At 73.0% G+C, this 96,749-nt stretch carries 89 protein-coding genes and 1 riboswitch; of the genes, 32 read left to right on the top strand and 57 right to left on the bottom strand.

The genetic code is table 11. From position 1 onward, the window contains the following. Window positions 1-130: 130 nt before the first annotated feature. The 7 genes from AB0M29_RS29725 to AB0M29_RS29695 form a co-directional block, all read right to left on the bottom strand. Window positions 131-1,894 (bottom strand): putative Ig domain-containing protein, encoded by a 1,764-nt coding sequence (locus AB0M29_RS29725; protein WP_365388132.1) that lies wholly within the window; start codon window positions 1,892-1,894, stop codon window positions 131-133. 213 nt (window positions 1,895-2,107) lie between these two features. Next, window positions 2,108-2,911 (bottom strand): class I SAM-dependent methyltransferase, encoded by an 804-nt coding sequence (locus tag AB0M29_RS29720; RefSeq protein ID WP_365388129.1) that lies wholly within the window; start codon window positions 2,909-2,911, stop codon window positions 2,108-2,110. Window positions 2,912-2,998: 87 nt separating this feature from the next. Beyond that, window positions 2,999-4,747 carry a beta-galactosidase gene (locus AB0M29_RS29715; RefSeq protein WP_365388127.1) on the bottom strand — a complete coding sequence of 583 codons (1,749 nt, stop codon included), beginning with the start codon at window positions 4,745-4,747 and terminating at the stop codon, window positions 2,999-3,001. 133 nt (window positions 4,748-4,880) lie between these two features. Then, window positions 4,881-5,870, bottom strand: coding sequence for a LacI family DNA-binding transcriptional regulator (locus AB0M29_RS29710; RefSeq protein WP_365388148.1), 990 nt, complete (start codon window positions 5,868-5,870; stop codon window positions 4,881-4,883). Window positions 5,871-6,080: 210 nt separating this feature from the next. Beyond that, window positions 6,081-7,427 carry a sugar ABC transporter substrate-binding protein gene (locus AB0M29_RS29705; RefSeq protein WP_365388125.1) on the bottom strand — a complete coding sequence of 449 codons (1,347 nt, stop codon included), beginning with the start codon at window positions 7,425-7,427 and terminating at the stop codon, window positions 6,081-6,083. Between the two features lie 158 nt (window positions 7,428-7,585). Next, window positions 7,586-8,479, bottom strand: a complete 894-nt coding sequence (locus AB0M29_RS29700) for a carbohydrate ABC transporter permease (protein ID WP_365388145.1) — start codon at window positions 8,477-8,479, stop codon at window positions 7,586-7,588. Window positions 8,480-8,530: 51 nt separating this feature from the next. Further along, window positions 8,531-9,466 (bottom strand): sugar ABC transporter permease, encoded by a 936-nt coding sequence (locus AB0M29_RS29695; protein ID WP_365388123.1) that lies wholly within the window; start codon window positions 9,464-9,466, stop codon window positions 8,531-8,533. Between the two features lie 268 nt (window positions 9,467-9,734). On the opposite strand from AB0M29_RS29695, the gene AB0M29_RS29690 reads away from it, so the two are divergent. Together AB0M29_RS29690 and AB0M29_RS29685 are read left to right on the top strand one after the other, a co-directional pair. Continuing rightward, window positions 9,735-10,823: a cellulase family glycosylhydrolase gene (locus AB0M29_RS29690; RefSeq protein ID WP_365388122.1), complete on the top strand. Its 1,089-nt coding sequence runs from the start codon at window positions 9,735-9,737 to the stop codon at window positions 10,821-10,823. Between the two features lie 206 nt (window positions 10,824-11,029). Beyond that, a complete protein-coding gene (locus AB0M29_RS29685) occupies window positions 11,030-11,368 on the top strand; it encodes a nuclear transport factor 2 family protein (protein WP_365388120.1) in 339 nt (112 codons plus the stop codon). 6 nt (window positions 11,369-11,374) lie between these two features. Here the strand turns inward: AB0M29_RS29685 and AB0M29_RS29680 are convergent, their stop codons facing one another. Both AB0M29_RS29680 and AB0M29_RS29675 read right to left on the bottom strand, forming a co-directional pair. After that, the gene (locus AB0M29_RS29680; RefSeq protein ID WP_365388118.1) at window positions 11,375-11,905 is read right to left on the bottom strand and encodes a GNAT family N-acetyltransferase; all 531 of its coding nucleotides are present in this window, start codon (window positions 11,903-11,905) and stop codon (window positions 11,375-11,377) included. 78 nt (window positions 11,906-11,983) lie between these two features. Continuing rightward, entirely contained in the window at window positions 11,984-13,477 is a 1,494-nt protein-coding gene (locus AB0M29_RS29675) for an MFS transporter (protein WP_365388116.1), read from the bottom strand. Between the two features lie 161 nt (window positions 13,478-13,638). Here AB0M29_RS29675 and AB0M29_RS29670 point away from each other — a divergent pair, with 161 nt between their 5' ends. Continuing rightward, entirely contained in the window at window positions 13,639-14,637 is a 999-nt protein-coding gene (locus AB0M29_RS29670; RefSeq protein ID WP_365388114.1) for an Lrp/AsnC family transcriptional regulator, read from the top strand. A 16-nt stretch (window positions 14,638-14,653) separates the two neighbouring features. Here AB0M29_RS29670 and AB0M29_RS29665 read toward each other — a convergent pair whose 3' ends face one another. Then, the gene (locus tag AB0M29_RS29665) at window positions 14,654-15,457 is read right to left on the bottom strand and encodes a methyltransferase domain-containing protein (protein WP_365388112.1); all 804 of its coding nucleotides are present in this window, start codon (window positions 15,455-15,457) and stop codon (window positions 14,654-14,656) included. Window positions 15,458-15,661: 204 nt separating this feature from the next. On the opposite strand from AB0M29_RS29665, the gene AB0M29_RS29660 reads away from it, so the two are divergent. Beyond that, on the top strand, window positions 15,662-17,884 hold the full coding sequence (locus tag AB0M29_RS29660; protein WP_365388143.1) for a helicase: 2,223 nt from the start codon (window positions 15,662-15,664) through the stop codon (window positions 17,882-17,884). Between the two features lie 22 nt (window positions 17,885-17,906). On the opposite strand, the gene AB0M29_RS29655 is transcribed toward AB0M29_RS29660, so the two are convergent. The 4 genes from AB0M29_RS29655 to AB0M29_RS29640 form a co-directional block, all read right to left on the bottom strand. Then, window positions 17,907-19,292 (bottom strand): Fic family protein, encoded by a 1,386-nt coding sequence (locus tag AB0M29_RS29655; protein ID WP_365388111.1) that lies wholly within the window; start codon window positions 19,290-19,292, stop codon window positions 17,907-17,909. Between the two features lie 99 nt (window positions 19,293-19,391). After that, entirely contained in the window at window positions 19,392-19,949 is a 558-nt protein-coding gene (locus AB0M29_RS29650; protein ID WP_365388109.1) for an XRE family transcriptional regulator, read from the bottom strand. Between the two features lie 6 nt (window positions 19,950-19,955). Continuing rightward, window positions 19,956-22,112 (bottom strand): helix-turn-helix transcriptional regulator, encoded by a 2,157-nt coding sequence (locus AB0M29_RS29645; protein WP_365388106.1) that lies wholly within the window; start codon window positions 22,110-22,112, stop codon window positions 19,956-19,958. 105 nt (window positions 22,113-22,217) lie between these two features. Further along, window positions 22,218-23,510 carry a helix-turn-helix domain-containing protein gene (locus tag AB0M29_RS29640; RefSeq protein ID WP_365388104.1) on the bottom strand — a complete coding sequence of 431 codons (1,293 nt, stop codon included), beginning with the start codon at window positions 23,508-23,510 and terminating at the stop codon, window positions 22,218-22,220. Between the two features lie 267 nt (window positions 23,511-23,777). Between AB0M29_RS29640 and AB0M29_RS29635 the strand changes: the two genes are divergently transcribed. The 4 genes from AB0M29_RS29635 (at window position 23,778) to AB0M29_RS29620 (ending at window position 27,724) form a co-directional block, all read left to right on the top strand. Beyond that, the gene (locus tag AB0M29_RS29635; RefSeq protein ID WP_365388141.1) at window positions 23,778-25,016 is read left to right on the top strand and encodes a YncE family protein; all 1,239 of its coding nucleotides are present in this window, start codon (window positions 23,778-23,780) and stop codon (window positions 25,014-25,016) included. A gap of 109 nt (window positions 25,017-25,125) precedes the next feature. Further along, window positions 25,126-25,995: a DUF4184 family protein gene (locus tag AB0M29_RS29630; protein ID WP_365388102.1), complete on the top strand. Its 870-nt coding sequence runs from the start codon at window positions 25,126-25,128 to the stop codon at window positions 25,993-25,995. Between the two features lie 183 nt (window positions 25,996-26,178). Next, window positions 26,179-26,739 carry a hypothetical protein gene (locus AB0M29_RS29625; protein ID WP_365388100.1) on the top strand — a complete coding sequence of 187 codons (561 nt, stop codon included), beginning with the start codon at window positions 26,179-26,181 and terminating at the stop codon, window positions 26,737-26,739. A gap of 163 nt (window positions 26,740-26,902) precedes the next feature. Then, a complete protein-coding gene (locus AB0M29_RS29620; RefSeq protein ID WP_365388099.1) occupies window positions 26,903-27,724 on the top strand; it encodes a thioesterase family protein in 822 nt (273 codons plus the stop codon). A gap of 37 nt (window positions 27,725-27,761) precedes the next feature. On the opposite strand, the gene AB0M29_RS29615 is transcribed toward AB0M29_RS29620, so the two are convergent. Together AB0M29_RS29615 and AB0M29_RS29610 are read right to left on the bottom strand one after the other, a co-directional pair. Then, complete coding sequence (locus tag AB0M29_RS29615; RefSeq protein ID WP_365388097.1) at window positions 27,762-28,931, bottom strand: extracellular solute-binding protein; 1,170 nt, start codon at window positions 28,929-28,931, stop codon at window positions 27,762-27,764. Between the two features lie 453 nt (window positions 28,932-29,384). Next, window positions 29,385-30,152 carry a G1 family glutamic endopeptidase gene (locus AB0M29_RS29610; RefSeq protein ID WP_365388095.1) on the bottom strand — a complete coding sequence of 256 codons (768 nt, stop codon included), beginning with the start codon at window positions 30,150-30,152 and terminating at the stop codon, window positions 29,385-29,387. Between the two features lie 377 nt (window positions 30,153-30,529). On the opposite strand from AB0M29_RS29610, the gene AB0M29_RS29605 reads away from it, so the two are divergent. Continuing rightward, window positions 30,530-31,462, top strand: a complete 933-nt coding sequence (locus AB0M29_RS29605) for a glycosyl hydrolase family 18 protein (RefSeq protein ID WP_365388093.1) — start codon at window positions 30,530-30,532, stop codon at window positions 31,460-31,462. Between the two features lie 49 nt (window positions 31,463-31,511). On the opposite strand, the gene AB0M29_RS29600 is transcribed toward AB0M29_RS29605, so the two are convergent. The 4 genes from AB0M29_RS29600 to AB0M29_RS29585 all read right to left on the bottom strand — a co-directional run bounded on the left by AB0M29_RS29600 (window position 31,512) and on the right by AB0M29_RS29585 (window position 35,124). Then, a complete protein-coding gene (locus AB0M29_RS29600; RefSeq protein ID WP_365388092.1) occupies window positions 31,512-33,200 on the bottom strand; it encodes an MFS transporter in 1,689 nt (562 codons plus the stop codon). Between the two features lie 82 nt (window positions 33,201-33,282). After that, window positions 33,283-33,564: a hypothetical protein gene (locus AB0M29_RS29595; protein WP_365388091.1), complete on the bottom strand. Its 282-nt coding sequence runs from the start codon at window positions 33,562-33,564 to the stop codon at window positions 33,283-33,285. A 123-nt stretch (window positions 33,565-33,687) separates the two neighbouring features. Continuing rightward, on the bottom strand, window positions 33,688-34,395 hold the full coding sequence (locus AB0M29_RS29590; RefSeq protein ID WP_365388089.1) for a class F sortase: 708 nt from the start codon (window positions 34,393-34,395) through the stop codon (window positions 33,688-33,690). Window positions 34,396-34,539: 144 nt separating this feature from the next. Continuing rightward, window positions 34,540-35,124, bottom strand: coding sequence for a hypothetical protein (locus AB0M29_RS29585; protein WP_365388088.1), 585 nt, complete (start codon window positions 35,122-35,124; stop codon window positions 34,540-34,542). 707 nt (window positions 35,125-35,831) lie between these two features. Here AB0M29_RS29585 and AB0M29_RS29580 point away from each other — a divergent pair. Continuing rightward, window positions 35,832-36,989, top strand: coding sequence for a multicopper oxidase domain-containing protein (locus AB0M29_RS29580; protein ID WP_365388085.1), 1,158 nt, complete (start codon window positions 35,832-35,834; stop codon window positions 36,987-36,989). Between the two features lie 79 nt (window positions 36,990-37,068). Here the strand turns inward: AB0M29_RS29580 and AB0M29_RS29575 are convergent, their stop codons facing one another. Then, complete coding sequence (locus AB0M29_RS29575) at window positions 37,069-38,694, bottom strand: FAD-dependent monooxygenase (RefSeq protein ID WP_365388083.1); 1,626 nt, start codon at window positions 38,692-38,694, stop codon at window positions 37,069-37,071. 329 nt (window positions 38,695-39,023) lie between these two features. Between AB0M29_RS29575 and AB0M29_RS29570 the strand changes: the two genes are divergently transcribed. The 7 genes from AB0M29_RS29570 to AB0M29_RS29540 all read left to right on the top strand — a co-directional run bounded on the left by AB0M29_RS29570 (window position 39,024) and on the right by AB0M29_RS29540 (window position 44,630). Continuing rightward, window positions 39,024-40,298 carry a SchA/CurD-like domain-containing protein gene (locus AB0M29_RS29570; protein ID WP_365388082.1) on the top strand — a complete coding sequence of 425 codons (1,275 nt, stop codon included), beginning with the start codon at window positions 39,024-39,026 and terminating at the stop codon, window positions 40,296-40,298. A gap of 58 nt (window positions 40,299-40,356) precedes the next feature. After that, window positions 40,357-40,791 carry a cupin domain-containing protein gene (locus AB0M29_RS29565; RefSeq protein WP_365388080.1) on the top strand — a complete coding sequence of 145 codons (435 nt, stop codon included), beginning with the start codon at window positions 40,357-40,359 and terminating at the stop codon, window positions 40,789-40,791. After that, a complete protein-coding gene (locus AB0M29_RS29560) occupies window positions 40,788-42,056 on the top strand; it encodes a beta-ketoacyl-[acyl-carrier-protein] synthase family protein (protein WP_365388078.1) in 1,269 nt (422 codons plus the stop codon). Before AB0M29_RS29565 ends, AB0M29_RS29560 begins: the two co-directional genes overlap by 4 nt. Further along, a complete protein-coding gene (locus AB0M29_RS29555; RefSeq protein ID WP_365388076.1) occupies window positions 42,053-43,354 on the top strand; it encodes a beta-ketoacyl synthase N-terminal-like domain-containing protein in 1,302 nt (433 codons plus the stop codon). Before AB0M29_RS29560 ends, AB0M29_RS29555 begins: the two co-directional genes overlap by 4 nt. A gap of 99 nt (window positions 43,355-43,453) precedes the next feature. Continuing rightward, complete coding sequence (locus tag AB0M29_RS29550; RefSeq protein WP_365388074.1) at window positions 43,454-43,717, top strand: acyl carrier protein; 264 nt, start codon at window positions 43,454-43,456, stop codon at window positions 43,715-43,717. A 1-nt stretch (window position 43,718) separates the two neighbouring features. Next, window positions 43,719-44,201 (top strand): SRPBCC family protein, encoded by a 483-nt coding sequence (locus AB0M29_RS29545; protein WP_365388072.1) that lies wholly within the window; start codon window positions 43,719-43,721, stop codon window positions 44,199-44,201. 96 nt (window positions 44,202-44,297) lie between these two features. Further along, on the top strand, window positions 44,298-44,630 hold the full coding sequence (locus tag AB0M29_RS29540) for a TcmI family type II polyketide cyclase (protein WP_365388070.1): 333 nt from the start codon (window positions 44,298-44,300) through the stop codon (window positions 44,628-44,630). Window positions 44,631-44,719: 89 nt separating this feature from the next. On the opposite strand, the gene AB0M29_RS29535 is transcribed toward AB0M29_RS29540, so the two are convergent. Both AB0M29_RS29535 and AB0M29_RS29530 read right to left on the bottom strand, forming a co-directional pair. Further along, complete coding sequence (locus AB0M29_RS29535; protein ID WP_365388068.1) at window positions 44,720-45,793, bottom strand: methyltransferase; 1,074 nt, start codon at window positions 45,791-45,793, stop codon at window positions 44,720-44,722. A gap of 78 nt (window positions 45,794-45,871) precedes the next feature. Beyond that, the gene (locus AB0M29_RS29530; RefSeq protein ID WP_365388066.1) at window positions 45,872-46,954 is read right to left on the bottom strand and encodes a right-handed parallel beta-helix repeat-containing protein; all 1,083 of its coding nucleotides are present in this window, start codon (window positions 46,952-46,954) and stop codon (window positions 45,872-45,874) included. A gap of 273 nt (window positions 46,955-47,227) precedes the next feature. On the opposite strand from AB0M29_RS29530, the gene AB0M29_RS29525 reads away from it, so the two are divergent. Continuing rightward, entirely contained in the window at window positions 47,228-47,743 is a 516-nt protein-coding gene (locus AB0M29_RS29525) for a hypothetical protein (RefSeq protein ID WP_365388064.1), read from the top strand. 1,450 nt (window positions 47,744-49,193) lie between these two features. On the opposite strand, the gene AB0M29_RS29520 is transcribed toward AB0M29_RS29525, so the two are convergent. Continuing rightward, entirely contained in the window at window positions 49,194-50,027 is an 834-nt protein-coding gene (locus AB0M29_RS29520) for a GH25 family lysozyme (protein ID WP_365388062.1), read from the bottom strand. Window positions 50,028-50,037: 10 nt separating this feature from the next. Further along, entirely contained in the window at window positions 50,038-50,679 is a 642-nt protein-coding gene (locus AB0M29_RS29515; protein WP_365388059.1) for a GNAT family protein, read from the bottom strand. Between the two features lie 168 nt (window positions 50,680-50,847). On the opposite strand from AB0M29_RS29515, the gene AB0M29_RS29510 reads away from it, so the two are divergent. Further along, window positions 50,848-51,723, top strand: a complete 876-nt coding sequence (locus AB0M29_RS29510; RefSeq protein WP_365388057.1) for a cytochrome P450 — start codon at window positions 50,848-50,850, stop codon at window positions 51,721-51,723. Window positions 51,724-51,780: 57 nt separating this feature from the next. Here AB0M29_RS29510 and AB0M29_RS29505 read toward each other — a convergent pair whose 3' ends face one another. From AB0M29_RS29505 to AB0M29_RS29485, 5 genes are all read right to left on the bottom strand, one after another. Next, complete coding sequence (locus AB0M29_RS29505; RefSeq protein ID WP_365388054.1) at window positions 51,781-52,647, bottom strand: hypothetical protein; 867 nt, start codon at window positions 52,645-52,647, stop codon at window positions 51,781-51,783. Continuing rightward, the gene (locus AB0M29_RS29500) at window positions 52,644-53,171 is read right to left on the bottom strand and encodes a SigE family RNA polymerase sigma factor (protein ID WP_365388052.1); all 528 of its coding nucleotides are present in this window, start codon (window positions 53,169-53,171) and stop codon (window positions 52,644-52,646) included. Before AB0M29_RS29500 ends, AB0M29_RS29505 begins: the two co-directional genes overlap by 4 nt. A gap of 114 nt (window positions 53,172-53,285) precedes the next feature. Further along, window positions 53,286-54,182, bottom strand: coding sequence for a polyphosphate kinase 2 (gene ppk2 / locus AB0M29_RS29495; RefSeq protein WP_365388139.1), 897 nt, complete (start codon window positions 54,180-54,182; stop codon window positions 53,286-53,288). Window positions 54,183-54,283: 101 nt separating this feature from the next. After that, window positions 54,284-54,514, bottom strand: coding sequence for a hypothetical protein (locus AB0M29_RS29490; RefSeq protein WP_365388050.1), 231 nt, complete (start codon window positions 54,512-54,514; stop codon window positions 54,284-54,286). A 42-nt stretch (window positions 54,515-54,556) separates the two neighbouring features. Then, window positions 54,557-55,711, bottom strand: coding sequence for an inorganic phosphate transporter (locus tag AB0M29_RS29485; protein ID WP_365388048.1), 1,155 nt, complete (start codon window positions 55,709-55,711; stop codon window positions 54,557-54,559). Between the two features lie 216 nt (window positions 55,712-55,927). On the opposite strand from AB0M29_RS29485, the gene AB0M29_RS29480 reads away from it, so the two are divergent. Then, on the top strand, window positions 55,928-56,641 hold the full coding sequence (locus AB0M29_RS29480; RefSeq protein WP_365388046.1) for a beta-glucanase: 714 nt from the start codon (window positions 55,928-55,930) through the stop codon (window positions 56,639-56,641). 13 nt (window positions 56,642-56,654) lie between these two features. Here AB0M29_RS29480 and AB0M29_RS29475 read toward each other — a convergent pair whose 3' ends face one another. Together AB0M29_RS29475 and AB0M29_RS29470 are read right to left on the bottom strand one after the other, a co-directional pair. Beyond that, window positions 56,655-57,572 (bottom strand): LysR family transcriptional regulator, encoded by a 918-nt coding sequence (locus tag AB0M29_RS29475; protein WP_365388044.1) that lies wholly within the window; start codon window positions 57,570-57,572, stop codon window positions 56,655-56,657. Between the two features lie 77 nt (window positions 57,573-57,649). Next, window positions 57,650-58,648, bottom strand: coding sequence for an NADPH:quinone oxidoreductase family protein (locus AB0M29_RS29470; protein WP_365388042.1), 999 nt, complete (start codon window positions 58,646-58,648; stop codon window positions 57,650-57,652). Between the two features lie 90 nt (window positions 58,649-58,738). Between AB0M29_RS29470 and AB0M29_RS29465 the strand changes: the two genes are divergently transcribed. The 3 genes from AB0M29_RS29465 (at window position 58,739) to AB0M29_RS29455 (ending at window position 61,266) form a co-directional block, all read left to right on the top strand. After that, a complete protein-coding gene (locus AB0M29_RS29465) occupies window positions 58,739-59,416 on the top strand; it encodes an ABATE domain-containing protein (protein ID WP_365388039.1) in 678 nt (225 codons plus the stop codon). A 68-nt stretch (window positions 59,417-59,484) separates the two neighbouring features. Beyond that, window positions 59,485-60,516 carry a DMT family transporter gene (locus AB0M29_RS29460; RefSeq protein ID WP_365388037.1) on the top strand — a complete coding sequence of 344 codons (1,032 nt, stop codon included), beginning with the start codon at window positions 59,485-59,487 and terminating at the stop codon, window positions 60,514-60,516. Window positions 60,517-60,522: 6 nt separating this feature from the next. Further along, window positions 60,523-61,266: a 3-oxoacyl-ACP reductase family protein gene (locus AB0M29_RS29455; RefSeq protein WP_365388035.1), complete on the top strand. Its 744-nt coding sequence runs from the start codon at window positions 60,523-60,525 to the stop codon at window positions 61,264-61,266. A gap of 42 nt (window positions 61,267-61,308) precedes the next feature. Here AB0M29_RS29455 and AB0M29_RS29450 read toward each other — a convergent pair whose 3' ends face one another. The 5 genes from AB0M29_RS29450 to AB0M29_RS29430 all read right to left on the bottom strand — a co-directional run bounded on the left by AB0M29_RS29450 (window position 61,309) and on the right by AB0M29_RS29430 (window position 68,886). Next, on the bottom strand, window positions 61,309-63,225 hold the full coding sequence (locus AB0M29_RS29450; protein WP_365388034.1) for a maleylacetate reductase and hydroxyquinol 1,2-dioxygenase domain-containing protein: 1,917 nt from the start codon (window positions 63,223-63,225) through the stop codon (window positions 61,309-61,311). A gap of 191 nt (window positions 63,226-63,416) precedes the next feature. After that, the gene (locus AB0M29_RS29445; protein ID WP_365388031.1) at window positions 63,417-64,835 is read right to left on the bottom strand and encodes a discoidin domain-containing protein; all 1,419 of its coding nucleotides are present in this window, start codon (window positions 64,833-64,835) and stop codon (window positions 63,417-63,419) included. An 18-nt stretch (window positions 64,836-64,853) separates the two neighbouring features. Then, window positions 64,854-65,876 carry a right-handed parallel beta-helix repeat-containing protein gene (locus tag AB0M29_RS29440; RefSeq protein WP_365388028.1) on the bottom strand — a complete coding sequence of 341 codons (1,023 nt, stop codon included), beginning with the start codon at window positions 65,874-65,876 and terminating at the stop codon, window positions 64,854-64,856. Between the two features lie 127 nt (window positions 65,877-66,003). Continuing rightward, on the bottom strand, window positions 66,004-67,257 hold the full coding sequence (locus AB0M29_RS29435) for a glycosyl hydrolase family 8 (protein ID WP_365388025.1): 1,254 nt from the start codon (window positions 67,255-67,257) through the stop codon (window positions 66,004-66,006). A 231-nt stretch (window positions 67,258-67,488) separates the two neighbouring features. Beyond that, window positions 67,489-68,886, bottom strand: a complete 1,398-nt coding sequence (locus AB0M29_RS29430) for a PLP-dependent aminotransferase family protein (RefSeq protein WP_365388023.1) — start codon at window positions 68,884-68,886, stop codon at window positions 67,489-67,491. Between the two features lie 47 nt (window positions 68,887-68,933). On the opposite strand from AB0M29_RS29430, the gene AB0M29_RS29425 reads away from it, so the two are divergent. The 3 genes from AB0M29_RS29425 to paaK all read left to right on the top strand — a co-directional run bounded on the left by AB0M29_RS29425 (window position 68,934) and on the right by paaK (window position 72,000). Beyond that, window positions 68,934-70,181, top strand: a complete 1,248-nt coding sequence (locus AB0M29_RS29425; RefSeq protein ID WP_365388021.1) for an MFS transporter — start codon at window positions 68,934-68,936, stop codon at window positions 70,179-70,181. 107 nt (window positions 70,182-70,288) lie between these two features. Further along, complete coding sequence (gene paaI, locus AB0M29_RS29420; RefSeq protein ID WP_365388136.1) at window positions 70,289-70,702, top strand: hydroxyphenylacetyl-CoA thioesterase PaaI; 414 nt, start codon at window positions 70,289-70,291, stop codon at window positions 70,700-70,702. Beyond that, window positions 70,699-72,000: a phenylacetate--CoA ligase PaaK gene (gene paaK / locus AB0M29_RS29415; protein WP_365388019.1), complete on the top strand. Its 1,302-nt coding sequence runs from the start codon at window positions 70,699-70,701 to the stop codon at window positions 71,998-72,000. The genes paaI and paaK overlap by 4 nt, the downstream gene beginning before the upstream one ends. Before the next feature lie 43 nt (window positions 72,001-72,043). On the opposite strand, the gene AB0M29_RS29410 is transcribed toward paaK, so the two are convergent. After that, complete coding sequence (locus AB0M29_RS29410; RefSeq protein ID WP_365388016.1) at window positions 72,044-73,255, bottom strand: SPFH domain-containing protein; 1,212 nt, start codon at window positions 73,253-73,255, stop codon at window positions 72,044-72,046. Between the two features lie 26 nt (window positions 73,256-73,281). Next, the gene (locus AB0M29_RS29405; protein ID WP_365388014.1) at window positions 73,282-73,584 is read right to left on the bottom strand and encodes a hypothetical protein; all 303 of its coding nucleotides are present in this window, start codon (window positions 73,582-73,584) and stop codon (window positions 73,282-73,284) included. A 145-nt stretch (window positions 73,585-73,729) separates the two neighbouring features. On the opposite strand from AB0M29_RS29405, the gene nhaA reads away from it, so the two are divergent. Further along, window positions 73,730-75,631 carry a Na+/H+ antiporter NhaA gene (gene nhaA, locus AB0M29_RS29400; RefSeq protein WP_365388012.1) on the top strand — a complete coding sequence of 634 codons (1,902 nt, stop codon included), beginning with the start codon at window positions 73,730-73,732 and terminating at the stop codon, window positions 75,629-75,631. An 11-nt stretch (window positions 75,632-75,642) separates the two neighbouring features. Here nhaA and AB0M29_RS29395 read toward each other — a convergent pair whose 3' ends face one another. From AB0M29_RS29395 to AB0M29_RS29375, 5 genes are all read right to left on the bottom strand, one after another. Continuing rightward, window positions 75,643-75,873, bottom strand: coding sequence for a DUF6296 family protein (locus AB0M29_RS29395; protein ID WP_365388010.1), 231 nt, complete (start codon window positions 75,871-75,873; stop codon window positions 75,643-75,645). A gap of 142 nt (window positions 75,874-76,015) precedes the next feature. Further along, window positions 76,016-76,648, bottom strand: a complete 633-nt coding sequence (locus AB0M29_RS29390) for a response regulator transcription factor (protein WP_365388008.1) — start codon at window positions 76,646-76,648, stop codon at window positions 76,016-76,018. Continuing rightward, complete coding sequence (locus AB0M29_RS29385) at window positions 76,645-77,922, bottom strand: sensor histidine kinase (RefSeq protein ID WP_365388006.1); 1,278 nt, start codon at window positions 77,920-77,922, stop codon at window positions 76,645-76,647. Before AB0M29_RS29385 ends, AB0M29_RS29390 begins: the two co-directional genes overlap by 4 nt. Window positions 77,923-77,929: 7 nt before the next feature. Then, a complete protein-coding gene (locus AB0M29_RS29380; protein ID WP_365388003.1) occupies window positions 77,930-78,691 on the bottom strand; it encodes an ABC transporter permease in 762 nt (253 codons plus the stop codon). Between the two features lie 49 nt (window positions 78,692-78,740). Next, window positions 78,741-79,649: an ABC transporter ATP-binding protein gene (locus AB0M29_RS29375; RefSeq protein ID WP_365388001.1), complete on the bottom strand. Its 909-nt coding sequence runs from the start codon at window positions 79,647-79,649 to the stop codon at window positions 78,741-78,743. Between the two features lie 210 nt (window positions 79,650-79,859). Beyond that, window positions 79,860-79,987: riboswitch (cobalamin riboswitch) on the top strand. A 102-nt stretch (window positions 79,988-80,089) separates the two neighbouring features. Here AB0M29_RS29375 and AB0M29_RS29370 point away from each other — a divergent pair. The 3 genes from AB0M29_RS29370 to AB0M29_RS29360 are packed head-to-tail and all read left to right on the top strand — an operon-like array spanning window position 80,090 to window position 81,972. Continuing rightward, entirely contained in the window at window positions 80,090-80,239 is a 150-nt protein-coding gene (locus AB0M29_RS29370; protein WP_365388134.1) for a CbtB-domain containing protein, read from the top strand. A 30-nt stretch (window positions 80,240-80,269) separates the two neighbouring features. Continuing rightward, window positions 80,270-81,136, top strand: a complete 867-nt coding sequence (locus AB0M29_RS29365) for a CbtA family protein (protein ID WP_365387999.1) — start codon at window positions 80,270-80,272, stop codon at window positions 81,134-81,136. Beyond that, on the top strand, window positions 81,133-81,972 hold the full coding sequence (locus tag AB0M29_RS29360; protein WP_365387997.1) for a (2Fe-2S)-binding protein: 840 nt from the start codon (window positions 81,133-81,135) through the stop codon (window positions 81,970-81,972). Before AB0M29_RS29365 ends, AB0M29_RS29360 begins: the two co-directional genes overlap by 4 nt. A gap of 20 nt (window positions 81,973-81,992) precedes the next feature. On the opposite strand, the gene AB0M29_RS29355 is transcribed toward AB0M29_RS29360, so the two are convergent. The 7 genes from AB0M29_RS29355 to AB0M29_RS29325 form a co-directional block, all read right to left on the bottom strand. After that, window positions 81,993-82,856 carry a putative protein N(5)-glutamine methyltransferase gene (locus AB0M29_RS29355; protein ID WP_365387995.1) on the bottom strand — a complete coding sequence of 288 codons (864 nt, stop codon included), beginning with the start codon at window positions 82,854-82,856 and terminating at the stop codon, window positions 81,993-81,995. 192 nt (window positions 82,857-83,048) lie between these two features. After that, window positions 83,049-83,639, bottom strand: a complete 591-nt coding sequence (locus tag AB0M29_RS29350; protein WP_365387993.1) for a hypothetical protein — start codon at window positions 83,637-83,639, stop codon at window positions 83,049-83,051. Beyond that, window positions 83,636-84,976 (bottom strand): DUF58 domain-containing protein, encoded by a 1,341-nt coding sequence (locus tag AB0M29_RS29345; RefSeq protein ID WP_365387991.1) that lies wholly within the window; start codon window positions 84,974-84,976, stop codon window positions 83,636-83,638. Before AB0M29_RS29345 ends, AB0M29_RS29350 begins: the two co-directional genes overlap by 4 nt. Further along, complete coding sequence (locus AB0M29_RS29340) at window positions 84,973-85,989, bottom strand: MoxR family ATPase (protein WP_365387990.1); 1,017 nt, start codon at window positions 85,987-85,989, stop codon at window positions 84,973-84,975. Before AB0M29_RS29340 ends, AB0M29_RS29345 begins: the two co-directional genes overlap by 4 nt. After that, the gene (locus AB0M29_RS29335) at window positions 85,986-86,570 is read right to left on the bottom strand and encodes a hypothetical protein (protein ID WP_365387988.1); all 585 of its coding nucleotides are present in this window, start codon (window positions 86,568-86,570) and stop codon (window positions 85,986-85,988) included. The genes AB0M29_RS29340 and AB0M29_RS29335 overlap by 4 nt, the downstream gene beginning before the upstream one ends. After that, window positions 86,567-87,556 carry a DUF4129 domain-containing protein gene (locus AB0M29_RS29330; protein WP_365387986.1) on the bottom strand — a complete coding sequence of 330 codons (990 nt, stop codon included), beginning with the start codon at window positions 87,554-87,556 and terminating at the stop codon, window positions 86,567-86,569. Before AB0M29_RS29330 ends, AB0M29_RS29335 begins: the two co-directional genes overlap by 4 nt. A gap of 127 nt (window positions 87,557-87,683) precedes the next feature. After that, complete coding sequence (locus AB0M29_RS29325) at window positions 87,684-88,304, bottom strand: hypothetical protein (RefSeq protein WP_365387983.1); 621 nt, start codon at window positions 88,302-88,304, stop codon at window positions 87,684-87,686. Window positions 88,305-88,468: 164 nt separating this feature from the next. On the opposite strand from AB0M29_RS29325, the gene glsA reads away from it, so the two are divergent. Then, a complete protein-coding gene (gene glsA / locus AB0M29_RS29320; protein ID WP_365387981.1) occupies window positions 88,469-89,827 on the top strand; it encodes a glutaminase A in 1,359 nt (452 codons plus the stop codon). Window positions 89,828-90,027: 200 nt separating this feature from the next. After that, on the top strand, window positions 90,028-91,122 hold the full coding sequence (locus tag AB0M29_RS29315; RefSeq protein ID WP_365387979.1) for a chemotaxis protein: 1,095 nt from the start codon (window positions 90,028-90,030) through the stop codon (window positions 91,120-91,122). Between the two features lie 71 nt (window positions 91,123-91,193). On the opposite strand, the gene AB0M29_RS29310 is transcribed toward AB0M29_RS29315, so the two are convergent. From AB0M29_RS29310 to AB0M29_RS29285, 6 genes are all read right to left on the bottom strand, one after another. Next, complete coding sequence (locus AB0M29_RS29310) at window positions 91,194-92,081, bottom strand: aldo/keto reductase (protein ID WP_365387977.1); 888 nt, start codon at window positions 92,079-92,081, stop codon at window positions 91,194-91,196. Between the two features lie 138 nt (window positions 92,082-92,219). Continuing rightward, window positions 92,220-93,095 (bottom strand): hypothetical protein, encoded by an 876-nt coding sequence (locus AB0M29_RS29305; RefSeq protein WP_365387976.1) that lies wholly within the window; start codon window positions 93,093-93,095, stop codon window positions 92,220-92,222. A 195-nt stretch (window positions 93,096-93,290) separates the two neighbouring features. After that, window positions 93,291-93,680, bottom strand: coding sequence for an acyl-CoA carboxylase epsilon subunit (locus AB0M29_RS29300; RefSeq protein ID WP_365387974.1), 390 nt, complete (start codon window positions 93,678-93,680; stop codon window positions 93,291-93,293). Between the two features lie 68 nt (window positions 93,681-93,748). Then, the gene (locus AB0M29_RS29295) at window positions 93,749-95,320 is read right to left on the bottom strand and encodes an acyl-CoA carboxylase subunit beta (protein WP_365387972.1); all 1,572 of its coding nucleotides are present in this window, start codon (window positions 95,318-95,320) and stop codon (window positions 93,749-93,751) included. A 35-nt stretch (window positions 95,321-95,355) separates the two neighbouring features. Next, window positions 95,356-96,192 carry a 4'-phosphopantetheinyl transferase superfamily protein gene (locus tag AB0M29_RS29290; RefSeq protein ID WP_365387970.1) on the bottom strand — a complete coding sequence of 279 codons (837 nt, stop codon included), beginning with the start codon at window positions 96,190-96,192 and terminating at the stop codon, window positions 95,356-95,358. 8 nt (window positions 96,193-96,200) lie between these two features. Further along, window positions 96,201-96,599, bottom strand: a complete 399-nt coding sequence (locus AB0M29_RS29285) for an acyl carrier protein (RefSeq protein WP_365387968.1) — start codon at window positions 96,597-96,599, stop codon at window positions 96,201-96,203. Between the last annotated feature and the right edge of the window lie 150 nt (window positions 96,600-96,749).

Below are 96,749 nucleotides of genomic sequence, written 5' to 3'. Positions count from 1 at the left end.
GTGGGGGCCTGCGGCGCGCTGTTGGGCGGGGCGGTTAGACTTTCCTGCGGGGCGGGGGGGGGGGGGGGGCGGGGCGGGGGGGGGGGGGGGGCCCCCCGCCCGCGGGGAGCCGCTCCGGGGTGGGGAGGGATCAGAAGCCGCGGAAGACGGTCCAGGTGAAGGTGGTCGACCCGCTGGAGCCGTCCGTGTCGGTCGCCGTCACCTTGACGCCGTAGGTGCCGACGGTGGTGGGTGTGCCGGTGATGGTGCCGGTGGAGCTGATGTGCAGGCCCGCGGGCAGGCCGGTGGCGGTGAAGGTGAGCTGCTCGCCGTTGCTGTCGGTGGCTCTGACGGTCACCGGGGTGGACGGGAAGCCGGTGAAGCCGAACTGGTTGCCCGGGTTGCTGACCGTCACCGTGCCGGTGCCGCCGCCGCTGGTGATCGTCCAGGTGAAGGACGTGCCGCCGGTCGCCCCGGTGCTGTCCTTCGCCGTAAGCGTGACCTTCGACGTGCCCGCGGCGGTGGGGCTGCCGGAGACGGTGCCGGTGGCGGCGTCGAGGGTCAGCCCGGCGGGCAGTCCGGACGCCGACCACGTGTAGGGCGCGGAGCCGCCGCTCGCCGAGTTCTTCAGCGTCACGGCCTTGCCGACGAGGCCGCTCTGGTCACCGGGGTTGGCGACGGACACGCCGTTCGGCGGCGGGTTGCCGCCGGGGGTGAAGGCGCTGACGCCCTCCGGGGTGCCGAGGCCGGTCGGGCCGTCCCAGCCGGTGCCCGCCGAGCACCCCGGGGCGCCGCAGCCGCCGTTGTTCCCGGTGGTCACGTCGTTGAGAGCGCCGGTGTGCGCGTACGGGTAGGAGGCGGGGTCGTCGCTCTTGCCGGGGGTCCCGGCCAGCGCGTACATCGCGGTGATCAGCGGGGTGGCGAGACTGGTGCCGCCGTACTTCTGCCACCCGCTCGCCGAGTAGGTGTCGTAGATGGCCAGGCCGGTCTGCGGGTCGGCCACCGCGGACACGTCGGAGTTGGCCTTCCTGGCGCAGCCGGTGTGGACGTTCTTCTGCCAGGCCGGCTGGGTCCCGTAGGCGGAGCAGCCGGAACCGGCGCCGCTCCAGGCCGACTCGGTCCAGCCGCGCCCGCCGGAGGAGCGGCTCAGCGAGGTGCCGCCGACGGCCAGGGTGTACGAGGAGGAGGCCGGGTACTGGGTGCCGCCGTTGTAGCCGTTGTCGCCGGTGGCGAAGGCGAACAGGACGCCGGGGACGTTCCAGTGGCTGTCGGACTGGGTCTGACTGGAGTCCTCCGGTGAGCTCCAGGAGTTCGAGACGAAGGCCGCGCCGAGCTTCACGGCCTCGTCGTCGGCCGCGTACAGATTCGGGTCGTTGTTGTCGTCGGACTCCACCAGCAGGATGTGGCAGGCGGGGCAGGCCGCCGAGACCGCGTCGAGGTCGAGGGTGATCTCCTCGCCCCACCCGGAGTCGCCCTTGGGGTACGAGGTGCCGCCGCGCTGGTCGACCTTCCTGAAGCAGCCGTTGGCGGTGGTGCAGTCCGGCAGGCCGTACTGCTTGCGGTAGGTGGCGAGGTCGCTCTCCGCGTTGGGGTCGTCGTAGGCGTCGACGATGGCGACGGTCGCGCCGCTGCCGCCCTGGGGCAGGTTGTACGCCGCCTGGATGTCCGCGGGGCCGTAGCCGGACGGTGCCGCGGCCAGCAGGCCCTTGCCGCCCTGTGCGTCGTCGGCGCCCACGGCCAGGCAGTGGGCGGTGCCCGCGGCGGTGTCCGCGCAGGCCCGGTGGGGGGCGGCGGCCGGGGCGGAACGGCCGGAGGGCTGGGCGGCGTAGGCGGCCCCGGGCAGCAGGGCGAGCCCCACGGACAGGGTGGCGGCGAACGCCGCCGCACCTGCCAGGGCGGGTCGCCTCGGTATCAACTCGCGCTTCATCATGTCCCTTCGGGCAGTGGGGGGTCAGCGCACCGAACGGCTCCGGCGGTCCTGCCACCGGAGCCGCCGCACAACCGGCGGCGCTGGGCGCTCCGCACCGTAGGGGCTGCGGCACGGCCCGAGGCAGGGACCTAAGGGACAATGTCGTGAACAGGACGCAGGCGGCCGGGAGTTCGGGAGTCGGCCCGCGAGGGACGCGCCCTAGGAACCGTCCGGCCGATCCGGGCCGGACAGCTCCTCGCCGTCGTCGCAGCGGCGGGCGAGGTGGACGGTGATGTCGGCGGTCAGCTCCACCCGCTCAGGGAGCACCCGCAGGATCCGCCGGAACACCTGCTCCCGCTGCTTCGCGGGCAGCACCAGATACGCCGAGACGGTCGAGAGGTGGTCGACGTACTCGCGCCCGCTCATCGTCAGGGTGCGGTCGATCACGGACTGCCGGACGTCGGTGAACCACGCGGACCGCCGCAGTTCCCTGCCCGGCCACTGCAGGGGGTGGCCGGGCGGCGTCCCGTCGGGGGACGGCACGTCGTCGCTCGCCAGGAACGGGGCGCGCGCCGCGTGCACCGCCTCCGCCACGGCCGGGTCGGCCAGATGCACGGGCCCGCCGAAACACGCGAACACCCCGCCCGGCTCCAGCAGCGCGGCCACCCGCGGCCACCGGCCCTCCGGCTCCGTCCAGTGCAGCGCCGCCGCCGCGTAGACCAGGCCGTACGTCTCCCCCGGCCGCAGGTCCTCGAACGCGGCCCGTACCGCCGTGACGCTCGGCGGCACATGCTTGCGCAGCTCGGTCAGCATGGCCTGGTCAGGGTCGGTGGCGGTGACCGCGACCCCCCACTGCGCCAGCACGCGGGTGGCCTTGCCGGTACCGGCGCCGATCTCCAGCGCGGTGCGGATCTGCCGGTCGGCGTACGCCATCACCAGGTCGAACAGCTGCGCCGGATACCCGGGCCGGTACCGCTCGTAGGCTTCCGCGATGGTTCCGAAGCTCAGTGCGCGTCCAGGCATGCCGAGCATCCTGGCACGATCCGCGCCGCGGGCGCCCGGTCATTTCCCGCGGCCGGGCGCCCGTCACCTGGGCGGCCGCCGGTGGGTCTACTCCTCCAGGGGGCCGAGGTCGGGTTCGTCGCGCAGGGCGACCGTGGTGCGGGCGGTGGCGTGGAGTTCGAGCACGGTGATCTCGTTGGCTCCGGCGCGCAGGACGGGGGCCGGGACGTAGAGCGTGCGCTGCGGGCCGCGGGACCAGTAGCGGCCGAGGTGGAAGCCGTTGACCCAGGCGTTGCCCTTGGTCCAGCCGCCGAGGTCGAGGTAGGTGTCGGCGGGGGTCTCGACGTCGAACAGCCCCCGGTGGAAGGCCGGGCCCGTGGTGTGGGCGGTGGGGGGGGTGAAGTCCAGGGCGTCCAGCGAGGTGAGGCGCAGGGGGCGGCTGGTCCACTCGTGCGGTGCGCGGCCGTTCACCAGGACGTCGCCGAGGAGGCCCTTGCGGTCGTGGATGCCCTGGCCGTAGTTGACCCTGCCCTGGTTCTCCACGAGCACCTCCAGGCGTGCCCCGGCCCGGGGCGCGGTGAAGGTGAGCGCCTTGTGGTGGCTCTCGCGTTCCAGCACGCCGACCGCGGCGCCGTCGACGAACACCTGGGCGCGGTCGCGTACTTGGTCGACGTACAGATGGGTGGTGCCCGCGTCGGGCAGCCGGGTCCCGTACAGCACGAAGCCGAAGTCCTGGCCGAGTTCCTCCATGGTCAGGGGGCGCGGGCCGCTGACCGCCTCGCCGAGCAGTGCGGCGCCGGCCAGCAGCGGGGCGACGCGGTCCAGGGCGATGCCCAGGGCACTGAGCTTCTTCGAGGGCGCGGGCACGGGCTCGTCGGGGACGGGCGCGTGGCGGGCGATGACCTCGCGGAAGGCGTGGTATTTGGCGGTGGGGGCGCCCGCCTCGTCGAGCGGGGCGTCGTAGTCGTAGGAGGTGACGGTGGGGCGGTAGGTGTGCTTGTCGTTGGCGCCGTTGGTGAAGCCGAAGTTGGTGCCGCCGTGGAACATGTAGAGGCTGACGCTGGCGCCGGCCGCCAGGACGGCGTCGAGTTCCGCCGCCGCGTCCGCGGCGTCACGGATGACGTGCAGGCCGCCCCACCGGTCGAACCAGCCGTTCCAGAACTCGGTGACCATCAGCGGCCCTTCGGGCCTGCGGGCGCGCAGCGCGGCGAGACCGGCGGCGGCGCGGCTGCCGAAGTTGGTCGTCGCGAGTACGCCCGGCAGGCTGCCGCGGGCGAGGTCGTCGGGCTGGTCGCAGGTGAACAGCGGTACGTCGACGCCGAGTTCGCCCAGCCGGTCGGCCAGGTGGCGCAGATGGCCGGTGTCGTCGCCGTAGGCGCCGTACTCGTTCTCGACCTGGACGGCCAGCACCGGGCCGCCGTTGGTCGCCAGATACGGCAGGACCACGGGCAGCAGCGCCTCGAAGTAGCCGTCGACGGCGGCGAGATAGCGGGGGTCGTTGGCGCGCAGCCGGATGCCGGGCTCGGCCAGCAGCCAGGAGGGCAGCCCGCCGCCCTCCCACTCGGCGCAGATGTACGGTCCCGGGCGCAGCAGCACGTGCAGCCCTTCGGCGGCGGCGAGTTCGAGGAAGCGCGGCAGGTCCAGGCCGTCGCCGAGCAGGAAGCGGCCGGGCTCGGGCTGGTGCAGGTTCCACGGCACATAGGTGTCGATGGTGTTCAGGCCCATCAGCCGGGCCTTGCGCAGCCGGTCGGCCCACTGCCCGGGATGGACGCGGAAGTAGTGCAGGCCCCCGGCGATGATGCGGAACGGCTCTCCGTCCAGCCGGAAACCGTCGGGGTCGATCCGCAACTGGGGCATGGGGCCTGGCTCCTTCAGAGTCATGTTTGCGCAACCATTCGAGTGTGTGCCACGGCGTTTCCGCGTGTCAAGGCACGTCCGCGGGGTGGAACCCCCGGAACGCGGGGGCCGGTCGCCAGGGGCTTGTCGGGCCCTAGCCGCGTGCGCCCGGCGGCGCGGTGCTGCTCCGTACCATCAGCCGGGTCGGCACCAGGGTGACCCCGCGCTCCTCCTCGGTACGGATCTGCCGCAGGAGCTGCTCCACGCAGCGCCGCCCCACCTCGGAGAAGTCCTGGTGAACGGTGGTCAGCGGGGTCAGGTACCAGGCGGCTTCCGGGATGTCGTCGAAGCCGACGACACTGACGTCCTCGGGCACCCGGCGGCCCGCCTCGTGCAGGGCGCGCAGCACACCCAGCGCCATCTGGTCGTTGGCGACGAACACGGCCGTGCAGTCCGGCTCCTGGGCGAGCCGGAGCCCGGCCCGGTAGCCGGACTCGGCGGTCCAGTCGCCGCGCAGCGGTTCCGGGACCATGCGGTGGCGCGCCCGCAACTGGTGCTCCCACGCCTCCACCCGGCGTTCCGCGGAGTACGAGTCCGCGGGGCCCGCCAGGTGCCAGACGGTGTCGTGCCCGAGGTCCAGCAGGTGCTGCACCGCGGCGCGCGCCCCGCCGACCTGGTCGGTGTCCACCACGCAGTAGCGGTCCCCCGCGTTGGAGTCCACGACCACCACGTGCGAGTGCGGCGGCAGGGTGACCGTCGAGGCGTCCAGGAGGTGCGCCTCCATCAGGATCACGACCCCGTCGACGGCGAGTTCCCCCATCCGGGTGAAGGCGCCGCGCACGCTGTCCTGGGTGGGCAGGGCCACCGGGAGCAGCGTGATGGCGTATCCCTCGTGGGCGGCCGAGGTGGCGATGGCCTCCAGTGTGCGGGTGTTCCCGGTGGTCGAGAGGTTGAACAGGATGACGCCCAGCGTGCGGAACTCCCCGCGCTTGAGGGCCCGGGCGGCGCTGTTGGGCCGGTAGCCCAGCTCCTTCATCGCGGCCAGGACCTGCCCCCGGGTGGACTCCACCACGCCGGGCGAGCCGTTGGAGACCCGGGAGACCGTCTGGGCCGAGACCCCGGCCAGCCGTGCCACGTCCGCCATCGACGCGCTCCGCCGCCGCCTGCCCGCGGACGTCTCCGCCGGCGCCCCCGCGTCCTCGGCCCGCCCGGCCGTTTCGCTGTCCGCCACTGCCTGCTCGCATCTCGCCTTGTCGCACGGGCCGACGCGCGGCCCCTTTCCGAGTCCGGGGATCACCCCTCCGGGAGCCGCCCGGTCGGCCGACCCGCGGGCCGGCCGACCGGGACACCCCGGCTACTGCAGGGTGAAGCCCTGCTGCTTGCCGTAGCTGACGGACTTGTCCTGCCACGCGGTCAGGGCGGAGGTCAGCGGCGTGCCCGAGGAGTATGCCTTGCCGACGGCGTCGTTGAAGACCGAGTTGGCGTAGACCTGGTAGGGCAGGTACGACCAGCCGGGCAGGACGTTCTTGGCCGACTCGGCGAAGATCTTGTTCGCCTGCTGGCCGCCGAAGTACGGGAACGGCTCGTTCTGGAAGGCCGCCGAGTCCAGGTCCGCGGTGGTGGCGGGGAAGGCGCCGTTCTTGATCCGGGTCTGCACCCCGGCACCGTGCGTCGCGTACTGCACGAAGGCGTAGGCCAGGTCCTTCTTGCCGCCCGCCTTCATCACGGCCAGCGAGCTGCCGCCGTTCTCGGCGCTGGCGTTCTGCCCGGCCTGCCACTGCGGCAGCGGCGCCGCCCGCCAGTCACCGGAGGCGGAGGCGACACCGGAGGTGAAGTTGGCGGGCATCCAGGCGCCGGTGGCCAGGGTGGCGATGGTGCCGTCGGCCAGGCCCTTGTACCACTGGTCGCTCCAGCCGCTGACCGGCGACAGCAAGTGCTCGTTGATCAGCTGCTGCCAGACCTTGGTGTACGTGGCCGTGCCCGCGTCGGTCCCGAAGTTCACCGACACCTTGGTGCCGTCGACCTTGTACGGCTTGCCGCCGGCCTGCCAGATCAGGCTGGTGGTCATGCCCGCGTCGCCGGTGTCGCTGGTGATGTACGCCTTGGGGTCGGCCTTGTGGAGCTTGCGGGCGTCGTCCAGGTACTGGTCCCAGGTGGTGGGCACCGGCAGCTTGTACTTGTCGAAGACCTTCTTGTTGTAGAACAGGGCCATCGGGCCCGAGTCCATCGGCAGCGCGTACACACCGCCGTCGACGTTCACCGAGCTCCACGGGCCCGTCGAGTAGGACTTCGCCAGGCTCTTGGCGCCGTACGCGCCGAGGTCGGTGACGGACTTGCCGAGGGCGAACTGGCTGAGCGCGTAGTACTCGATCTGGGCCACGTCGGGCACGCCCTTGCCCGCCTGCACGGCGTTCTGCAGCGCGGTGTACTGGTCGTTGCCGGTACCGGCGTTGACCAGCTTCACGTGCACCTTGGGGTACTTGGCCTGGAAGTCGGCGACGACCTGCTTCAAGGTGGGCTCCCAGGCCCACACCGTGATGTCCCCGCCCTTGTCGAGGGCGGACTGCACGTCGGAGGCCGAGGTCTTGCCCCCGCCGTCGGAGCCGGAACCGCTGGAGGAACCGCACGCCACCAGGCCGAGCGAGGCGGCGCACAGCGTGGCCAGCACCCCCGCGGCGCGGGAGAGGGTCGTGTGTCTCATGTCGTGTCACTTTCGTCCGGGCGTGAGGAACGCGGAGGGCGCGGTTGAGGGTTGGGGGTCGCGGGTTGGGGTGCGTGCGCCGTCGGCACATGGGCGGCCGAGGACGCCGGGTCGTGATGAGGTGGTGCGGGGCGGGCGCCGCGACCCGGCGCCCGGGGTCACTCCTTGACGCTTCCGGCCGCCAGACCGGACTGCCAGTAGCGCTGGAGCAGCAGGAAGGCCGCGATCAAGGGGACGATCGTCAGCAGCGACCCAGTGATCACGAGGTGGAAGACCGGCTGTCCGCCGGCCGTCGCGGCCTGGGCGTTCCAGGAGTTGAGGCCGATGGTGAGCGGGTACCAGTCCGGGTTCTTGATCATGATCAGCGGCAGGAAGTAGTTGTTCCAGGTCGCGACCACGGTGAAGAGCAGCACGGTGACGATGCCCGGGGCCAGGAGCGGCAGCGCGATCCGGAAGAAGGTGCGCAGCTCCCCCGAGCCGTCCATCCGGGCCGCCTCCAGCAGTTCGTCGGGGACCGCCTCGGAGGCGTACACCCACATCAGGTAGAGGCCGAAGGGCGAGATCAGCGAGGGCACGATGACCGCCCAGGGGGTGTCGGTCAGGCCGAGCTTGCTGAACATCAGGAAGGTGGGCACCGCGAGGGCCGCGCCGGGGACCGCGACCGCGCCGATGACGACCGCGAACACCCCCCGCTTGCCGGGGAACGCGAACTTCGCCAGCCCGTATCCGCCCAGGACCGCGAGGAAGGTGGCGCCGCCCGCGCCCAGCACCACGTACAGCAGGGTGTTGAGCAGCCAGCGCAGGAAGATGTGGTCGTCGTAGCTGACGGTCTGCCGGATGTTGTCCCACAGCGCGAAGTGGCCGCTGAACCACAGGCCGAAGGAGTTCAGTAGCTTCGGCTGGGTCTTGGTGGCGTTGATGAACAGCCAGGCCAGCGGGATGAGCGTGTAGACCACGACCAGCGAGGTGAGCACGGTGAGCAGCACGCTGCGCCGGGGCCGGTCGGTGGAGTGCGCCCGGCGGGCGGTCCGCCGCTGTGGCGTGGCACGCAGCGGGATCCGGCGCTCGGGACGTCGTACGGTGCTGGTGTCGGCGGCCACGGCTCAGCTCTCCTTGCGCATGCCGCGCAGCTGCACGGCGTAAGCGACGATCATCGTGACGACTCCCATGAGGATCGCGACGGTCGCGGCGTAGTTGTGCTGCCGGCCGGCGAACGACAGGGAGTAGGTGTAGAGGTTGGGCGTGAAGTACGTGGTGATCGCGTTGGGCGCCAGGCTCTTGAGGATGCTCGGCTCGTTGAACAGCTGGAAGCTGCCGATCACCGAGAACACCGTGGCGATCACCAGGGCGCCGCGGATCGCCGGGATCTTGATCGAGGCGATCACCCGCCACTGCCCGGCGCCGTCGATCTCGGCGGCCTCGTACAGCGAGGTCGGGATCACCCGCAGCGCCGCGTAGAAGATCAGCATGTTGTAGCCGACGAACTCCCACGTCACGATGTTGCCGATGGCGGCCAGCACCCAGTGCGGGCCGAGCGGGTCGGGTATCGAGGTGTGCAGGTGCGCGTTGAGGCTCGCCACCAGGCCGAATCTCTTGCCGTACATGAAGCCCCACATGAGGGTGGCGACCACCGCGGGCACGGCGTAGGGCAGGAAGATCGAGATCCGGAAGAAGCCGCGGCCGTAGAGGCGCCCGCTGTCGAGGGCGAGGGCGACGAGCAGAGCGATGCCCAGCATGACCGGCACCTGGACAGCCAGGAAGAGCGCCACCCGCCCGAGCCCCGACCAGAACTCGTGGTCGCCGAACGCCTGCCGGTAGTTGGCCAGGCCCACGAAGTGGTTGCCGCCGATCAACTGGTCGCGGTACAGGCTGAGATAGACCGAGTACGCGATCGGCGCGAGGAAGACCAGCGCGAAGACGGCGATGAACGGCCCGACGAAGCCCCAGCCGGTCCACCGCCTTCCGCGGCCCGGCCCTCGCGGGCGGGACGCGGCGGACGCGCGTCCGCTCCTCGCCGTCGGGGGTGCAGTGCTTGCCATGTCGCGTTCCCTGGTGTCGTGGCCGATGCCCATACGAGCGGGCCGGTCCTCTCCCGGCAGATGGTTACGTAACCATCGGCGTCCTGGCAAGACTCTGGAGCAGATCAATGTTTACGTAATCTTCGCGGCGCGAAGCCCTTGACGCATCCGAACCGGACGGCTCAAACTCGCCTACCAGTCACTGATGGCAGCGCAAACATCGTCCATGCCGCCGTCGCCCGCCGCGGGGACCAGCGGACATTCCCCGCATGCACCGAGAGGCGCCTCCATGCCCATCCACTCGTCCCGGCGGGCCCTGCGCCGCCTGGTCGCCACCGCCGTGGCAACCGGCACGACCGCCCTGCTCTGCGCCGTACCGGCAGCGGCCGCACACCCGGCGGACCCGGCGCCCGCTGCCGCCCCCGCCCACGCCCAGGCACCGGACACCAGCCGGTTCAAGGGCGTCAACTGGGCCGATCCGCGCGACAACTACGCCGACGACCCGGTGGTCCTGTCCGGCCTGTCGCTGTCCGACGGCTACGCCACGACGTATACCAAGGCCCACCGGATCATCGCCGCGTTCCGCGCCAACCTGGGCGCCGACACCGTCCGGCTCCCGATCAACCCGTATACCGTCAACGGCCCCTACTGGCACGCCTACCGCGCCGTCATCGACGCCGCCACCGCCCAGGGATTCCAGGTGATCGTCTCCTACTGGGAGGGCACCGGCGCCCGCAAGGACGGCCTGATCGACGACACCGCCGCCTTCTGGCGGATGTGGACCACGGTGACCCGCACGTACACCGGCAACCACCGGGTGTACTTCGAGCCGATGAACGAGCCCCACGGCTACACCCCCGGCCAGTGGGCCGACATCGCCGCGCAGTGGCTGCACACCTTCCCGGCCGTCCCCCGCGACCGGATCTTCGTCAGCGGCAGCGGCTACAACGACAGCGTCGTGTCCGTCTGCGCCGACCCCCGCCTGAAGGGCACCTACCTCTCCCTCCACCACTACGGTTTCTGGGGCACGCACACCTACGACGAGTGGACCGCCGACCTGAAGCAGCGCCTGGGCGACTGCGCGGGACGCACCGTCGCCGACGAGTTCGGCTCCTCGATGACCACCGGACTGGACTACGACCAGCCCGCCGACGGCAACAACGAGGTCGCCTTCCTCCAGGCCGACACCGACGTCTTCCGGGCCCTGCACATGGGTGCCGTGTACTGGCCGGGCCTTCGCACCGGCGACACCTACAGCCTCGAATCCCTCACCGGCAGCCCCGACGCCCCCTGGCTGACCACCAACAACCCCAGCGGCGCCGACCGCCTGGCCTGGGCCTGGGGCCGCGGCAAGCCCGCTACCGAGAGCGCCCGCTGAGGCACACTCCCCCACTGACGCGACACCCCCGGGGTGCCGCACGGCCGGTCGCCGCCGCCTCCCGGCGACCGGCCGCACCGTGCTCGGCCCCGGCCCCGACGCCGCGGGGTGACCGCCTGGAGTCCGGCAAGGCGCCGCCGGACTCGCAGGGCCGGCTCTTACGCTGGGTGGACAGGGCAGTCCGGCCGACCCAGCACGGAGGTCGCATGAAGAACGACCCGGCGAGCGTCGTCGAGGAGGCGTTCCGTTGCTACCGGGAGCAGGACCGCGAGGCGGCCCTCCCGCTCTACGCCGACGACTTCACCTTCACCAGCCCGCAGGACGACCACATCGACAAGGCGGAGTTCTTCGCCCGGTGTTTCCCCACCGCCGACCGGTTCACCGAACAGCGCCTGCTGCACGTCACGCCCGCTGACGACCAACTGGTCCTCGTGTACTACGAGTACGTGCTCACCACGGGCGACCGGCACCGCAACGTCGAGGCCATCACCGTACGGGACGGGCTGATCCGGGAGGTGCAGGTCTTCTTCGGCGGCCGGGCGTGACGCGTGTCAGCGCGCGCGGGGCTCGTCCCCCAGGGCCCCGGCCGGAGCGGTGACGTCCGCGAGGCCGCGGAGGTACTCCAGGCCGGGGTGGCCGTCCAGCTCCCGCGCGCCGACGACGGTGAAGCCCGTGCGGACCAGTACGGCCCGCGACGCCAGGTTGTCCTCCCGGGACGCGGCCCGCAGCACGGTCAGCCCGTAGCCGCGGGCGGCGATGCCGCACATCTCCCGTACGGCCCAGGTGGCCAGCCCGCGGCCCGCGGCGCGTTCGGCGATCCGGTACCCGAGGTCGGCGCCGCCGTCGGCCACGTCGTAGAGATTGATCCGCCCGAGCACCTCGCCTTCGGCGCCCACCACCACGTGGAAGTAGCACTCCCCGCTGTCCTGCTCCGCGAACAGGGCGCTGAGCTGCTCGTCGAACCGCGCGAAGAACGCGTCACCCCGGTCGGGGACGGCCGCGGCGAAGTACGCCCGGTTCTCCCGCTCGAAGGTGAGCAACGCGTCTGCGTGGTCGGGACGGAGGAGCTGTATCTCGGGCATGCCCAGGAATATAGACACCGCGGCCCCCACCGGGCCCGTCCTTTTTTGGCGGCGCGATGGACGGGCCTGCCGTCGTCGCTACGACGCCCGGCGCTGCCGGCTCAGGTCGCCCTCCTGGTCCCGCGGGCGGGCCGTCATCAGCGCCGCGGCCAGCGCGGTCGCCGCCAGGATCGCCCCCGCCGTGCCGAGGGCGGCCTGGGCGGCGGTGCGGGGGCTGCCGTCGGTGGTGAGGTAGACACCGCCGACCACCGCGAGGCCGAGCGTGCCGCCCAACTGCTGGACGGCGTTGAGGAGTCCGGCCGCCGAGCCGGTCTCCTGCGGGCCGACGCCGCTCAGGGCGGTGGTGAAGAACGGCGGGGTGAACAGGCCGGTGCCCAGCCCCGCGACGGCCAGCGCGAACGGCAGTCCGGCCGGGTACGCGGCCGGGGCGGCGGCGCGGTAGGCGAGGATCGCGGCGACGAGTCCGACCGCGAGGGCGGCGACACCCGCGTGCATCACCCGGGTCCCGTACCGCGGCACCAGATACGCGCCCGCGGCCCACGACCCGGCACCCAGCCCCGCCGACCACGGCAGCAGTGTCAGGCCGGCGGCCAACGGGCCGCGGTGCAGGCCGAGTTCCAGGTGGAGCACCACGGTCATCATGACGCCGTTCATGACGGCGAAGAAGAGCGTGGAGGTGGCCAGGGCGGCGGGGAAGGCGCGGCCCCGCAGCAGCGCCGGTTCGACCAGCGGGGCCCTGCCCTGTCGCGCGGATCGGCGCTGGTGGGCCACGAACAGGACCAGCACGGCCGCGCCCGCACCCGCCGCCGCCCAGCCGCCGGGGCCCGGAGTGCCGGTCGCCAGCGGGCACACCACCAGCGCGGTGCCGGTCATCGCCAGCGCCGTACCCAGCGGGTCGAGCCGCGGCCGTACCGGCGCCCGGTCCTCGCGCAGCCTCCGCGCGATCACCAGCACCACCGCTGCGAGGGGCAGGTTGACCAGGAAGCAGGCGCGCCAGGAGGAGCCGAAGAGGTCGGCGTGGGTGAGGACACCGCCGAGGACCGGGCCGAGGACCGCGGACAGGCCCATCACCGGGCCGATCGTGCCCAGCGCCCTGGGCAGTTCGTCGCCGTCGAACATCGCCCGGATCAGACCGAACGTCTGCGGGATGACCAGCGCCGCCGCGCCGCCTTGCAGCGCGCGCAGCCCGATGAGCACCTCCGGGTCCGGTGCGAGCGCGCACGCCAGGGAGGCGGCCGCGAAGGCGGCCACTCCGACGCGGAAGACACGGCGGCGGCCCGCGATGTCGCCGAGCCGGGCACCGGTCAGCAGCCCGAGGGCGAACGCGAGGGTGTAGGCGGCGCTGAACCACGGGATGACGGCGTCCGCGCCGCCCAGATCGGTGTGGATCACCGGCCCCGCGACCTGCACGATCGTCGCGTCGAGCAGGTTCATCGCCTCCGCGACCAGCACCGCGGCGAGGGCGGCCCACCGCCAGCGGTACACGGTCGGTGCGGGCGGTGAGGGCGGCGCGACGGCCTGCGGCTCCTGGCCGGTGACGCCCGGCGTGCCGTGACGGGTGCTGTGGGACATACGTCCTCCCCTGGTGGTGCGAGGCGCGGCTCGCGTACGGGGGCCCGCGAGGCGCGGCGGACCCTGACCGGTCACCACCTTCCGGGGCCGCCATGTTCTGGTTCCATCTCCGTCGCGGAGATCGATGATTTCTGCCATCAACAGGAGTTAGATTGCTGGATATGCTCGCACTGGACGACCTCGACCGCGGACTGATCCACGCCCTGCACATCGACGCGCGGGCCCCGTTCACGCTCCTCGCCGATGTCCTCGGCTCCTCGACCCAGACGGTGGTGCGCCGCTACCGGCGCCTGTACGCGCAGGCGGGGCTCCGGGTGGTCGCGCTGCCCACCCCGCGCGGCTCCGGCACCCACCAGTGGTTCGTACGGCTCACGGCGGCCACGCGTACCGCCCATGACATCGCCGTCGCGCTCGCCCGCCGCCCCGACACCTCGTGGGTACGGCTGACCTCCGGCGGGACGGAGATCGTCGCGATCATCCACACCACACCCACCGGCCCCGACGCCCACGCCCTCCTGCTCCGCGACATCCCCCGTACCAGCGGCATCACCGCGGTCTCCGCCCACTACCTGCTGCACACCTACCTCGGCGGACCCACCGCGTGGCGCGGACGCGTCGACACCCTCGACGCCGGCCAGCAGACACGGCTGCGCGCCGGGAGCGGGGCCGGACCCGAACCGGGCGTGCCCCGGGCGGAGTCGGCCGGCTCCGCCTACCTGCTCACCGATGCCGACCGCGTGCTGCTGGAGGCGCTCCGCGAGGACGCCCGCCTCAGTTACGCGGAACTCGCCGCCGCGACCGGTGCGACACCCGCCACCGCGGCCCGCAGACTCGCCGAACTCCGGTCACGTGACGCGCTGTTCTTCGACGTCGACATCGACCCGTCGCTGCTGGGCGTGACCGTGTCGGCGCTGTTGTGGATGCAGGTCGCCCCCTCCCGCCTGGACGCCGTCGCCACCGAGCTGGCCGGGCACCACGAACTGGCCGTCGTCGCCGCGACCACCGGCCCCACCAACCTCGTCGCCCACGCCCTGTGCGGTGACGCGGAGGAACTCCACCACTACCTCACCCGCAAGATCGCCCTGGACCCCATCACCCGTATCGAAACCGCCCCGGTCCTGCGTACGTACAAAGCCGCCACCACGCTGCGCACCCCGTGACAACCCCGCCGCACCGCTACGGGCGGCGGCCCCAGGCGGAGATCATCGGGGCCGTGGCGAGGTCGAGGCGGCCGGTGGCGACGTTGGCGAGGTGGCGGTCGATCTCCTCGTCGGTGGCCAGGTGCTGCGCGGTGAGGTGGTGCCGGATCTGGCGCACCGTCGCGTCCTCGAGCACGGTGCAGGCGGGCGAGGTGAGGGGGAAGTAGGCGTCGGCGGCCACATCGGCAAGGCCTGCTTCGCGGAGCACGCGCGGGAGGGTGCGGCCGTAGCCGAGGTCGGCGCCGCGGGCCGCCATCAGGGTGCGGAAGCCGGTGCGCAGCCGGTTGGCGAGCCGCTGTTCCGGGCCCGACTCGTCCGGGCAGAGCAGCGGCTGCAGGGCGGGGTCGGCGTCCTCCAGCAGCAGCCACCCGCCGGGGCGCAGCGCCTGGACCATCCGGCGCAGGGCCTCGGCGCGGTCGGTGACGTGCACCAGGACCAGCCGGGCGTGGACGAGGTCGAAGGCGCCGGGCGGGGGCGGATCGGCGGCCACGTCGTGGCGGAGCACCTCGATGGCGCCGCCCGCGATGTCGCGGGTCCAGGAAGTGTCGATGTCGGTGGCGACCACGGTGCCCGTCGGGCCGACGCGCTCGGCCAGCCCCAGCGGTACGGAGGGGCCGCCCGCGCCGACCTCCCAGCAGCGCATCCCCGCGCCGATGCCGAGCGCGTCGATGTGGCGGAAGGTCACCGGGTCGAAGAGTTCGGCGAGCGCGCCGAAGCGGACACCCGCCTGCGCCTGCTTGTTGTCCAGCAGATAGCCGCTGTCGCCGCCGTGCTCAGCCATGGGGCCGATTCTGGCAGACGGGTCTCCCAGGGCGGCGGCCCCGTCCCGGCCACCGGAAATGCCCGTGCCGCAATTGCGGCACGGGCATTTCCTCGCGTATATTGAGTTTTTCTGTGTGCGCACAGAAAAAGGCCCCTCAGCGGGGGCCACGAGAAGCACGTTATCGGACAGGGGGCGACTTTGTCAACTCGCGAGACCGTCGAATTGCGGAATGAGCAGGAATACCTCGACCGGCTCTACGACCGTGTCGACACGCTGCGCGGTGTCGCCGCCGAGCGTGTCGCCGAGGCGTTGACGCCGGTGGGGAACGGGCTGCAGGCGCGGCTCGAACGGGATGTGCTCGTCGCCGAGCGGTCCGGCCTGCTGGCGGCTCTGAATGCGGTGGACGGCTCGCTGTGCTTCGGCCGTATTGATCTGCGGGACGGCTCGGCGCACCATATCGGCCGTATCGGAATTCGTGCGGACGACACGGAACGCACACCCCTGCTGATCGACTGGCGGGCGCCGGTCGCCCGGCCGTTCTATCTGGCCACCGGGCACACCCCGATGGGCCTGCGGCGCCGCCGCCACATCGGCACCGAGGGCCGCACGGTGACCGAGCTGCACGACGAGATCCTCGACCTCGGGGACAGCGAGCGCAGCGGTTTCGAGGACCCCAGCGGTGACGCCGTGCTGCTCGCCGCGCTCAGCTCCGCCCGCACCGGGCGGATGGGCGACATCGTGCGGACCATCCAGGCGGAGCAGGACCATGTCATCCGGGCCCCGCACCGCGGGGTGCTGGTCGTCGAGGGCGGGCCGGGCACCGGCAAGACGGCGGTCGCCCTGCACCGGGCGGCGTTCCTGCTGTACGAGCAGCGGGAGCTGCTGGCCAAGCGGGCGGTGCTGGTGGTCGGTCCCAACCCGGTGTTCCTGCGGTACATCGGCGAGGTGCTGCCCGCGCTCGGTGAGACCGGCGTCATGCTGGCGACCCAGGCCGAGCTCTTCCCCGGTGTCCACGCCCGCGGCACCGACACGCCCCGCGCCGCCGCGGTCAAGGGCGGTGCGGGGATGGCCGAGGCGCTCGCCCTCGCCGTACGCGACCGGCAGAACCTGCCGGAGCCGGGCGCGCCGGTGGTCGTCGCGCACGACGACGGTGACCTCGTGCTGGACTGGGAGATCGCCTACGAGGCCCGGCAGGCGGCCCGCGAGACCGCGCTGCCGCACAACCTGGCCCGCCCGTACTTCGCGTTCCACGTCATCGACGCGCTGACCGCGCAGCTCGCCGAGCGGATCGGCGCGGACCCGTACGGCGGCCCGAACTTCCTCGGCGCGGACGACATCGCGCAGCTCGGCAAGGGCGTCGCGGCCAGTGAGGAGGTGCGTGCCGCGATCGCGGAGCTGTGGCCGGCGCTGACGCCCGAGGACTTCCTCGCCGGCTATCTCGCCGACCCGGTGTATCTGCCCGCCGAGGACGCGGACGCCATCCGGCGCGCGGCCGCGGCCCCGGGCGCGCGGGACGACTGGACCCCGGCCGACGTGCCGCTGCTGGACGAGGCGGCCGAGCTGCTCGGCAGCGACGACAGCGCCGCGCGGGCCGCCGCCGAGGCCGTACGGCAGGAGCGGATCGCGTACGCGCAGGGCGTGCTGGACCTGTCGCAGGGGTCGGCGACCTACGAGTTCGAGGACGAGGAGTCCGAGATCCTGGCCGCCCACGACATCATCGACGCCGAGCGGATGGCCGAGCGGCAGGAGGAGGCCGACCACCGCAGCGCCGCCGAGCGGGCCGCCGCCGACCGGACCTGGGCGTTCGGCCACATCATCGTCGACGAGGCGCAGGAACTCTCGCCGATGGCCTGGCGGTTGCTGATGCGCCGCTCCCCCACCCGCTCGCTGACGCTGGTCGGCGACCCGGCGCAGACCTCGGAGGAGGGCGGCGTCGGTTCGTGGCGGGCGATCCTGGAGCCGTACGTCGGTGACCGCTTCGCGCATGTGCGGCTGGGGGTCAACTACCGTACGCCCACCGAGATCATGGACCTGGCCGCCCGGGTCGTCCGCGCCCAGGACCCGTCGTTCGCACCGCCCGCGTCGGTGCGCTCCACCGGCGAGAAGCCGTGGACGCGCGACTCGGGCGCGGATCTGGCGGGCGCGGTGGCGCGAGCAGTCGCCGAATTCACCCCGGAAGAGGGGCGGTTGGCGGTGATCGCGCCGCGCGAGCTGCACGAGGAGATCGCCGCCGGGCTCGACGGCGTCACCGCGGGCGCCGAACCCGACCTCACCCGGCCGGTGGTGCTGCTCGGCCCGCGCCAGGCCAAGGGCCTGGAGTTCGACCACGTGCTGGTGGTGGAGCCGGGCCGCTTCGGGACCAGCGACCTGTATGTGGCGCTCACCCGCGCCACGCAGCGCCTCGGCATCGTGCACCGGGAGGAGCTGCCCGAGTCCCTGCGCTGACGGGCCGCTCACGGGCTCCCGGCTACGGGCTCACGGCGGTGGGTGCGACGGCCCTGCGGCGGGTCTCCTTCATGTGCAGGTCCACATAGCGGGTCAGGGCCACGGCGTCGCGGGGAGCGTCGGCCCGGAAGGAGTGGCGGCGCAGCAGGCTGACCTTGTCCAGCACCACGCCCTCGCGGGGCAGGACGAAGACCAGGGTGAGGAAGGCCGCGCGGGCGTTGCCGTCGTCGAAGGGGTGGAAGAAGCAGACGTCGAGATAGGCACGAGCCGCGCGGGCGGGCAGCGACATGGGACGCGCGTCGTCCGCCGCGCTCTGCGCCAGGCACGCGTCCAGCCGCGCCCGGGTGTCGGGGCCGATGCCGTAGCGTTCCCGGCCGCGCTTGGCGAAGGCGGGCTCGGTACGGAACGGCGGCAACCGCTCGCCGCCCAGGACGTGTTGCTGCCAGCGGCGGATCGTCGCGAAGTCCAGCGGGGCGCCGCGGGCGGCGTCGGCCCGCAGCGCTTCCAGGGCGGCGAGCAGCCCGGCGGCCCTGGCCGCGTCCACGCTGCCGTCGAAGGCTCTGATGTCCTCCGCCGCGCCGTCACGGAACGGGATCACCGGCTCGTCGCCGTCCGCGCGGCTGTCCGGTACCTCGTGCCAGGGCGCCTCGTCCCGCACCGCGAGCCAGCGCTCCAGGTGGTCGGGGAGTGCGTCGGACGGCGCCGCGCCGTCGTCGGGCCGCAGCGACAGCGCGAGCTTCTCCGCGATGTCGTCGACCAGCACCGGGTCGGGGCCGCTCCAGGACTTGAACCGCCCGCCGACCGCCTCCTCGACCAGTTCCCGTGCCAGGTCGGGCGGGACTCCCCAGCGGCTGAGGAACCAGCTGAGGACCTGGTGGCAGTGCCCGTACCAGCCGCTGCCGCACCCGGTGCGGTCGGTCACCTGGAGGATGATGTTGCGGGCCGCGCGCTCCCACAGGATCCGCTGGTCCTCGACGGCGGTCAGCTCCAGCGGATACGCCTCGAACCACCGGGCGAGGGTCTCCAGCCAGTCCCGCCACTCGCACAGTCCCGCCACGACCCGGTCGAGCGTCTCCTCCGGGGTGGCCATCGAGTGCATCGGGCAGCACCAGCTGCCCACCGGCCCGCCGTCGAAGTCCCCCTCGTCGAGTGCCCAGCGCCAGCCGGCGGCCCACAGGCCGTACCGCTCCACCAGCGCGTGCGACATCGCGTCGCCCCAGAGCCGGCCTTCGTTCCAGCTCCACTCGCTCATCACCCGATCGGCGAACGACACCTCGGGCCGCCGCGGCACCTGGCGGGCGGGCCCGAGCGAGCGCACCACCTCCGCGGCCGACGCCGCGTCGAAGGGGTGACGGGCGGGGTCCACCTCGTCCCAGCGCAGGACGCCGGGGAGCAGATCGGGAGTCACCGCGCAAGACTGCCACGCCCGCCCACCCTCGGGCCAAGGGGTTTTCCGCGGGGAGCCGCGCCCTGGAGACGCCGGGCACCGGAACGTGAACCCGCAGGTCTAGAAGTCGAGTTCCACGTAGTCGATGTCGGTGAACTCGACCGCGAGGTCCTGGGCGCGGCGGCCGCGGTCCTTGAAGTAGATCTCCTGGAGCCCCTCGGCGGCGATGGCCCGCAGTTGCTGCTCGGTGGCGCCCGCGGCCCGCGCGTCGAAGAGGCGGGCGGCGTAGGCGGGCGGGAGGTGCTGGGTGATACGGCGTACCCGGGCGTCGTCGGTGGTACCGGGCGCGGCGGTGAAGCCGAAGCGGGCGCGGGTCTCGATGACGATGCCGCCGGTCTGCGCGGCGCGCTTCTTGGCGCGGTCCTGGACGCGGGGCTGCCAGTCGCGGCGGACCTCGCGGGCGAGAAGGGCGGCGAGGTCCTTGCGGGGCTGCTTGAGCTGGCCCTTCACATAGCGTTCCACGGTCCGTTGGGAGATGCCGAGGCGCTCGGCGACCGCGCGGGTGGAGCCCTTGGAGACCTTGACGAGGAAGCGCATCTGGGCGGGCGCGGTCTTCGGGATGGGGCGCGTGGCGGTGTTCGCGGTGGCCTTGTCGAGGCTGTCGGCGAGGATGCCCATCGGCTGCTACTCTCCGTCGTCTTCGGCGCCGGGGCCCTTGATGTGCCGGGCCGGATTGTGCCGCTGCTCCAGGAGTTCGACGGCCCAGTACAGCGGTTGGGTGCCCTCGTGCTTGACCATGCCGGGCGAGACGCCGAGCCGGAAGGTGCCGGGCGCCGGTTTCCCGGCCGCGTCGTACGGCAGCACGTCCAGCGGCGACGGCCCCGGCGACGGGTAGACGGCGCAGTCCGACAGCAGCGCGATGGGCAGCAGCGCGTCCTCGCCGAACACCACGGCGCCCGTCGGTACGGGGCCGGTGTGCGTGGCCAGCGCCGTCTTGAGCAGTTTGCGGTGCATGTTGACGCGGGCCGCGGCGATGACGGCGGCCCGGATGTCGGGGCGCCAGGTGGGGCGCTCCAGGGCGGGCCAGCGTTCGCCGGGGCGGTAGTGGGCGCCCTGGGGGCGCTCGCGGAGCTTGCCGATGCCGCCCTTGACGGTCGACTTGATCGCGGAGAGCACCGCGGCCATGCCCGGGTCGCCGTCCTTGTGGCCGTCCATGGCGTCCAGGAAGGCGGCCGGGGACAGGTCCGCGGTGACGCCCAGGTCGGCCATCGTCGTCTTGTAGGCGTCGGCCAGGTGCTTGTACCAGGGGTCCAGGTACGGGCCCGCGTCGGCGCGCACGTACGCCTCCAGCGGGGCGATCGTCACCGGCAGCCGGTAGGTGTCGACCAGTTCGGCGGCGTACGCCACGGTCGCGGTGGCGTACCAGGCCGGGCCCTCGGGGCGGCGGCCGTGCGGGGTGAACGGCGACGGCAGCCGCGGGTCCAGCGCGATACCGGACAGGTCCACCAGCCAACTGCCGGGCAGACCCTTGTCGAAGCGGGGCTCCTTGACGTGCTCGGGTCCCGACAGCCCGACCATCAGCCGGTTGGCGGCCGCGAGGAAGGCGGTGTTCACGTCCACGCCGACCGCGTACGGCAGCGCGCACTCGGCGTCGGTGAGCAGCTCGGGGTCACGGATCCAGTCGTACGCCTCCTCGTCGATCACCTCGGCGGGCGTACGTTCGTGGTGCCGCGCGAACAGCGCGGCCACGACCGGGTGTTCGTCCGGCGCCTCGGGCGGCGCCGGGTCCACCGGCGCGGTGAGCGAGCCGGGCACGGGCCCGGACACCCACGTGTCGGCCGTCTCGTCCTTCACCGCGCGGGTGGGCGGCCGCAGCGCCGTCATCAGTTCGAGACCGGCCACCGCCGTGGAGCCGCGCGGGGTGAGCACGCGGGTGGCGTACGCGCTGAGCACGCGGGCCAGTTCGGCGGGCGGCAACTGCGCGGCGTCGCCCCAGGAGCGGGTGTCCAGCGCGTCCCACGGGAGCACGGCGAGCTGTACGCAACTGCGCTGCCGCCCTTGCGCGGGCCGGTAGACCCGGGCCCACGGCCCGAAGCCGCGCCGCGTCAACTGCCACTTGGCCCTGGTGATCTGGCGTACGACCTGGTGGTCCTCCGGCAGCCGCATCGCCCGCCGGTCCTCCAGCCGCTCGGGCAGCCCGAGCCGTACGGCGGCCGAGGCGGTGAGCACGACCAACGGGTCGGAGTCCTTGCCGAACCGGTGCAGACGCGGCGCGCCGAGCCGCGCCTCGGCCAGCGTCCACGCGACGAGGTCGGGCACGGTGGCCGCCGGGCACTCCAGCACCAGGCCCCCGGCGCAGTAGAGCGAGCCGTCACCGTCGAGCACGGCGAGCGGGCCGTGCGCGAAGCGCGGGTCCGCGGGGGCGACATCGGGCTCCGGCGCCTTCTTCCGCTGCCCGGCCGGGCGTACGGGCGCGGAGGGGGGTTCAGGAGCCGCCCGGTCCGCGATCCCGGCTTGGACGGGAGAGGGGGGTGCGGCGGGCGTCTCCGGGGGCGCCTCGGGCGTCCGCGGGGGCGGCGGGGACGGGTAGCGCTCGGCGAGGCCCTGGAGGAGGCGTACATACGCGGCGCGCTTGGGCGGGCGCGGGTCGGTGCGGCCCGACTCCCAGCCGGTCACGGTCTCTCGCCGCACGACCAGGGCACGGGCGACCTGGTCCTGGCTCAGGCCCGCCGCCTCGCGCAGCCGTTTGCGCTCCGCGGGCTCGGGCAGGTCCTCCTGCGCGGCCGCGAGCTCCAGCAGCGCGTCGACCGACGCGAACAGCCGGTCGGGCTCGTGCGACACCGTGATCACCTCCAGCCGAACCCTACCCAAGGCGCACCGCCGGTCGCGCCGGAACACACACGCGTCGGCACGCCCGCCCCCGCTCGACGGACACCTCGGCGGCGCCTATCCGGCGTCCGGCCCCTCCGCCGCCCGCCCGACACCCGTCACGCCCGCCGCACCGGCCCCGTCCAGCCAGGTCCGCAGCGCCCACCACCAGCGCAGGACCGACAGGACACCCGCGCCCTCGGGGGCCGGGTCCTGGCCCAGGAGGCGGGACAGCCGGGCGAGGCGGTAGCGGACGGTGTTGGGGTGCACGTGCAGGGCGGCGGCGGTCAGGTCGAGACGGCGGCCGAGGTCGAGATGGACCAGGGCGGTACGGGCGAGCTGGTGGTGGAAGGCGTCGCGGGGGTCGAGCCCGCCCAGCAGGTCCCCGGCCAGCAGGTCGGCCAGCACCGGGCGCGCCGCCAGGGCCACTTCACCGGCAAGGTCCGTCAGCCCGTGCACCCCGCCTGCCCTGCCATGGGCAGCGGCGGCGTGCGCCGCGTCCACACAGAGCCCGTAGACCGCGGCGACACCGTCCAGCGGCACCGCGGGTGAGACCACCAGCAGCGGCCCGGCGCCGTCCGGGGGTCCGGCGGGCGGCCGCGGCACCACACCGGCCAGCCGGCCGTCCACCAGACCGAACAGGCCGCCCGGTACGGCGAGGCGCCGCTCCAGGACGCCCGCCCCGGCCGGGTCGGTGACCTGGGAGACGACACAGTGGTAGCGCACACCGGGGCTCAGCCCGGCGCCCGCCAGTTGCTCGGCCGACGGCGGCCCGGGGCGCCCGTGCAGCAGCCGCCGCAGCACCGCGGTGCGGGCGTCGCGTGCGGTGCGGGCCAGTTCCAGCTCGGCGGTGTGATAGCCGTTGATCACATCGCGTTCCATCGCTCCCGCGTGCCGGTCGAAGCGCAGCACCGCGTCCAGCAGCACGACATCGGGCACCCCGGCGGCCCGTCCCCGCGCCACACCGATCTGCAGCGCCCGCCGCCGCCCCGCCTGCACCCCGCGCAGCAGCGAGGTCAGCGGCACGCCCTGCCCGGCCCGGTCCGCGCCCAGCCGGGCCGCGACCGGGTCGTCGCGCGGCGGCTCGCCGCCGGGCCGCTCGAACGACACCAGCCCGCAGGCCAGCAGCACCTCGATATGGCGCCGGTTCTCCGCCACCGGCAGCCCCGCGACCTCGGGCGACGCCTGCCGGGCGGCATCGGTGACCTCCGCCACGACACCGCGGTCGGCGACCATCTCCCGTAACACCGCGGCCAGTACGGCGCGGCCCCGCTCGTACGGCCCGCCGGCCGCGGGGATCTCGGGAGACGGCGGCGGCGCGTCCGGGAGCGGCGACGCGGCGGCCCCCGGTATCGGCAACGGCTCCGGCACGTCCGCCTCCCCTCCGCCCTTCCTGGCAAGGGCGTTGTGCACGACCTACAACCAACTGCCGCCGCGCTGGCAGTCGCAGACCTGTCACGCACGCCCGCCGGACGGTTTCCTGACTGACGGCTACCGAAGGTAACAGAAGCTGACTCTACGGAGACCCCCGTGTCCGAATCCCCCCGCCCCGCCACTCCCCGCACCACGACGTCCCGCCCACGGCGCGCGTCGGCCCGCCGTACGGTGCCGTTGGGCCTGCTCGGCGCCGCGCTGGCCGTGCTCGCGGCCACCGCGGCCCCCGCGCCCGCCGCCACACCGCACCCGGCCGCCGCCCGCGCCGCGGCTCCCCACACCGCCACGTCCGGGCCGCTGCAGGACGTGCTGTTGGTCGGCAACAACTGGGACGGCACCGCCGACGTCCTGCACGACAGCGGCGACTACGCCAAGATCGGCCGGATCGACATCATCCCCGACAAGGCGCAGCGGCTCGCCGAGATCTACCTCAACCCCGTCAAGCTCGCCTACTTCCTGGGCATCCGGCAGGGTCCGGGCGAGGGCCACGACCAGTTCGTCGACGACATGTACACCACGCCCGACGGCACTGCCGTCGTCGCCTCCCGTCCCAGCTTCGCCGACGTCGTGTCCATCAGCCTGGCCGACGGGCACATCAACTGGCGCTTCCCCGTGAGCGGTTACCGCGCCGACCACATGGCCGTCTCCCCCGACGGCACCCGGATCGCGGTGTCGGCCTCCACCTCCAACACCGTGCACGTGCTCGACATCACCACCGGCGCGCAGCTCGGCTCCTTCGCCACCGGCGACAAGCCGCACGAGAACTACTTCACCCATGACGGCCGTTATCTGTGGAACATGTCCATCGGCAACGTGGACACCGCGCTCGACGACCCGTTCTGGGACTTCACCAAGGGCGACCGGCACATCACCATCGTCGACGCGCACACCTTCCAGACCGTGCGCACCATCGACATGCGCCAGCGCCTGAACGCCTTCGGCCGCCCCGACCTGTCCAACGCCGTGCGCCCGGTGGCCTTCTCGCCCGACGAGTCGACGCTGTACTTCCAGGTGTCGTTCTTCAACGGCTTCGTCGAGTACGACATCGCCACCGACCGCATCACCCGGATCAAGACCCTGCCCAAGAACCCCGCCACCAGCGAGGACCGCACCACCTGGGTCAACGACTCCCGCCACCACGGCCTGTCGATGAACCCGCAGGGCACCAAGCTGTGCGTGGCGGGGACCATGGACAACTACGCCACCGTGGTCGACCGGGCCACCCTCCAGGAAGGGCCGCTCGTCCCCGCCTCGACGCCCTACTGGGCGACGGTCAGCGGTGACGGCAAGGACTGCGTCATCTCCGAGGCGGGCGCCGACCGGATCACCGCGATCTCCTTCGCCACCGGGCTCAAGACCGTCAGCGTGCCCGTGGGAGACCACCCGCAGCGGGTGCGCGAGGGCCATATCCCGGCCGACTGGACCGCCCCCTCCGGCTCCTGAGCGTCCTGGGCCTCTGGGCCGTGCTGGCCGGGCGCCTCCCCCGTCCGCCGTCGCCGCGCGCACCGCAGATCGTTTGGCGGCGCGGCGGGCTTGTGGGGAGGATGGGCAGATGCCGTTCACCTTCAGCCATCCCGCCGCCGTACTGCCGCTGCTGCGCGACGGGCGGGGGCGGGGGCCGCTGATCGGGTCGGCGATGGTCGCCGGGTCGCTGGCGCCCGACGTGCCGTTCTTCACCGACTCGCTGGTGCGCGGCACCTTCCGGTACGGCGACGTCACCCACAGCCTCTGGGGAGTGCCGACCGCCGACGTGGCGATCGCCGCCGTCCTGGTGGCCGGCTGGCACTGGCTGCTGCGCGAGCCGCTGGTGGCGCTGGTCCCCGGGCGCTGGGCGGACGCCGCGGACACCCTCACCGCCCCGGCGGGCGGCGGCGCCGACGTACGGACGGCGGGGTGGTTCGCGGTGTCCGCGGCCGTCGGCGCCGCCACCCACGTCGGCTGGGACTCCTTCACCCACGGCGGCCGGGCGGGGGTGCGGCTGCTTCCGGTGCTCGACCGCGTCTACCACGGGCAACCGCTGTACTCGCTGCTGCAGTACGGCTGCTCGGTGCTCGGCCTAGGCGTGCTCGCCTGGTACGTGCCGCGGGCGCTGCGCCGGGCCGCGGCGACCACCCCGGAGGCCGCGCGGCCCGCCACGACCGAGGCCGTCACGACCGCCGCACCGCAGCGCGGCCTGCGGCTGTCACGTAGGGCCAGGACGGCCGTACTGGCCCTCGTCGGGTGCGCCGCGGCGGCCGGTGCGGCGCAGCGGCTGGCACGCTGGGACACCGCCTCGCTGCGCTCCGCACACCTGCTCGACCTGATCCCCACCGCCGCGTTCGGCAGCGGCAGCGGCGCCGCGGCCGGGCTCGCCTGCTACGCGGCCCTGACCCGGCTGCCCGCCGCCCGCCGCCTGGCCGGGCGAACCGCCGGTAACCCGTAGGGCGGGGCCGGCGCGGTAGTCCCGACGGCGAACCGCGCTCCCGCCCAAACGCGCCTACCATCGGGACTACGGGGCATGAGGACCATGGGCCGCTTCCCGCCGTGACGCGGGGGCGGAGCCGTCCACCCTCGGCCCGGCCGCCGACGCGCCGCCGAGGAGCACGGAAGAGGAGGAGCCGGTGCCATGAGCGATGTGAGGGAATCCCAGACCACGACGGCCGATCCCGGCAGTCATGAGCGCATCAGCGGTCCGCAGAACATCCGCAACGAGGCCGAGCGGTTCGACGCCCGCGGGCTGGCCGACGCCAAGGCGGCCGAGGCCGCGCGGGAACACCACGAGGGGCTGTCCGCGCGGTTGGCGGCGTCCGGCAAGGTCGTGCACGACCTGATCGAGAACATGCGCCACTGGGGCACCCCGCCTCGCGAGAACCTGCGGCCGCTGGCCGAGGCGCTGGCACGGCACTGCGCCGCCACCGAGTCCACCGTGCGCCGGGCGCTGGAGGACCACGGCGTGGCACGCGAGGCCGTACGGGAGGACCGCGAGGAGGGCGAGAACCTGCAGCGGCTGCTCACCGGCCTCATCGCCCACGAGCCGCCCGAGGGCACCTATCCGCTGACCGTCGGCGGGATCCTCGCCGACGTCGACCAGTACGTGCTGCACCAGCAGCGCGACCTGATCCCGGTCATCGACAGGGAGCTGAGCGCCACGGAGAGCCGGCGTCTCGCGGGCGCCTTCCACGCCTGACCCGCCCGGGAGTCCGGGAGTTGGGGCTTTCCGGAGTCCCGGATCCGCCGTCCGGCCCTACGAGGGCGGGGCGGCGGGGACGGGGCGCCGCTGGATACGATGCGGGCGGCGCCTCGCGGCTCTGCCTGGCGCCTGGCGGACGCCTCGGTTCTCGCGGAGTGACATGAAGCCCACAGCAGCAGGCACCGGCTCGGACGCGGGGCTGCCCGAAGCCTTCTACCGGGACCTTGGGGACGGGCGGTACGACAGCACGCCGGCCACCGCGGGTCCGTGGAGCCCGAAGGCGCAGCACGCGGGGCCGCCGTCGGCGCTGCTGGGACGGGCGATGGAACGGCACGAGGCGCGGCCCGGGATGCGGATCGCCCGCGTCACGCTGGAGCTGCCGCGGCCGGTGCCGGTGGGCGAACTCCAGGTGAGCGTACGGACGGTGCGCGGTGGCGGGCGGGCCGAACTGCTGGAGGGCGAGATCACCGCGGACGGCAAGCCGGTGCTGCTGGCGCGTGCCTGGCGGATCGTCAGCAGCCCTGCCCGCACACCGCAGTTGCGCCCGGTGCCGGGGCCGCCGCCGCTGCCGGAGGCGCAGCCGGTGCACACGATGACCGACGCGTACATGGACGGCTACATCGCCGCGATGGAGTGGCGTTTCGGGCCCGGCTCTGGCTTCGACTCGCCCGGGCCCGGTACCGCCTGGGCCCGGCAGCGCGTCCCGCTGGTGGCCGGGGAGCAGGACACCCCGCTGACCCGGGCGCTCACCCTGGCCGACAGCAGTTGGGCGGTGGGCTTCGAACTCGACCACCGGCAGGGCTTCGTCATCAACACCGACGTCACCCTGGCGCTGCACCGCGAGCCGGTTGGCGAATGGCTCTGCCTGCGGTCGGCGACCGCCGCCAGCCCGGAGGGCTCCGGACTGGCGGTCGGCCAACTCGACGACATGGCGGGCGACTGCGGCCGCGTCGTGCAGACGCTGCTGGTCACCGAGCGCTGAGGCCGGCACCGGTCACCCGACCGGTCGGCCCGACGCCCTAACCGCCGCTGCCGCTCCCGGAGTCGGCCGCGGTCGCGGACCGCTCCAGGTTGCCCAGGATCCTCGCCGGGTCACCGTGCACGGCCTGTCCTATGGCCTTCTTCCAGTCCTGGCTGACCTCGCCCCAGGACGTCTTGTTGACCGGCGGGAATGCCGCTTCGGCCAGCAGGCTCATGAATGGCACGAGATCGTGGTAGGCGGGGTTGGTGCGTATCACGTCGGCCACGTCGGCGGTCACCGGCAGCAGTTTGTATTGCTCCTGGAACTTGAGCATGTTGGACTCGCTGTAGACGTACTGCAGGAATTTCGCGTCGGCGTCAAGGTTGCCCTTCTGCTTGAACGCCATCATCCAGTCGGCATTTCCGAGTGTCTGCGCGCTGGGCTCGGTCCTGCCGGGAAGCGGGGCGACACCCACGTCGATTCCCGCGGCTTTGGCCCGGGGCAGCAGGGTGAGGTGACCGTTGAGCATCGCCGCGCGTCCGGACAGGAAGTCGCCGAAGGCATCGCTGACGCTTGTCGTGGCGGGGTCCTTGGGCCCGACCAGCCCGGCGTCGACGAGGTTGTTCTTCAGCCAGTTGAACGCGGAGATGTTGCGTGCCGAGTCGAGGGTGTAGGCCCCGACCATGTTGGTGTATCCGCCGCCGTTGCCGAGCATCCACATCATGGACTCGGCTTCCGCCTCCTGCGGCCCGAGCGGGAGGGCGATCGGCACCTTGACGCCGTCGGCCTTCAGCTTCACGGCGTCGCGCTTGACGTCGTCCCATGTCTGCGGCGCGTTGTGGATCCCGGCGTGGGCGAAGAGCTTCTTGTTGTAGAAGAACATCCGGGTCGAGGCGACCCACGGGATGCCGTAGTGCACCCGGTTGACCGAGCCCGCCTCCGCCAGCGAGGGGATGAACTCCGACTGCTGGCTGATCGGGAAGAGTTCGTCCGCGGTGTACAGCTGGTCCTTGTCGGCGAAGGCGCTGTACGAGTCGAGCTGCGCGATGTCGGGCGCGTCGCCGTCCTTGACCTGCTCGGCGACCTGGGCGTCCGCCTGGCCGATCGGGATCAGTTGCACCTCGACCTTGATGTGGGGGTTGCGCCGCTCGAAGGCGGTCGTGAGGTCGCCCCACATCTTCTGCATCGGGCTGCCGGTCTTGAGGCCACTGTAGTCAGTGGCGATCATGTGGAGGGTGACGTCCCCATCGCCGGACCCGGAGAGACTGCCGCAACCACCGAGGGTGGTCGACACCAGAGCGACCGGGATACCCGTCGCCCATAACCTGAAATGACGTCGCCGCCGCACCTTTTGTGCCCCCGTCTTCAACTATTTAACGTCCTACGCAAGAACGCCGAGTTTTCCGTACACCTTCCCCCACGGTCAACACCACAGGTGATATGGCGTCAGAAGCACATACGGAATCCCCCTATCGTCTCCCTTGAGTCCCATCACGGCATTTGGGGGCGGTGTCGGCACGCGCGCCGCGAGGGAGCGGAGTCCCTATGGTGGCCGTACGAACCGCGCGGGGGGCGAACAGCTGATTACCCGGCGGTTGACGAGGAGTGACAGGACAGACGAGTGGGGTGCCGGGCCGCCTGAGCGCGGCACGGCACCCCACGGGGAAGGGCGGCGGTCAGGTCAGCTGTGGATCCAGGTGACGCTGAAGCTGCTGCCGCCCGACAGGGCCGAGGTGGTCGCCTTGGTGGTGCTACCCGAGGCCATGTTGATCTTGTCGGGGCCGTAGTTGCCGATCGGCTGGCCGTTCGCGCTCGCGCTGGTGAAGGACGCGGTGCTGAAGTGGGCCAGCGGCAGGACGCCGGAGGAGCTGGACGGCGCCTCGGCGATGATCTCGGCCGACGCGAGCGAGGCGTTGCGCAGCGTCTTCTTCGTGGTCTTCGTCCAGCCCTTGGTCGTGTTGGTCAGCGTCAGGGTGAACGAGCCGCTGCCGTTGGTGGAGACCGTGGAGGTGAAGTGGTCGCCGGGGCTGACGGAGTTGGAGTAGTTCACCGGGTAGGCCGGGTACATCTCGTACCACGAGTAGTACTGCGCGTGGCCGCCGGAGCAGTCCGCCTCGGTGCCGGTCTGCTCCACGGAGTTGCTGCCGTCGCCGTCGAGCCCGATCCAGAAGGACGAGTACGAGGTGGCGCTGGTGCAGGTGACCGACGGCTGCGTCCAGCTCGCCGAGACACTGGTGAACTGCGTGCCCGTGGCCGCGTATCCCGCCCAGTTGGAGCTGGTGCTGTGGGATATCCGGCTGCCGTCCGGGCCGACCAGGCGGTGGCTGCCCATCGGGGTCAGGCGCAGGGCGGGGTGGGTCGCGGCGGCCGCCGAGGGCGCGGTCGCGAGCGCGGACAGGACTGCGGCCGCCACGGCGGATACGGCGGTGATGCGGACTGTTGCCGACATGCTGCTCCTTCTCGCGGGTCTCGCGGTGCGGGGGTAACCGGCGGGCACGGGTGGGGTGCGTGCGCCGACGGTGAACAGATGATTGTCAGTGTGCAGACAACACCTGGAAACGATTACCCCGGGTGCACAAATGGTCGGCAAAAGAAGCACCAAGTCCGGCACTGGGCTGTCCGATTGAGCAACGCACACGCCAATTGCCCGGAACGGCAACGGCCTTACGGATAGGGCGGAAGCGTCCCCCGAGGGGCGGCGCCGGACCGGGAAACGGTCGGGAGCGAAGTATTGACAGTGGGCGGACGAGAAGGCCACGATCCTCGGCAATGCAGTTAGGAAAGTTTCCTAACCACCTCCCCCACACTCGAATCTGAGGGGTCTTCATGGGCAAGTCCTTCACCCGTACCGCGCTCGCCACCGCCGCCGTCGTCTCCCCCGCACTGGCACTGGTCGCCGGAAGCCTGCCCGCGAGCGCCGCGACGTCCTTCCCCGCCCAGTACGCCGCGCCCTACCTCCAGATCGACAGCAGCACCGCCAAGGACATGGCCGCGGACCAGAAGGCGAGCGGGCTGAAGTACTACACCCTGGCGTTCCTCACCTCGAAGTCCGGCTGCACCCTGCAGTGGGAGGACGGCGGCGACTCGGTGGGCGCCTTCACCTCGCAGATCAACGCGCTGAAGTCGGCCGGCGGCAACGTGATCATCTCCTTCGGCGGCGCCGAGAGCACGGAGCTGGCGCAGTCGTGCACCTCGGTCTCCAGCCTGACCGCCGCGTACAAGAAGGTCGTCACCACCTATGGCGTCACCCGGCTCGACTTCGACATCGAAGGCGGCCCGCTGGACGACACCACCTCGAACAAGCGCCGCGACCAGGCCCTCGCGGCGCTGCAGGCCGCCAACCCGTCGGTCCAGATCGACTTCACCCTCCCGGTGGACCCGACGGGCCTGGAGTCCAACGCCACCAAGCTGCTCAAGGACGCCAAGTCCGCGGGGGTGAAGGTCAACCTGGTCAACATCATGACCATGGACTTCGGCGACGGCGAGAACGCCCTCGCGGACGCCGAGTCGGGCGCCAAGGCCACCGAGAAGCAGCTCGCCGGGATCTACGGCGGCACCGCCGCGCAGAACTGGGGCCGCCTCGGCCTGACCCCGATCGCCGGCCGCAACGACGACAACGAGAACTTCACCCAGTCCAACGCCACCACCCTGGAGAAGTTCGCCGCCACCAACGGCGTGCAGGAACTCGCCTTCTGGGAGGTCGACGGGTACGACAAGGGCACCGGCTACGCCTACTCCAAGATCTTCAACAAGATCTGACGGCCGCACGGCCGGACGACCACCGGGGACCGCGGCGAGGGGTCAGCGGTCACCCGGGGGTGGAGGGGCCGTCCTGGGCGGGCGGAACAGGCGGCGTAGGCGGTTCCGGCCCCCAGGGCGGCGCACCGGCACCCGCGGCACGACTGGTGGGACCGGTGGCGCCCGCCCGCTCGTCCGCCCCGGCGGACCCGCCCGCCCCGCCCCGTGCCGCCTCGCCGCTCTCCTCCGGTTCGGCCTGCAGCCCCGGCCGCAGGCCGATCTTCGCCACGATCGCCGCGACCGCCATGATCCCGGCCATCACGTAGAAGACCGTACGGGTGGCGTAGGCGAAGTCGAGGCGGATGTACGCGGGGATGGTGCCGCCGCTCGCGGACTGCGAGTGCGACTGGGAGATCTGCGCGGCCTGGGTCGACGCCTGGCCGGGCGGGACGCCGCGGGAGATCAGCGACGACCTGATCCGGGAGTTGAACTCGGAGACCGAGATGGTGCCGAGGATGGCCAGGCCCAGGCTGGCGGCGTAGTTCCGTACCGTCTGGGTGATACCGGTGGCCTCGCCGTAGGACAGCCGGGAGGCCCGGCTGACCGCGTCGGTGCTGGCCGGGGTGAGCATCATGCCCATTCCGGCGCCGGCCAGGATGATGTACCAGACCTGGGAGTTCAGATCGAGGTCGGTGACCTTGCCCGCCAGCAGGAAGAAGCCGACGGCGCACACGATGCAGCCAATGACCACCGGGCGCTTGGCCCCGCCCTTGTCGAGCATCCGGCCGCCCATCTGGGCGGCGATGATGAAGCCGATGAAGAAGTAGAGCAGGTACAGGCCCGCCGCCTGGGCCGACTTCCCCAGGGCGATCTGGGCGTACTCGCTGACGAAGAAGAAGACCGGGATGAACACCAGCATGCTGATCCCGAGCACCAGGTTCTCCACCAGGAACGCCCTGTTGCGGAAGATCCGGACCTGGATCAGCGGCGACTGGGTGCGCAGCTCGACGAACCAGAAGACGACCAGCAGCAGCACCCCGGCGGCGATGCACAGCCCGATGCCGGGGTTGTGCCAGCCCCAGATCTGCGACTGCTGGAAGCCGAAGACGCTGAGCGTGACGCCCGCGGCGATCAGGACGACGCCGCGGTAGTCCATTCGGGCGGGCCGGTGTTCCGTGACCGGCTTGGACAGGGCGGTCAGCACCAGCGCGATGACCGCGACCGGGATGTTCACCCAGAAGATGGCCCGCCAGGTCCATTCGGTGAGGTAGCCGCCGAGTACCGGGCCGACGGCGGTCAGGCCGCCCGCGATGCCGAAGAAGAGCGCCAGGGCCTTGCCGCGCTCGCGCAGCGCGAAGGTGTGCACCACGATGCCGAGGGCGGCGGGGAACAGCATCGCGCCGCCCACGCCCTGGACGGCCCGGAACAGCACGATCCAGGTCTGCGCCAGCCCGCCCTTCGGGGTGAGACCGCACATCGCCGACGCCCCGGCGAAGATCACCACCCCCATGACCACCACCTTGCGGTGTCCCACGGTGTCCGCCAGCCGGCCGCCGAAGGCGAAGAGCGCGGCGAGCGACAGCAGATAGGCGTTGACCGCCCACTGGACGCCGGTGTTGGTGAGCCCCAGCTCGCTCTGGATCTGCGGCACCGCGATGGAGACGATCGTCTGGTCGATGAAGGTCATCGCCACCGCGAAGATCATCGCGGCGAGTACGAGATTCCGTGAGCCCTTCGACGCCTTCACCGTGTCGTTCATGGCCGCTCCTTGCGTGGTGACCGACGGTCATACCTCGTCACCACGGTGGAACACGCGGAGCGTACGTGCCACCGGAGGGGCGCTAACGGGGCGGGGCGGGCTGCCAGTCGGGGGCGAGCTGGCACTTCATGTAGTGCGTCAGGGCCCAGCGCTCCCAGACGGAGGCGCGCACGCCGTCCGGGCCGGCCGCGAAGCGCGCGCACTCGTCGCAGCCGGGGCGCGGTTCGGGTTTGGCGTCGTGGTCGTCGAGGTGGTGCGTCGCCCAGCCGTAGAGGTAGGCACCGGGGTTGGGCGTGCCAGGATCGGTGAACCCCGCCTCCAGCCCGGCGCACCGGGCACAGTCGACCACCGTGAAACGGCTCATGGATCAGAGCATACGTTCCCCACTCCCGTCCGTGGGCGCACTCGCGCACCACACGACAGGGCGGGCACGGCGGGCCGGTTGCCGCCGGGGCGGCCGCCGCACCGGCGGCCGCCCCCCGCGGGACTACGCCTTGTGCGAGGAGTCGAGGTGCGCGAACACCACGGTGTTGGCGGTGTAGTCCTTCTTCTTGTGGTCGTACGAACCGCCGCAGGTGATGATGCGCAGCTCGGCGTCCCGGGTGGTGCCGTAGACGCGCTGGTCGGGGAAGGCGTCCTTGGCGAAGGTCTCGACGGAGTCGACCTTGAAGGCGGCGACCGTGCCGTCGTCACGGGTGATGTCCACGGTGCTGCCCGCCTTGAGCAGGCGCAGCAGGAAGAACACCGCGGGTCCGGTCTTGGTGTCGACGTGTCCGGCCACGATCGCGGTGCCGCGCTCCCCCGGGGTGGGGCCGGCCTGGTACCAGCCGGCGAGGTTGCTGTTGCTCTCCGGCGGCGGGTTCAGCTGGCCGGAGGCCGGGTCGAGGGCCAGCGGGGTGAAGGGGGCGTTCACGGCGATGGCGGGGATGGTGATCCGGGTGGGCTGGGCCGGGGGCAGCGCGAGGGAGGAGCGCGGCTCCGGGGTGACGCCGGGCTGCTCGGCGGGCGCGGCCGCCTGGATCCCGACGGCGGCACCGGGGAGCGCCGAGCCCGCGGAGGAGTCGACCGAGTTGTACATCACGAGGGCGCCGAGGAGTGCCGCGCCCGCCGCCCAGCGCAGCACGCGCGAGCGGGAGTCACCGCCGGGCGCGGCGTCTGCCGGGTGTTCGGTCCGCGACGGGTACTGCTGTGCCATGGGGCGTTGCCTTTCGGGGTGCTGAGGCAGGGCGGAGCCGGAGGCGTCCCGCGGGGCGGGGCGGTAAGCGCCGCGGCCACCGTCGGGGGTACCGACGGTGGCCGCGGCTGGACCACGAGGTCCGGTCCGACGTGGGACGTCGGGTCAGGCGGCCACGCCGGAGGCCGTGCTGCGGCGGCGCAGGACGTACGCGCCGGCGCCGAGGCCACCGAGGAGGAGCACCGAGCCGGCGGCCATGCCACCACCGGACAGCGCCATGCCGCCACCGCCGGTGTGCATGCCACCGTGCGGCTTCTTGCTCCAGCCACCCTCGCTCGCGGACGAGGAGGAGTCGTCCGAGCCCCAGCTGTTCTGCGAGGCGCTGTCACCGGCCTGGCCGGACTGGCCGGACTGCGAGGAGCCGTGGCTGCTCGGGTCGTAGGCGTTCAGCGCGCCCTGGCCGCCACCGACGAAGGCCGCCATGGCACCGCCACCGGTGTGCATGCCGCCGTGCGGGTGGTGGTGGTCGGCGGCCGACGGGTCGGCGGCGGTCGTCGAGGAGTCCCCGGTGGTCGAGGAGTCCGTGGTCGACGAGGAGCCGGTGGAGGACGACGAGGTGGAGTGCTGGCCCTGGCCGTGGCTGCTCGGGTCGTAGGCGTTGACGGCACCCGTGGCGTGGGCGACCGGGGCGGCGAAGGCGAGGACTGCGGTGAGACCTGCTCCGGCCAGAAGGGTGCGAGCGGTGCGCATGGAATGGTTCCTTCCGCCGCGATCTGCGTCGGCTGACAGGGCATCAGCCATACGAAACGCAGTAGCGACGTCATCACCGTCAGTCATTCCTGGCGGCGCTGCCACCGGAGAGCGCCGCCAGGGGGTGCCGGGGTGCGCCCTTCGGGTGGTGCGAAGCGTCGGCGATGTGACGAAGTCCCAGGTCGTGGCTGACGCCACGTCATTTCAGCGGATTTTCAGATTGCTGCTGCATCCGTGTCCACGGCGGCACGCCGCGCGCGGCGCTGGCGGAGGACGTCGCCCCGAAGGGGCGCGGGGAACTGCGCGACCAGCCGTCGACTGGCTGCACGTCACCACCGGCCCCAGAGGGGCAGATCGGTTGTTCTCGGACCACCGGCCGGTGGGGGCGGGCCGCGCAGTTCCCCGCGCCCCTTTCGGGGCACGTCCGGTGCCTGGCACCACGTCAGCGCAGCGCGCTTCCCCGCGCCCCTTCGGGGCACTCCGGTGCCTGGCACTACGTCAGCGCAGCGTCGGGCACACCGCCGACCGGGGGACTCTCCAGTGTGGTCATCATGGGATCGCCGCACGCTGCGCATAACCTCCCCAGGTGCGGGACGGCCCGTCACCGATCAGCCGTGCCGCGGGACGCCCCGACCGGGACGCCCCGACGGGGACGCGAGAGCGGGACGCGCAGCCGGCCCGCCGGCTCCCTCCTATGAGAGGACGCCATGCCATCGGACTCTGGACCTGACAATCGCCGCGCCGACGGCCGCCGGACACTGCTGCGGGCGCTGACCGGGGGCGGCGCGCTGGCGGCACTGACCGTCACCGGCGCCACGGACGCCGCCGCCGCTCCCCCGACGCACACCGCCGCCGTCGACCCCTTCAGCGCCGACCAGTTCCGGCCCAGCGGCCGGGTGCGCGAGTTCTGGATCCAGGCCGACTCGTTCACCCACAACGTGGCGCCGAACGCCTACGACGGCATGATGGGCAGCCATCTCACGGCCGCTACGACCACGTACGAGGCGATCGGCTACCGCGCCTACACCCCCAACTGGGGCCGGGTGCTCGACGCCGACCACGGTCCGCACGGCATCGGGGGCAACAGCGGCATCCCGGGCCCCGTGCTGCGCGCCGAGGTCGGGGACGTCGTCAAGGTGCACTTCCGCAACAACGACTCGCACTACAAGTGGCCGCACAGCATGCATCCGCACGGCGTCCGGTACGACCGGGCCAACGACGGCGCCTGGATGGCCGACGCGCCCGACACACCCGGATCCGCCATTCCGTACGGCGGCACGTACACCTACACCTGGCGGTGTACGCCCGGCTCGGTGGGCAGTTGGCCGTACCACGACCACTCGGCGCCGCAGCGCATCGCGAAGCCGGCGGCGGCGGCCAAGACGAGGGCGGGCGGGCCGCCGGCGGGCGCGGGCGGGGGCGGGGGCGGCGACGTGATGGAAATCGGCGCCCAGCTCGGCCTGTTCGGGATGCTCGCGATCACCGACGAGCAAACCCCGGTGGTGGACCGGGAGTTCGTGCTGTTCTTCCACGACGTGTCCGCGGCCGACGTGCCGTCGCTCAAGCACGATCTGGCACTGTGCAACGGCGGTTCGTTCGTCGACAACGCGCCGACCTTCACCGCGAGGACCGGCGACCGGGTGCGCTGGCGGGTCGCCACCCTGGGCGACGCGTTCCATGTCTTCCATGTGCACGGGCACCGCTGGTACAGCGGCGGGAGCTGGGTCGACTCGCAGGTCCTGGGGCCCGCCACGACGCTCACGGTCGAGTACACCGAGGACAACCCCGGCAGCTGGCTGTACCACTGCCATGTGACGGGCCACATGATGCACGGGATGGCGGGCCGGTACGTGGTCACCCGCTGACCACCCGCCCGGCAGACAGCGGGGCCGCGCGTCGTCGTGACGCGCGGCCCCGCGGGCGTTCAGCCGCCCTGGCGTACGGTCACGCCCGGCGCAGGACGTTCGCCAGCGTCTCCTCCAGGACGCGCTCGGGGGTGGGCTGCGCGGTCTGGGCCCGCCAGGCGATGAACCCGTCGGGGCGCACCAGCACCGCACCGTCGGTCGCCGCGCCGTGCAGCCCGGCCCAGTCGGCGCCTTCCTCGGGGGCCAGTTCGTGGGCGTCGTCGGGGCCGACCCGGTAGCAGGCCAGCGGGATGCCGGTGCGCTTGGCGACCCGCAGCCCCGCCTCGTGCCAGTCGTCGCCCTCGGGCCCGCTGAGCAGCACGGGCGTGCGCTCGTACAGGTCGAGCGTCGACATCCGCCGGCCGTCCCGGCGCAGCCACATGTGCGGTGCCCGGCCGCCGGTCTCCGCCGTGGGGCTGAAGTCCTGCGGGATGGCGGTGCGGTCGGTGGCGCCCACGACGGCGCCCTCGGGGTAGCGGTAGCCCAGCACGACGGCGAGCATCCCGGCCTGCCGCCCGGTGCCCGGGCTGACGTCGTATCCCGGGTGGCTGTGCTCGGCGGAACGGGCCGAGGCGCGCACGCCGGTGGCCGTCGCCACCGGGCGCCGCTCGGCGTCGTACGTCGCCAGCAGCCCCTGGCCCGCCCAGCCGCGCAGCACGGCGGCCAGCTTCCAGGCCAGGTTGTGCGCGTCCTGGATGCCGGTGTTGGAGCCGAAGGCGCCGGTCGGCGACATCTCGTGCGCCGAGTCGCCCGCCAGGAAGATCCGGCCCTCGCCGTAGCGCTCTGCCACCCGTTCCGCGGCGTGCCAGGGCGCCTTGCCCGTCACCTCCACCTCCAGGTCGGGCACGCCGGTCGCGGTGCGGATGAGCGACGCGCAGCGCTCGTCGGTGAAGTCCTCCAGCGTCTCGCCGCTGTCGGGGCGCCAGGGCGCGTGGAAGACCCATTCCTCGGCGTTGTCGACGGGCAGCAGGGCGCCCGGGCTCTGCGGGTTCGTCAGGTAGCAGACGATGAACCGCCGGTCGCCGACGGCGTCGGCCAGCCGCTTGGCGCGGAAGGTGATGCTCACGTTGTGGAAGAGGTCGCCGGCGCCGGTCATGCCGATGCCCAGGCGCTCGCGCACGGGGCTGCGCGGCCCGTCGGCGGCGACCAGGTAGTCGGCCCGCACGGTACGGGTCAGCCCGGTCTCCCGGTTCTTGATCACCGCGGTGACCCCGTCGGCGTCCTGCTCCGCGGAGAGCAGTTCGGTGCCGAAGCGGATGTCGCCGCCGAGGTCGCGGGCGGAACGCAGCAGCACCGGCTCCAGGTCGTTCTGGCTGCACAGGCACCAGCCGGCCGGGCTGAAGCGGGCCAGCGCGCCGCCCGGGTCGATCTTCCGGAACAGCCATTCCTGGTCGGCGCCGGTGAGGGTGTCGGCCTGCAGGATGCCGTGGTTCTCGGCCAGCACCGAGGCGGCCTCACGGATCAGCGGCTCCACGCCCGCGGTGCGGAAGAGCTCCATCGTGCGGACGTTGTTGCCGCGCCCACGCGGGTGGTGCGAGGTACGCGCGTGCCGTTCCACCAGCAGGTGCTCGATGCCGAGGCGGCCCAGGAAGAGCGAGGTGGACAGGCCCACCAGGGAGCCGCCGACGATCAGGACCGGTACGCGCTCGTCGATTTTCGACGTCATGTGGTTCTCCAGACGAGGTGTGTCCAGACGGGTGTACGGATGTGGGCACGTCACGGGCTCGCGACGGCGATTTCCGACTGCGTTCCTCCATTCCCTGCCAGGGGGTGTGTTGAGCGGTCCTTCACTCGCCCGCCTCACGCGCCGTGCGGCATTTGTCCCATCACGTGAACATCGGGTGTGGGCGGCATCGCCATCCGCATATGCGGCCGGTGCGGCCCGCGGCGGCCGACACGGGCAATGGCGCCCCAGGCCGAGCCGCCAACGGCCCGCGCGCCGCGGGGCGGACCCCCGGGTTGCACCCGCACCCGCATCTGAGAGGAACGAACTCCGTGACGACTCTGGATCACCGGCAGACTCCGGACCCCACCCTTGAGACCACCCGCCTGCGGGTCGTGCTGCTGCTGGACGTCCTCGACGGCAAGCAGGAGCGCTTCCTGGAGGCGTACGAGCAGATCCGCCACCAGGTGGCCGACGTGCCCGGACACATCAGCGACCAGCTCTGCCAGTCGCTGGGGAACTCGTCGCAGTGGCTCATCACCAGCGAGTGGGAGGACAGCGAGCCGTTCCTGGCCTGGGTGGAGAGCGCGGCGCACCGCAAGATGGTCGAACCGCTGCACGGCTGCGTACGCGACACGACCTCGCTGCGGTTCGTGATCGCCCGTGAGACGCCGGACCCCGCGAGGGGCGAGCCGAGCAAGGACTGGCGCCGCGGTGGTCCCGAGGCGATGGCGGCCCGGATCAGGGCGGCCGTGCCGATGACCGGGGGCACCGATCCGCTGCCCACGCCGCCGCTGTGCAGCGGCGGGGTGGTCCGCCACGCGATCACCTTCACCGTCAAGCCGGGCAGCGAGAAGAAGGTGGCGGACATCCTGTCCCGCTACAAGTCGCCGCAGGCGCGGGTCGACGACACCACGCAGCTGCGCCGCACCTCGCTGTTCATGCACGGCAACCGCGTGGTGCGGGCCGTCGAGGTGACGGGCGACCTGGGCAACGCGCTGCGGCACGTCGCCGCGCAGCCCGAGATCAGGGCTGTGGAGGAGGAGATCAACCCGTACCTGGAGGAGGACCGCGACCTCAGCGACGGATCGTCGGCGCGCGCCTTCTTCGCCCGCGCGGCGCTCCCGGCCGTCGAGCACACCACGGGCAAGCCCTCCCGGGAGGCGGCCGACGGCGTCACCCGCCGCGCCTTCCACTACGCGGTCAAGCCCGGCTGCGGCGCCGCGGCGGCGAAGATGCTGGCCGAGCTGGACAAGGCGGCGGTGGCCGACCCCGAGCAGCCCCTGGTGGGCAGCACCGTCTTCCACCGCGACGACGTCCTGGTGCGGGTCGCGGACCTGCGCGAGCAGGGCGCCGGCAAGGCGCGCAAGGCGTCCGGCGCGGCCGCGAAGGCCGCCCCCAAGGCGGGCGCGGCCAAGGCCGGCAAGGCGGGCAAGGCGGCCGGCGCGAAGGCGGCCACCCCGGCGAAGGCCGTCAAGGCCGCCGAGGAGCTGCGCAAGCTGCTCGACCCCGCGTCGATGGACGCCCCGGCCGACCTGCTGGCGGACCCGGCGTTCGGCGGCCGGCCGATGAACCTGCTCACCGACCGCAGTTCACAGGACGCCTGACCCCCCATCCCTCCCCCGTCCGGCCCCGTGACCGGACGTCACCGACGAAGGAGCGGCCATGACCACGCAGCAGGCACGCGTCGTGCACCTCGACGACACCAGTCCCAACCGGCGGCGCGGCGGTGACCTGCGCGCCGTGCTCACCCCGACGTCCGTGGGCGCCACCAGCGGTTTCATGGGGCTCGCCATCATCGAGCCGGGCGACCGCATCGCCGAGCACTACCACCCGTACTCCGAGGAGTTCGTCTACGTCGTCGCCGGTCAGCTCGAAGTCGACCTGGATGGCGTAAGCCACCCGCTGCGGGTCGACCAGGGGCTGATGATCCCCGTGGACGTACGCCACCGCTTCCGCAACGTGGGCAGCACGCAGGCCCGCATGGTCTTCCATCTGGGGCCGCTCGCGCCCCGGCCGGAGCTGGGCCACGTGGACACCGAGGAGACGGCGCACAACGCACCGGCGGCGCCCCCCGACCCCGCGGGGGCGAGGGCGTGACCCGGCGGGTGGTGGTCACCGGACTGGGCGTGGTCGCCCCCGGCGGCATAGGTGTGCCGGCCTTCTGGGACCTGCTCACCGCCGGAAGGACCGCGACCCGGGGCATCACGCTGTTCGACCCGGAGGGCTTCCGCTCCCGGATCGCGGCGGAGTGCGACTTCGATCCTGCGACCCACGGCATCGACGCCGCGCAGGCCCGACGCGCCGACCGGTATGTGCAGTTCGCGCTGACCGCCGCCCGCGAGGCGGTCAGGGACGCCGGACTGGACATGGGCGAGCTGGATCCCTGGCGGGTCGGCGCCTCCCTGGGGTCCGCCGTCGGCGGCACCACCAGGCTCGAACACGACTATGTGGCGGTCAGCGCCTCCGGCAGCCGCTGGGACGTGACGGCCGAGGGCGCGGGGCCGCATCTGCACCGCGCCTTCTCCCCCAGCGCGCTGGCGTCGGAGGTCGCCGAGGACATCGGCGCGCAGGGGCCGGTGCAGACGATCTCCACCGGCTGCACCTCCGGTCTCGACGCGGTCGGCCACGCCTTCCACGCCATCCAGGAAGGCGCGGCGGACGTCATCGTCGCCGGGGCGGCGGAGTCGCCGATCTCCCCGATCACGGTGGCCTGCTTCGACGCGATCAAGGCCACCTCGACCCGCAACGACGACCCGGCGCACGCCTCCCGCCCGTTCGACGCCGACCGGGACGGGTTCGTCCTGGGCGAGGGCGCCGCGGTGCTGCTCCTGGAGGAGCTGGAGCACGCACGACGCCGCGGCGCCACCATCCACTGCGAGATGCGCGGGTTCGCCACGCTCGGCAACGCGTACCACATGACCGGGCTGACCACGGAGGGCCTGGAGATGTCGGAGGCGATCGACCGGGCGCTGGCCCAGGCCCGGATCGACCGCACCGAGATCGACTACGTCAACGCCCACGGCTCCGGCACCAAGCAGAACGACCGGCACGAGACGGCGGCCGTCAAACGGTCGCTGGGCGCACACGCGCACAAGGTGCCGATGAGCTCGATCAAGTCGATGGTCGGCCACTCGCTGGGCGCCATCGGAGCGATCGAACTCGCCGCCTGCGCACTGGCGCTGACCCACGGCGTGGTGCCGCCGACGGCGAACTACGACACGCCCGACCCGAACTGCGACCTCGACTACGTGCCGCGTACGGCGCGCCCGGCCGAGCTGCGGTCCGTGCTGTCGGTCGGGAGCGGATTCGGCGGCTTCCAGTCCGCCGTGGTGCTCGCGCACGCCGAGAGGAGCGCGTCATGAACGGACAACGGCCGCATGACGAGCGGCAGCAGGAGCAGGAGCCCCGGCGCGGACAGCGGCCCGGTGATCGCCGTGTCGTGGTGACGGGGCTGGGCGTCATCGCTCCGAACGGAGTGGGGACGGAGCCCTTCTGGAAGGCCGTGCAGCAGGGCGTCTCGGTGCTCGGCCCGGTCACCAGGAAGGGCTGCACCGAACTGCCGCTGCGGGTGGCCGGAGAGGTGGGAGACGCGTTCGACCCGGCCGGTCTGGTCGAGAGCCGCTATCTCGTCCAGACCGACCGGTTCACGCACTTCGCCATGGCGGCGGCCGATCTCGCGCTCACCGACGCGCAGTTGGCGACCGACCCGCAGTCGCCGTACGCCATCGGCGTGGTGACGGCGGCCGGTTCGGGCGGCGGCGAGTTCGGGCAGGGCGAGCTCCAGCAACTCTGGGGCAAGGGACCGCACTTCGTCGGCCCGTACCAGTCCATCGCCTGGTTCTACGCCGCCAGCACCGGCCAGATCTCCATCCGCGGCGGCTTCCAGGGCCCCTGCGGTGTGGTCGCCAACGACGAGGCGGGCGGTCTCGACGCCTTCGGCCAGGCCTGCCGGACGGTACGGGGCGGCACCGACGCGGTCGTCGTCGGCGCCACCGAGGCACCCCTCGCCCCGTACTCGGTGGTCTGCCAGCTCGGCTACCCCGAGCTGAGCCTGGCGACCGACCCGCACCGGGCCTATCTGCCGTTCACCGACGACGCGTGCGGCTTCTCCCCCGCGGAGGGCGGCGCGATGTTCGTGGTGGAGGAGGAGAGCGCGGCGCGCCGGCGTGGCGCGACGGTGCGGGCGGTGGTCGCGGGACATGCCGCGACCTTCACCGGGACCTCGGGCTGGGCGCGTTCCCGGCAGGGTCTGGCGCGGGCCATCCAGGGCGCGCTGGCCCAGGCGGGCTGCTCCCCCGCGGAGGTGGACGTGGTGTTCGCCGACGCGCTCGGCATCCCCGAGGCGGACCAGGCCGAGGCGCTGGCGATCGCCGACGCGCTCGGCCCGCACGCCGCCAAGGTGCCGGTGACCGCGCCCAAGACCGGCTTCGGCCGGGCCTACTCCGGCGCCTCGGCGCTGGACGCGGCCGCGGCCGTACTCGCTCTCGAGCACGGTGTGGTGCCGCCCACGCCCAACATCACCGAGGTACGCCACGACCTCGACCTCGTCACCGGTGAGGCGCGCACCGTTCCGCTGCGCACCGCCCTGGTGCTCAGCCGCGGACTGATGGGCTGCAACTCGGCCCTGGTCCTGCGCCGCGGCGAGGGCGACCGGCGCTGACCGGCACCGACCGGCGGCCGCCCGGCCGCCGGTCCCGCCGCGCGCGGCCGCACCTCGGCGGCGCGGCGCAAGCGATCCCGCAGTGAAGGAGAGACACCCATGAACGGACCCGTCACCTTCGACGAACTCGCCGCCCTGATGAAGGGCCGCGCCGGACTGGCCGTCGAGCCGTCGGAGATGGAGAACCGGCCGGAGGTCACCTTCGAGGAGTTCAACCTCGACTCCCTCGGCCTGCTCGGCATCGTCTCCGAGCTGGAGAACCGCTACGGGCGGCAGATCGGCAACGAGGCGGAGTCGTGCAAGACCCCGCACGCCTTCCTCACCACCGTCAACGAGCAGCTGCAACTCATCCCTGGAGCCTGACATGACCGGACACACCGACAACCAGATCGTCATCGCCGCCCCGCTGGACCTCACCTGGGAGCTGACCAACGACCTCGAGCGCTGGCCGACGCTCTTCAGCGAGTACGCCTCCGTCGAGGTGATGGAGCGGCAGGGCGACAAGGTCACCTTCCGGCTGACCATGCACCCGGACGAGAACGGCACGGTCTGGAGCTGGGTCTCGGAGCGTACGACCGACCGCCCCTCGCGCACCGTCACCGCCCGCCGGGTGGAGACCGGTCCCTTCGCGCACATGGACATCCGCTGGGAGTACCGCGAGGTGCGCGGCGGCACGTCGATGCGCTGGGTGCAGGACTTCGCGATGAAGCCGAGCGCGCCGGTCGACGACGCCGGGATGACCGACCACATCAACCGCAACTCGCTGATCCAGATGGAGCGGATCCGCGAGCAGGTCGAGGCGCGCGCCCGCGAGACGGGTCAGACGGTCGAGGCCCCCGTCCACTGACCACCGCCTCGCCCCACGGGCGGCCGGGCGTCTCCACGCGCCGGCCGCCCGTCCCCGTCCTCCCCCCACGAGAGTTCAGAGATAAGGACGTCTCCCATGCACCGCACGCTCATCGTCGCCCGGATGAGGCCCGACTCCGCGCCCGACATCGCCGACACCTTCGCCGCCTCCGACCGCGGGGAGCTGCCGCGGCTCATCGGGGTCACCGGCCGCAGCCTGTTCCAGTTCGGCGACATCTACCTGCATCTGATCGAGGCCGAGCGGCCGCCCGGCCCCGAGGTCGCCCGGCACACCAGCCACCCGGACTTCGTCGACGTCAGCGAGCGGCTGTCGGCGCACATCCAGGCGTACGACCCGGACACCTGGCGTGAGCCGAAGGACGCGATGGCCCGCGAGTTCTACCGCTGGGAGCGCGACGCCGCCCGCTGACGCGCCAGCAGGCACCAGGTACCACGACGAAGCGCCGGGCCCCTCGCACAGGGCCCGGCGCTTCGTCGTGCGCGGTCGGCGTCCAGGGCCTATCCGGTGACGACGGCCTCGAAGGCGTGCAGGTACGGGTTGACGGGGCGGATCTCACCGACGGCGAGCCCGGCCTCGGTCATCAGGTGCACCATGCTGTCCTTGGAGTGCTTCTGGCCGCCGACGTTGAGCAGCAGGAGCAGGTCCATGGCCGTGGTGAACCGCATCGACGGGCTGTCGTCGATCAGGTTCTCGATCACCAGCACCCGGGCGCCGGGGCGGGCGGCCGCGACGACGTTGCGCAGCGTGGCGCGGGTGCTCTCGTCGTCCCACTCCAGGATGTTCTTGATGATGTAGAGGTCCGCCTCGACGGGGATCTCCCGGCGGCAGTCGCCGGGCAGGAGCCGGACGCGGGAGGCCAGCGGGCCGCCGTCGCGCAGCCGCGGGTCGGCGTTGGCGACCACCATGGGGAGGTCGAGCAGGGTGCCCCGCAGGTCCGGGTGCCGCTCCAGCAGGCTGGCGATCACCAGCCCCTGGCCGCCGCCGATGTCCGCGACGGTCTGCACCCCGTCCAGGTCGACGTACTCGGCGAAGTCCTCCGCGGACTGCCTGCTGGACGAGGTCATCGCCCGGTCGAACACCTCGGCGGACTCCCCCGCCTCAGTGTGCAGGTAGTCGAAGAACGTCTTGTCGTACAGGTCGGCGAAGACGTCCTTGCCGGACCTGACGGCGTCGTCGAGCCGCGGCCAGGCCTGCCAGGTCCACGGCTCGGTGCACCACAGGGCGATGTAGCGCAGGCTGTTCGGCGTGTCCTCGCGCAGCATCCGCGACATCTCGGTGTGGGCGAAGCAGCCGTCCTCCGTCTCGGTGAACAGGCCGTAGCAGGCCAGCGCCCGCAGCAGGCGGCGCAGCGGGTTCGGCTGGACGCCGATTTCCGCGGCGAGCTGCTCGGCCGTCAGGGGGGTGTCGCCGAGGGCGTCGGCCACTCTCAGCCGGGCGGCAGCCCGGACGGCCGCGGCGCACGCGGCCCCGAACACCAGCTCCCTGAGCCGCATCGCGGCGTGCGGGGAGGTGGTGACGGGGGCGGCGCCGGGCGGTGGCGTGGCGGGGGTGGTGGTCGGTGCGGTGGTCATGGGGCGGCCTCTCTCCTGGGGGCGTGGGGGCCGGAGGTGGTGTGGGGTGTCGGTGCCGCGGCGGGGACGGCCGCGGGGTCAGCAGCGACCGGTGGGCACCGAGACCTGGCAGTTGTTGCCGGTGAAGGTGTTGCCGGGGCCGAGGTCGCGGTCGGCCAGGTCGGCGGGGCCGTTGCGCATGGCCGTGTTGTTCTCGATGGTGTTGCCGGAGTTGAGGCCGCCGGTGAAGCTGCGGAACAGCACGATGCCGCCGGACAGCGGCGAGGTGCCGACGTTGTCGGTGATCTCGTTCCCGGTCACGACGGTCTTCTCCACGCCGGTCAGGACGATGCCGGTGCCCTGGATGACCGGCAGCCTGCTGGTGGCCGCGCAGAACTTGTTGTTGGCCGCGATCTCGTTGTCGCTGACCGTCAGGTCGCCGCCGCGCGGCACTCCCTCGTCGCCGACGACGAACACACCGCCGCAGTTGCCCGTCATGGTGTTGTCGCTGACGGTCAGGTCCCTGACCCGCCGCGTCACGACGCCGATCCGGTTGCCGGACACGGTGTTGCCGCTGATGACGGTGGATTCGGTGTCGAGGGCGCCGCCCTCGGTGTCGATCACGTTGGCCACGAAGATCCCGGCCTCGGCGTTGTCCGTGGCCTGGTTCCGCACCAGCCTGCCCTGGACGGACTTCTCCTGGCTGATCCCGTAGCGGCCGGAGTTCTGGACCACCACGTGCCGTACGGTCATGGCCTGTGTCTCGGAGCCGGCGATGCCGTCGGTGGTGGCGCCCTTGACGGTGAGCGACTCGATGTCGACCCCGGCGACGGGGTGGCCCGCCGTCCCGGTCACGCAGACGCCGTCACCGGCGCAGGCCGTGGCGGTGCCGGAGTCGGGTCCGGTCGCCGTGGTGGTCACCGCGGGGGGTGCGATGACCGTCCGGGGGCCGCTGCCGCGCAGCGTCAGGTTCGCGGTGCTGATCCGCACGCTCTCCTGGTACGTGCCCGGCAGGACGAGAACGGTGTCGCCCGGACGGGCGGCGTCGACCGCCTTCTGGATCGACTGCCCTTCCATGACGACGTGCACTCCGACCGCGTGCGCCGACGGCGCCGTGCACAAACCCGCGGCGGCGATGCCGACCGCGATCCCCGCGAGCTGCTGAATCCTTCGCGTGGCCATGGGCCATACCCACCTTCCTGGACGATCCACACGAAGCAACGCCGTGCTCGGCGGCGGATCTGATGGATGTTCGAGGGCGTTGGCGTGCCCCGCGCGCAGGCGCGGGGCACGTGCCCGCCAGCTCGAAGCTAAGAGCGCGGGGCACCCCCCGCCACTCATGGGCGACCGCCCGGATGACCCCGGGTCCGCGCCGGGTTCCCGGGGCCGCGGGGCTACTGAAGGATGAGTATCCGCACTCATGCCCGACGGCCGTCGCACGGCCAGCATGTGCGCATGAGAACTCGTGCGATCTTGTTAGTGTCCGCCGCCGTGCTGGTGGTGGCGGCGCCGATGGCGGTGTGGGGCTTGATGGGCCAGGACGACTACCAGGGTCTGCCGCCGTCCGAGCTGGACTACGCCGTCAGGCCGCCGGGCGTCCCCGCGCACCTCGCCCTGCCGATCGGCCTGGTCGGGCTGGCGCTGGCGGCGGCCGCCGGGACGGTGCTGGTGCGCGGCGCGCTGCGGGGGGCGTTCGACCCGCGCTGGTGGCAGGTGCTTGCTCCGCTGGTGGCGACGGGGGTGATCAGCGCCTGGTGCTGGCGGGTGATGACCGCGGGCGTGGTCGGCGCCAACATCGGCGCCGGGATCGCCGTCGCGCTGGGCACACCGGTCGTCTTCACCCTGCTGGTGTGCGCGGTGGTCCGAACGGTCGCGCTGCTGCGGCGCCGCGACGGGCGCGACGGCGGTCACGGTGGGCGCGGGATGCGCCCCGGGCCGGTGCCCGGCGGCGCGCTGGGGTCGGAGGGCTGAACGCGGGCACGCCGGTACCGCCCGGGCACGCCGACGGAGTCCGGCGTGCACCGGACTCGGACAGGTACCGGCCGCGCGCCCGGTCAGGCGACGGCGGAGGGGAACCAGATGAGCGGGAACCAGATGGACGTGGTGGCGATGTCCTGCGGCTGGGCGGCCCGTCCGTTGCCGGGGGGAGGAGAGGCCATGGTGAACTCCTGGCTGGGTGGTGGAGAGGTCGGGTGTGCCGTGGCGAAAAACGCTGCGTCGGGGCGGAGTCGGGGTGGCGGTGGATGGATATTTTGCTGTACGGAGCACCGCGGGTACGGCGCACCTAAGACGAGAATAGTACGAAGCCGGGTACCTTCACCCGGCCCTCCGCATGCCTGTTGACCAGCACTTCGGGACAGCACGCCCTTCTCGACCGGACGTTCGTTCCCCTCTGTCCCGTGCGTCCCGCAACTCCCCTTCCGTACCTTCGCGTTGGGCCTTGCGCGCGGCCGGAAGCGCCGTTCGACCGCACCCGCGTGGCCTGGGAATCCCTTGATCCGTTCCGGCTGCCCGGGAAAAGGGCTCCGGCACCCCGCCAGGGTGACAAAGTCCGCCAAGATACTGCATGATGGCTGAGTTCTCCTGCACACGTGTGCGGGGCCTCCTACCAACGGCCCCTCGTCGCGGGGTTGCAGGAGGCAGACCCCAACGGGGGTCGTCGCTCCTGGGGAGGAGTGATTTCCATCCGCCGCATCGGGCGTCAGTCCACGCGGCGGGATACGCCCGGCACGACACGCGGGCGGAGCAAGCGGGTTCTGAGCTACCCGCCTGGTGGTGGAAGACCGGACGGGGGCCGACGACCCGGGGCGGCGGCCGGGTGCAAACCCGAACCGACCGCCCACTCCCGTCTCCGGGTCACCGCATGAGAGCGCCGCGTTCATGACAACGATGTCTTCCTGAGGACATGCTGACGGGGGTGCTGCCAGGCCCAGCAGCACCCCCGCGCACCGCTGCGCCGTCCTCCCGCACGCGGGAGAACGCCACGGCGACCCGGCCCGCGGGTATTCGGGGGACCCCGGATCGGGAGTTCAGGTTCGGATCGGGTGGTGTTCCCGGGGTCTGCCCCTCAGCAGAAGACGGCGGTCACGCAAGGCATCCCCCCTCAGTTCGCCCCGCGGACCGCCGGCCCCCGTCGAGAGCCCGCAAGCCGCCCCTCCCGGCCGGGAGCTCAGTCCCGGCCACGGCACAGCAGACCCTCAGGTGACGGCCGCCGGCCCCGCACCGGCACGTCCGTACCGGTGGGCTCACCCGTAACCGGCGGCGTGCCACGTACCCCGTGATCGAGCCGGGGGCCGCGGTGTCACCCCGCCCCCGTGTGCGATCACACAACGATCTTCCCCGCTCCGCCGCGCTCTGCCTACGAACCCGTAGGTACGTACTTGGAATCGAACACGCGCGGCCGCCGGTGCCGGGCCCCGGGTCAGACGTTCGGAACCTTCAGGGCGTCCCAGGACTCCTTGCCGGGCGGCCACTTCAGGGCCGGGCCCGACCAGCCCTTGTGGTGCTCGGTGCTGTACTTGCGCTGCCATGCCTCGTACGAGGCGATGTCCCCGGAGCCGATCACGTCCTTGTTCGCACTGCTCGTGTAGTGGTCGCAGCCGACGGCGACGAGGCGGTCGTGCATCGCGGCGACGATCGGCGAGCGGCGGCCGACGGTGAACCAGGCCGCACCGGGGAAGGGCTCGTACGTGGCAGGGGGCACGCTGACGCCCGCCCACTTCTGCAGCGCCGCCTTGCTGGCGAAGTTGCCCACGTCCAGGTCGAGTCCGCCCGACTCCCCGTACTGGTGGAAGGTCCAGGCGTGTTCGACCCGGGGGTGTCCCGCGGCGGCCTCGGGGTCGGCGATCCACAGGCCGTCGCCGCAGTACGACGAGGTGTCGCGGTTGAGCCAGAAGTCGCGGTTGCAGTAGAGGATCACCCGGTGGCCGTGCGCGGCGCCGCGCACATGGGTGATCCAGGCGTCCTTCTCGGCGCTGGAGACGGCGGTGTCCTCCCAGTCGAGGACGAGGATGTCGCCGGTCCTGGCCGCCGCGTGGCTGAGGAAGTAGTCGGCCTGGGCGGTCATCGAGCCCGACCTGGCGAAGTGGTAGTGCCCGACGACCAGGCCGTGCGCCCGGCCGGTGGCCACTTGGGCGGTGTGCCGGGGATTGACGTAGCTGGTGCCTTCGGTGGCCTTGACCATCACGAAGCTCCGGCCCGCGGTGGCGTAGTCGGTGCTCTGGTAGCTGGCCACATCGATGCCGCTGACGGTCATGGTGGTCCTCTCACTCGGTGTCACTGACGGGATCGGGGGCGGGGTGGGGGGCGGGGTCCGCGGCGGACCCGCTGTCGGAGTCGGTGTCGGAGTCGGTCCTGTCTGCCGTGTCGGTCGTGTCGGTCTTGTCGGCCTTCAGGAAGTCGTCGCGGAGCACGCTGTAGTGGACGACGTCGCGCCACCGCCCGTCGCGGTACGCATAGCTGCGCAGTACCCCCTCGCGGGTCAGCCCGCACTTCTCCAGGGCGCGTTGTTCCGCGATGTTGCCGGTCTCGGTGCCCGCCTCTATCCGCACCACGGGCGTGTGTGCGAACAGATAGCGCAGCAGCAGCCGTTGGGCCTCGGTGCCGACCCCGCGGCCACGGCCCTCCGGCAGCAGCTGCACACCGATGTTCCAGCAGTACGACACCCGCGACGTCGGGACCTTGCGCCAGGCCACGAAACCCAGCCGGTCGAGCCCCGTGACCACCATCAACTGGCCGCCGTCGTCACCGAGCAGGCCGTTCTCCGCCCATCGCCGCCGCCAGCGCGCCGGATCCTGCCAGCCCTGCCACTGAAAGGGGCCGGTCGCCTGAGGGTCGGTCAGAAAGCGTTCGAGCACCGGCAGATCGTCCTCGAACACGGCGCGCAGCTTCACCTGTTGGTCGCTCATCCGGCCACCCTAGGCGCTGGCGGCCGCGAGACTCCGGCGGGATCCCTGACGGCCGGGGCGGGTTCCGGGGCGAGTTCCGGTGCGCGCCTGGCACGGCGCCGTCGAGTTCGGCGCGTCGGCACGACACTTCGGCCGGGACCGAAGCGTGGCAGCCGTAGCGTTCAGGGCATGACCGCTTCCGCGCACACGTTCCACCGCTACGCCGATGTCGAGGCCGCGCTGGCCGACCCGCACCTCGTCCCGGCACCCGCCGAGGACGGGCCGCCGGGGACCACGGCGTGGCTGCGGGCCCGCGTCGCCCGGTTCAGCTCGGGTGCGGCGCACGCCCGCCGACGCGCCCTGGTGGAGGCGGAGTTGGCCCGGCTGGATCCGGTGGCGCTGCGCCGCGCCGCCGCCGAATCGGACCCCGGTGCCGCCGGGGCGGACCCCAGGCTGCGTGCGGTCCGCGCCCTCGCGGAGGGCATCGGCCTCGCGGAACCCGACGCCGTGGCGGCGGCCGTCGCCACCGTGGCCAGGGCGTACTTCGGCACCGATGACCCGGCGACGCGCGCGAGCGCCGACGCGGCGGTGGCCTGGCTGCTGCCCCGGGTGCTGGACCCGGCGCAGGCACCGGAGGCCCAGGGTGAGGCCGCCGCCAACCGCATCGGGCTGCTCGTCCAGGCGTGCGACGCGACGGGCGCGCTCGTCGAGCACGCCGAGAAGGCCGCCGCGGAGCCGGTCCAGGCGGCGGCTCTGCTCGCCGAGACACTGCGGCACGACCCGCCCGTACGGACGATGCGCCGGGTCGCGGCCCGGGCGACGCGGGTCGCGGGCGTGGACATCGCCGAGGGCGATCTGGTGCTCCTCGACATCGCGGCGGCCAACCGGGACCCGGAGGTCTTCAGCGCGCCCGACGCCTTCGACCCGCAGCGGTCCGCTCCCCCGGCCCTCACCTTCGGCGCCGCACCCCGTGTCTGCCCCGGCCGCGCCCACGCGCTCGCCCTCGCCGCCGGGCTGCTGGAGTCGTCGAAAGGCTCCCGGGCCCGGCGGCAAGGGGCGAACTGACCGCCCGGAACGCCTGTCTCACCGCCCACTGACCGCCAAATACGCGGCCGTGAGGCCCTAGAAGTGCATCCCCGCACGGAAGGACCGGGCGTCCTTGACCATCACCTTGCCGCCGGCGCCGTAGACCGTCACCACTCCGGTGAGGCCGTGCTGGGCCCGGATGGCGAACCAGCGGTAGGTCGAGTCGCCGACCCGGACCAGGGGCACGTCGTGTGACGTGCCGTCGGACCAGCGCACGGTGACGCGCCCGACGTCGTCGGCGGCCGTGCCGACCAGCATCCGGATCTCCTGGCCGCGGCTCTCCGGGCCGATGAACACACCGGACTCCTGCGAGCCCATGGAATAGGGATTGGTGGTGGTGTGCTGCCCGGGCAGGCCCGCGGGTTCGTAGCTCGGGTTGGGGTAGCGCGTGCCGTCGACGCTGCCGGAGAGCTGGAGGTGGTTCTGGTTCCAGTCCGACGGCACGTCCCTGGCCTCGATCGGCAGCCATCCGGCGGGGAAGTGCTCGTCGGCGGCGATGGCGCGCAGTTGGCGCAGGCTCTCGTCGGCGGTCCTCGGCGCGGGCCACAGCCGCCCCCACACCTCCCAGGTGTGCCCCTGGTTGTCGGTGCCCTTGCCGATGACGACCTTCCGCTGCGGTGTCATCGGGTCCGTCGCGGGCGTCGTCGCGGTCCGCCGGGGCAAGGGCGCGACGGCCGCGGGGCGGCCTGTGTCCTTCCCGCCGCCGGGGAGCGCGACCACGGTGCCCGCCACGACGGCCGCGACCGACAGAGCGGCGGCGCCGGCGAGTACCGCGCGGCGTCTGACCAGGCGCCGCCGCCCGCCCCGTACCAGGGCCTGGTAGGACGGCGGCGGGGGCAGCGGCTCCCGCTCGGCGAGTTGGGCCAGCAGCGCGCCGACAGCCGCGGTGTCGTCGTGGGTCATTCGGTGCCTCCGGTGTGGGTGAGTCCGTGCAGTGAGGGCGTGAGCCGGAGCCGCGCGATGCCGCGGGACGCCTGGCTCTTCACGGTGCCGACCGAGCACCCCATGGCCTGCGCCGCCTGGGTCTCGCTCAGGTCCTCCCAGTAGCGCAGCACGACGGCCTGCCGCTGGCGCTGCGGCAGCCCGGCCAGGGCGGCCAGCAGCGTGGTGCGCGTCTCCGCCCAGTCACCGCCGGCCCCGGCGGGCTCCCTCGGCTCCGGCACCTCGGTGACCAGTGCCTCGCGGTGTCCGCGCCGAAAGCGCCGCGTGTGCTCGTTGATCATGATCCGGCGGATGTACGCGTCCGGCTCCTCGGCCTGCTGGACGCGGTGCCACGCCACGTAGACGCGTTCGAACGTCTGCTGGAGCAGGTCCTCCGCGGCGTGCCGGTCGCCGCACAGCAGGAACGCGGTGCGGTACAGCTGCGGGCGCCGGCCGGAGGCGAAGCGTACGAACGCCTCGTCCCGGTCGGCAGGTCGGTCTCTCATCGGCTGCCTCCTCACCCCCTTGAGTCCGCGACAGCACGAAACCGTTGCACGGCGGCCCGGGCGGGGCTGCCGTACAACGGTTTCGTACGTGGCGATCGCTCAGGGCGGCAGCGGCTACCGCGACTCCCCCGGGTCACCGCCGGGCGCCGGGCGTCCGCCCAGGTCCTCGCCGGTCTCCAGGAGGTTGGCGGCGGCGCCGACCACGTTCGGGTCGGGGACGCCGACGACCTCGTGGTCCTTGTCGGCGTAGTCGAACCTGGCGAGCACGCTGCGCATCGCCTCGACGCGCGCCCGCTTCTTGTCGTTGCTCTTGACGACGGTCCACGGCGCGTACTCGGTGTCGGTCTCCTCGAACATGGCGACCTTGGCGGCGGTGTAGTCGTCCCACAGGTCGAGCGAGGCCAGGTCCATGGCGCTGAGCTTCCACTGCCGTACCGGGTCGACCTGACGGATCGTGAAGCGGGTGCGCTGCTCGTTGCGCGAGACGGAGAACCAGAACTTCACCAGGTCGATCCCGTCGTCGACGAGCATCCGCTCGAACGCCGGTGCCTGGCGCATGAAGCGCGTGTACTCGTCGTCGGCGCAGAAGCCCATCACGCGCTCCACGCCCGCCCGGTTGTACCAGGAACGGTCGAACAGCACGATCTCGCCTGCGGTCGGCAGATGGGCGGCGTAGCGCTGGAAGTACCACTGGCCGCTCTCGCGCTCGGTCGGCTTCTCCAGCGCCACGACGCGGGCGCCGCGCGGGTTGAGGTGCTCGATGAAGCGCTTGATGGTGCCGCCCTTGCCTGCCGCGTCACGGCCCTCGAAGACGATGACCAGGCGCTGCCCCGTCTCCTTCACCCAGCTCTGCAGCTTCAGCAGCTCGATCTGCTGGAGCCGCTTGTGCAGTTCGTACTCGGGCCGCTCCATCCGGGCGTCGTACGGGTAGTTCTCCCGCCAGGTGTCGACGACACTGCCGTCCGCCCGGATCAGCACCGGGTCGTCCTGGTCGGTGTAGTCCACCTTCATCCCCGCCAGGAGCGCGGAACCGTTCGTACTCGCGTTCACCGGTTGCCTCCAGCCGTCGGCGTCTTCTGGGTCGTCAGTGGTGGGTCGTCAGTGGTGAGTCGTCAGTGGAACTGGGGGATGATCAGGTACAGCCCGTAGCCGACCGCGCAGGCGCAGCCGACGAAGCACGCACCGGCGCCCGCGAGTTGCCCGGAACCGGTGCCGCCGGTCTCCCGTACGGTGTCGCGCCTGGCCAGCGCGAGCAGGCCGAGCGCGAAGACGACAACCACTCCGACCGTCGTCCCCAGGCTCACCGCAGCCACCTCGCCCAGCGCGTTCCAGTCCACGTCCATGTGTACCCCCTGCCAGTGTCGTTACGGCGTCTGTTCAGGTGCTCACGCGCCCGCGCCCGCACCGGCGGGTGCGACGGGCCGTACGGAGGCGGTGCGGGCGCTGTTGACGTTGTGCGCGTCCACCGGGTCGCGCCGCGACAGCGCCACGATTCCCGCGGCCACCGCCACGGCCAGCACCGCGATGACCACGGTGCCCGCGGTGCCGCCGTGCACCACGACGCCGGCGGCGAGCGCGCCGACCACCGCGGCGGACGGCAGCGTCACCAGCCAGGCGACGGCCATCCGGCCCGCGGTCCCCCAGCGGACCTCGGCGAGCTTGCGGCCCATTCCCGCACCCAGGATGCCGCCGGAGCAGACCTGCGTGGTGGACAGGGCGAAGCCCAGGTTCGCCGAGGACAGGATGACGGCGGTCGCGGCGGACTCGGCGGCGAACCCTTGCGGGGACTCGATGTCGACCAGGCCCTTGCCCATGGTGCGGATGATCCGCCAGCCACCCAGGTAGGTGCCCAGCGCGATCGCGAGGCCCGCGGTGAGGATCACCCACACCGGCGGGCCGGCGCCTTCGCCGAGCGCGCCGCAGGAGATCAGCGCCAGCGTGATGACGCCCATGGTCTTCTGCGCGTCGTTGGTGCCGTGCGCCAGCGAGACCAGGGACGCGGAGGCGATCTGCCCGATCCGGAAGCCGCGTGAAATCGTTTCCGGCCGCGCGCGGTGCGTGAGCCGGTAGGCGAGGTAGGTGGCCGCGAGCGCGGCGAGGCCCGCGACGAGCGGCGAGGCCACCGCGGGGATCAGGATCTTCTGGACGACCTTCTGGAAGTGCACGCCGTGTTCACCGGCGCCGACCCACACCGCGCCGATCAGTCCCCCGAAGAGCGCGTGCGAGGAACTGGACGGCAGACCGAGCAGCCAGGTCATCAGGTTCCACAGGATGGCGCCGACCAGACCGGCGAAGATCATGCCGGGCGTGACCAGGGTGTCGTCGACGATGCCGCCGGAGATCGTCTTGGCGACCTCGGTGGACAGGAAGGCTCCCACGAGGTTGAGCGCCCCGCTGAGCAGTACGGCGACCTTGGGCCGCAGGGCGCCCGTGGCGATGGAGGTGGCCATCGCGTTCGCCGTGTCATGGAATCCGTTGGTGAAGTCGAAGGCGAGGGCCGTGACGATCACCAGTGCCACAAGGAATGTGATGTGGTCCATGGGATCAGCGAACCAGCCGCGGGGATACGGGCGGAGAAGCCCGCGTGAAGGCACGGCGTGCACGCCGTGCACGCCGGGCGTGACAGTACCGGCGACCCGGCGCGTACCCCCGTACGCCGTTGTCCGCGCAGGTCGCGCCCGTCTTCACTGGGAAGATCCGGTCGGTCCCGCGCAACCGGGGCGCGTGCCGGGGGCCGGATCGACGGGAGGCTGGTCGTGGACGTGCAGCAACCGCCGGGCGGGCGGGTCGTGTTCGACGCGCCGTTCTCGGACCCTACGGCCTGGGCGGTGGGCCGCACCTCGGCGTATCCCGAGGACGGGCGCAATCCCGGCGACAACAAACTCGACCAGATCGGGCCCGAGTTCGCCCCCACCTCCTCGGGGGTCTTCCGAGCGCGGCGGGCCGCGGGCGATGTGTGGCAGGCCGATCTGGTGTCGACCGAGTACGCCCCGGGCGGCTTCGAACTGCGCCCGGGCGACGCGGTGTCGGCCACCTGCACCGTGCACGCCACCCGCGGGGCGTGGCCCGCGCTGTGGACATGGGGGCGGGACGTCTCGGAGAACCGCCCGCAGCCCGGGCACGGCGAGGTCGACCTCTTCGAGTACCACCCGACGAACCCGCGGCTGCTGGAGCTGACCAACCATGTGCGCCCTGCCGGACTCACGCCCGACGACGTCGTCGCACCCGGCCGGCCCTTCCGGCTGCGGGTCGTCCTCGGCGCGAACGACGTGCGCTGGTACGTGGACGGCGCGCAGGTCTTCGCCGACGGCCGGGGTGTCGGCCCGCGCTGGCGCGCATGGCTGGTCGTGGGCATCAGCGTGTCCGCGGGCGGCTTCGGGCACCTTCCGCCGGAACCGCGGACTCACCTGCTGAGCTGGCAGTGCCAGGACCTGGCGGTGTGGCGGCCCACCGCCACCGGCCGCGCCTGACGCCCGGCCCGCGTCAGTGGCGGGCGGCCTCCTCGCGGAGGAGGTCGACGACGTGGCGGAGGTCGGGGCGGCGGGCGGTGCCGGTGCGGCTGACGGCGAAGACGGTACGGGTGACCGGGCGGGTCAGGGGGTGGAGGGAGAGGGGGGCGGAGGTCTCGGGGAGGGCCAGGCGCGGGACGAGGGCGACGCCGGCGTCCGAGGCGACGAGTGCGGTCAGGACCGAGAAGTCGCTGCTGCGGGCGCGGATCGCGGGGACGAAACCCGCCGCACCGCAGGCCCGTTGGATCATCTCGTAGCAGGAGGTGTCCGGGGCGGGGGTGAGCCAGGGCGACTCGGCGAAGCGGGCGAGGTCCGCGGCGTCGTCCGGGCCGAGGCCGAGGCGGGCGGCGTGGTCGGGGTGCAGGGCGAGCAGCACCGGGTCGTCCAGCAGCTTCGACTGCTCGCAGCCCGGCGGGAAGCTGCGCGGCAGCACCGTGTAGCCGTGGACGACGGCCAGGTCGGTCTCGCGCTTGCGCAGCGCTTCGAGCGCGTCGTCGGGTTCCTGCTCGACCAGGTGCAGCGCCAGGGCGCGGCCGACGGGGGCCGCGGCCAGGCGCTGCCAGACGCCCGGCAGCAGGGTGCGGGCGGCCGAGGCGAAGGCGGCGACACGCACGATCCCGCGCGTGCCGCCGCGCAGCGCGGCGAGGTCGGACTCCGCCGCGGCGAGGTCGCCGAGGACGACTTCCGCGTGGGCGACCAGGAGTTCGCCGGCCGCGGTGAGCCGCAGGGTGCGCCCCTGCTTCTCCAGGACCGGCACCCCGGCCTCGCGTTCCAGCACGGCGAGCTGCTGGGAGACGGCCGGGGCGGTCAGATGCAGGGCCTCGGCGGTCGCCGCGACCGTGCCGTAGGTGGCGAGGTGCTGGAGTATCCGCAGGCGCCGTACATCGAGCATGCAGAAATCCTTACAGATCCTCCGGCAATGGGCAAAGGTTTCCTTCTGCTTCGCCTGCCACGCGGTGAGCGGGCCGCTCAGTCCTGGCCCATGGTGAGGACGACCTTGCCGCGGTTGCTCCGCCGCTCCAGCCGCTCGTGCGCCGCCGCGGCCCGCTCCAGCGGGAAGGTCGCCTCCACCGGCACCCGGTAGGCACCGGTGGCCACCCGCTCGACGAGCGCCAGCAGATCGGGGCGCGGGTCGTAGCCGTGCTCGACCAGGCCGGTGATCTGGAAGCCGTGGATGGAGACGTTCTTCGGGTAGAAGTGCCGGGTGTCGATGGTGCTGGGCGCCAGCGCGACATTGGCGAGGGCGACGACCCGGCCCGCGAAGCCCGCCTGGCGCAGGCTGTACCCGAAGGTGTCGCCGCCGACGGTGTCGAGCACCACGTCGGCGCCCTCCCCGCCGGTCAGCCGCAGCACCTCGTCGACCACCGCGTCACCCTCGAAGACCGAGGTGTCGACGGTCTCGTGCGCGCCGAGGCTCGCGGCCCACTCCGTCTTGTCGGCCGTACGTGCCACCGCCACGACCCGCGCGCCCGCCTCCGCCGCGATCTGTACGGCGGCGCTGCCGACACCGCTGGCCGCGGCCTGGACGACGACGGTCTCGCCCTTCGCCAGCCGGGCCAGGTGGTTCAGGCTGTACCAGGCGCTCAGCCAGGCGACGGGCAGTCCGGCCGCCGCGACCGGATCGACCCCGTCGGGCAGCGCCACCACCTTGTGGGCGGGCACGGCCGCCAACTCGGCGTAGAAGCCCGGGTTGTTGGACTCGGCCATCGCCATCACACGCTGGCCGGGGCGGAATCCGGTGACCCCCTCCCCCACCGCGAGCACCGTCCCGGCCGCTTCGAGCCCGGGGGTCAGCGGCGGCCGTCCGGCGCGGTGGTACTTGCCCGCCCGGATGAGCGCGTCCGCCCGGTTCACCCCCGCCGCGGCGACCCTCAGCAGTACCTGCCCCGGTCCCGCCACCGGATCCGGCACCTCCACCGGGACCAGTACCTCGGGACCACCGAACTCCTCTACCCGCACCGCACGCATGCTGACACCTGCTCTCTCGTCGACACCGGTTCAACTGGTGTCGATCCTGCGACACCACATGAACCGGTGTCAACCTGCTAGAGTCACCCCATGGCCCGCACGACCGACCCGACCAGCGCGAACACCGCCGCACAGGCCGACATGTCCGCCGCCTCCGCCGCCGACCCCGTCATGGCGTTCCCCTTCATCGGCGGGCGGCCGTGCCTCGACTTCGTGGCCACGCTCGGCAAGCGGCACGGCACGCCCGTCGAGCGGCTGCCCGACACCGCGGCGCTGGCGCGCTGGATCACCGAGGCGGGTCTGACCGGCGGACCGGAGGCACCCACGGCCGCCGCGGCCGATCTGGCCCACGCCCGTGAGCTGCGCGAGGCGCTGTACCGGCTGGTGCGGGGCGGGATGGACGGACGGACGCCGGACCCGGCCGACGTCGTACGGGTCAACGAGGCCGCGGCCCGCCCCGACCTGATCCCGCAACTCGCCGTCCGTGAGGACGAAGGCGAGGGCGGGCCGCTTCCGGCACCGCTCTGGCAGGCCCGGCACCCCGCTCCCGCCACCCTGGCGACGGTCGCCCGCGACGCGGTGCTCCTGGTCTCGGGCCCCCTGCTCGCCCGCGTCAAGGAGTGCGAGAACCCGGCCTGTTCCCTGCTCTTCCTGGACGACTCGCAGGCCCGCCGCCGCCGCTGGTGCTCCATGGAGCGCTGCGGAAACCTGGCGAAGATCGCGGGCTACCGCTCCCGGGCCCGGCGGGGCGCGAAGAGCGAAGAATAGCTCAGCTTACGGTTTCGCAGAAAAAGACTAACTGGACCTTTGGTCGTACCGGACGCAGCCTGGAAAGCGTGACCGCCACCGCTTCGACCACCACCGCTTCGACCTCGACCGCACCGGCCGCCTCCGCGACCGCGGCCCTCGCCTCCCCCCGCTTTCTCGCCCTCGCGGGCACCGTCGTGCTGTGGGCCTCGGCCTTCCCCGCCATCCGGGTCGGGGTCGACGGCCTCGGTGTCGCCGCGCTGTCCTTCCTGCGGCTGGCCGTCGCCGCCGTCGCGCTGGCCGTGGTGGCGCCCTTCGCGGGCGTACGACCGCCGCGGCGCCGGGACCTGCCGCTGATCGCGCTGTGCGGCGCCACCGGCATGACCGCGTACCAACTGCTGCTCAACTGGGGCGAGGTCCATGTGGCGGCCGGGACCGCGAGTCTGCTGATCGCGGTGGCGCCGGTCTTCAGCGTCCTGCTGGGCGCGGGCTTCCTGGCGGAGCCGATCACCCGCGCGGTCGTCGTCGGCAGCGTCGTGGCGCTGACGGGGTCGGCCGTCGTGGCGCTGGCGGGCGGCGCGGGCGGGTTCTCCTCCGGGGCGCTGGTCGTGCTGGCCGCGGCCGTCGTCCAGGGCGTCTACCACGTCGCGTCCAAGCCGCTGCTGCGGCACCGCGGCGGCCTGGAGGTCGCCACCTACGCGATGGTGGCGGGCACGGTCCTCGCCCTGCCGCTGGCGCCCGCCGCCGTCCACGGCGTGGCCGGCGCGTCGGCGGGGGCGCTGGTGGCCGCGGTCTTCCTCGGTCTGCTGCCCTCCGCCCTCGGGTTCGTCCTGTGGGGGTACGCGGTGGCCCGGCTGCCGCTGTCGGCCTCCACCGCGGCCCTCTACCTGGTGCCGCCCGTGGCGCTCGCCGTCTCCTTCGTCTGGCTGTCCGAGGTCCCCCGCCCGGCTGCCCTGCTCGGCGGCGCGGTCTCCGTGCTCGGGGTGGTCCTCATCAACCGCCGCCGCGCCCGGCCTGCCACGCCTCTCAGCACGTCGCCGAGCGCGACGTCCGGATGCCGCCAGACTCCCCTGCCCCGAGCGCCGAGCATCGTCATGTCAGAGGAGACGAAGGAGAGTTGAACGATCATGGCAGCGACGCTCGACGGCAAGGTGGCACTGGTGACCGGCGGCAGCCGGGGTATCGGCGAGGCGGTGGCACTGCGGCTGGCGGCCGACGGGGCGGATGTCGCGCTCACGTACCGGGGCAACGAGGAGCGCGCGGCGCGGGTGGTGGACAAGATCACCGAAATGGGCCGCCGCGCCTGGGCCGTACGGTCCGACAGCGCTGACCCGCGGGCGGTTCGGGCCGCGGTGGAGGAGATCGCGGCGCGGTTCGGGCGCATCGACATCCTGGTGAACAACGCGGGCGTCGGCCTGCTGGGTCCGGTGGAGGACATCACGCTCGAGGACATCGACCATGTGCTGGAGGTGAATGTGCGGGCGCCGTTCGTCGCCGCGCAGGCGGCACTTCGGCACATGACCGAGGGCGGCAGGATCGTCAGCATCGGGAGCTGCATCGCCGAGCGGGTCGCCTTCGCGGGCGGGACGCTGTACGCGACGAGCAAGACCGCGCTGACCGGGATGACCAAGGCGCTGGCGCGCGAGCTGGGCCCGCGCGGCATCACCGCCAATCTGGTCCACCCCGGCCCGATCGACACCGACATGAACCCCGCCGACGGGCCGAGCGCCGACTTCCAGAGCGGTCTGACGGCGCTGGGCCACTACGGTCAGCCGTCGGACATCGCCGAGACGGTCGCCCACCTGGTCGGCGAGGGCGGCCGCTATGTCACCGGCGCCGCCATCGCCGTGGACGGCGGCTTCGCGGCCTGACGTCCCGGTGGAGCCGTGGGGTGACCGGCCCCGCCGGGCCCGTCACCCGGCGGCGAGCCGGAAGGTGTACTCCAGCGCGTGCCAGGGCCCCGGCGTGCCGTCGGGGGCGGGGCCCGGCCGTTCGGGGAAGTCCACCACGAGGGCGTCCTTGACGCCGAAGACGGTGTCGGAGTCCAGGTAGGCGCCGCCGTCCACGAAGAGCTGGGTGACCAGCCGCCGGTGGCCGGGGGCGCTGATCATGAAGTGCACGTGCGGGGCGCGGAACGGGTGCCGGTTCACCGCCTTGAGCATCTGGCCCACGGGGCCGTCGGCGGGGATCGGGTACTCCCGGGGCACGATCGACCGGAACCGCAGCCGGCCCGCCTCGTCGGTCCTGAACCGCCCGCGCAGCACCGGGCCTTCCAGCTCCGGCAGTTGCACGTCGTAGAAGCCCTTGCCGTCGGCCTGCCAGACGTCCACCACCGCGCCCGCCAGCGGGCGGCCGTCCGCCCCGGTCACCTCGATGGCGGCGTGCAGCGGGGCGCCCGGCAGGCCCTCGGCGATGTCGGCGCCGTCGGCCATCTCCGGCGGCCCCGGCACGTAGAACGGGCCCAGGACCGCGGAGGGGGTGCTGCCCGCGGTGCGGGAGTTGGTGAGCAGGTCGACCGCGCTGGAGACGCCCAGGGTGTCGGAGAGCAGTACGAACTCCTGCCGCGTGGGACCGCTGGTCTGCCCGGTGCGGGTGAGGAAGTCGACGGCGTGGCCCCACTCCTCGTCGGTGAGGCCGTTGTCGGCGACGAAGCCGTGCAGGCGGCGCACCAGGTCGGTGAGGAGTTCCCGGGTGCGGGCGTCGGGCGCCTTCGCGAAGCTGGCGGTGACCTGGTCGAGGAGGGTGCCGAGCCCGGCCGCCGCCGGGTCGGCGGGCTTCGGCCGGACGCCCTGCCAGGCGTCGCGCAGCACCGAGCTGACGCCGTCGCGGGTGACGGCGCGCGGGTTGGGGTACGGGGTGGCGATGGCGAGTTCGGTGGCCCGCGCCAGGTCGTCCTCGGCCAGGCCCAGTTCACGCAGCGAGGTGGGCCCGCCCAGACCGCGGACCAGGTCGTACACGGCGGTCGGGGCGTCGGCCGCGCCCAGTGCCCGGGCGATACGCCGCATGCTGCCGGGCGCGGCGGGCGCGTTGTACGCCATGGCGTGCGGCAGCAGCACCGAGTGGGTCTCGGCGTGCGGCAGCCCGAAGGCGCTGCCGAGGGTGTGGCAGAGCTTGTGGTGCAGGCCCATGCTGGCGGTGCCCAGGCAGGTGCCGGCCAGCCAGGCGGCCTCCAGCGCGGCGGCGCGCGCGTCGGTGCCCGCGGGGTCGGCGGCGATCGCCGGCAGCGCCCCGGCCAGCAGGGTGATCGCCCGCAGCGCCAGTTCGTCGGTGACCGGGTCGGCCTGCTCGGAGTAGAGCGCTTCCACGGCGTGCGCCAGCGCGTTGATGCCGCTGGTGACCGAGAGCGGCACCGGCAGCCCGAGGGTGAGCGCGACGTCGTAGACGACGGTGCCGGGCAGGATCTCGGGGCCGGAGCGGATGGTCTTGACGCCGTCCTCCGTCTCGCCGAGTACGGGGGTCGCCTCGGAGCCCGCGTAGGTGGTGGGCACGACGATCTGCGGGAGTCCGGTACGCAGCGACAGCGCCTTGGAGAGCCCGGTGACCGAGCCGCCGCCGACGGCCACCAGGCAGTCGGCGCCGAGTTCCCGTACGGCCGTGAGAGCCTGCCGGGTGACCTCGACGGGGGTCTGCGGGGCGGCGGCGGTGAACTCGCCGACCGCCAGCGGGGTGAGCAGGCCGCGTACCTTGCGGGCCAGGGCGGCCTGGCGGGGACCGGTGAGGACCAGCACCCGGGAGCGGCCGAGCCGTTCGGCCTCCTCCCGCAGGCCGTCGAGCGTGCCGGTGCCGAACACCACCCGGGTGGTCCAGCCGGTGTAGGTGAACTCCCGCATTGCGACGTTCCTTTCGTGGCGCTCGCCACCGGGCCCGTTCCGGCTCGGGAGGCAGGCGCCGCAGCATACTGCTGCTCTGTTCCGCGTGGGGATGCCGAGGCCGTGAGGCACGGCGAGGGCATCCTGCCACACCACCGGGAAGCTCCCCCGGTCGGCGCCGGGGGAGCTTCGGTGGCCGGTGTGCGGTCAGGTCAGGAGGTGCTGCCGTAGACCTGGAGTTCGTAGAGGGAGTAGCCGTAGGTGGTGCCGCGGACCGTCCCGTTGACCCGGACGTAGCGGCCCGTCCCGCTCAGCCCGGTCAGGTCGTCGGTGCCGCCGTTGCCGGTGGTGGTCGAGTAGATCGTGGTCCAGGTCGAGCCGTCGTCCGAGGTCTGCACCGTGTACGACTTCGCGTACGCCGCCTCCCAGCTGAGCTTCACGTGGCTGATCCGGTCGGAGGCGCCGAGGTCGACGCTGATCCACTGGGGGTCGACGCCTTCCTTGCTGGCCCAGCGGGTGGAGGTGAGGTTGCCGTCGACGGCCTTGCTCGCGGGGTAGGAGGAGGACTCCACCGACGAGGCGGTGGCCGTCTTCCCCTGGGAGAGCAGGGTGTCACCGCCGGGCGGCGGCGTGGTCGGCGGCGGCGTGGTCGGCGGCGGCGTGGTGGGCGGCGGGCTGGTGGGCGGGGTGCCGCCCGCGGGGGTGAAGTTCCACTGGCTCGCGGCGCCCGAGCAACTGCCCGCGCTCAGTGTGCTGCCGGTGGCCCGGAAGCACTTCTTTCCGGTCTGGATGTCGGAGATCGTCAGGTTCGGGTTGACCGACCACTGCTCGTTCGGTCCGCCGTCGCAGGCGGCGAGCTTGATGGCCGATCCCGACATGCTGGCGCAGTGGTTGTTGCTCACCAGGAACGCGCCGTGGAAGGTGAACGTCTGCTCCGCGCTGCCGTCGCACGCCTTGGTGGCCAGCGTGGTGCCGGTGGAGGTGCTGTTGCCCGGGTTGTCGATGCACTGCCCGGTGGAGACGTTCTTGTACTGGCCGACGGTCGTGTTGGGCTGGGCCCCGCCGTAGCAGGCGCCGGTCTTGGTGTTGAAGATCGGCGTGGAGTCGTACGGTTCGTTGGACGGCGGGTCAATGATCACCGGTTCGAGCGTCGGGGTGTTGTCGTCGTTGTAGTGGGTGAGGGCGTCCTCGCAGTCGATGGCGTTGAAGGCGTTGCCGCCCTGGCCGCCGAGCCACAGGTCGAAGTGGTAGAGGTTCGGGCCGCCGTTGGGCCCGTGGCCGCTCCAGTCGGCGCTGCACTCCTCGCAGGAGTCCTCCAGGATGAAGTACTTGCCGACTCTGGGCACCCAGATCCGCTTGCCCTTGGGGACCTCCGCCGTCGACGACGCGAAGGTGATCGCGTCGGCGTACGTTCCCGTGCCGCCCGCGGTGTCGTGCAGCACCGGGTAGGAGATGTCGCCGCCGGGCGGGGTGTTGTCGTACCAGCCGTAGAAGGTCAGGAACGCCTGCTGGTTGGACGCGGCGGAGGCCGAGCTGGAGGAGCCGAGCTGCGCGGTGAGCAGCGCGACGAGCACGGCCGTCACCACCGCGAAGAGGGCCGCCACGCCACGGACGGATGGGCGTCTTGTCATGTCTGTACTCCGGGTCGGTTACTTGGTGACGGGGATGTTGGTCAGGCCCTTGCCCCCGCTGGAGGTGTTGGACGAGGCCACGGTGTTCTTGGTCTTGCAGCCGCTGTTGTCGGTGACGTTGATGCCGTAGCCCTTGGCCGCGCTGATGGTGAACGTGTTGTTCGTGAAGGTGTTGCCGCAGCCGTAGGGGTCGTAGACGTTGTGGACCTGGAAGCCGTCGAGGAACGGGTGCGAGACCTTGTTGCCGTCGATGACGTAGCCGTCGCCCTTGACGTCGATGGTGGAGTCGCCGGAGTTCTTGTTCTTCTCGCCGGTGCCGTCGAGGGTGTTGCCGCGGACGACTCCGGAGTGGGTGCCCTCCTTGATGTCGATGCCCTCGGCGGCGACGCCGGGGCCGATGTGGTTGTTCAGCACCTGGACGTAGTCCGAGGCGTCGACGCCGGTCGGGCCCGCGTACTTGTCCCAGTTGCTGTTCGCCGAGCCGATGTAGACGCCCTCGCCGTACTCGGGGTGGGTGGTGCCGGTGTCGTGGACCGAGGAGTTCTCGATCAGGCCGTGGTCGCTGCCGGAGCGGAAGTGCACGCCCTCGTAGCCGATGTTGCTGACGGTCACCCCGTCGATCGTCACGTGCGGCGAGGCGTCCATCACGATGCCCTTGACGCTGTTGGCGACGGAGATGCCCTTCACGTGCCAGTACGGCGCGCCGTTGAGCCACAGGCCGTACCCGTTGACGCCGGGCGAGACGCCGGGTGAGACGAGGATCGCGCCCGCGCCGCCGGTCAGGGTGATCGGTGCGGACGCGGTGGCCGGCACGGCGGCCGTGAACACGCCCTGGTACGTGCCGTTGGCGAGCTTGATGGTGTCGCCGGGCTGCGCGCCGGCCAGCGCCGCGGTCAGCTGGTCGGCGGTGGACACGTTTACGGTGCGCGCCGCGGGCGCGGCCGACGCCGGGGATCCGGCTCCCGCGGCCGTCAGGGCCAGCGCCGCGGCGGCCGCGGCGCTCGCGGCGAGGACGGTTCGAGTGTGCGGGTGGACGTGCATGACTGCCTCCAGAGGTGGGGGGTGGAGGATGAGGGAGTGGGGCTTCCCGTAAGGGAGTTGGCGCTCCCCCGTACGCCCGCGGTCCCGTCGCAGGGCGTACGGAGGAGCAGTGCGGGGGCCGGCCGGGTCAGGCGGTGGCGGGGTTCCAGTAGTCGCCCGCCATGACGAGGTAGACCAGCATCTTGATCGTCTCGCCGTAGTAGGCGTCGCCGAACGGGTTGGTGGCGAGCTGCTTCCAGATGGCGTCGGTCCACGCCTGGTCGCCGGCGGCCATCGCGGAGGGACCGGCGGAGTCGCCCGCCTCCTCGGCCTGGGTGTCACCGGAGACGTTGCCGTTGGCGCAGTTCAGCTTGATGTGCGGCTGCACCTTCGCCGGGTTGCCGCCGGACAGCGACTTCAGGCAGGCGGACTCCTTCTTGGCGGTGGCGTAGGCGACGGCGGCCGTCGAGGAGCCGTTGACCAGCGCGTCGGTGCCCATGTGCCAGGGCACGCGCAGGGAGTTGTAGCCGACGATGTTGTCGGGCTGGTCCTCCTGGTAGTTGGCCGGGGCCGGCTTCGGGGTGGTGGTGTTGGCACCCACGACGAAGTCGGAGAGCAGTCCGGCGGACGAGGAGTACGTGCCGGTGAACTCGCTGATGACGGCCTCGGTGCGGGTGACGACCTTGTTCCAGTCGTGCGCGCTGTCGTAGGCGGCGAAGGCCCGCAGGTGGTCGAGCATCATGTCGGAGGGGCGGGTGTCCGTACCCGGTCCGTCGTCCTCGCACTTGAGGTGGCCGTCGGAGGCGACGTCATGGGCGTAGAAGGAGGCCAGCCACGCCTTGGCGTCGGCGGTGTAGCCGCCCCACTGCCTGTCGGCGAGGATCAGCCCGTAGCCGATGTCGAGGTCGCCGTCGGTGGCCGAGTCGGGTGTGCCGCTGTCGGCGTACTTGCAGCTCTTGCCGTCGAGCTGCCACTGCATCAGGCCGTCGCCGTCCTTGTGGTCCTTCACCAGCTGCCACAGGCCGTCGAACTCGGCCTTGGCGTTGGCGTCGTAACCGGCCATCAGCGGCACGATGTTCATGCCGTAACCCTGCGCCTCGGAGACGGTGCCGTTGTTGGGGGCGTCGTCGTCGCCCTTGGTCGAGACGTAGTACTCGTTGGAGGCACAGCCCTTGACCAGGTACGTGCTCTTCCAGGAGTCGTACGCCTTCTGGACCGCGGCGTCCCGGGTGGCCTGCGAGGCGCTGGGCATCACACCGACCTGGTAGGTCACGTGCGCGGGGAAGGGGTGGGCCGGGGCGGTCGCGGCGCTGGCTGTGGTGCCGCCGCCGGTGGCCAGCAGTCCGAACGACGCGCAGGCCGCGACGGCGCGGGACGCCAGCCGCTTCACGGGTCGAGCCATGGTCCGAGCTCCTTGACGGTTGTGGGGGCGAGCCGCCGATTAGTTAGGAAAGGTTCCTAACCTGCTTGACGCACAAGGGTGTTGCTCTTCGGGCCGCACGTCAAGAGGTCTGACAGAGCTCGCGTGATGCGCGCCAAGGGCGTTGACAGGGCAGGGATGTCGGCCTAGCGTCGTACACACTCGTGTCCCGCATTCACGTACATGAAGTTCGGGAAGACGTGAACAGGGCGGTCAGGCAAGCAGATCGGCGACCGCCGCGATGCCCTCGGCGATGGCCCGCTCGTTCACGTTCCCGAATCCCAGGACGAGTTGGGCGGGAGTGGTCGACCGCGTCGAGCGGTTGGCGCTCATCCCGTACAGGCCGACGGACCGCTTCCGCGCCTCGGTGACGACGGCCTGCTCGTCGGCATCGCCGAGGTGGCCGACGGCGTGGAACCCCGCGGCGAGACCGGTGAGTTCGACGCCCGGGGCGTACTGGGCAAGCGCGTCGACCAGCGCGGTGCGGCGGGCGGCGTAGGTGGCCCGCATCCGGCGCAGATGCCGGTCGTAGCGGCCGGACTCGATCAGCCGGGCCAGGGCGAGCTGGTCCAGCGTGGGTGAACCGCGGTCGTTCAGCCGCTTGTTCTCCACGAGTTGCCCGGCGAGCGCGGGCGGGCACAGCAGCCAGCCGATCCGCAGCGCGGGGACCAGTGACTTGCTGACGGTGCCGATACCGATCACCCGGTCGGCGGCCAGCCCCTGCAGCGCCCCGACCGGCTCGCGGTCGTAACGGAACTCCGCGTCGTAGTCGTCCTCGATGATCACCGCGTCCCTGCGCACCGCCCACTCGATGAGCGCGAGCCGCCGCTCGGCGGCGAGCACCACCCCGGTCGGCCACTGGTGCGCGGGGGTGACGACCACCGCGCGGGCGCCGGTCGCGTCGAGCGCGGCCACGTCGATGCCGCGTGCGTCGACGGGTACGGGGACGGCCGTCATGCCCGCCCACGCGGCGACCGCGGAGATCAGGGTGGGCGCGCCGGGGTCCTCGTAGGCGACCGTGGTGACGCCGCACTGGGCGAGGGCGCGCAGCGACAGGCTGAGGCCCTGGGCGTGGCCCGAGCAGATCACCAGCCGTTCGGGGTCGGCCGCGGCGGCGCGCACCCGGCGCAGATAGCCCGCCACGACGTCCCGCAGCCGCGCGCTGCCGCGCGGGTCGCCGTAGTCGAGGGCGGAGGTGGGCATCGTGCGGGCCGCCTCCCGCATCGCCCACATCCAGTCGGCGACGGGGAAGCCGCCGAGGTCGGGGACGCCCGCCTGGAAGTCGGCGACGAGGCGGGGCGCGGCGGCGGGCGGGGTCGCGTGCGCGGGCGGCCCGCAGGCACCGGCGGCGACCCGGGTGGCCGAGCCGACCCGCGTCACCAGATAGCCCTCGGCCTGGAGTTGGGCGTAGCAGTCCTGGACCAGGCCGCGCGAGAGCCCGAGCCCCGCCGCCAGCTCCCGCGAGGAGGGCAGCCGCTCCCCGACCTGCAGACGGCCGGACCTGATGGCGTCGCGCACCTGGCGTTCGAGCTGGGCGCGCAGCGGCTCCGCGCTCTCCCGGTCGATCACGAGCAACAGGTCCGGCGACAAACCGGCCCACTCCAGCGGCATGGAAATGGAGCTTACTGGCGATCCGGCGGGAACCTACGGTCGAGCACATGACCTCTTCGAGCAAGCTCCTCGGGCAGCCGGACGCCGCTGCCGCCGTCGGTGCCGCCGCCAGGCCGCCGCTGGTCACCCGTGCGCTGCTGCTGCGGTTCGTGACCGTGATCGGCGCCTCGGCGAGCTTCTTCCTGCTGCTGTCGGTCGTCCCGCTCTACGCGAAGGACTCCGGCGGGGGCGGCGGCGCGGCGGGCCTGGCCACCGGGGCGCTGATGCTCTCCACGGTCCTCGGTGAGCTGGCCACGCCGCGGCTGGTCGCGCGCTACGGCTACCGGTGGGCGCTGAGCGCGGGCCTGGTGCTGCTGGGCGCGCCCGCGCTGGTGCTGACCGCGGGGCACGGCATGGTGTGGATCGCGGCGGTCTGCCTGGTGCGCGGCCTGGGCTTCGCGCTCACCGTGGTGGCGGGCGGCGCGCTCACGGCGGCCCTGATCCCGGCCGAGCGGCGCGGCGAGGGCCTGGCACTGGCGGGCATCGTCTCCGGGGTGCCGTCGCTGCTGGCCCTGCCGCTCGGCGTGTGGCTGGCCGCGCATGTCGGCTACACGCCCGTCGCGCTGGCCGGCGGGGTGCTCGCGCTGGCCGTCGTCGTGGTGGTGCCGGGGCTGCCCGGCCGCGAGCCCGCCGCCGGACCCGATGCCGGACCCGCCGCCGAGCGGCCGGTGGGCGTCGTGGCCGGGCTCCGCACGGCGTCACTCGCCCGCCCCGCCCTGGTGTTCGCCACCACCGCGCTGGGCGCCGGGATCATCGTGACCTTCCTCCCGCTGGCGGTCCCGGCCCGGTACTCGGGCCTGGTGGCCGCCGCGCTCTTCGTGCAGCCCGCCGCGGCCACGCTGGCCCGCTGGTTCGCCGGGCGGATCGGCGACCGCCGGGGCCCGGCGGGGCTGGTGCTGCCCGGTCTGCTGCTGTCCGCCGCCGGGATGCTGCTCACCGCGCTCACCACCAGCCCGGTCGCGGTGCTCGGCGGGGTCGCCCTGTTCGGCGTCGGCTTCGGCGTGGCCCAGAACTCCACCCTGTCGCTGATGTACGCCCGGGTCCCCGCCTCCGGATACGGCACGGTGAGCGCGCTGTGGAACGTCGGCTACGACGCCGGGATGGGCGCGGGCGCGGTCGGCTTCGGCGCGGTGGCGGCCTGGACCGGCTACCCGGCGGCGTTCGCCGCCACCGCCGCGCTGATGCTCGCCGCCCTCGTACCGGCCCTGCGCGACAGGTCCGGGACGGGCGACCTTGACAGCCTGCCCCGATGCTGATTTTTTAGCGGGAGAGCGGCCGGACCGAATGGTCGGTCGGCACCTCCACAGGACGGTGGGCAACGGTGACTCAGGGCAGCGATGCGGGGCTCCTCGCGGCGCAGGCGATGTTCGCGTCCGACCGCGCGTCGGGCGGTCTCGGGATCGAGCTGCTGCACATCGGCGAGGGGGTCGCGGTGGCCCGGATGATCGTCACCGCGTCCATGGTCAACGGGCACGGCATCGCCCACGGCGGCTATGTCTTCCTGCTCGCCGACACCGCCTTCGCGTGCGCCTGCAACACCCGGGGCGCGCCGACGGTCGCCGCCGCGGCCGACATCGACTTCGTCGCCCCGGCGCACGAGGGCGACGCCCTGCTGGCCACCGCGCAGGAGCGGGCCCGCTACGGCCGCAGCGGCATCTACGACGTACGGGTCACCCGTGGCGACGAGCTGGTGGCCGAGTTCCGCGGCCGCAGCCGGGCGCTGCGCGGAGCGGACAGCGAGACCGGCGGCGGCGCCGGAGCGGAGGCGAGATCATGAGCGGCGAAGAGACCGGCTCCCCGGACCCGGCCGAGGCGCTGACGCGCGAGGAGCTGACGGCGCTTCAACTCACCCGTTTGCGGGCCACGTTGCGGCACGCCTACGACCATGTGGAGCTGTACCGGCGCAAGTTCGACGCGGCCGGTGTCGGCCCCGACGACTGCCGTACCCTCGCGGACCTCGCCAGGTTCCCGTTCACCACCAAGGCCGATCTGCGCGACACCTATCCGTTCGGGATGTTCGCGGTGCCGATGTCCGAGGTGCGGCGCGTGCACGCCTCCAGCGGCACCACCGGCCGCCCCACCGTGGTCGGCTACACCGAGAACGACCTGTCGATGTGGGCCGACGTCGTCGCCCGCTCGATCCGCGCCGCGGGCGGCCGCCCCGGTGACAAGGTCCATGTCGCCTACGGATACGGCCTGTTCACCGGCGGCCTCGGCGCGCACTACGGAGCCGAGCGCGCGGGCTGCACGGTCATCCCCGCCTCCGGGGGTATGACGGCCCGTCAGGTGCAGATCATCCAGGACTTCCGCCCCGAGATCATCATGGTCACTCCGTCGTACATGCTCACCCTGCTCGACGAGTTCGAGCGGCAGGGCGTCGACCCGCGCTCCACCTCGCTGCGGGTCGGCATCTTCGGCGCGGAGCCCTGGACGGAGCAGATGCGGCGCGAGATCGAGGAGCGCGTCGGCATCGACGCGGTCGACATCTACGGCCTGTCCGAGGTGATCGGCCCCGGCGTCGCGCAGGAGTGCGTGGAGACCAAGGACGGTCTGCACATCTGGGAGGACCATTTCTACCCGGAGGTCGTCGACCCGTTCACCGACGAGGTCATGGAGCAGGGCGAGAGCGGCGAGCTGGTCTTCACCTCCCTGACCAAGGAGGCGCTGCCGGTCATCCGCTACCGCACCCGCGATCTGACCCGGCTGCTGCCCGGCACCGCCAGGCCCGCGTTCCGGCGGATGGAGAAGGTCACCGGCCGCTGCGACGACATGATCATCCTGCGCGGCGTCAACGTCTTCCCCAGCCAGGTCGAGGAGATCGTGCTGCGCACCCCGGGCGTGGCACCGCACTTCAGGATCGAGCTGACCCGCAAGGGCCGGATGGACCACATGGCGGTCTACGCCGAGGCCCGCGCCGACACCCCCGCGGACGTCCGCCGGGCGGGCGCCGAGGCGATCGCCCGCGGGATCAAGGACGGCGTGGGGGTGACGGTCGAGGTGCGGATCGTGGACCCGGAGACGCTGGAGCGCTCGGTCGGCAAGATCCAGCGGGTCAAGGACCTCCGCGCGCGGTAGCGGAGGTCCTGGCCCTTTCGGTCGGTGCGAATCGGCGGGCCGGTCAGTCGACGTCGATCGGGCCGTCGTTGGGCGCGCCGCCCTTCCCCTTGCCCTTGCCGTTGCGGCCGTCCGACGGGCTCACCAGGCCGCGCAGCGCCGGCAGGTTGTCGGAGTCCTCCCCCGTGCCGCCGTCGCCGCCGTTGAGGTTCTTGCGGACCGAGTCCAGGATGGTCAGCCCCTGGCTGACCAGGCCCGCCGCGATCTCGCTGAGGCCGTCGGCGCCGTTGAGCACGTTGACGTTGGCGCCGGCCAGTCCGCCTGCCGCCTCCTTGACGATCTGCGGGAGCTGGTCGATCAGCATCCGGTCCAGCGCCACCCGGTCGTGCGAGGCCGCGGCGGCGGCCTGGATCCGCATCCGCTCGGCGTCGGCGACGGCCAGCACCCTGATCCGCTCGGCCTCCGCCTCGGCGGGCTTGACGATCTCCGCGACCAGCTGCTGCTGGCGCAACTCCGCCGCGCGCAGCGCCAGTTCGGTCTGCGCGGCCAGCACCTCCTGCTGGGCGTGCGCCTGGGCCAGCGGACCGGCCTGGGCGGCCTGGGCCTGCGCCCGGTCGATCTGCGCCGAGTACTCCGCCTGCACCACCGCGGTCTGCCGGGCGTACTCGGCCTGGTTGCGGGCCGCGACCTGCTGCGCCTCGACCGACGCCTGGGTGGCCTGCGCCTGGGCGATCTGCGCCTGCCGCTGGATGGCCGCCTTGTGGGGCGCCGACATGGCGTCGATGTAGCCGGTGTCGCCGTCGTCGATCGACTGGATCTGCAGCGAGTCCACGCTCAGGCCGATCTTGGCCATCTCCGTCTTGGAGGTCTCCAGCACCTCGGTGGCCAGCTTCTGCCGCTCGGTGACGATCTCCTCGACCGTCATCGAGCCGATGATGGACCGCAGGTGACCGGCGAAGATCCGCCCGGTCAGGATCGACATCTGGTCCTGGTCGGACAGGAACCGCTGGCCCGCGTTGACGATGCTCTCGTGGTCGTTGCCGACCTTGAAGGCGATGACGGCCTTCACCGTCAGCGCGATGCCCTGCTTCGTCACACAGGTCTCCGCGACCTCCGCCTCGCACATGGCCAGCGTCAGGAAGCGGGTCTTGCGGAAGACGGGGAGAACGAACTTCCCGTGGCCGGTGACCACACGGAACGGCGCACCCCCCAGTCCACGCCGACCGCCGGAGATCAGCATCGCCTCATCCGGCGCGGGAACGCGGTAACCGAACATCCTTCGTCTCCTTCACCTGCGCCGGCTCATTCGGCCAGCGCGTCCAGCGCGTCCAGCGGATCCGCCCACTCGATGACGTCCACCTGACGGCTGCCACGGGATTCCACCACGAGCACGGTCGTCCCCCGCGGCAGGGGCTCCTCCGACCAGGCGAGGAACGCCTCCGTACCGCCGCGGACCGATACCAGGACCTCTCCGGGCCCCGCGGTACCGCGGGTGCCGATCAGCAGCTCCCCGGTCCGGCCGATCACGGCATCGTCCGCCACTACCGACCGCCCCTCGTCGTCCTGCGTCTGGTCGCCGGCCGGGTGTTCCCAGCCGTTATCCATCCTCCCACCAAGGGCCGCACGCGGGCGGTATCGCGTACGCCCTTCACGAGCGGACGCGGCGGGTGTCCGTCCACCGGCCCGGCGCGCCGCCGGGGGCCCGCACGTGCCAGGGTGTGAGGAGACAAGAGCACTGGTGGGAGGCTGGATGTTCCGGGGGTCTGCGACGCCCTTGACGGGTCGGACCGAGAGCGACCGTACGACGGCGGCCGCGGCGTGGGCGTACATCCGCACCGAGACGGGCAGCGCCGCGGTGCTGCTGGCCGCCACCCTGGCCGCGCTGACCTGGGTGAACATCGCGCCGGGCAGCTACGACTCGGTGTGGACGACGCACCTGACCGTGACGCTGGGCGACCACGGCATCGACCTGGATCTGCGCGACTGGGTGAACAGCGGCCTGATGACGCTGTTCTTCCTGGTGGTGGGGCTGGAGGCGCGGCGCGAGTTCGACATGGGGGAACTGCGCGACCGGCGGCGGATCCCGCTGCCGCTGCTCGCCGGGCTCAGCGGCATGGTCGTGCCGATCGCGATCTACCTCGCGGTCAACGCCGGGCGCTCCTCGGTGCACGGCTGGGGCACCGCGATGTCCACCGACACCGCCTTCGCGCTGGGCATGCTGGCGCTGCTCGGCTCGCGTTTCCCGCGGCGGCTGCACACCTTCGTGCTGACCGTGGCGGTGGTGGACGACTTCCTGGCGCTGGCGGTGATCGCGGTGGCCTACAGCGACCACATCACCTGGACACCGCTGCTGATCGGCGTGGGCGCACTGGCGGCGATGCTGGGGGTGCGCAACTGCGGGGTGCGGCGCGGGATCGTCTACACGGTGCTGGGGGTCACCGCCTGGGTGGCGTTCCTGCACTCCGGGGTCGACCCGCTGGTCGTCGGCCTGGTGGCGGGCCTGATGTCGTACGCCTACCCGGCACCGCGGGACGCGCTGGAGCGGGCCACGGGGCTGTTCCGGTCCTTCCGCGAGCAGCCGACCGCGGAGCTGGAGCGGGAGGCGCGCCTCGGCATCGCCTCCGCGGTCTCCCCCAACGACCGGCTGCAGCAGATCTGGCACCCGTGGAGCAGCTATGTGATCGTGCCGCTGTTCGCCCTGGCCAACGCCGGGATCAAGATCAACGGCTCGCTGCTCGCCGACGCCTTCACCTCGCCGATCACCCTGGGCATCCTGCTGGGCTACGGGCTCGGCAAGCCGCTCGGCATCGTCGGGACGTCCGCGCTGGCCACCCGGCTCAGCAAGGGCCGGATGCGGCCGCCGGTGGGCTGGGCCGCGGTGCTCGGCGGCGGCTCGATCGCGGGCATCGGCTTCACGGTGTCGCTGCTGATCGCCACCCTCGCCTTCGACGGCCGGGAACTCGACGAGGCGAAGATCGGCGTGCTCAGCGCGGTGGTCTTCGCCATGCTCAGCACCACCGCGGTGGCGCTGGTGACCGCCCGGCTGCCGCGGGCCCGCCGGGCGCGGGCGCTGCTGGGCACCGCGCAGTCCGTGGTGGACCTGGCCGACCCCGTGGACCCCGAGCGCGACCATGTACGCGGCCCGCTGGACGCGCCGGTCACGGTCGTGGAGTACGGCGACTTCGAGTGCCCCTACTGCGGCCAGGCCGAGAGCGTGGTGCGCGAACTGCTCGCCGACTTCGGCGACGTGGCCTACGTCTGGCGGCATCTGCCGCTGACCGATGTGCACCCGCACGCCCAACTCGCGGCGGAGGCCGCCGAGGCGGCCGCGGAGCAGGGCGAGTTCTGGGCGATGCGGGATCTGCTGATCACCCGGCAGGACGCCCTCAAGGCGCGCGACCTGCTGGCCCACGCCAAGGAGATCGGGCTCGACGTGGACGCCTTCCACGAGGCGCTGCGCAAGCGGCGCGGCGCCCACCGGGTCGAGCTGGACGTGGAGTCGGCCGACCTCAGCGGCGTCTCGGGCACGCCCACGTTCTTCGTCAACGGCCGCCGCCACCACGGGGCCTACGACATCGCGAGCCTGTCGGCGGCGGTGGTGGCCGCACGGGACCGCGCGCTCCTGATGGGGGGCGAGGAGGCCGACTTCTGAGGAGCCGGTCGTCAGCGGTGGGCGGTGCGGACCGCCCGGGGCACGCCGGGGGCCTGGTGGCCGCCGCTGGCGACCATCCGGACCTCGCCGTCCGCGCTGATCTCGGCGCGGACGATCCCGGTCTCGTCCTCGTAGATCGGGTAGCCGCCCGCGCCGGCGCTCGACGTGCGGTGGACGCGCACCACGTCGTCCTCCACCGCGGGCGCCTGAAAGACCAGCTCGTACGCTTCCGGGTACTCCATGGGGCCTCCCGATCGGGGCCGTGGCGGCGTCCGGGGCCGCGCTCCGCCCACGCGCGTTCGCATATCCGTTCCCATCATCCCCCGCCCCGCCGCCGCGCGCCTCTCAGGCGGCCCGGCGACCGTGCGGCGGATCCCGGGCGCCCTAGCTGAGCAGCCCGCTCCTGTACGCCGCGGCCACCGCCGCCGCGCGGTCCCGGACGCCGAGCTTGGCGTACAGGTGCAGCAGATGCGTCTTGACGGTGGCCTCGCTGATGAACAGCGTCTTCGCGGCCTCCTTGTTGGTGGAACCGGCCGCGACCAGGCGCAGGACCTCCAGTTCCCGGTCGGTGAGGACGTCGGGGACGGCGGGCGCGGGCGCCCTGACGTGGCCCAGCAGCTTCTGCGCCACCGAGGGGGCGAGCACGGCCTGCCCGAGGTGGGCGGCGCGCACCGCGCGGACCAGCTCGTCGCGCGGCGCGTCCTTGAGGAGGTAGCCGGTGGCACCCGCCTCGATCGCGGGCAGCACATCGGCGTCGCTGTCGTACGTGGTCAGGACCAGCACCCGGACCCCGGGGGCGCGCTCGCGCAGCAGGCCGATCGCCTCGACGCCGCCCATCCGCGGCATCCGCAGGTCCATCAGCGCCACGTCCACCGCCAGCGCCGCGGCCCGGTCGACGGCCTCGGCGCCGTCCGCGGCCTCGCCGACGACCTCGAAGTCCGGGTCGCCGTCGAAGACACCGCGCAGCCCGTCCCGGACGATCGGGTGGTCATCGACGATCAGCAGGCGAATGGTCACACGTCATTGTCCACCGCCACCGGAACCCCCACGTGCCACCCCGCGGGCACCCGCGCGCTGATCGCCGTACCGTCGCCGGGGCTGCTCTCGATCTCCAGCGCGCCGCCGACCTGCCGCAGCCGCTGCCGCATCGCGGTCAGCCCGTAGCTGTCGCCGCCCGCCGCCCGGCCGTCGGCGGCCGGCCGCGCGTCGAAGCCGCTGCCGTCGTCGAGCACGTCCAGGACCACCACTTCATGGGTGTACGACAGGGTCAGCCCGGCCCGGGAGGCGGCGGCGTGCTTGGCGATGTTGGCCAGTCCCTCCTGGGCGGTGCGGAACAGCACCACCTCGACCGCGGGCGGCAGCGGCACGGGGGCGCCGGTGACCTCGACACGGACGGTCACCCCTGACGTCCGCGACCAGCGCCCGGCCAGCTCCTCGATCGCCTCGGGCAGATGCGCGGCCTCGTCCAACGGGCCGGGCCGCAGCGCCTGCACCGAGCGGCGCGCCTCGGCCAGGCTCTCCCTGGCCAGCGTGCGGGCCAGCTCCCGGTGCCTGGCGCGGCGCTCGGGGTCGGCGTCGAACCGCTCGGCCGCTTCGAGCTGGGTGACGATGCCGGTCAGGCCCTGCGCGAGGGTGTCGTGGATCTCGCCCGCCATCCGCTGCCGCTCGTCCAGGATCCCGGCCTCGCGGGCCTGGGTGACGAGCTGGGCGTGCAGTCCGGCGTTCTCGTCCATCGTCTCGCGCAACCGCCGGTTGGCCTCGGCGAGTGCGGACAGGTCCCTGGCGCGCTGCCTGCTGCGGATGTCCTCCTCGATGCCCTGGTAGGTGATGACCCCGGCGACGACCATGTTCACCAGCACCAGCCCGGCGTAGACCACGAGCGTGCCGCCGTGCAGATTGGCGAACCCGCCGACCTGGGTGGTGGCCATCGCGGCCGCGTTGAGCGCGATGGCCGGGACCCACAGGCCGCGCGGCAGGACCGCCACCTTGAGGTAGCCGGTGAAGCCGAAGAAGCCGAACAGCGGGCTGACGTAGACCGTGGCGGCGATCAGGACGAGCAGGCCCGCGAAGAAGACGATCGCCCGGGCGCGCTTCCCCTCGGGCGTCGGGTACGGCACCCCGGCGAAGCGCAGCCACAGCGCGGCCGCCGCGGACAGGCCGACGGCCGCCCCCAGGGTGCCCGCCGTGTGCGGCCCGAGGGCCACGACGAGCACGAGGGAGACGGCGAGGCCCATGTAGGGCAGGTTCTCCAGGAGCCGCTCACGGCGCTCCTGCGCGACATCCTCGTTCACCGGTCCATCATTCCCAACGGAACACGCGGGCGGCGACCAGGCTGCCGATCACGGTGTACGCCGCCAGCACGGCCAGGTGCTGCCATAGCGATCCGGTGCCCGCCCAGGCCGCCATCACCGCGCCGAAGGGGACGAACTCGCCGATGCGCTGCAGCACGTGCGGCATCTGGGCCACGGGGAAGTACAGGCCGCTGAAGAAGAAGTTGAGCACCATCAGCGGCACCCCCAGGCCGCTGGCCTCGCCCGCGGTCCTGGCGAGGGCGGCGACGATCAGGCCGAGGGCGAAGACGGCCGTGCTGCCGAGCAGGAAGGCGACGAAGACCGTGCCGAGGTTCGCCGGCGCCTGGACGTCGAAGGCCAGCGCGCCGATGGAGGTGATCAGCACGACCCCGACGGCGGCTACGGCGGCGACCACCGCGAGCAGCGCGGCGAGCATCCCGGCGGCGGGCACCGGGCTCACCGACAGCCTGCGCAGCACGCCCTTCTCGCGGAAGGAGGCCATCGTCGTCGGCAGTGCGGTGAAGGCCACGAACAGCGGGACCATCGCGGCGATGGTGGGGACGTAGACGTCGATGACGCTCTTGCCGTCCAGGGTCTTCTGCGCGGTCTGGAACGCCGGGATGTTGCCGAAGATCACCACCATCGCCACCGGCAGGACCAGCCAGATCAGTGCGGCGGGCTCGCGCAGCAGCAGCTTCGCCTGGGTGACGGTCAGGGTGCGGAAGCCCTTCCTGGTCATCCTGAGGGTGGGCAGGGCCTGCACGCTCATGTCTGGTTCTCCTTCTGGTGGTTCGGGTGAGGGGCGGAAGGGGGCGGGTTCAGACCAGCTCGTCGCGGCCGGTCAGCGCGATGAAGGCGTCGTCGAGGCTGGCCTGTTCGACCCGCAGGTCGGCGGCGATGATGTGGCGGCGGGCCAGCAGCGAGGTGACGGCCTGCACCAGGTTCCCGGTGCCGCCGATCTCGATCTGCGGGCCGTGCCAGGTCACGGTGGTCACCTCGGGCAGTGCCCGCAGCAGCTCCTCGTCGAGCGGCGCCGACGGCCGGAACCGCATCCGCTGGGTCTGCCCGCCGCGCGAGGCCAGCCCGGCGGGGGTGTCGACGGCCACCACGCGCCCGGAGTCGATCAGCGCGAGCCGGTCGCACAGCCGCTCGGCCTCCTCCATGAAGTGGGTGACCAGCAGGACGGTGACGCCCGCGTCGCGGACCTGCTCCACCAGTTCCCAGGTGCTCCGGCGGGCGTGCGGGTCGAGCCCGGTGGTCAGTTCGTCGAGGATCACCACCTTCGGGCCGCCGACCATCGCCAGCGCGATGGCCAGCCGCTGCTTCTGGCCCCCGGAGAGGTTCTTGAACCGGGTGTCCGCCTTGTCCGCCAGCCCCAACCGCTCCATCAGCGGCGCCACCTCGACCGGCCGCTCGTAGAAGGACGCGTACAGCTCCAGCGCCTCGCGGACCTTCAACTTGTCCGGCAGGCCGCTCTCCTGGAGTTGTACGCCCAGCACCTGGCGCAGCGCGTCGCGGTCGGCGCGCGGGTCGAGGCCGAGGACGGAGACCCGGCCGCCGTCGGCGGGGCGCAGGCCCGACAGGCACTCGACGGTGGTGGTCTTGCCCGCCCCGTTGGGGCCGAGGACGCCGAAGATCTCGCCCTCCTCGACGCTGAACGACACGTCGTGGACCGCCACGTCGTTCCCGTACCGCTTGTGCAGGTGCTCGACCTCGATGACCGACATTCCCCGTGCCTCCTCGGGCGACCGTCCGGCGTTCTGCCGTTGACTCGACAATCCCGTGCGGGGCCCTTCCGGCGGATCGACCAGCGGGCGGCTCCTGGCGCCGATCCGGTGGATCCCGGTGGTCCACCGATCGGTTGATGCGCCGCGGCGGTCAAGCGGCGTATGTCACAGCCGGGGTGGGCACGATTGACGTGCCCATTCAGCCGCCCATACGCTTTGTCCCGTGATGGCGTGAGGAAGCTGGTGAGAATCCGGCACGGTCGCGCCACTGTGAATCCGGTGTCCATCGAGGAGACAACCGGTGAGTCAGATACTTCGCCGTCACGACGCCCCATTCGACCGAGGGACGCTGAATCCCTGAAGGAGGCTCACCCGTGAGCAGTGTGTCCGCACCCACCACGTCCGCCACGCCGATTGTCATGCCCATCTCGAAGGCGGTGATGTGGCTGGTCGGCACCGCGCTTCTGGCGTTCGCCGTCTACTACTTCATCGGTGTCGACCAGGGCGCCGTCTCCGTGTTCGGCAAGGACATGCACATCCACGAGTTCGTGCACGACGCCCGCCACTTCCTCGGCTTCCCCTGCCACTGACCGGCTGAGCGGACCGACGGAAAACTCGACATGGAAAAGAAACTCATCCTGCGCGGCGTCCTCGTCGGCGCGGTGGCCGGCCTGCTCGCGTTCCTGTTCGCCAGGATCTTCGCCGAGCCGCAGATCAACAAGGCGATCGACTACGAGAGTGGCCGGGACGCCGCGCAGGCGGCGCTCGACAAGGCCGCGGGGCTGCCCGCGGAGGCGGCGGGCCCCGATCTGTTCAGCCGGAGCATCCAGGCCAACGTCGGTATCGGCGTCGGCATGATCTTCTTCGGCATGGCGATGGGCGCGCTCTTCGCCGTGGCGTACTGCGTGTGCCTGGGCCGTACCGGCGGGCTGCGGGCGCGTCCCCTGGCGCTGCTGGTCGCGGGCGGCGGGTTCCTCGGCATCTACCTGGTGCCGTTCCTGAAGTACCCGGCCAATCCGCCCGCCATCGGCCACGAGGACACCATCAAGGCCCGCAGCGGCCTGTATCTGCTGATGGTGCTGTTCTCGCTGCTGTTCCTGGTCGGGGCGGTGTGGCTCGGCCAGCGCCTCAAGGAGCGGTACGGCAACTGGAACGCCAGTCTGCTGGCCGCCGGGGCGTTCGTGGTGGCGATCGGCGTGGTGATGCTCGTCCTGCCGTCGCTCGGCCATCTCGCGTACAACAAGGAGCACTTCGGCAACCACGCGACCGAGACGCCGCTGCCGCTGACCGACGGGAAGGGCAGGATCGTCTATCCGGGGTTCCCGGCCGACGTGCTGTTCTCCTTCCGCTTCTACTCGGTGGCCGCGCAGCTCCTGCTGTGGACGGTGATCGGGCTGGCCTTCGGGCCGCTGGCCGAGCGGGTGCTGAGCCCGCGGGCGGCGACGGCCTCCGCCCGCGCCACCCGGGTGGACCCGGTCGGCGCGTGAGCGAACCGACTCAAGCGGGGCCGGCGGCCGCCCAGCCGCCGGCCCCTGCGTCGTTCACGGACCCGGCCTCCGCCTCCACCGCGGAGCCGCTGATCGCCGAACTGGCCGCGCTCGGGCCGTTCTTCGCCGCCCTGACACACCCCGACGACGCGCCGCCGCGCGAGCCGTGGCGCTCGATGGGCGAACTCGCCCACGATCCCGCCGTCCTGGGCGAGCGGATCGCGGCCGTCCGCGGCTTTCTCGCGGCGGGCGGCGGGCAGCGGCCGGACGCCGTCGAGGAGCGGGTCGCCGCGTCCGTGGCCCATCTCGGCCTGGTGGCACGGCTGGTCTCCCCCGCACTCGCCGTCGCCGTGCTGGGCGGCGCCGCCCCGACCGGGGTGAGCCTGGCGCGGCTGCGCTGGCAGCCCACCCTCGGCGGACCCTGGCCGCTGTCGCTCCCGCACTCCGCCGTCACCGTCGGCGCCGACGCCGACGCCGACGCCGATCCTGAACGGCTCGCCGACGCGCTCGCCCGGCACGTACTCGACGGCCCGGTACGCGAGTTGGCCGACGCCGTCGCGCCGTGGCGGGTGTCCCCGCACATCCTGTGGGGCAACACCGCCTCGGCCCTGAACGGCGCCGCCACCATGCTCGCCGCCGCCCGCCCGGCGTCCGCCGCCCGGGTACGCGCCGTGACCGCGCTGCTGCTCGACCGGCCGCCGCTGGCCGGTACGAGCACGACGGCGGCCCCGCCCGGCCGCGCCTTCCGCCGCCGCAGCTGCTGTCTCATCTACCGCGCGGCACCCGACCGGGCGGGCGCGCTGTGCGGGGACTGCGCGCTCGACCGGCCGGAGTAAGGCACTCGCCTGTCGGCGAGTCATGGGCGGTCCACGCGTGATCCGCGGAAACGCGGCCCAGGGCGTGTCCGCGACGTGGCGTCGCCCGCCGGGAGGGCGGGGCGGGTGCCGATCACTACGGTCGCGTAGAGCTCCTCCGAGGTCGCCACCCGGGTGGTCAGGCCGCCCGCGGTGAAGATCTCCACGGCGGGCGGCGCCTGGCGCTCGCTGGTCTCGACGAGCAGCGAGCCGCCCGGGGCCAGCCAGGACGGCGCCCCGGCCACCACCCGGCGCATCACGTCGAGGCCGTCGGGGCCGCCGTCGAGGGCGAGGAGCGCCTCGTGGTCGCGGGCCTCGGCCGGCAGGAAGCCGACCGATTCGCTGGGCACGTAGGGCACGTTGGCGGCCAGCACGCCGATCCGGCCGCGCAGTGCGGCGGGCAGCGCCGCGTAGAGGTCGCCCTCGTGGACCAGACCGCCCCCCGCGCCCAGATTGCGCCGGGCGCAGACCACCGCCGCCGGGTCGAGGTCGGCGGCGTGCAGGGTGATGTCGTCGTGGGCCGCGGCCAGCGCGGCGCCTATCGCGCCCGCGCCGCAGCACAGGTCGACCACGACGGCGCCGGGCGAGACGAGTGCGGCGGCCTGCCGGACCAGGAACTCGGTGCGGCGGCGGGGCACGAACACCCCGGGGTCGACGGCGATCCGCAGACCGCAGAACTCCGCCCAGCCGACGACGTGTTCGAGGGGCAGTCCGGCCACCCGCCGCTCCACCATGGCGGCGAGTTCTCCGGGAGTACGTGCGGAGGAGACGAGGATCCGCGCCTCGTCCTCGGCGAAGACGCAGCCCGCGGTTCTGAGGGTGGTGACGACGGTGGATTCGCGCAGGGGTGTGACGAAGTCCGACATGAAAGCCTTTCGGGAAGCCCATGGGGCGCTCCCCGGCCTCACCTACGTCGGAGAGACCGCACGGCCGTACGGCGGGAGCACCCGGCCTGTCGCAGCGGTGATGGTTCCCACCTCCCCGGCTTCTCGCGGTCGGTCACTGACGGCACCGACCCTACCGCACGCCGCGCCCGCGGTGTCCTGCGTTCGGGCTGTTCAGCGCGGTGGCCGGGGGCCTCGCAGGGCCAGGGCGACGCAGGCGGCGGTCGCGGCCAGGGCGAGGGCGGCCGGGAGCCGGGCCCAACTGGTGGCGGCCAGCGGGACGGTGGCGACCAGGAAGACGACCGCGGCGGCGCCCGCCGCCGTCAGCGCCGGGGTCCGGGTGACCGCGCCGGGAGGCGCGGTGGAGCCGCGGGTCCAGACGTCGGTGACCAGCAGGTAGGCGACGAACAGCCCGGTCACGCAGGCCGCGAGCCAGACCGGCGGGTCCGACACCGCCGCCAGCACCACCGAGCCCGCGGCGAGCAGGGTCGTCCGCCGTCGCTCCGCCACATGGAACCAGCGCAGCGAATTCTGCACCGGCCGCGCGTCCACGATCGGCGCCGCCCACCACGCGGCCGCCGCGACGAGGGCGATCCCCAGCAGCGCGGCCGGGGTGACCCGTACGGCCGCCGGCGGGTTACAGGCAGCCACGGCGAGGGCGGTGCCCAGGCAGCGGGCGGCGAGCCGGTCGCCTGAGAGCGGCGCGCGGCCGGCGCCGGTGGTGCCCGCGGTCGGGGCGGTCGGCGAGGCGGTCGGCGAGGTCATCGGCGGGCTCCCTGGATACGGGTGCGCAGGAGGGGCGCCAGCGCCAGGTCGAGGGTGCGGCCCGGCTCGTGGGTGACGACGGCGATGCCGCTGCGGGTGAGGGCGAACCGCATCGCGTCGCGGTCGGCGCGCCACAGCCGCAGGGCGAGTTCCGCGGCGCTGTCGCCGCGTTCGGTCTCCGGGTCGCCGGACGGGATCTCCACGACCACCATCGGGTTGGCCCGGGCGCGTACCTGGTGCAGGACGTCGAGGATGCGCTGGTCGGTCAGCGGGGTGAAGACATAGACCAGGGCGCCCTCCGGCAGGGCGGGCGGCGGCAGGCTTCTGACGCCGTCGGCGCGGTGGGCCAGGTCCTTGCGGACCTCCAGCACGCTCTCGATGATCCGGTAGAAGTACCCGCCGCCGCTGCCCGGTTGCAGCCAGCGGGTCACGCCGCCGACCGAGACCACGCCGACCCGGTCGTGGGTGCGCAGATACGCCCGCACCAGTCCGGCGGCGGCGCGGAAGGTCTCGTCCAGCGACGACGTCGCGGTGGCCGGGTCGCGGACGTCGGTGAGCACGTCCAGCAGCACGACGGTGTCGGCGGCGCGCTCGGCGGCGAACTGGTGCAGTTGCAGGGAGCCGCGGCGGGTGGTCGCCGGCCAGTGGATGCGCCGCTGCCGTTCGCCGATGACGTACGGGTGGACGCCGGTGACCTCGACGCCCTCGCCGCGCTGCACCGAGGTGTGCTCGCCGAGGCGCTGCGGCAGCCGGACGGGGATCGGGGTGATGCCGGTACGGGTCGGCAGCGGGAAGACCGCGATCTCGCCGAGGTCGGCGCGCACCGTGCGGCGGGCGACGCCGCCGCTGTCGTAGAGGTCGACGTCGACGGTGCCGAGCGACCAGCGGCCCCAGCGGGTCGCGGTCAGCCGCAGCTCGATCAGCGACCGCCCCACGGTGAGATGGTCCAGGCGTACGCCGGGCCCCAGGGTGACGCCCGGGTCGAGCCGTCCGGCGCCGCCGTCGTGGGTGACAGTGATCCGCGCGGTCACCTGCTCGTTCTCGAACAGCCGCCGCGCCGGTACGTCCACGGTCACGGCCATGTGCGTGGCGCGTGGCTCGCGGGGCAGCGCGAGGGCGAGCAGGGCCAGCGGTGCGGCGGCCAGCGCCAGCAGCCAGGGACGGCCGGTGACCAGCGCGGCGGCCACGGCCACCGCGGCGACGGTGGCGAGACCGAGGGCGCGCTCACCCGCCCGCCAGCCGGTCGGCGGGGGCGGCGGCGGTTCCGCGGGGCGGCCGGTCTCGGGCTGGGCTCCGCCGAGCGCCCGGTCCACGGCGGCCGCGGCGCGGTCGGTCATGAGGCGACCGGGGCCCGCTGCGCCAGCGGCACCGTCTTCGGCGCGGCGACGGACCTGACGATCTCGCGGATCACCTCGTCGGAGTCGATCTGCCGTACCCACAGCTCCGGTTTGAGCGTGACCCGGTGTGCCAGCGCGGGCACCGCGACCGCCTTGACGTCCTCCGGGGTCACGTAGTCGCGCAAGGAGAGCAGCGCGCGGGCGCGGGCGAGCTGGACCAGTGCCAGGCCGCCGCGGGGCGAGGCGCCGACCTGGATGTGCGGGTGCGCACGGGTCGCGCCGACCAGTGCCACCACGTACGCCAGCAGGTCGTCCTCGACCTCGACGCGCTCCACCGCCGCCCGCATCGCCAGCACCTCGCCGGGCCCGCTGAGGGTGCGCAGCACCGCCTCGGGCGCGGCACGGTCGAGGCGCGCCCGCAGCATCCCGGTCTCCTGCGGCGCCGACAGATAGCCCATCCGTACCCGCAGCAGGAACCGGTCGAGCTGCGCCTCGGGGAGGGTGTACGTGCCCTCGTACTCGATCGGGTTGGCCGTCGCGATCACCACGAAGGGGTCGGGCAGCGGGCGGGTGCTGCCGTCGACCGACACCTGCGACTCGGCCATCGCCTCCAGCAGCGCGGCCTGGGTCTTGGGCGGGGTGCGGTTGATCTCGTCGGCCAGCAGCAGATGGGTGAAGACCGGCCCGGGGCGGAACACCATCTCGGTGCTGCGCTGGTCGTAGAAGGGCGCGCCGGTCACGTCGGACGGGAGCAGGTCGGGGGTGAACTGGATGCGGCGGAAGTCGAGTCCGAGCGTGGTGGCGAACGACCGGGCGAGCAGCGTCTTGCCCAGGCCCGGCAGATCCTCGATGAGGACGTGCCCTCCGGCCAGGACGCCGAGCATCACCAGTTCCAGGGGTTCCGGCTTGCCGACCACGGCGCCGCGGATCTCCTCCAGCACCCGCGCCGCCCGCTCACCCGCCTGCCGTGGCGTCAGGGCGTCATGGGCGGTCGACTCCTGCGAGCTGGTCACGTCGGTTCCTCACTGGTGGATGCGGTGGCGGGCGGGGTGACGGCGACGGTCCGGGACGGGCCGTCCAGCGCTTCGAGCCGGTCGAGCAGCGCCCGCAGCACCGGTTCCGGCGCCGTGGGCCCCGGCGGCGGGGCGGCCGGGTCGAGCCACGGCCACAGGTCGACGCCGACCAGCAGCCGGGCGCGTTCCGGGGCGCGGTAGAGGTCGGTGCCGTGCCGCTCGGCCAGCCGGGCGGCGAACAGCCGTTGCAGCTGCGGCCGTACGGTGGTGGCGAAGTGGACCGGGTCGCGTTCCTGGAGCGTCTTGCGGACGATGCGGTGCCATTCGCCGAGCGCCGGGGCGCGGCTGCCGAGCAGCCGCACCTGCTTGCGGAAGCCGCTGTCCTGGGCGCCCGCGCCGCCGGCGTAGCGGACGATCGCCAGGCCCACGACGGTGATCAGCGCCAGTCCGGTGGCCGCTCCCACGAGGCCGTCGACGGCGGCGAGCAGCACCTCGGCGGTCGCGGCGATCGCGCACAGCAGGGTGAGCGAGTGGCGGACGGAGCCCGGGGCGCCGAGGCTCCGGGTGAGGCGGTCCTTCATCGCGCGGCTCCGATCGGGCCCGCGGCGGGATCCTGCCCGGCGGCCCCGGACTCCTGTGCGTGCCGGGCGAGTTGGGCGGCGATGTCGGTGAGCGCGTCGGCCGCGCGCTGCCGGTGGCCGTCGTCCATGGGGTGGGTGGAGTAGCGCGCCTCGCGGAACAGGGCGGTCAGCGTGCCCGCCCCCTGCCCGGTCAGCAGCCCGCTGCCCGCGGCCCGTTCCAGCAGGTCCTGCGGGCTGTCCGAGGCACGCCGCGCCACACCCGAGTCGGCGAGCGACTCCTCCATCGCGGCGTAGCAGGCGATGACGGCGGCGCGGGCGTCGGCGCCGTCGAGCAGGGCGCGCCGCCCGGAGTCGACGGCGTCGGCCAGCACCTCCTGCTCGCTGTCGAAGGTGCTGAACGCGCCGGTACGCGGCGGCCGTTGGGCCTGCCGCAGCCGCCGCCACAGCACCGCTCCGGCGAGGACCGCGGCCAGCACGAGCAGGCTCAGGCTCACGATCAGCAGGAACCGTACGCTCAAGGGGAAGTGGTGGTGCGAGTCCTTGTAGTGCTGGGTGTGATCGTAGGACGGCGGCAGCCGCTGAAGGTCCTTGCCCGACCGCTTCTTGGCCGGGCCGAGGGAGTCGTCCGGGGTGCCCGCGCGCGCGGAGAAGCGGTGCAGGCCCAGAAGGATCAGCGGGAACACCAGCGGCGCCAGCAGCAGGACGTAGCGGACGCTCTCGGCCAACCTCTGCGCCAGGGGCGGCAGTTCGAGGTCGTAGCCGACCTCGGCGCGGTAGCGGCCGGCCAGCGCGAGGCCCGCGGCGAGCCAGCCCAGGGCGAGCAGGAAGACCAGTGGGGTGCTGCCGCCGAGCGGTCCCGACCCCTTGCCGAACACGGTGCCGGACGGCCGCAGCGTCAGGGCGGCGACCACGGTGCCGGTCACCACCAGGACGGCCAGCGCCGCCCCGGCCGACCGCGCCCCTCCCCCGGCGCGTTCGTCGTCCAACGCCGCCTCCCCTCGTCGCCGTGGCAGCTTCGCACACGGATGGGGGGATGTCAGCAGCGGCCCCTGGGAAACGGGCAGTTGGGAGGCGGTGCTCCGGATACGGCCCGCCCGAGGGCGGCGGTGGCGGTCAGTAGCGCACGGCCCGGGCGACGCGCGGGAAGAGCGTCGTGTCGGTGCCCTTGGTGGTGAAGGCGACCGGCTGGGCCTTCTTGCCCGCGCCCACGTCCTTGGCGCCGACGATCGTGGTGTCGACGACCTTGCCGGAGGAGTCGGCGAATTCGACCTGGACCGCGTACGAAGCCTGCTTGCCGCTGCTGTTGGTGATGTTCACCACCACCGCGGTGAGCCCGCCGGTCTGCGCCTTGGGGATGCCGGTGAGGTGGACGTCGGAGACGGCGTTGCCCTTGCCGCTCACCGCGTCGAGTTCCGACTTGAAGGACGCCGCCGCGCTGCTGGCGCCCGCCTCCACCGAGGCTTCGAAGCTGGACGCGGCCGCCAGCGCGGAGGACGCGGCGGCGGACGCCGATCCCTGCACCGCGGAGGCGAGCGAGTTCAGCTGCGACGGGAGCGAGCCGCTGAAGCTCGCGCTGGCGGCCGGTCCGCTGGACGTGGGGCCGCTGGTGTTGCTCGTGGAGCTGTCGCAGGCGGTGAGCAGGGCCAGGCCGCTCGCCGCGGTGGTGACCAGCAGCGCCGCCGTCAGGGAGCGCATCCGGCCGGTGGCGGGGACACGTATGCGGGTTCGTCTCAAGGGAGCTGCCCTCCGTGCTCGGCCGGGTCCGGCCGTGCGGTGCGCACCTGCCGTCACCCCCACGCTGCGCGCCGCCCCCGCCGCGCGCAGCCCGCGGCCAGCCGTCCGGGTGACGCGGCGGCGCTGCGTTGCGGGGGCGGTGAGCTGCGTCAAGCATGGGAGCCATGACCGAAGCGGTGGCGTTCGACGTGGTCAGCGAGGGGCTCGCGGAGGTGCACCGGCTGCTGCTGCCGGTACGGGAGGGCGAGGTGGCCTCGTACATCCCGCCGCTGGCGCTGGCCGATCCCGATGACTTCGGGGTGGCGCTGGTGAGCATGGACGGCCACCGCTACCAGGCGGGCAGCTCCGGCACCCTGTTCACGATCCAGTCGGTGTCGAAGCCGTTCGTGCACGCGCTGGCGCTGGCCGAGCTGGGCATGGACGAGCTGAGCCGGTGGGTGGGCAACGAGCCCAGCGGTGACGCCTTCAACGCCATCAGCCTGGAGGACGGCACCGGGCGGCCCGCCAACGCGATGATCAACGCGGGTGCCATCGCCACCACCAACCTGGTGCCCGCGGCCTCCTCCGCCGAGCGGTTCGACCGGGTCCTCGACGCGCTCAGCGCCTTCGCGGGGCGGCAGCTCGATGTGGACGAGGAGGTCTACCGCGCGGAGTCCGCCACCGGTGACCGCAACCGGGCGCTGGCCTATCTGATGCACGCGGCGGGTTCGCTGCGCACCGATCCGGTGGAGGCCGCCGAGGTGTACTTCCGGCAGTGCGCGGTCCGCGTGGACACCGTCGACCTGGCGGTGATGGCGGCGACCCTCGCCAACGCCGGGGTGAACCCGGTGACCGGCGAGGCGGTGGTCCCCGAGGCGGTCGCCGTCGAGGTGCTGTCGGTGATGGCGACCTGCGGGATGTACGACGCGGCGGGCGACTGGCTGGTGCGGGTGGGGCTGCCCGCCAAGAGCGGTGTCTCGGGCGGGCTGGCCGCCGCGAGCCCGGCCCGCTTCGGCATCGCCTGCTGGAGCCCGCCGCTGGACCGCACCGGCAGTACGGTCCGCGGGGTGGTCGCGCTCCGCGAGCTGTCGAAGCGGTTCGGTCTGCACCTGCTGCACCGCCCGGCGCGGACGGCGGACACGGTGACCGAGCACGGTACGGCGGCCCGCGCGGCCTCGGGGCGTGAGCGGACGGCGGAGGAGCGGGCGCTGCTGAGCCGGGGCGGCGACCGGATCGCCCTGGTCGCCGCGCAGGGCGAGCTGGACTTCACCGCCACCGAGCGGGTGCTGCGCGCGCTCGCCGAGACGGTGCCGGACGAGCCGGGCTGGGTGGTGGTCGACCTGCACCGGGCGATCGCCTACCCCACCCCGGCCACGATGCTCGGTGTGGTGATGCGCAGGGTCGCGGCGGCCGGTCACCGGATCGCCCTGGTCGGCGACGTGGGCGAGGACTGGGACTGCGGCGCCACCCGGCACACGGACCGCGAGGAGGCCCTGGCGTGGGCCGAGGACGCCCTGCTGCGCGAGCTGGCGCGGGCACGGTAGCCGTCGCCGCCGGGCCGGGAGGCGGGCGACGGCTACTGGACCGCGGGCGGTGCCGGGTCGCAGGACCCGGCCGGACGTGGTAGCGGGACGGGGCGCGGGCGCGGCGGTGTTCCGAGCTGCGGGTGGGCGCTCGGTGAGCTATCCATGAAGGAGACACACGGATCCGCCCGGGGGGTCGCCGTCACCGGAAAGGGCCTCCCATGCACGCGCCTTTGAGCCCCGCCACCCTCACCGACCTGCGGCGTCCGCGCCACTACCCCGCGGTGTCGGTGCTGATGCCCACCCACCGGCGCGAGCCGGACAACGCGCAGGACGCCGTACGGCTGCGCAATCTGCTGGCGGAGGCCAAGGACGCCGTGCAGGCCGATCCCGAGGTGTCCAGGGCGGACCGGATCGACGTCGTCGGGCAGCTCGACCAGGCGATGACCGAGGTCGACCTGGTGCACGCCGAGGACGGGCTGGCGATCTTCGCCGCCCCGGGCGAGCACCAGGTGTGGACCGTGGACCGCGAGGTCGCGCCCCGGGTGGTGCTGGCGCAGACCTTCCTGACCCGTAACCTCATCGCGGCGCAGGCCGCCGACCAGCCGTTCTGGGTGCTGGCGGTCGCCGCCGACCGCGGCACCCTGTGGAGCGGCGGCCGGGAGCGCGTCACCGAGCACAGCTCGGGCGGCTTCCCGATGACCCGCTCGCTGACGCTCCCCGACGTGGAGCGCGAGGAGCGCGTCGGCGACGTGCCGAGCACCTTCAACGACGAGGACACCCGCCGCTTCCTGCGTGAGGTGGGCGAGGCGGCCGGCGCGGTGCTCGCCGCGCAGCCGCGGCCGCTGTACGTGGTCGCCGAGGCCGAGGCGCTCGCCGCGCTGGACGACGTCTCCCCCGTCACCAGGGACGCCGCCCGGGTGGTGCAGGGCGGGCTGGCCCAGGGCCCGGCCGAGGCGCTGTGGCAGGCGGTGCTGCCCGCCGCTCGGGCCCGGGCCGAGGAGGAGGTGACGGGCGTGCTGTCGGAGCTGGATCTCGCGCGCGGGCGGCGGCAGTTCGCCGCCGGGGTCGACGAGGTGTGGCAGTCGGTGACCGCGGGCCGGGCCGGTGTGGTGGCCATCGAGGACGGCTACCGTACGACGGTCCGCGACGACGCCGACCATCTGGTCCCGGCCGCGCCGGGCGAGCGAGGATCGCGCGACGACATCGTCGACGAGATCGCCGAGCAGGCCCTGGAGACCGGCGCCCGTGTGCTGTTCGTCCCGGACGGCAGGCTGGCCGAGATGGGCCGGATCGCGGCGGTGCTCCGCTACTGACCAGCCGTCATATCGGTGTCGCGGCCCGCGGGTTGATGGGCCGTGACACCGTCGTGTGCACCGGACAGGCCCTAATTCCCCGCGCCGGAGCGCCCGGCGGCCGTCAGCGCGTCGAACTCGTCGTCGGACAGCGTCAGTCGGGCGGCCGCGGTGTTGTCCTCCAGGTGCGCCACGCTGGAGGTGCCGGGGATCGGCAGCATCACCGGCGAGCGGCGCAGCAGCCACGCCAGCGCGAGCTGCGAGGGCGAGGCGCCGGTGCGCTCGGCGAGCGCGGCCAGCGGACCGCCGGGCTCGGCCAGCGCGCCGGTGGCCAGCGGGAACCACGGGATGAAGGCGATGCCGTGCGTCTCGGCGTGGTCGAGGAGGTCCTCGGCGCGGCGGTCGGCCAGGTTGTAGAGGTTCTGCACGGACGCGATGTCCGCGATCGCCCGCGCCGCTTCGAGCTGGTCGACGTCGACCTCCGACAGCCCGATGTGGCGGATCTTCCCCTCTTCCTGGAGCCGCTTCAGCTCCCCGACCTGGTCGGCCAGCGGCACCTTGGGGTCGATGCGGTGCAGCTGGAAGAGGTCGATCCGGTCGACGCCCAGGTGCCGCAGGCTCATCTCGGCCTGCTGGCGCAGGTATTCGGGCCGCCCGACGGCGCTCCACTGGCCGGGGCCCGAGCGGGTGAAGCCGGCCTTGGTGGCGATCACCACGTCGTCAGCGTAGGGGTGCAGCGCCTTCTTGAGCAGCGGCTCGGCGACGACGGGGCCGTAGGAGTCCGCGGTGTCGAAGAAGGTCACGCCGAGTTCGACCGCCCGGCGCAGCACCCGCACGGCCTCGTCGGGGTCCTTGGGGTCTCCCCAGACGCCCGGCCCGGTGAGCTGCATCGTGCCGAACCCCAGCCGGTCGACCGGCAGCGTGCCGCCGAGCGCGTACTGGCCCGCGGCCTTGGCGGGCTGGTCCTTGGTGGTGGTCATGAACGCTGTTCCTTGCCTGTGAGCGTAACGACGCGGGCGGCGGCCGCCCGAGCGGGCCCGGGGCGCGCCTACCCAGGGTCAGCCACCGGAAACCGATCGGTATTCCCCGGGCGGACGACCGCCGGGGGGCAGCCGGGGTCAGCGCTGTACGGTCACGCTGCCCACGGTCAGCCGCACAGGCAGCGCGCCACTGCTGATCAGGGCGGCGAGGTCCACCGCGCGCTGCCGGGTGAAGGTGCCGGTGATCTGGGCCTGGCCGCCGGTGATGGCCTGCTGGACCATGGGCGCGGAGAGCACGTCCCCGTCGAGGACGATCGCGAACTGGTTGGCGGGCGAGGTCTGCTGGGAGAGGGTCGCGGTGATCGCGGCGAACTTCGCGCTGCCGGCGGCGGTGAAGTCCAGGTCCACCGCCCACTGCCCGCCCGTGGCCAGCTGCGACTTGGCGCTCTTCACATCCGTGCCCACGATCGCCGCGGGGCCCAGCAGGTACTTCTGGCCCAAGTCGCGGTCGCACCCCGCGGTCGGCTGGCTGGAAATCGACGGCAGCGCAGTGCCGTGGGACTTCGGCGAGCAGTCGAGGGTGGCGTACGCCTTCCTGACCTCGGGGGTGGCGGCGCCGTCGGTGAGCACCGGCCGGAAGAGGAGGTTGGCCGTGGCGGCGATCTGCCGCAGCTTGTCGGTGGCGTCGCCCGGCGCCTGCGCGGTGATCGTCGACCCGTGCGCCTCGATCACCGCCCCGTCGAGGCCGAAGGCCGCCGCGCGCGCCTTGAGCCGCCGCACGGTCTCGTCCAGCGCCACTGCCCCGGTGCCGGTGTCCAGGGTGTACGTGGCGGTCGTCCGCGCGGAGGCGGGGGTGCCGCTGCCCTGGCCGGTGGGCGGCGTGTGGGCGCCCGGCCCCTTCAGCGCCACCGGGTCGTCCCCGGAGGAGTCCGAGGAACACGCGGTCAGCAGCGAGCCGACCGCCATGACGGCGACGGCGAGCGAGGTGGCGGAGACCCTGCGGTAGGAGCGCATCCACCCAGTGTGACGGCCCCGCCCGGGTCCTGACGCCGTTTCACCGGACGCGGCGAGGACGGACCGGACCGGCCGCGACGGGCGGCGCCGGCCGCGGACACACGAAAACACGGCCCCACGCGCCGGAGCGCGTGGGGCCGTGAGGTGGTGCGGGTGGCGCCGGGCCGGAGATCCGGGAGCCGCGCCGGAGCCGGGTCAGCCGGCCAGCAGGCCCGGGGTGGGCGTGGTCCAGGCGCGGGGGCCCGCGAAGGCGTGGGCGCGCCAGCGGGCGGCCGCACGGTGCCGGGAGGCGGCGGCGCGGGCCGCGTCGGCGGCGGCGTCGACCGCGGCGGCACGGGCCAGCAGGACCGCGGTGACGGCGGCGATCTCCTCGGGCGTCGCCGCGCCCCGCTCGACGCGGATCACTGTGACGGGCGCGGTGTCCGGGGCCGCCTCAGGGGCGGTGAGCGGGATGACGGCCGCCGGGGGGCGGACCGCCTCACGCGCGGGCGACGGGGCCTGCGCCGGGATCGCCGGTCCGACCCGTACCAGGTGCGGCGGGGCGGCGGGAGCGGGAGCCGGGGCGGTGGTGGTTGCGGCGGGCATGGGTGAGGTCCTCCTCATCGGGCGGTGCGGGCGATGCGGAACGTGCGGGCGGGCGCCGGACGGCGGCGTCACTGCGGCGGGTTGCCGTGCTTGCGGCGGGACAGCTCCGCGTCCTTGCCGCGGAGCATGGCGAGCGACCGGATCAGCACCGTCCGGGTCTCACGCGGGTCGATGACGTCGTCGACCAGGCCGCGCTCGGCGGCGTAGTACGGGTGCACGAGCTGCTCCCGGTACTCCTCGATCTTCCGCAGCCGCATCGCCTCCGGGTCGTCGGCCTCGGCGATCTCGCGGCGGAAGACGACGTTGGCCGCGCCCTCCGCGCCCATCACCGCGATCTCGTTGCTGGGCCACGCCAGCGCGATGTCGGCGCCGATCGACTGCGAGTCCATGACGATGTACGCGCCGCCGTACGCCTTGCGCAGCACCACCGAGATCCGCGGCACCGTGGCGTTGCAGTACGCGTAGAGCAGCTTGGCGCCGCGGCGGATGATGCCCTCGTGCTCCTGGTCGACGCCGGGCAGGAAGCCGGGGACGTCGACGAGGGTGATCAGCGGGATGTTGAAGGCGTCGCAGAACTGCACGAAGCGCGCGCCCTTCTCGGACGCCTTGATGTCCAGCACACCGGCCATCGACGACGGCTGGTTGGCGATGATGCCGACCGTCTGGCCGTCGAGCCGGGCCAGGGAGCACACGATGTTGGGCGCCCAGGCCGCGTGCACCTCCATGTAGTCGCCGTCGTCGACCAGTTCCTCGATGACGTCCCGGATGTCGTAGGACCGGTTGCCGTCGGTGGGGACGATCTGCAGCAGTGCGTCGCCGGGGCGGTCCACCGGGTCCTGGCTGCCCACGGAGGGCGGCAGTTCGCGGTTGTTGGACGGCAGCAGCGACAGCAGGTAGCGGACCTCGGCGAGGCAGGTGCGGACGTCGTCGTAGGCGAAGTGCGCGACACCCGAGACACTGGCGTGCACGTCGGCGCCGCCGAGCGCGTCCTGGGTGACCTCCTCGCCGGTGACGGCCTGGACCACGTCGGGACCGGTGATGAACATCTGCGAGATGCCGCGGACGGCGAAGATGAAGTCGGTGAGCGCCGGGCTGTACGCGGCGCCGCCCGCGCACGGGCCGAGCATCACCGAGATCTGCGGGATCACCCCGGACGCCTTGGTGTTGCGCTGGAAGATGCCGCCGTACCCGGCGAGCGCCGAGACGCCCTCCTGGATACGGGCCCCGGCGCCGTCGTTGAGCGACACCAGCGGTGCGCCGGCCGAGATGGCCATGTCCATGATCTTGTGGATCTTCTGCGCGTGGGCCTCGCCCAGCGCGCCGCCGAACATCCGGAAGTCATGGGCGTAGACGAAGACGGTACGGCCCTCGACGGTGCCCCAGCCGGTGACCACACCGTCGGTGTGCGGCCGCTTGCCCTCCAGCCCGAAGCCGACCGCACGGTGCCGCCGCAGCGCCTCGACCTCGGTGAAGCTGCCCTTGTCGAGCAGCAGGTCGATGCGTTCGCGCGCGGTGAGCTTGCCCTTGGCGTGCTGCCGCTCGGTGGCCTTGGGGTCCGGCCCCTGACGGGCCAGTTCCTTGAGGTCGCTGAGTTCCTGCAGCCGGTCCGGGACCTCCGCGGGAGACTGTGCGTTCGGCATGTCGCTTGACCCTCCCTTGCTGGGGTTCATCTCCATCACTCCTCTGGCCGGCGGGTGGCGGCCTGCGGCACGCGGTGCACCCGCGCGCGTGAGTCGGCGATCAGCTCCGTGGCGTCCTCGGCGTGGAGGCAGTCGGCTGACAGTGTGCGGACGACGGTGCGGTGGTGCTGGGCGGTGCGGACGGCCGCGGCGGCGGCGTGGCCCGGCGGTCCCGGCACGTCGGTGACGGACCAGCCGGGCGGCCTGGCCGGGGAGTCCGGCCGGCCGCCGAGGTAGTCGGCGGCCAGATCGCGGCGCAGTCCGGTGCCCAGGCCCTTGAGATAGGCCTCCTTGCGGGTCCACAGCCGGGCGAAGGCCACCGGCCGCCGGCCGCCGGGCACCGCGGCGAGTTCGGCCTGTTCCGCGGGGTGAAGGTCGGGCAGGCAGAGCCGTACCGCGTGGGCGGGCGGCACGCGCTGCACATCGACGCCGACGGTGGTGTCCGCGACGGCGACGACCGCGACCTGGTGGCTGTGGGAGAGCGAGAAGTGCGGCCAGCCGGGCGACCGGCCCGGGTTCCGGTTCAGCAGCACCGGGCGGCCGTGCGGGCCGCCGCAGCAGGGGCAGCGGTCCCGGCCGAGCCGCAGGGCGCGCGGCCGCACTCCGGTGTACGCCGACAGCAGCCGGCGCAGCGCTACGTGGGCCGAGAGGTAGCGCACGCGGTCGCCGGTCCGCTGCAGGCCCGCGGCGCGCTCGTGTTCGCTCTCGTCCAGCTCATCGACCGGCAGCGGGGCCGGGTCGGTGTGCGTCCATGGCCGGGGCAGCACCCAGATGTGCAGTTCCCCCGGCGCGACGGTCAGAGCCGGTGCGGTGGCGACCCCCGTGCTCTCCACCGCGCCGCTCACCGGGCCGTGTGCCCCGCCGCGGTGAACCGCGGCTCCTCGTCGGGGACGTCGGCGACCGTGTCCGGCACGTCCTCGTCCGGGGCGGCCACCAGCACCGCCAGCAGGGCCGCGACCTCGGTGACCGAGTCGTCCCGCAGCAGGTCGCCCGCGGGCACGTCCACACCGAGCGCGGTCACCAGCCTGCGGCGCAGCGCCAGCGCGGTGATCGAGTCCACGCCCTGGCTGCGCAGCGACTTGTCGGTGCTGATCCGGTGGGCCGGGGGCACATGCAGATACGGTTCGAGCTGGCGGCAGATGTACCGCTCGATGATCCTGGTCCGCACGTCGATACCCGCGGCGCGCAGAACGTGCGGGTCGGGTAATCCCCTCAGGTGCAGGGGAACCGTCTGTTCCATCACGGCTTACCGCCTTCCGTCGGTAGTGCGTGAACCGGCGTCGCCCCGCGCCCCCGGGTGGGGCACCCGGGGGCGGCCCGCCGCCGGCGGGGGTGGGGGACCGCCGCGGCCGCCGCGGGGGGGGACGGCCCGGCGGCCCCCGGCGTGAGG

This window comes from Streptomyces sp. NPDC051976 (assembly GCF_040680795.1).
GTDB lineage: Bacteria > Actinomycetota > Actinomycetes > Streptomycetales > Streptomycetaceae > Actinacidiphila.
The sequence above is the reverse complement of the archived record's forward strand: the minus strand, read 5'-3'. Positions and strand labels throughout refer to the sequence as shown.

Coding starts and splice junctions, on each gene's coding strand:
- AB0M29_RS29720 (WP_365388129.1), bottom strand. CDS start 2,911: ATGCCTGGACGCGCACTGAGCTTCGGAACCATCGCGGAAGCCTACGAG.
- AB0M29_RS29715 (WP_365388127.1), bottom strand. CDS start 4,747: ATGCCCCAGTTGCGGATCGACCCCGACGGTTTCCGGCTGGACGGAGAG.
- AB0M29_RS29710 (WP_365388148.1), bottom strand. CDS start 5,870: ATGGCGGACGTGGCACGGCTGGCCGGGGTCTCGGCCCAGACGGTCTCC.
- AB0M29_RS29705 (WP_365388125.1), bottom strand. CDS start 7,427: ATGAGACACACGACCCTCTCCCGCGCCGCGGGGGTGCTGGCCACGCTG.
- AB0M29_RS29695 (WP_365388123.1), bottom strand. CDS start 9,466: ATGGCAAGCACTGCACCCCCGACGGCGAGGAGCGGACGCGCGTCCGCC.
- AB0M29_RS29690 (WP_365388122.1), top strand. CDS start 9,735: ATGCCCATCCACTCGTCCCGGCGGGCCCTGCGCCGCCTGGTCGCCACC.
- AB0M29_RS29685 (WP_365388120.1), top strand. CDS start 11,030: ATGAAGAACGACCCGGCGAGCGTCGTCGAGGAGGCGTTCCGTTGCTAC.
- AB0M29_RS29680 (WP_365388118.1), bottom strand. CDS start 11,905: ATGCCCGAGATACAGCTCCTCCGTCCCGACCACGCAGACGCGTTGCTC.
- AB0M29_RS29675 (WP_365388116.1), bottom strand. CDS start 13,477: ATGTCCCACAGCACCCGTCACGGCACGCCGGGCGTCACCGGCCAGGAG.
- AB0M29_RS29670 (WP_365388114.1), top strand. CDS start 13,639: ATGCTCGCACTGGACGACCTCGACCGCGGACTGATCCACGCCCTGCAC.
- AB0M29_RS29665 (WP_365388112.1), bottom strand. CDS start 15,457: ATGGCTGAGCACGGCGGCGACAGCGGCTATCTGCTGGACAACAAGCAG.
- AB0M29_RS29650 (WP_365388109.1), bottom strand. CDS start 19,949: ATGGGCATCCTCGCCGACAGCCTCGACAAGGCCACCGCGAACACCGCC.
- AB0M29_RS29630 (WP_365388102.1), top strand. CDS start 25,126: ATGCCGTTCACCTTCAGCCATCCCGCCGCCGTACTGCCGCTGCTGCGC.
- AB0M29_RS29625 (WP_365388100.1), top strand. CDS start 26,179: ATGAGCGATGTGAGGGAATCCCAGACCACGACGGCCGATCCCGGCAGT.
- AB0M29_RS29620 (WP_365388099.1), top strand. CDS start 26,903: ATGAAGCCCACAGCAGCAGGCACCGGCTCGGACGCGGGGCTGCCCGAA.
- AB0M29_RS29615 (WP_365388097.1), bottom strand. CDS start 28,931: ATGATCGCCACTGACTACAGTGGCCTCAAGACCGGCAGCCCGATGCAG.
- AB0M29_RS29610 (WP_365388095.1), bottom strand. CDS start 30,152: ATGTCGGCAACAGTCCGCATCACCGCCGTATCCGCCGTGGCGGCCGCA.
- AB0M29_RS29605 (WP_365388093.1), top strand. CDS start 30,530: ATGGGCAAGTCCTTCACCCGTACCGCGCTCGCCACCGCCGCCGTCGTC.
- AB0M29_RS29600 (WP_365388092.1), bottom strand. CDS start 33,200: ATGAACGACACGGTGAAGGCGTCGAAGGGCTCACGGAATCTCGTACTC.
- AB0M29_RS29595 (WP_365388091.1), bottom strand. CDS start 33,564: ATGAGCCGTTTCACGGTGGTCGACTGTGCCCGGTGCGCCGGGCTGGAG.
- AB0M29_RS29590 (WP_365388089.1), bottom strand. CDS start 34,395: ATGGCACAGCAGTACCCGTCGCGGACCGAACACCCGGCAGACGCCGCG.
- AB0M29_RS29585 (WP_365388088.1), bottom strand. CDS start 35,124: ATGCGCACCGCTCGCACCCTTCTGGCCGGAGCAGGTCTCACCGCAGTC.
- AB0M29_RS29580 (WP_365388085.1), top strand. CDS start 35,832: ATGCCATCGGACTCTGGACCTGACAATCGCCGCGCCGACGGCCGCCGG.
- AB0M29_RS29575 (WP_365388083.1), bottom strand. CDS start 38,694: ATGACGTCGAAAATCGACGAGCGCGTACCGGTCCTGATCGTCGGCGGC.
- AB0M29_RS29565 (WP_365388080.1), top strand. CDS start 40,357: ATGACCACGCAGCAGGCACGCGTCGTGCACCTCGACGACACCAGTCCC.
- AB0M29_RS29555 (WP_365388076.1), top strand. CDS start 42,053: ATGAACGGACAACGGCCGCATGACGAGCGGCAGCAGGAGCAGGAGCCC.
- AB0M29_RS29550 (WP_365388074.1), top strand. CDS start 43,454: ATGAACGGACCCGTCACCTTCGACGAACTCGCCGCCCTGATGAAGGGC.
- AB0M29_RS29545 (WP_365388072.1), top strand. CDS start 43,719: ATGACCGGACACACCGACAACCAGATCGTCATCGCCGCCCCGCTGGAC.
- AB0M29_RS29540 (WP_365388070.1), top strand. CDS start 44,298: ATGCACCGCACGCTCATCGTCGCCCGGATGAGGCCCGACTCCGCGCCC.
- AB0M29_RS29535 (WP_365388068.1), bottom strand. CDS start 45,793: ATGACCACCGCACCGACCACCACCCCCGCCACGCCACCGCCCGGCGCC.
- AB0M29_RS29530 (WP_365388066.1), bottom strand. CDS start 46,954: ATGGCCACGCGAAGGATTCAGCAGCTCGCGGGGATCGCGGTCGGCATC.
- AB0M29_RS29525 (WP_365388064.1), top strand. CDS start 47,228: ATGAGAACTCGTGCGATCTTGTTAGTGTCCGCCGCCGTGCTGGTGGTG.
- AB0M29_RS29520 (WP_365388062.1), bottom strand. CDS start 50,027: ATGACCGTCAGCGGCATCGATGTGGCCAGCTACCAGAGCACCGACTAC.
- AB0M29_RS29515 (WP_365388059.1), bottom strand. CDS start 50,679: ATGAGCGACCAACAGGTGAAGCTGCGCGCCGTGTTCGAGGACGATCTG.
- AB0M29_RS29510 (WP_365388057.1), top strand. CDS start 50,848: ATGACCGCTTCCGCGCACACGTTCCACCGCTACGCCGATGTCGAGGCC.
- AB0M29_RS29505 (WP_365388054.1), bottom strand. CDS start 52,647: ATGACCCACGACGACACCGCGGCTGTCGGCGCGCTGCTGGCCCAACTC.
- AB0M29_RS29500 (WP_365388052.1), bottom strand. CDS start 53,171: ATGAGAGACCGACCTGCCGACCGGGACGAGGCGTTCGTACGCTTCGCC.
- ppk2 (WP_365388139.1), bottom strand. CDS start 54,182: ATGAAGGTGGACTACACCGACCAGGACGACCCGGTGCTGATCCGGGCG.
- AB0M29_RS29490 (WP_365388050.1), bottom strand. CDS start 54,514: ATGGACGTGGACTGGAACGCGCTGGGCGAGGTGGCTGCGGTGAGCCTG.
- AB0M29_RS29485 (WP_365388048.1), bottom strand. CDS start 55,711: ATGGACCACATCACATTCCTTGTGGCACTGGTGATCGTCACGGCCCTC.
- AB0M29_RS29475 (WP_365388044.1), bottom strand. CDS start 57,572: ATGCTCGATGTACGGCGCCTGCGGATACTCCAGCACCTCGCCACCTAC.
- AB0M29_RS29470 (WP_365388042.1), bottom strand. CDS start 58,648: ATGCGTGCGGTGCGGGTAGAGGAGTTCGGTGGTCCCGAGGTACTGGTC.
- AB0M29_RS29465 (WP_365388039.1), top strand. CDS start 58,739: ATGGCCCGCACGACCGACCCGACCAGCGCGAACACCGCCGCACAGGCC.
- AB0M29_RS29455 (WP_365388035.1), top strand. CDS start 60,523: ATGGCAGCGACGCTCGACGGCAAGGTGGCACTGGTGACCGGCGGCAGC.
- AB0M29_RS29450 (WP_365388034.1), bottom strand. CDS start 63,225: ATGCGGGAGTTCACCTACACCGGCTGGACCACCCGGGTGGTGTTCGGC.
- AB0M29_RS29445 (WP_365388031.1), bottom strand. CDS start 64,835: ATGACAAGACGCCCATCCGTCCGTGGCGTGGCGGCCCTCTTCGCGGTG.
- AB0M29_RS29440 (WP_365388028.1), bottom strand. CDS start 65,876: ATGCACGTCCACCCGCACACTCGAACCGTCCTCGCCGCGAGCGCCGCG.
- AB0M29_RS29435 (WP_365388025.1), bottom strand. CDS start 67,257: ATGGCTCGACCCGTGAAGCGGCTGGCGTCCCGCGCCGTCGCGGCCTGC.
- AB0M29_RS29430 (WP_365388023.1), bottom strand. CDS start 68,886: ATGCCGCTGGAGTGGGCCGGTTTGTCGCCGGACCTGTTGCTCGTGATC.
- AB0M29_RS29425 (WP_365388021.1), top strand. CDS start 68,934: ATGACCTCTTCGAGCAAGCTCCTCGGGCAGCCGGACGCCGCTGCCGCC.
- paaI (WP_365388136.1), top strand. CDS start 70,289: ATGTTCGCGTCCGACCGCGCGTCGGGCGGTCTCGGGATCGAGCTGCTG.
- paaK (WP_365388019.1), top strand. CDS start 70,699: ATGAGCGGCGAAGAGACCGGCTCCCCGGACCCGGCCGAGGCGCTGACG.
- AB0M29_RS29410 (WP_365388016.1), bottom strand. CDS start 73,255: ATGTTCGGTTACCGCGTTCCCGCGCCGGATGAGGCGATGCTGATCTCC.
- AB0M29_RS29405 (WP_365388014.1), bottom strand. CDS start 73,584: ATGGATAACGGCTGGGAACACCCGGCCGGCGACCAGACGCAGGACGAC.
- nhaA (WP_365388012.1), top strand. CDS start 73,730: ATGTTCCGGGGGTCTGCGACGCCCTTGACGGGTCGGACCGAGAGCGAC.
- AB0M29_RS29395 (WP_365388010.1), bottom strand. CDS start 75,873: ATGGAGTACCCGGAAGCGTACGAGCTGGTCTTTCAGGCGCCCGCGGTG.
- AB0M29_RS29380 (WP_365388003.1), bottom strand. CDS start 78,691: ATGAGCGTGCAGGCCCTGCCCACCCTCAGGATGACCAGGAAGGGCTTC.
- AB0M29_RS29375 (WP_365388001.1), bottom strand. CDS start 79,649: ATGTCGGTCATCGAGGTCGAGCACCTGCACAAGCGGTACGGGAACGAC.
- AB0M29_RS29370 (WP_365388134.1), top strand. CDS start 80,090: ATGTGGCTGGTCGGCACCGCGCTTCTGGCGTTCGCCGTCTACTACTTC.
- AB0M29_RS29365 (WP_365387999.1), top strand. CDS start 80,270: ATGGAAAAGAAACTCATCCTGCGCGGCGTCCTCGTCGGCGCGGTGGCC.
- AB0M29_RS29355 (WP_365387995.1), bottom strand. CDS start 82,856: ATGTCGGACTTCGTCACACCCCTGCGCGAATCCACCGTCGTCACCACC.
- AB0M29_RS29350 (WP_365387993.1), bottom strand. CDS start 83,639: ATGACCTCGCCGACCGCCTCGCCGACCGCCCCGACCGCGGGCACCACC.
- AB0M29_RS29345 (WP_365387991.1), bottom strand. CDS start 84,976: ATGACCGACCGCGCCGCGGCCGCCGTGGACCGGGCGCTCGGCGGAGCC.
- AB0M29_RS29335 (WP_365387988.1), bottom strand. CDS start 86,570: ATGAAGGACCGCCTCACCCGGAGCCTCGGCGCCCCGGGCTCCGTCCGC.
- glsA (WP_365387981.1), top strand. CDS start 88,469: ATGACCGAAGCGGTGGCGTTCGACGTGGTCAGCGAGGGGCTCGCGGAG.
- AB0M29_RS29315 (WP_365387979.1), top strand. CDS start 90,028: ATGCACGCGCCTTTGAGCCCCGCCACCCTCACCGACCTGCGGCGTCCG.
- AB0M29_RS29310 (WP_365387977.1), bottom strand. CDS start 92,081: ATGACCACCACCAAGGACCAGCCCGCCAAGGCCGCGGGCCAGTACGCG.
- AB0M29_RS29305 (WP_365387976.1), bottom strand. CDS start 93,095: ATGCGCTCCTACCGCAGGGTCTCCGCCACCTCGCTCGCCGTCGCCGTC.
- AB0M29_RS29300 (WP_365387974.1), bottom strand. CDS start 93,680: ATGCCCGCCGCAACCACCACCGCCCCGGCTCCCGCTCCCGCCGCCCCG.
- AB0M29_RS29295 (WP_365387972.1), bottom strand. CDS start 95,320: ATGCCGAACGCACAGTCTCCCGCGGAGGTCCCGGACCGGCTGCAGGAA.
- AB0M29_RS29285 (WP_365387968.1), bottom strand. CDS start 96,599: ATGGAACAGACGGTTCCCCTGCACCTGAGGGGATTACCCGACCCGCAC.